A 115,343-nucleotide genomic window follows, 5' to 3' on the forward strand; every position below is an offset into this window, starting at 1 on the left:
GGCAAGTGCGAATTGAAGGAGAGGTTAAACTTCTAAACGATGAAAGAACTGACAAATACTTCTCTTCTCGAGCGCTGGGTAGTCAAATTAGCGCATGGTGCTCAAAACAATCGAGCATTCTGAAAGATTGGCAAGATTTTGAGCAAGCTATAAAATTGAAGGAAAAAGAATTTCACAATACACAAGTTTCTCGTCCTGATTTTTGGGTGGGATTTTGCGTAATCCCAAAAGTAATTGAATTTTGGCAAGAAGGTGAATATAGGAAGCATATTAGATTTAGATACACTCTTGTTGAGGGAAGCGATTGGAAAGTGGAACAACTATATCCTTAAAAATGGTTGCGGGAGTAGGATTTGAACCTACGACCTTCAGGTTATGAGCCTGACGAGCTACCGAGCTGCTCCATCCCGCGTTGTTGCTTATTTAGTTATTATATATACAAATAATGAAAAAAGAAAAATAAAATTTCACCACATGCAAATATCGACACACTTATTAACTTTTCTTGACATAATAGTTGGTTATATACGTAACAATCTGCGCAATGAACAATATATAGCCTTTCTTATAATAGTCCGAATGCGATAAGATATGTGTTTATGGCTATAGCAGGCCAGTAGCATATTACGGTCTGTTCGGATTATTGTAAAAAGAGCTATAGAACCAAAGTGGAAAAAGGCATTAAAATAGGCGATCAAGTAAAATTATCAGCAAAACTCTTCCCTCTAAAGATTGCGTCCTCGGAGTATGCATACGATTTTGCAAGAATAGCATATTACCAGAAAATAAGTGCAACAGGCTTTGCAACAAGCAAAATAGCTTTGCACAAAAAGGCTGAAGCAAGGAAATTTCAAGAATATATAGAATCTTTCCGTCAATACATTTATGAAAACCTGCAGCAAAATATCAAAAAACCACATGCGGATATAATCTCTGCATTACTGATCGGTAAAAAAGATGGCATAGATCAAAAAACTATGGACGCGATACGAGATTCAGGTATAGCACATTTGTTTTCCATATCTGGTTTGCATTTATCATTTGTTGCTGGCCTGTTTTTTGTAGTGTTTCGTAATTTATTTGCAACATCTGAAACTTTGACTCTTAAGTATAATACCAAGAAAATATCTGCATTCCTTACTATCTTGCCAACCACGTTTTATTTGTTGATTACCGGCATGCAAATTTCTGCTCAGCGTGCCTACATCATGGTGATTTTAGTACTCGTTGCAATAATGATAGGGAGAAAATATCGAGGGTTATAGCTCTTTTTACAATAATCCGAACAGACCGTAATATGCTACTGGCCTGCTATAGCCATAAACACATATCTTATCGCATTCGGACTATTATAAGAAAGGCTATAATAGCAATTGCGTTTGCTGCTTCAGTGATACTCTCAGTAGAACCAGAAGCAATTTTAAAGCCTGGCTTTCAGATGTCATTTTCTGCTGTTTTGGCACTGGTTGCCAGTTATCAAATTAATGCTAATAAGTTGTTCAAAATAAAAATAATGAAATATTTTGTATCGATAATGATCAGCTCAGTAATAGCAAGTTTAGCAACTGTTCCGTATACGATATATAATTTTAATTGTTTTTCAATTAGTGGCATTATCACAAATTTAGTTGCTATACCAATAGTTACATTAATTATTATTCCACTTGGAATAATCTATGTTTTGTTGATTCCTTTCGGTATTGAATGGATTATAGCGCCACTTGTAGAACGCCCAATTGACAGCATTTTGTATATAACAAACGCTATCGCTAGTCTTCAGTATTTGGTTATTCCCATTCGTACTTTTCCTGCCTCATCAATTATTATAATAACATTTGGGTTATTGTGGCTGTGCTTGTGGGAAAGAAATTGGCGCTTCTTCGGAATTTTCTTTATTGTGTTGGGTATCTGCTTTAGCACCGCATATAAAACCCCCGACATCCTAATAAATGCTGATAATGTTGCTGTAAAAGAAAGTGATAACTTACTATATTCTCTCACCAGGAAAAATAGGAACTTTGTTGTCAAAACATGGGCGAAGCAAAATGGGCAGAACCAAATTTTGAATCATACAAAATATAGCAACCCAGATAAAAGGCTAAAGTGTAACGATTATGGCTGCATATATAATAAAGGAAATAATAAATTAGTGCTGCTAGCTTATAAAAAAGAAGATATTTCAGAAAATTGTGATAAAGTTGATTTAACAATTCAATTAAGTGAGTTTGACTATTCAGCTTGCAACGCTAAAATTGTTAAACATGCTGATCTAGAAACGTATGGCACATATTCTGTTTGGTTAACAAATCGTTACGTAAAGATTAGTACAGTGCGCTCCAATAGGCCTTGGCACATGTTGAAAAATTAAGAAACTTGATTTTAAGGTTTGGTTAATGTATACCTAAATAATTTTAAACTAGAAAAATGTTATGGTTACAGACACTAAAGATCCTTTCAAAGACTATTTTGATTTTTTAGGATTTAGAAAACTTTCTGACCAGCCCAGTAGAATTTTGAGCTCTATAAGAAAGTATTCTGGTACTATATCGATAGCAAGTACCATTGCTACTCTTATAGCATTTACTGCCTTTTCTATTCAGCCTGTTACAGTAAGTATTGCTGGGTTTGCGTTCACGCCAGCACCTCTTGCCTTTATTCCTCTTATAGTTCTCTTATTTACTGCTGTTATAAACTTTATAAATACACAAAAAATAAAAGAGAATGAAATAGATAAAAAAATAGGAAACTATCAAGTTGATGAACAGTACAGCCAGATTGCTCAAGAAGCTAAAAAAATTGAAATTGTAACAAATTTAGATAAAAAGGGGGAAAAGCTTTCAATAGTTTTACCAATTTCTAAGACGCAGAGAGAAATACTAGAAGATATAGAAGCAGAAAATAGAAATAGGATTCTCTTGTTTACTGGATCATATGTATTTGGTACTATTATAGTAGTTTCAGCAATATCACAATCCATTAATGCTCCAATAATATTAATAGCTTTATTAGTCGCTATTCTTTTATGCATCATATCAACACTTAGCAATCTAATAAGTAATAGCGTGGATCATGAAAATCATACTATTAGAAAACACAGTTTTTTAGGTCTTCTATTTCCATACTGGTCTGGAAAGGGCATGGTTGTATCAGTAGTAGAAAATAAGCTTGGTAAAAGGGAAAATGAACTAATATCTCTAATGAAAAAACTACTTAGTCCGCTTTGCAACTCATTTGACAGTAACCTTAAAAAAGCTTGCGATTTACTTGATAATAGTCTTTTAAAGCCTGCAAATATTAACATTAAAGAAACGCTTGATCACCTAAAAAAAATCAGAGAAGACATCAAAAAAGATTTAGATTGGCTACATGCAGAAATTTCAGAAGTTTTAAACAACACTAAAGAATTGACAAAAAAAGCACATTCACTAGATATTGAAGGTACTTTTTCTAGGTTAGAGAATGCTATTAAAATTGCTGAAGATAAAATTGAACGATTTGAACCAAGCCGCTTTGTAGGCTGGCTTCAATCAACTACGCAGTCTAATAATAACGAGTTCCTTAGCATGCTAAAAAAGTTAAAAGAGGATACAGAAGAGGAAAAAACGGAATTGAAGGAGCAATTAAACGTAGTAAGGAATGAATTAGAAGAAATAAAAAAGAAGCAAGCTCAACCAAGTACGCCTGATTTAGAAGCTAACAATGGAAATAATACTAATAAATTATTAGTATTAGAAAATAAAGTCAAAGAACTACGTGACACAGTTAGAAAGTTAGAGCTGGAAGCAGAACAAAATAAGCTGCAGCAAAAGAAGGAAAAGTTAGAGCAAAAAAAATCTGAACAAGAAAAAACAGATGAATGGAAAGAAAAAATCAACGGCAAACCAAGTGACTTTCTATATTATTTATTAGAATCTATTAAGCTGGAAGAAAAAGATAATAAAGAAAAAAAGGTTGAGGCAACATTACGAGATTTTGATAATAAAGTTACAATCTACTGGAAAGATGGCTCTCAAACAATTTGCCATATTAAAAAACAAGGTGATCTGCAAATTGAGTCTAGTGCAACAATGTTTACAGACCCAAATGTTCAAGCAGCATGGGAAATGGCGCGGGGTAAATCACTATAGATCACTTAATAATAACCTTAAGTGTTAATAATGATAAAGAGAAATTAAGGTTAGACACCTATATAGCTGAAAAATGCAACATATCACGCAGCAAAGCGCAAAGATTGATACAAAATGAGCAGGTGAAATTACTTGGCACACCGATAATTAATAATGACTACATAGTAAAACCAGATGAAGAGTATGTGGTGCATCTCGTTCAACCTGACATATCCACATCAATTGAGCCTAATTATGACATAAAACTTAATATCGTCTATGAAGATGAAGACATTATAGTTCTGAGTAAACAAAGTGGATTAACGGTACATCCAGGTGCTGGGACAAACAATGATACGCTTTTGAACGCAGTTATCGCTCACCTTGGTAAAATCCCATATACCCATGTGAGACCAGGAATTGTTCATAGACTCGATAAAGATACCAGTGGGCTAATGGTAATTGCAAAAAATGAGGAAGCCCATGGTTTTTTGTCTGAATTGTTATCAAATCGTAAAATAAAGCGAGAATATTTAGCAGTAGTTTGGGGAGCATTATCTTCCCAGCAGGGAACTATAGAAACTAACATTGCTCCAAAGCGTGGTAATAAAGAAATGATGTGTGTTACAAAAACAACGGGCAAATTAGCAATCACTCATTACTCAGTAGAGAAAGTTATAGGACAAGCAAGCCTCGTTAAATGCACTTTAGAAACAGGTAGAACGCACCAAATTCGAGTCCACATGAGCCACATAGGACATTCTATAGTTGGTGATCAAGTTTATGGGAAAAATAGTAGTAAAAGCGCAAAATATGCTAAAAACTCTAGTTTTATTCGTAATTTCAATAGACAAGCACTACATGCTTATACACTGGGCTTATATCACCCCAAAAGTAAGGGATACATGGAATTTGTCTCTGATTTACCGCAAGATATAAAAACTTTAATTGGTGAGTTTGACAACATATCTTAATAACATTCGTATTATAGCTCTTTTTACAATAATCCGAACAGACCGTAATATGCTACTGGCCTGCTATAGCCATAAACACATATCTTATCGCATTCGGACTATTATAAGAAAGGCTATAATTAATGAAAGAAAAACTGCTGCACTACCTAGATCTTTCACCTTTTTTGAAAGTATGTGTTGTTCACTGGAAATACGCTCAATTGTCGTTTCAAAAGCAGTGTTAACAATTTCCACAATTAACACCAGGAATAGGCTGCTTATCATTACTGCACGTTCTAGATTACTTACATCCAAAACAAACAAAATTGAGACACATACTATAAAAAGCAGTAACTCCTGTCTGAACGCAATTTCTGATATAAAAGCTGATTTTATTCCTTCACAAGAGTATTGAATTGCTTTTATTAGACGAATAATGACCTTCTTCATTATTATTCACAAAACCCTTTAATCAAAATTTCAACTCATTTGGATTTGCTACACCCTATAGCATTTTTATCATTTGTTCACCCTATTGGTTTTGAAATTAAGATTTACCGCAACTACAATAAGTACTCTTATCATCACATTTTGGTGTTAAGTCAGGATAGAACGTGAGTATAGCATCATTCTTTCTTACAAACACTGATTGATAATTGTCATCTTCCATTTCATATAGACACATTCCATCTTTTCCTAATTCCTTAAACGCCTTAGTTGCAGAAATTATCGGCATGAAGGTTATATGCGTATCCATTTGGGCATATATAGCTCTTTCCATAAAAGTCCGGATGTGATAGGATAAGGGTAGATGATGATAGGGAGGTTGAATGCCAGCAGCATATAGTTATGATTTAAGAAAAAAAGCAATGGAAGCGCTAGACGAAGGAGAAAGCAGAGAAACAGTGGCAGCAAGATTTAAGATTGGACGAACTACTTTATGGGAGTGGCGGCAAAGAAGAAAAGAAACAGGAGACTTTCAATCAAAAAAACTTGGAAATGGGGGTTACAATCACAAAATTACCGACTGGGATACGTTTGCCAAATTTGCCAGAGAACACGGAGGAAAGACTCTATCGGAAATGGCTAAACTTTGGAACAACGTTAGTATCCAAACGATCTATCGAGCCCTTAAAAAAATTGGATTTACGCGCAAAAAAAGACATATGGATACAAGGGAAGAAACGAAGAAAAACGTGCTGAATTTTTGAAAATTATAGCGACAAAAGAACCTAAAAACTTAGTGTATATAGATGAGTCTGGCATTGATAACACCGAAGACTACCCCTACGGATATTGCCAGAAAGGACAGCGGTTTTATGCCTTAAAATCTGGAAAGAAAACTCAACGAATCAGTATGGTTGCAGCCTTAAGTGGAAGAAAGATAGTTGTTCCGTTAACCTTTGAAGGCCACTGTAATATGGATGTTTTTAATGGATGGTTTGAGCAATTTTTGACACCGATCTTGGAACCTGGACAGACTGTCATTCTTGACAATGCTACTTTTCATAAGTCTGATAAGATTATCGAGCTTGCTAAAGGGGTTGGTGCAGAAATTTTGTATCTGCCGCCTTATTCTCCAGATTTCAACAAAATTGAGCATCATTGGTTTGCTATAAAAAACAGAGCCAGGAAAAACATTCCTCTATTCGAATCCTTTCGTCGTGCTGTTGATTCTGCCTTCCTATGACCTGTTCGGACTATTATGAGAAATGCTATACTACATAAGGCCTAATTTCCGGAAGATCAACTTTTTGGTGAACATAAGGTTTTCGCATATTACAAGCTCTCCTCCGCATTCGCAAATATTAGGCAACTCTATTTTTACTACTTTATCCGCTTCCATTGTGGCATGAAAATTTCCTTTATGCCCAACCTGATCGCCAACATTCCTTTCGCTTTTTGGCTTGTCCTTTTTTATTTTGTATAGCTCTTTTGAGCTGGGCAGGGATGAGTTTTTTGAATTTAAACCGAGCCTTTCCTTTAATTCAGCGTTCTCTATCTTTAAAGCTTTACTTTCTGTTTTTAAGTTTTCTATCTCTGCTTTCAGTTTTTCTATTTTTTGCTGTAAATTTTTGCAAAGTTCTAAAAGGTTTACCATATTACCTCACTTTTGCTCTATGATTATCTTTTTAGATCACTTTGTCTACCTTATTCTACCACTCCGCTGAACGGATACCTCGGGTTAGCTATAGCTAACACCACAATTGTACTAACATTGTGATTTGAGAACAACCTTCACCAGAAAGGGTGTCATTCCAGTGTTAAGCACTGGAATGACGAGAGGTAACGCAAGAAGTTTACTCTTAATAAAAACCTGATGATGAATCATTATTACCAAATTTCGGCCTATTTCTGTTGCTGAAACCAGAACGAGGACGAGGAGGCCTCTTATGGTGACTTCCTCCAGGTTTTCTACTAAATGAATTATTGTAATAATTATCCCTGTCATTTGGACCATCTTTCCTTTCCTCGTTGTAAAGCTCACCTTCAAAAAACTCTCCCGTCTCTTGGTCAACCCGACGTCTTGACAACTTTGGACACCCACCTTTTTCGAAGTCAATTACTAGTGCTTTGAAAGTATCATCTTGTTTAAGTACGCTCTCTATAGAATCTATATGTTCATTAGCTACTTCACTTATGTGCATTTTTCCTTTTCTGCCATTAAGAAATTCAAGCTCTACAATAGACTTCTCTATTCTTACAACCTTGACATCAACTATAGAACCTTGTTCTAGTTCTGTTATTGAATCAATCATCATACTCTTTGCAATTTCAGCTTCAGTGCCACTCGTAGCAAAAACAGAAACTTTACCATCATCTCCTATTTCAATTTTTGCATTACTTCTTTCACACACACTGCGTATATTTTTCCCCTTAGAACCTATAGCAGCAGAAATTTTGTCTTTATCTATGTAAAATGATAACATCCTTGGTGCATGGTCTTTGACATCATCACTGTGTTCTGAAATCACTGCATTCATTTTTTCTAAAATATGTAATCTTCCAGCTTTTGCCTGTTCTAAAGATTTTTCAACAATTTCAAAGCTTATACCAGAAATTTTCATGTCCATTTGTAGCGCCGTAACCCCTTCACTAGTTCCTGCTACTTTAAAGTCCATATCACCAAGATAATCTTCATCACCAAGTATATCGGAAAGTATTACATACTCGTCTTTATCTTTGATGAGACCCATAGCAATTCCAGCAACAGGGGCCTTTATTGGCACACCCGTATCCATTAAAGCAAGAGAAGTCCCACAAACTGTTGCCATAGAAGAAGAACCATCAGACTCCAAAATTTCGGACACTACTCTTATTGTATAAGGAAATTCAGACTTATCGGGTAAAACAGGATGAATTGCTTTCCAAGCAAGTTTGCCATGACCGATTTCTCTTCTTCCTGGTGCACGCGCAGCAGAAGTTTCTCCAACAGCAAATGAGGGAAAGTTATAATGCAACATGAAATGCTCACGTCTATCCCCTTCAATATCATCCACAATTTGCTCATCTTGAGTGGTGCCAAGAGCAGTAACAACCAGTGCCTGAGTATTGCCTCTTGTAAATAGTGCAGAACCGTGAGTTTTGGACAGAATATCAACTTCAACTTCTATCTGACGTATCTCATCATGCTTACGACCGTCTATCCTTACACTTTTCTTCCTAATTATTTCACGTACTAAAGATCTTTCAAAGTTTTTTACTGCATACGTAATTAACTTTTCGTCTTTTCCAGTTTCTTTAAGAGTATTCAATATATTCTCTCTGATCGCTTCTAGAGCTTGAACTCGCTCTTGTTTTACTGTTTGCGAATATGCTTTTTCAAAATCTTTACCGTATTTTTCGAGCTCTTGTGTTATATCTGATGCATCAATAGGGGCAAAGCTCTCAGGTTTATTGCCAATTGTATCAGCAAACTCTTTTATGAGCTTAATGACAGGCTTAAGGTGTTCATGGCCAAATTTTATTGCATTAAAAACATTTTCTTCAGAGAGCTCTTTCACTTCTGATTCAACCATTAAAATTGAATTTTCATCACCAGACAAAAACAGATCCAAGCTGCTTGCTTTCATCTCTTGAACAGAAGGGTTGAGTATATAGTTATTATTTTCATCACAACCAACCATCACTCCAGCTATAGTAAAGTGAAAGGGAACACCAGAAATTGCAAGAGCTGCAACAGCACCAATCAATGCTGGCACTTCAGGAGGATTGACTGTATCATAAGTTAATAGATTGCACACCACACTAATTTCATCATGAAATCCTTCTGGGAATAGTGGTCTTATACTTCTATCTATTACTCTTGAGATTAAAGTTTCTCTATCAGATGGCTTGCCTTCTCTTTTAAAAAACCCGCCAGGGATCTTACCCATGGCATAGCTTTTTGCGATAAACTGCACATTTAAAGGTAGGAAATCAACGCTTTCTTCCTTCTTTTTACGTACAACAGTTACTAAAACAGAAGTATCACCGTAATTTACAACTACTGAACCATGAGCTTGGCGTGCTATTTTTCCTGTTTCTAAAGATAAGGCACGACCACCCCAGTCTATAGATTTTTTTATAATTTTAAACATATTAAATTCCTCGATTATTTTCTAATGCCTAACTTCTCTATTAATTCCTGATAGGCTTCATTACCAAATTTACGCTTTATATAATTTAAGTGCTTGCGTCTTCTACCTATCAATATAAGTAAACCACGCTTAGAGTGATGGTCATGCTTGTGCACTTTAAAATGCTCAGTTAAGTTACTGATCCTCTCGGTCAAAATTGCACATTGTACAAAAGATGAGCCTGTATCATCTTCTTTAATTGCATATATATTTATCAAACTCTTTTTCTTTTCGGATGTTATCGACATCTAAACCTCATTTTAAATATTAAAAACACGAATAGGTTTCACACAACCATAGATAAAACTGCAGATTGCAATAGGTACACTACCCACCACCGCACAACAAATATCATGATTCTTTAAATTACGCAAGTTATTTCATACAACTTCCTGACCTTTTCTGATTTTCCCCGCATCTTCTAGGGAAATTTCAACTTTGAACATCGATTTTAAAGCCGATTCAATGGGGATGACGAAACTTTTTGTATTACTCCCTGTCACTCCATCATCTTCTGTCATCCTACCCCCCTCTGTCATCCAAGTAGCTGACACTGGGATGGCTTTGTTGCATCGCTCTTCGGATAGTAGGTAACGCACAATAAATTTATGAAGCTATCTCAAATTTAGCCATACCAATATCAGTGAACTTATTGAGCAAATAGCATTTATAGTCTTTCTTATAATAGTCCGAATGCGATAAGATATGTGTTTATGGCTATAGCAGGCCAGTAGCATATTACGGTCTGTTCGGATTATTGTAAAAAGAGCTATAACAAGTAGTTCCTTCTCTCTATTTGTCTCAGATTTATTCCTAAAACTAAACCCGAATGTTTGTTTCAGTCGCGAGAAAAAACTTTCTATATAAGATCTTTTTCCATAACTCATCTCTTTTTTCCACTTCTTTATACCATCTTCATCATATGACTTTATGAGCTTGACTGCAGAATTTCTCTCAGCCATATAGTCTAACTTTGGATGCTCTGCTGCGTTGTTTTTCGGAGGAATTTTCGTTTTTATACCATATTGATTACACAGCTTATAGAGCTTTTCTCTGTCATATGCCCTATCTGCATATAGTACTTTTATGACATACTGAAAATCGACTTCTTTTAGCAAATCACAAGCTCCATAGTGATCAGCCGTTACTGTATTTTACAGCTATGGCTTTTTTCCTGTTTGTATTCAACATTACATGCAATTTTCTTGTCTGTTCATAGCTGCGATACTTTCTATCTTCGCTATTTCCTTTGCTATGACCAGGAGTGTTGTTGTATATACTAATTCCTGTACTGTCTATAGCAATTTCGATATCTTCCATATTATTTTCTGCAATCATTGATCTTAATATTGAGTTTCTTAAACCTTCTTGATGATTGTGAATAGCTGATAACTTGCAAATTTTTCCCAATTTGCTCAAGGTATCCTGCTATAAACCCAACTGTTTGCCTCAGGCCTATTCTAAATAAACAAGTTATTATGTGCACCAAAATTACAACTTTATCGCTATAAATATTGTTGCCACCTGGTATTTTTGGACCATTCTCGTACCACTTTTCTATGGCTTCGTTGATATAATGAAAAATATTTCCTCTTTTTTCTAGAAATTTGTTATATTCGCTATGGTTACTGACCCTCATTTTTTGTGGCATATTTTTTCTTTCAAGGTTAAATGGCTATTTTATAATGAATTTTGTCAGTAGCCACCAGATTTTTTCAGTTGCTATGCAACAAAGCCATCCCAGTGTCAAGCACTGGGATGACATCGGAGAGTAAGTTGTTGTGTTTTTTTTAGTAAGTTGCTCAATTGTCACTGATTCATTTTCTCTAAAGTCACCTACCATAGTTCTTCTTAATTTTGTAATGTGTCCAAAACAATTTAATGCAATTCCAAGATCACGAGCAATTGATCTTACATATACACCACTACCGCATATCATAGAAAAATTTGCACTATTATTTATCTTACTATTACCCACAAATATAAATGTACTTATAAATAAAGTATTACAATATTAAAGTTTGCAAATATTGAGGGTGTAAAATGGCAAGTAAAAGTAGTGAATGGGCTAAAAATGAATTTGGAGATAAAAGGTTAACTGAGCGATTAGTAAAGATTGCTGATATGTTTGACAAAATTACCTGAAAGTTAGATTAATCAAGCATGTGAAAGTTGGTCAGAAGCAAAAGCAGCATACCGTTTTTTTCAAAATGAGAATGTAAAAGAAAGTGATATTTTAGCTACACATATTAATAAGACGGTTGAGAGAACAAAAGCTCACAAGAGGGTTCTTGTCATTCAAGATACCAGTTACATTGTATATAATAACCATAAAAAAACAAGCGGATTAGCAAATTTGTCCAGTTATGATACTGCAAAAGGTATTATCATGCATACAGCTCTTGCCGTTAGTATAGAAGGTTTGGTACTAGGGATACTAGATCAAAAAGTTTATTCAAGACCTGAAGAAACTGAGAACCTTAAAAAAAGAGCGATCGCATTGAAGATAAAGAAAGCGTAAAGTGGTTGGAAACTTTAAGAAAAACAAATAATATTATTGATCCAACTCAAACTGAGACTATAACTGTATGCGATAGAGAAGCAGATATATATGACTTTTTTGAGCTTGCACATAATCTTAATTCGGCAGTGCTAGTTAGAGCATGCAGAGATAGAGCAGTAAATAGAAAATCTCGATATCCTGAAAAAGGTGAGCAGAAGTTATGGGCATTTATTAAATCCTCTCATTGTGCAGGTACGGTAGAAGTTGAAGTTCCTGTAAAAGATAATAAGCCAAAAAGAACAGCACGTTTGGAGGTTAGATTTGGAAAGTTTATGATGAATCCATCTAAGAATAATATTAGGCATAAGACGGAAGAACTACCTAAATTACCACTTTATGCAGTTTATGTTGTTGAGAAAACTCCCCTTCCCTTAAAAAAAACCTCTAGAATGGATGCTATTAACGAATCTTTCAGTTATAGCTCTTTTTACAATAATCCGAACAGACCGTAATATGCTACTGGCCTGCTATAGCCATAAACACATATCTTATCGCATTCGGACTATTATAAGAAGGGCTATACTATAATTTTATGCATTAGGGCTGTTATAGCCACCATCTTCTTCTTACCACTTTCAACAAGCTTAGAATAAAAGGCGCCAAGTATAGATTTTGACCTTGTAGCAGCCATAGCGGCTGTAAAGAGCTTTGAACGAACGTTACTTCTACCACCTGTAATCCTTCGGTAACCAACAGCTTTACCACTTTCTTTTGGATGCGGTGCAACTCCGGCAAGACTTGCTACTTCTTTTCTGTTTAAGTAACCAAGCTCTGGCATTAAACACAAAAAATCTTGTGATAACTTTTTACCTATTCCAGGAACTGTTTTAAGAATTTTTTGGCGTTGTTGTAATTCGCGGCTTTCATCAATAATCTTTTGTATAGTATAGCCTTTCTTATAATAGTCCGAATGCGATAAGATATGTGTTTATGGCTATAGCAGGCCAGTAGCATATTACGGTCTGTTCGGATTATTGTAAAAAGAGCTATATCATTGAGTTCGTTTATTTGACTATCGAAAAACTCAATGGTCTTTTGACAGCTTTCTTTTATATGATCATTTTCCGGTGCTTCAAGTCTGCATTTTTCTTGAGTTCTCATTTGCGTAATATCATCACGACGTTGACAAAGTGCAGCCAAAGTTGATTGTTCTGTAGAGGTAGGTACAAATAGAGAGATAGTTCTATGGCGTTCAAATCCATATTGAGCAAGAGCTCTTGCATCTAGACTTTGCTAAAGTTCCGTGAGATAAAATAAAGCTTTTTACTTTACGAGTATTAGCTCGATGCACGGCAATATTTTTGTCGGTAAGAAAATGTGATAAGCCAAGCTCATATTTCCCTGCATTTTCTAAAGTCACTAAAGCATTAGGTAGAATATCTGAAAACTCTTGAAATAATTGTTGCCAACCAGAAGCATTATTATCAAATTCGACAGCATTCTTCTGTTTGTGAATTGCAACGACATTTTTAAATTTTCCGATGTCAATGCCAATAAAATTTTGATAAGATGTAACCATAATAAACCTCGATAGTTTTAGTTAATTTAAGATTGTAAACGGGTGCATATATATGTCCCAAGCAACTATTCAAACGTATCGAGAGATAGGGCTAGCGTACCTTGATACCAACGGTTGTAATACCAATTTCCTTTCGGTCGCGCACGCCCGCTATTCCTAGTGAGCAGGGTTATCTTTCTCTCTTATCTCTTTTATATCACGTTTTTAACTTACAATTGCCTTAGATGGAAAATAGAGATATTACATAAAATTTTAAATTCGGTCTCAAAGTTGAAGAATGTAGGCTTGGAATAGCAGAAAGACTAATGAGATATCTAACAGTTGTGAGTATTATTGCTTGGAGGATCTTCTTTATTACATCAATTGCAAGAGCTAACCCAACATTACCATGTATAGCCTTTCTTATAATAGTCCGAATGCGATAAGATATGTGTTTATGGCTATAGCAGGCCAGTAGCATATTACGGTCTGTTCGGATTATTGTAAAAAGAGCTATACTACCTTATTAGCTGAAGAGGAATGGAAAGTTTTATACGTTAAAATACACAGAAAACCATGTCCAAGTGTAGTTCCCAACATAAAAGAAGCTGTTTCATGAACTTGGAGGCCATTTAGCAGGAAAAAATGACCCAGAACCAGGACCTTATGTTCTTTTGAAAGGATATAAACATCTCTTTGATTTAGCAGAAGGATGGCGAATTGCTCACGAACCTCATATTTGTGGGTAATAGTAAGTTGTTAGCGGGATCTGGAGATACCGCGGCGGTATGACGTAGGGAATCTTACTTATTATAGCTATAGTTCTACATGAATTACAAAAGTAATATTTACTAGATCTTAATATTTTAGATCTATATTTTAATAAATAATGAGCTGTAATTAGTATGAATAATCCATTTAAAAGTGAGAACTATAAAAAAAATCTCGATTCTCTGATCAAAGCTGTAAAGCTAGGAAATGCAGAGAAACAATATAACAAAACGTTAAGGGATTTATCTCATGCATTAGAAGGTTTTACAGGTGAGGCAAAAGGTATAGCTGAGTTTGTTATATATACTGACTTGAACAATTATGTAGAACAGCCATTAGGTCTTTTTAAAACATTAATGAATAGAATTTTGGGAAAAAATTTTCCAACCAAGAACAGTAGTATAAGTAATTTTGTAAATGATGAGTTGTCAAGTTTCACTTTAGAAACAGCAGCTAAGTATACAAGAATTTTAAAAAAAATTGATCTCTTGGAACAATTAGAAAAAGATTTCAGAAAAAATAATATTTTAAAAGATTCTTTAAATTTAGAACAAAGTGAAAAGAGTCAAGGAAAAGATAGATCACACGAAGTGAGTTTGGAAGGTAGAAAGCAAAAGGAAGGTACTTTTGAGCTGCGAAAAGAAGAACAGCCGAAAGAAAAATTAGGTGGTAATCGCATGAGGCAAATAAAGCGACCAACAACAGCACCTCCGGCTGCTCCAGATTCGAGGAAGGTACGCTTTAAATCAGAAATATCCTCAGATGGAGAAAGCAAGGCAAAGTCTACATCTTCTTTACTAAAAGGAGCTAATAGTTTTAGTATGCCTGATGCTAAGGAAAATCCTTCTGAGGATTCAGGCTATGAAAGTTCATTAGATCAGGGGTCTGAATATGAAGACATATCAAATTATCAAGAGAAGAAGAGTAAAATTTTAATAGAAAATTCGCAGAGTTCAAAATCGCCCAAAGAAGAGCCAATTTATGCAACAGTTCCTAAAGAACATATAGAAGCAAAAAGAGAACGTAAGCAGAAACAACAACCTCAATCCCTCGTACCACCAAAACCACCGCAAGTGCCAAAAAAAATGTTTACTACTGGTCAAGAAGTTAGACAAAAATCGAAAGTGGTAATCAAAGATAAACCTGCAGTACCGCCAAAGCCTAAAAATCTAAGCCGTGCTAATCAAAAAGTAAGCACAGAGCCAAAAGTAGTAGGAGTAATTCTTAAAAAATCAGCTGAAAGAGTACCACTAAAATCTGAAAATCAAGACAATAGGAAATCAGCACAAAAAGCTGCTGGTAAGGCGATACCAAAAGTAGCAGCAGCTACTATAGCTCTTTTTACAATAATCCGAACAGACCGTAATATGCTACTGGCCTGCTATAGCTATAAACACATATCTTATCGCATTCGGACTATTATAAGAAAGGCTATATGAAAGGAGGAGCTAATCGCGAGATGGGCAGTAAAGTAAAGGCATTAAAAGAAAAATTTGAGCAAAATCAAGCAAAAGGAAATGCTAATGTACAGCTTGCTGAAAGCAAAACCACTCCAGCAGCACAAGCGGATATCGGTGTGAAGAAAAAACAATCTCATTCATTTCTAACAGAGAATAAAAGATCTGCAACGAAACACGTAACAGCAAAATCTGATCCAAAACTCATGTCAGCAAAAATTCCCTTCTCACGCATGCAAATGTAAAGGAAATGGTTGCACAAATTGAGAAAGGAAAAGGAGGAAGATAGTATAGCCTTTCTTATAATAGTCCGAATGCGATAAGATATGTGTTTATGGCTATAGCAGGCCAGTAGCATATTACGGTCTGTTCGGATTATTGTAAAAAGAGCTATAACATTTGGGAAAAAACATATGTGTCAAGTCAAGAGATTGTGAGCAAATTTAGGAAATTATAGCTAAACTGACTTAGATTTACCGACAATTTGAAAAACCGTCATTCCGCTAACTATAGTATTTTCAAAAGCGAATGATAAAGGTATAATATGTTTTTTAAAGTAGGGAAAGCGATGGTATATAGTGTAGATTTAAGGGAAAAAGCAGTGTCTTTGGTAGAAAAAGGAAAGTCAAAGGTTGAAGTTGCAGAGGTTTTTGAGATAGGGATAGCAACACTATATAGATGGCTAAAAAAGAAAGCTACTGGCCAAGGTCTCAAAGCGGTAAAAAGTACTGGTTTTATTCGAAAAATAGATCCAGAAATACTCGAAGAATATGTCAAAAAACACCCAGATCACACACTAGCAGAAATGAAACAAAACCTTGGCTTTGGGATAAGTGCAATTTGGTATAGATTAAGACAGCTAAAAATAACCTTTAAAAAAAGTCACATTCTATCAAGAGCGCAATCAAGAAGATAGGCAGCAATTTATCGATAAAGTCTCAAAAATAGACCACTGTAGCATTTTATGTATAGATGAAGCAGGAGTTGATAATAGACTATACCGAGAATATGCACGAGCTCCAAGAGGAGAAAAAATATATGCTGATGTTCCAGGAAAAAAGCGGGAAAGAGTGAGTATAATAGGTGGATGAGAAGTTTATTGCACCAATGACCTTCACAGGAGGGTGTAATAAAGATATATTTAATGTATGGTTAGAGCGAAGATTACTTCCACAATTACAGCGTGATACAACCATAGTTATGGATAATGCTACATTCCATAAAACTCCCAAAACAAAGTCATTAATAGAGTCTTTTGGCTGTCATTTGCTTTATCTTCCAACATATTCACCTGATCTAAATCCGATAGAGCATTGTTGGCACACCATCAAAAGTTGCCTCAGACCTCTAATGCATCAATGTACAGACTTACACCTTTTATAGCTCTTTTTACAATAATCCGAACAGACCGTAATATGCTACTGGCCTGCTATAGCCATAAACACATATCTTATCGCATTCGGACTATTATAAGAAAGGCTATATAGTTGAAATAGCGCAGTTACTCACCCCATAAATTTGGTGCTCTCTTTCAATCAAAGGTGTCTTGCTGCTTGAAATGTTTTCTTTGTAAAAATTTGGCTTATCTTTATATCATCTCATTCAAACAGCATTAACATAACTTATGCCTTTTTTGGATGTAGAAATTTTCTAGGAATTGTCTTTTTGAATTCTATGGTATTTTGTTTAACATTGAAACAAGAGGCCAGTGTCACGCACTGGCATGACACCCATTTGTTCCTATAGTTGTCTTTTCTCGTCTACCTTATTTTGCCACTCTGCTGAACAGATACATAAAGAAAGTGGAAAATTGGACATTCTCAACTCGGCTCCTGCAGATTAAAAATTAAGTTGAATAAAAATTGGATTTGACGCAGTTTTTTCCCATAGTTTAAGAAATTAAAAGTTTAACGATTAGAATTATAATTACAAACCACAATAAAAAATAGACTTTTCCATTTGATTTATTTTTAATTTGGATGTTTTCTAATTTTTTATCAGCTATTAGGTTCAATTTTTCTATAAGGCTAAATATTCCTTGGATTGTTTTTATGGGATAAGAACTTCTAATTTTTCCCCTATACCCTATTTTATTTTCATGTTGACTGCTTATCCACGCTTCAACTACTTTCCACATATTGATTTCTGAGTAGATCTTTCTACATGTCCCTTCCAGTAAAATCATAGTTTTCTGCAGCAATAACAATTGTGTTTGAACTTTCATATCAAAATCACCAGTTATTTTTAATAGCTGAGCAAGTAAACTAGCAAATGAAATCTTCTGTATAGGCTGCCCAATAATGGGTTCACCTATTGCCCTGCAAGCTGTGACAAAATTTCTATGCTGTGATGAAACATAACCAGCTCTAAAGTGCATTTTTGCAACGTGATCATAATCCCGATTTAAAAAGCCTTTGAGTATCTCTATAACGTAATAGCATGTCTCACGATCTATTCTACCCATGATTCCACAATCCAGGGCAATAATATTGTTATTACTATCAACCATTAGATTTCCAGGATGCATATCAGCATGAAAAAAACAATCCCTGTATACTTGATTGCAAAACGATTCTATAAGATTGATAGCTATTTGCTTACGATTATTCAGTTTTTCAACTTCGTATATTGGCGTTGCTTCTATCCATTCTAATGTTAAAACCTTTTTCGAAGTTCTATTCCAATCTATTTCAGGTACGTAAAAACCTCTGTCATTTTTTGTGTTTTCCTTTAGTTCCGAAGAGTGAGCAGCTTCAAAACGTAGATCTAACTCTAATCGGCAAATTTCAGCAAAAGTTTTGACTAATTCAATTGGCCTCAGCCTTTTTGATTGTTCGCTAAATTTTTCTGCAATTTCTGCAAGCCAAGAAAGCATTTTTATATCCCTTGAGAATGTTTTCTCAATATTTGGCCTTAAAACCTTCACAGCAACTTCTTTACCCTCAGTTGTAACCGCTCTATGCACCTGAGAAATCGATGCTGCTGCAATTGGCTTTTCAGAAAAGCTTGAAAAAATGTCGCTCAATTTACAATTAAACTCACTTTCTATAGTTTTAACTGCTATTTTATGTGAAAACGATGGCAATCTATCACATATCAATAACAAGTTATTTGTTATATCCTCATTTAAAACATCAGTACGTGATGAAATAGACTGCCCAAACTTAATGAACACCGGACCTAATTTTTCAAGAGCACGCTTTAGTTTATGGCCTTGTATCTTATTTATTGATTTCTTTGATGGTGGAAGTAAATAAGGTAATATATTGTAACGCGTCAGCACTGTAGTTATGTGCAGAAGACGCAAAATATTTTGAATCATTTCGCTGCGTAACTGCTAAATATTTCATTTAGGGTTTTACCCTTCATAATCTCACCAGGCTTACCTTGGCAGTAGATAGTATTATTTATACAAATTATGTAATCTGAGCATGGTAGAGCAGAGTTAAGATCATGAGAAGTCATAAGAATCGACACTAATCGGTTTTTTGCTATTTTGCTTATAATATCATAGAACTTAGCCCGTGCGTTAATATCCATTGCACTAACTGGCTCATCTAGAATGATCAAGTCAGGCTCTGCAATTAAACAACGTGCAAGCAGTAATAATTGTGTTTGCCCTGCAGAAATTTCTAATACTTGATTTTTCAAAATGTTACCGATACCAGCCAACTCTATCGTTTCTGTAATAATGGATTGATTTTTCTTTAGTCTTTTCAAGGAGCTATTTAAAAGAAAATATTCAACTGTTATTGGCATCAAATTACTAATACTAAAATTTTGCGGCATGTAGCTAATTTTTGTGTTCTCAGCTAACACAATATTTCCAGTATAATTTTTATTTATACCAGCAATTGCTTTCACTAAAGAGGTTTTACCTCCACCATTTGGACCAAGTATTGTAATTATGTCTCCTCTTTCCATGAACATATTGATATTGTCAAGGATTCTTTTACCATCATATGCGAGAGCAAGATTTTCTATTTTTAGAACACGATTATTGACATTATTCAATTTATTGACAAAATTTAACTTCTTCTCAACGTTTATATGAGACATTTACTGGCTTTTTTTCTATTACTTTCACTTACACTATACTATAATATTGCCTTTTCATCCAATTTAAAAGTTGTAGCTACAATCAAACCTATCCACTCACTTGTAGCTTCTGTTACAGAAGGGATTTTAGAACCGGAATTGCTTGGCTATGCAACATCTGCACATAATTATATATTAAAGCCATCTGATGCGAGTAATTTAGAATCAAGTGACGTTATATTTTATGTTGACGATAACTTAGAGACGTTTGTTCAAACTTTCGCCAAAAATAATAAAGAACTAGTGCAATTGTCAAAGGCAATCAACCTACTTCCTACTCGGCCACATTCATTTTCTAGAAAAATCACTCACATTCAAGATGAAAAAGATTTACACATGTGGCTGAGTCCCGAAAATGCAAAGAGCATGATACTTTCTATAAGTGCAACATTGTCTGACATAGATAAAGGAAATTCCCATCGATACAGTTCTAATGCAACAAAAGCTATAAAAAAAATAGACCAAGAAGTAAAAGAAATCATGAAAGAACTGAATGATTTTAAAAATCAAAAATACATCGTTACTCATGATGCTTATCAATATTTTGAAAAATATTTCGGTCTAAATCATCCAAGCGCTATTCTTTCCATAGAAGAGGATTCTTACATAGGTATGAAGAGTTTAATGAAGCTAAAAAAGATAATGAAGGAAGAAAACGTTAAATGTATATTTGCTCATTCACAGGAAGATAGCATAAAGCCTAACGCCCTTTCTAATGACGCAAAAATGGTAGTTCTTGATCCTATTGGATCAGACATAGAGCCTGGGAAAGATGCATATCTAGCTATAATCAATAGCATTGCACAAAATTTTAAGTCTTGTTTTGTTGAGTAATAAGTTCCCTTTTAGCTTACTGTTTTATTGTTCTACAAATCAAGAAGAAGTGAGTTTACAACAAATGGTGTCATTCCAGTCTGGAATCCAGCTTTTTCATAATCATCAAAACGTTGTATTTTAACATAAAACGGCTACTTTTATGCTTACTAACTTAATAAAATTCCTGGATCCCAGACTGGAATGACATCGTAGGGGTGCTGGCCTGATAACCGTCATCCCGCTACTTGTTAGCGGGATCTAGAGATACCGCGAATGAATCGCGGTATGACGGTTCGCGGCAGCATGACGATAAGGTTTATACCTTGTCATCCCAGTGCTTGACACCGGGATTGATTTATCTTGCCTACCTTATTTTGCCACTCCGCTGAACGGATACCATATTATGCAGGTTTAGAATTATGCTTTATTCTTACGTTTATGTCTTGATTCAATGCAACCAATAAATTAAGCAAGTATTCTAAGGAGAACCCTTCGACTTTTGATCTATTGATTTGAGATACTTTAGGTTGATCAATCTTTAGAGCATTTGCTGCTTTTTTCTGTGTTTTGTACTTCTTACCTATTAATTGTGCAATGACCTTTATTAATTTCAGTTTTGTATCTTTCACATCCCCCAACTCTACTATTATAGGATAACTTAATTGTAAATTTTGCATAATAATAAAATTCCTTATAAAAAAATTACTTTAGTTTTTCTTCTTTAAATAACACATGCCTTCTGACTACTGGGTCATACTTCCTAAACTCCAGTTTTCTGGTGAGCTTTTTTGGATTACGCTTTTTTACATAAAAATAGCCAGTTGATTTTTCTTCACCAGTTTTTGTTATCTTGATTGCAGTGCTGACTAACTTAACGAGCAAAGAAGCATTTTTTTTCGCCATACTTATAATGATATAATAAATTCTATGCGAGTTTATTACGCAAAATACTAAAAGTCAATCGAATAATGCAGATTGCAAAATCCTTGACAATCAACAGTGCATTAAGTAGCATAAAGTTAACTTCAGAATAAAAAGCAAACGGTAAATAAGTGACAAATAGTGGTAAAAGGGTATTATTGATAGAAAATTCTATCTGTTCTAATGAGGTAAGAGTTGCCTTGTCAATTAATAACAAGGTTGTAGAATTTGAACAAGAATTCAAGGAAAAAAAACAATTAAGAGGTAATATATACGTTGCTTATATAAAGCGTATAGAGCCTTCTTTGCAAGCCGTATTTATTGAATATGGGAAAAATAAGCAAGGTTTTTTGTCTTTTTCCGAGATATCTCTAGATTACTTCAACATTCCAGAAAAAGAAAAGGAAACTATCTTTGAGGGCTACTCAAATGACGATTGTATAGAAGAAGCCTCAGCAAATGTTTCTTCAGATTCTGCAGCTAGTAAGAATGTCAACGAATCAGGTAGTGGTTTTGTAAGAGAGGTACCTTTATATAAAAAATACAAATTACAAGATGTTATTTCAGTAAATCAAAAAGTATTGGTCCAGCTAACTAAAGAGGAACGAGGCAATAAAGGAGCTTCATTTACAACATACATAACTTTAGTGGGTAGATACTGTGTTTTCATGCCAAATTCCATGAGCAAAGGTGGAGTGTCCCGCAGAATTGAAGATGCTAATGTCAGAAAGCAGTTAAAGGAGATACTGAGTTCGATAAACTTGCCAAAAAGATCAGGTTTAATAGTAAGAACTGTTGGTTCAGGAAAAAATAAGAAAGAAATTGAGCAGGATTACAATTACTTATCCTCATTATGGCAGAGCATTCAAAAAAATGCCTTCTCTGTAAACGTTCCATCATTAATTTACAATGAAGCAGATGTAATTATGAGATCTGTTCGTGATTTTTGTAGCGATGGTATAGAAGTTATAGTGTCTGGAAAGGAAGCTTTTGAGGCAGTTAGGCAATATGCCAACAATGCACTAAAAGGTAGTAAGTTGCGCTATAGATTGTATAGAGGTTATGCTCCGATCTTTACTTACTACGGAATCGAAGATCAAATTTCTGAGTTATATAGCAATAGAGTAGAATTGCCATCTGGTGGGTCTTTGATAATAACTTTAACTGAGGCGTTTGTTTCAATAGACGTAAATTCAGGAAAGATGACAGGAGAAGATAGCATAGAAGAAACAGCTTATAGAACCAACATGGAAGCAGTACCTGAAATATCAAGACAGGTGAATCTTAGGGGCCTATCAGGATTAATAGTAGTCGATTTTATTGATATGTTGAAATATCAGTATTGCAGAGCTGTTGAGTCTGCTATAAAGCAAGCGTTTAAAGATGATAAAGCTAAAGTTCAATTTAGCTACATAAATGACTTTGGTTTAATGGTATTTTCAAGACAAAGAATTAAACCAAACATACAAGAAATTAATACTACAGAGTGTTTACACTGCAAAGGTACTGGAAGAGTAAAATCAAACGAAGTAATTGTTTCATCAATACTAAGGGATTTACAACATATTGCTAACAAGAATCGAAATAAGTCTTTTGATTTAGTAGCACACAGTGCAGTTATAGCGCACATTTTTAATAACAAACGCAATACAGTTTCTACAATCGAAAAAGAGTTTAATATTACATTGAACGTTAGTATTGATAACAGTTTAGATGTAAATACATTTGTTTTAAAACAAGGAGATGATGTTAATTTAAACGGTTATAAGCCATTACAGAACTCTGGATACCAAATTGGGGATAGCAGCAATGAAGAAGCTGATAATTCAAATAAACTACGAGGCAATTTTTGGCTGACTAAGTGGCTTTCGCGCCTTTTAAGTTCTAATAACTAATTAGAAACCTAAATTGGGCTTGTAATTAATGAGCCCTATACTTATATATTCTTATATCAGATAATATTTACAATGGGGTACTCATTATGGGAAGAGCAATAGGCATAGATCTCGGAACAACAAATTCTTGTGTTGCAATAATGCAGGGCAAGGATACAAAGGTAATAGAAAATAAAGAAGGGGCAAGAACTACTCCATCTATAGTTGCATTGACTTCTTCAGGAGAAAGGTTGATTGGTGCTCCAGCAAAAAGGCAAGCAACCACCAATGCAAGTAATACCTTTTTTGCTACTAAGAGATTAATAGGCCGTCAATATAGTGATCCTGAGATGAAAAATCTAAGTGTACCATACAAAGTATTTGCAGCAAAAAGCGGTGATGCATGGGTTAAAACAACTGATAATAAAGAATATTCTCCTAGTCAAATTGGTGCATTTATACTACAAAACATGAAAGAGGCAGCAGAAGCTTATCTTGGAGAGGAAGTAAAAGATGCTGTGATAACAGTGCCAGCATACTTCAACGACTCTCAACGTCAAGCAACAAAAGATGCAGGAAAAATTGCCGGATTAAATGTACTCAGAATAGTAAATGAACCGACTGCTGCAGCACTTGCTTATGGTCTTGATAAGAAACATGGGCACACAATAGTAGTATATGACCTTGGTGGTGGTACATTTGACGTTTCAATACTTGAAATAGGTGATGGAGTTTTCGAAGTGAAAGCAACAAACGGTGATACCCATCTTGGAGGTGAAGACTTTGATAATGGAGTAGTGAGTTATTTACTAGATGAATTCAAGAAAAGTAATGGCATTGATTTGAAAAATGATCCAATGGCTATGCAAAGAATCAAAGAAGCTGCTGAAAAAGCGAAAATTGAATTATCAAGTGCAATGGAAACGGAAATAAATCTACCGTTTATTACAGCTGATGCAAGTGGTCCAAAACACTTAAATATGAAATTAACGAGAGCAAAACTTGAAAGCTTAGTGAATGATTTAATCGAAAGAACTATGGCTCCTTGTAAAAAAGCTCTTGAGGATGCTGGTTTATCTGCTAGTCAAATTGGCGAAGTGGTTCTTGTTGGTGGCATGACTCGTATGCCAAAAGTCATAGAGAAAGTTAAAGAATTCTTTGGCAAAGATCCACATAGAGGAGTTAACCCTGATGAAGTTGTAGCAATTGGAGCTGCAATACAGGCGGGGATCATTCAAGGCGATGTAAGAGATGTGTTACTACTTGATGTGACCCCACTTTCTCTTGGTATTGAAACTCTAGGAGGAGTATTCACTCCACTTATTGAGCGTAATACTACAATTCCTACTAAAAAATCTCAGGTGTTTTCAACTGCAGAAGATAACCAAACAGCTGTTACAATTAAGGTGCATCAGGGTGAAAGAAAACTGGCAGTTGATAATAAGCTACTTGGTCAGTTTAGTTTGGAAGGGATACCTCCTGCTCCGCGCGGAAGGCCACAAATTGAAGTGACATTTGATATAGATGCAAATGGAATAGCACACGTTTCTGCAAAAGATAAAGCTACTGGAAAAGAGCAAAAAATACGCATTCAATCTTCAGGTGGTTTATCTGATGATGAAATAAATCGCATGGTAAAAGAAGCTGAAGAAAAAGCGCAAGAAGATGAAAAGCGCAAAAAGTTTATTGAAGTGAAGAATCAAGCGGATAGCTTAGTCCATTCTACAGAAAAGTCTCTGACAGAGTATGGTGATAAAGTTTCACCAGAAGATAGATCTGCTATTGAAAATGCAGTTAACGAATTAAAAGAAGTTAGTAAATCTGATAACATTGATGACGCTGATTCAATACAGCAGAAAGTCACTAATCTTTCTCAATTATCTATGAAACTTGGAGAAGCTATGTATCAAGCATCTCAACAAAATAGTGCTGAAAATGGCTTTTCATCAGAAGGAAATCCAAATGATAAAGAGGAAAAAGTAGTAGATTCTGATTATCAAGACATAGATAATAAAGAAGAGAATAAGTAATTGCGATTGTCATCCAAGTAGCTGATACTGGGATGACAAGAGGAGCATATTGTTGCTTAAAGAAACCATTATGGATATTATTAAAACAATAGAAGAAAAGATACGCGATTCGATAGATGTAATTGATATCAACATTATCGATGAATCAGCAAAGCATGCTGATCATTACTTTGCTTCATCTTCAACATTACCTTCGCACATTAAATTAATATTAATATCTGACGGCTTTATTGGAATGAGCGTTCTAAAAAGACACAAGTTGATTTATGAGTTATTGAAGGGTGAGATAGAGCTAATACATGCAATTTCTCTTCACTTGTATACGCAAGATGAGTACAATTTAAAAAATAAATAATAAAAATGTGAAGGAAGAGTCTATATTAGTTAAAGCAGGAAGAAAATTTAATGACTATAAAGGTTCCATGAACCCGCCAGTTTATCATTCTTCTACCATATTATTCCCTACTTACAAGGACTACTTAAATGCAGCAAATGGAGAAAGTATATACGATGTAATCAATGATGGTGTTGCAAGGGATTATAGCTACAGTAATGTTGGTACTCCTACTGTTCATTATCTTTCAAATGCACTGGCTGAAATTGAAGGGAGTGGACAAGCGCTTATTTATCCTTCCGGACTATTTGCACTTACTTTTGCTATTCTAACTTTCGCTAAAGCAGGCTCGCACGTTTTAATTCAAGATAATAGTTATTATAGGCTTAGGAGGTTTGCAGAAAATGAGCTACCAAAAAGAGGAACAGAAGTAACTTTTTATGATCCAACACAGGATATAACTGATTTAATTCAGAGTAATACTTCATTGATAATGATCGAGACTCCTGGTTCTGTAACGTTTGAGATTTCGAATATAGAGCATATAGTAAAAGTTGCTAAGGAACATAAAATTGTGACCGTTTGTGACAATTCATGGGCCACTCCTTTGTTATTTAAGCCGCTTGATTATGGAGTTGATGTTGCACTATATGCGGTGACAAAGTATCTAGCCGGTCACTCAGATTTATTGATGGGGACTATGATTGCTGAAGGTGAAATTTTTAAATTGCTTTATGAGAGCTATAAAAATTATGGAGTAACCATTCAATCGCACGACTGTTATCTTGCACATAGGGGACTAAGAACACTGCACACACGTATGAAAAAGTACCAAAATACAGCAATGGAAGTGGCAAAGTGGCTAGAAGCACAGCAAAAAGTTAGAAAGGTTTTATATCCAGCACTTCCCTCCCATCCTCAACACGAATTATGGAAAAGTTACTTTAAAGGAGCAAGCGGCGTATTCAGTATAGTATTGGGTAGAGAATATTCATGTGAAGAACTAAGCTGCATGGTTGATCACATGAAAATTTTTAGTATTGGTGCTTCTTGGGGAGGGTGCGACAGTTTGATATTACCAATAGATCGTAGATCTATGTCAAGATCTGTAATGAATTCAGATTATGGTGGAAGTTTCATGCGGATATTTTGTGGACTAGAAGATTCTGAGGATTTGATCTCTGATTTAAATGCTGCACTAGCAAGACTGCCATGTTTGAATATCAAAGCTGGCAGATGAAACTGAGAGAATTACTGCATAACATTATTGATGTTAACTTTGATATTGAAATCAAGGGCGTTACATGTAATCCCAAGAGAGTCAAGGAAGGTTATCTTTTTGTTTGTGTGTCAGAAAGGAGTAAAGAATACGCAACATGCGATACTGGAATCCATATCCTTCCTACTGAATCACAGTGTTACGTACACAACTGTGTAGACGTTATGATACAAGGGGCCAAGAAAGATGTCATCCCAGTGCTTGACTACTTGGATCCAGAAAATTTAATTGCAAATGAGCACACTAGGCAATTGTATAATAAAAACTGGATTCCAGTGTCACGCACTGGAATGACAGATACTTCGAGCTTTGCAGTGCTTGAACACCAAAACCCTCAAGAAATATACAGCGAAATAGTCAGCAGGTTTTATCAATTCAAACAGCCCAAATATGTTGCTGCTGTAACTGGTACAAATGGTAAAACTTCAGTAGTAGAATTTTGCCGCCAGATCTGGCAAAACTCTGGCTATAATGCTGCGTCTATTGGAACACTTGGAACATGCATCAATAATGGCAGAAAAGGTAATAGCAACAGCCTTACCACTCCAGGTGCAGAAGACCTTTACGCAACATTGCGTGGTATAAGTGTAGAACACTTAGTGTTGGAATCATCAAGTCATGGGATTGATCAATACAGAATCCATGGATTAAAGTTGAGTGCTGCAGCTTTTACTAATTTCTCGCAAGATCATTTAGATTACCATAAAAGTCTTGGTGGATATTTAGAAACTAAAAAAAGGTTATTTTACGAAGTATTACCAGAAGGAAAAACAGCGATTTTAAATGCGGATATAGATGAATACGGCGCATTGCTTAAAATAGCTGAAAAACGCAGTAATAAAGTTGTGACTTATGGAAAAAAAGGCTCTGATATTACTTTATTAGAGCAAACATCAACCCCTAATGGTCAACATCTTACAGTAAAAATTGATAACCAAATTTACAATGCATTTTTCCCAGTTTTAGGAAAATTTCAAGCATATAATCTGCTATGTGCAATTGGTATATCTGGATTAAATTACAGAGAAATATGCGTAGAAAAACTCGTTTCTCCACCAGGAAGAATGGAAAAAGTGAAACCTTTTGCATTCGTGGATTACGCTCATACTCCAAGTGCGCTTAAACAAGCCCTATTGTCTTTAAAATGGCATATCAACAAAAAAATAATTCTAGTTTTTGGATGCGGTGGAAATCGCGATCAGACGAAACGTTCAGAAATGGGCAAAATAGCACAAATGTATGCAGATAAAGTAATAATTACAGATGATAATTCGCGTGATGAAGATCCGGCAAAAATTCGCCACGATATTTTGCTACATTGCCCTGATGCACTGGAGATAGGAGGTAGGAGAGAAGCTATAGAGAAAGGCGTAGATATTGCCTATAACGAGGGTATGATTCTGCTAGTTGCAGGAAAGGGAAATGAGAAATTTCAAATTATAGGCAACCAAACTTTTGAATTTAGCGATGTTGAGGTTATTAAAAATCATGCCTTAACATACTGATTTTCGCAATGGGCTTACCTCCGCTAATGTGCGAATATTGAAGCAAAAGTGATGTCATCCCAGTGCTTGACACTGGGATGGCTTTGTTGCATAGCAACTGAAAAAATCTGGTGGCTACTGACAAAATTCATTATAAAATAGCCATTTAACCTTGAAAGAAAAAATATGCCACAAAAAATGAGGGTCAGTAACCATAGCGAATATAACAAATTTCTAGAAAAAAGAGGAAATATTTTTCATTATATCAACGAAGCCATAGAAAAGTGGTACGAGAATGGTCCAAAAATACCAGGTGGCAACAATATTTATAGCGATAAAGTTGTAATTTTGGTGCACATAATAACTTGTTTATTTAGAATAGGCCTGAGGCAAACAGTTGGGTTTATAGCAGGATACCTTGAGCAAATTGGGAAAAATTTGCAAGTTATCAGCTATTCACAATCATCAAGAAGGTTTAAGAAACTCAATATTAAGATCAATGATTGCAGAAAATAATATGGAAGATATCGAAATTGCTATAGACAGTACAGGAATTAGTATATACAACAACACTCCTGGTCATAGCAAAGGAAATAGCGAAGATAGAAAGTATCGCAGCTATGAACAGACAAGAAAATTGCATGTAATGTTGAATACAAACAGGAAAAAAGCCATAGCTGTAAAATACAGTAACGGCTGATCACTATGGAGCTTGTGATTTGCTAAAAGAAGTCGATTTTCAGTATGTCATAAAAGTACTATATGCAGATAGGGCATATGACAGAGAAAAGCTCTATAAGCTGTGTAATCAATATGGTATAAAAACGAAAATTCCTCCGAAAAACAACGCAGCAGAGCATCCAAAGTTAGACTATATGGCTGAGAGAAATTCTGCAGTCAAGCTCATAAAGTCATATGATGAAGATGGTATAAAGAAGTGGAAAAAAGAGATGAGTTATGGAAAAAGATCTTATATAGAAAGTTTTTTCTCGCGACTGAAACAAACATTCGGGTTTAGTTTTAGGAATAAATCTGAGACAAATAGAGAGAAGGAACTACTTGTTATAGCTCTTTTTACAATAATCCGAACAGACCGTAATATGCTACTGGCCTGCTATAGCCATAAACACATATCTTATCGCATTCGGACTATTATAAGAAAGGCTATACTTGGATGATACTGACTGCTAATTTTTTATGCAAGAAGTCCAATCATTCACCGTTCTTGCAAGTGATAGCACTCTCACTTCTTTTGCACCGGAGTTTAAAATTTCCTGAGAGCAAGATCTTACAGTTGCTCCGGTTGTTACCACATCATCAACTATAGCTCTTTTTACAATAATCCGAACAGACCGTAATATGCTACTGGCCTGCTATAGCCATAAACACATATCTTATCGCATTCGGACTATTATAAGAAAGGCTATAATATCACGATTTTATTTTCGATAATTTTCTTGTTGCTTGTTTTAAAAGCCTTCTTTAAATTTTTTTCACGCTGTTTAAGTGAAAGACCAGCTTGAGGCGCAGTATGGCGAAGGCGTTTTATTGCAAATGGCGTATAGGATAAATTGGACAACTTACTCAATTCTTTTGCAAGCAGTGCTGCTTGATTATATTTACGTTTAAACAAGCGCATTTTATGTAACGGTATAGGAATTATGATCTCTGCGTTCTGAAATGTATCCTGATTAGCTTGGTGTATCCACTTTGCATAGATTTTTACGTAATTCAAATTATCAAAAAATTTGAAATTTATAATCATGTTTCTACTATGTTGATCATAAGCAAAAACTGATCTTAATACTTTAAACGGTGGAAGATTGATGATGCACTTACCACACGTATAAATATTGTCTGAGATTACTACGCCACAAACATTGCAGTAATGCTTAGTTAGAAAATTGATTTTTTTGTTGCATTCACTACACAGATTAAGATTTTTATCAATGATACATTCGCAACTTACGCATACGCTTGGAAATATGAGATTTGTAGCTTTTTTTAGTAAGAGAAGGTTCACAACTCATTAAATATATTATAAAATAATTTATATAGTATAGCTAAAGTAACTTAAGCTTACACTCTTTCACTTTTTATTCCATTTCAATATAGTTCATGCTGCTGAAAAGCAGAACTTATAACTCAGTTTGTGGTATACCATTGACTGAAGTAGTCTTTGAATTATCCTTAGATAAAAATTGATGTTTTTCTGGCTTCTGTACTTCACTCAACTTATAGCCTTTCTTATAATAGTCCGAATGCGATAAGATATGTGTTTATGGCTATAGCAGGCCAGTAGCATATTACGGTCTGTTCGGATTATTGTAAAAAGAGCTATAAAGTATCGATGTACTGACATTCTTATCTCCAAATCATAAATATGCAACCTAGCCTAATATAATTAAGAAATAGTTTATAATAAATACGTTTTAAGATACCTGCCTGTAACACTTTCTGGAATTTTTACCACTTCTTCTGGAGTTCCAGTAGCAATCACTTCTCCGCCTTTTATTCCGCCCTCTGGTCCGATGTCTATTATATAATCTGCAGTTTTTATAACGTGCAAATTGTGCTCGATAACTATAACAGTATTTCCCAGATCGACTAATCTATGGAGTATTTTTAGTAAGTTATTTATATCTTCAAAGTGTAATCCAGTTGTTGGCTCATCAAGAATATACAATGTTCTTCCGGTAAATCGTTTTGATAGCTCCTTGGACAGCTTTATTCGTTGTGCTTCACCCCCAGACAACGTTGTTGACGACTGTCCGAGTTTTATATAGCCAAGCCCCACTTCCTGCAAAGAAATCAACTTTTCTTTTACCATTGGAAGGTTTTCAAAAAAATCACAAGCTTGATCTATCGTCATATCAAGGACATCAGAGATTGATTTTTCTTTATAAGTAACTTCCAATGTTTCCCGATTATACCTTCGCCCTTTACATTGCTCACACTTCACATAAACGTCCGGTAGAAAATGCATCTCTATCTTTAAGTGCCCATCACCTTTACAAGCCTCACACCTTCCCCCTCTGGTATTAAATGAAAACCGGCCTATATTATATCCCCTTGCTTTTGACTCCGAAAGACCTGCAAACCAATTTCTTATATGAGTGAACATACCAACATATGTTGCTGGATTTGACGCAGGAGTTCTACCAATTGGCGACTGATCAACTTCTATAACTTTATCTATATATTCAAGGCCTTCTATTCTATCACACTGACCATACCTTGCAGACGAATGATGTATCTTATGTGCTGAATATTTATATAACGTTTCTATGACTAAACTTGATTTTCCCCCTCCTGATATTCCAGTAACACAAATAAGATTCCCTATAGGAAATTTAACGTTCACATTTTTTAAGTTATTTTCACATGCATTTATTACTTTTATGAACTGAGTTGCTTGCTTTCTTCTCCTTGGAATTAAAATTTTTTTCTCTCCACTCAAATATCGCCCTGTTATGCTCCCCGAATTTCTTTGCACCTGGTCTGGTGTTCCTTCTGCAACAACTTTTCCACCATTTACGCCAGCTCCAGGACCAATATCAATCGCATAATCAGCAGCCATTATTGTATCTTCATCATGCTCAACAACAATTACAGTGTTACCCATGTCTCTTAAGTTTTTTAGTGTGGCAATTAACCGATCATTATCACATTGATGAAGGCCAATCGAGGGTTCGTCAAGAACATATAAAACCCCCGTTAATCCTGAGCCAATTTGCGAAGCAAGTCTGATCCTCTGACTCTCGCCGCCAGAGAGAGTGCTAGATTCTCGATCAAGCGTTAGGTAATTCAACCCTACATTCTTTAAAAATGTTAGCCTCTTGATTGTTTCACTTAGTATTTTATTTGAGATTTGCTTCTGTTGTTCTGTGAGCTTGTTTGGCAAATTTTCAAACCACTTAAGGGATTCATCGATACTAAGCCCTGATATTTCACCTATATGTTTGCTATCAATTTTTACTGTAAGCGCTTCTTTTCTCAATCTATAGCCAGTGCATTCTCTGCAGTGAGTAACAGAGCAATATCGCTCAACAAGCGTTTCATCATAATCCATCTGGTTTTCTAAGATACTGACCAAACCTTGAAATTTACCGAAGCCAAAGAGTATCATATCTTTTACTTCTTGATCTATGTTCTTCCACGGAACATCAAGGCTAAATTTACAATTTTCAGCCAGTGATAGAATTGCACTTTTTAAAAATCCATAACCTGTGTGCACTTGACGGAACATTGATCCCACTGGCTTTAAAGCGCCTTCAGATATTGAAAGAGTTTCATCTGGCACTATCAGCTTCACATCAATAGCCAGCTTTTTACCAAGCCCATTACACGAACCACATGCACCGTAAGGGCTGTTAAAAGAAAATAATCTTGGTTCTATTTCCTCAAGAGTGAAACCAGACTCGGGGCATGCAAAATTCTCTGAAAAAGTCAGAATTTGACCATTTTTATACTCGGAATTATGGTTGTCAGGTAGGTTTACTATTTCTACATACATTAGACCATTACCAAGTTTTAGTGCGGATTCTATACTACTTGGCAGTCGATTTCCTATATCGCCCAATATTGATATTCTATCTGCAACCACAAAAATGTCGTGTTTCTTGTTCTTATCGAGTTTAGGCAAGTCATCTACATTGTACACTTCACCATCTATTTTGAACCTTACGTAACCTTGTCTTTTAATTTCCAATATCTCTTTAAGATGTTCTCCCTTTCTACCACGCACAACAGGGGCAAGTATATATATCTTAGTTTCTAAAGGTAACGCAATTATAGTATCTACAATTTGAGACACCGTTTGTTTTGTTATTGGTAATCCAGTTGCAGGTGAATAAGGAACTCCTATTCGTGCATATACTAAGCGCAAGTAATCGTAAATTTCGGTAACAGTTCCAACTGTTGACCTTGGATTTTTTGAGATCGATTTCTGGTTGATAGATATTGCAGGAGAGAGACCTGTAATCGACTCAACATCTGGTTTATCCTGAATGTTGAGAAATTGACGCGCGTAAGCTGACAGGCTTTCAACGTACCGGCGTTGGCCTTCTGCATAAATCGTATCAAATGCAAGGCTAGACTTGCCAGAACCACTTAGCCCAGTTATAACAACTAGCTTATTTTTCGGTATATTGACGTCTACACCTTGCAGATTATGTTCCCTTGCGCCCTTAACTCTGATAAAATCGTCCATATTATACCATATAGCGTATTAACCATTATAGCCTCAAAATACGTGAATTTATAGTGATATATTGATTTTCTATTGATTTTTTCAACTGTTACGGAAAATTAAGCAGCGTTTGATAAATCGTCATTCCGCTACTTGTTAGCGGCTGAGATACCGCGACGGTATGACGGTTAAGTAGGCCAGTGCCCCTATGATGTCATCCCAGTGTCAAGCACATAGCTGTACGAACGTTGTAGTTTAGGAGCAATTCCCACCAGTGGGCCAGTGCCCAGACACTGGTTCTATGCAACTTAATTAAAAACGTTTGTTTTAGCGTAAGACAACTACCTTTAGCTCATCAGCTCAGTTATAAGCAAAATTTCTGGATTCCAGACTGGAATGACACCATTTGCTGTGCAATTTACCTTCAAAAATGAATGTTCGTACAGCTATGTGTCAAGCACTGGGATGACACCATTCTTTTTTCTGGATTCCAGTGTCTGGGCACTGGAATGACACCCCCCTGATAGGCTCAAATCATAGTGTTTGTACAGTTGTGGGTTTAGGCTACCTATAAATTCTAAACTGTTGTTACGTACTAGGACCACCAAATACACCCCCAGGACCCAAAGTCAGTTTAGCTATATCAGAAAACAGGTTATGTGGAAATCTTAAAATACTTCTTGTTCGCCAAGCAAAATAAATACATTCCTACAAACAAGCAGATGCTCAATACTGACACATAAGAAAACTTAAAAATTAAATCTCTAATGTATATTGATAAGCATTTACCTGCAGAAAATTTGTATAGTAATCCAACACATACAACGGCACTATCAACCACTGATGCTATAATTAAAGTAATGAAATTTGCCATATGAAAATTCAACTTGGACTTCAATTTTTCAAAAATAATTATGCTTGAGAGAAGAGATACTAAAATTGCAGTATATGAAATCAATATCATCAAATTAAAACTTTGCCATTTAAAAACACAACATAGCGCTGTACACACTATTAAGTTGTACGTAGCTTTGCTTCTGCCATAAAATTCAACCATTGAATTTACAACTAAAGCAGCTCCCACAAATAAGGCAGCACATATCATCAATTTATTTGAAGTGTTGAGTAAAGAAAGACTGATAAACAGGAGTATCGATAAAATAGACATAATTACCTACCCAAAATTAATAACATACATTCATTCTAAATAAACGTTACATATAGTAAAAGAGTTATTTAGCATAATAAGAAAAATATTTTATATTAGCATGCCACATCTTTCAGATCTACTTTTAAAACATCCTTTATGTTTAGCACCTTTTTCTCTGTTACTTTGCCAATACATGAATAAACTGCACCTTCAAACAATTCTTCAAACCTCTTCTGATTTTGTGGTGCAATAGTAACCAAAATTCTACTTTGCGATTCAGAAAACATTATTATCTTGTTTATTATGTCTGTATTTTGTATTTTCCCTATTGGCACTAGTGAAAGATCGATTTCAGCACCAAGGTCTCCTGCAATTAGCGATTTTGCCAGAGCAATAACTAATCCGCCTAAGTTTGGTGCAATTGCAGAGGCAATTATGCCATCTTTTATTGCCTGGTTGTAACGCTCATACAACTTCCTAGCGCTCTTTGCATCAACTTTTGGTACGTTGTTATTACCTATTCCACTATATAACTGATATTCAGATCTACCAAGTTCATCAAGTGTTTCTCCAAGCACATATATCAAGTCCCCTGGCATTTTTACATCAAGCGATACCGCATTTTCAATATTTTCTATAATTCCAATTGCTGAGATGAGTAATGAAGGTGGTGCAGAGATTATCACTTTCTCGCCATTTTCATCATATCCCTTGAAGTCATTGAACATACTGTCTTTTCCGGATATGAATGGTGTTTTAAATGCAGTTGCGAAGTCGTAACAAGCCTCTGCAGCTTTCTTTAGTTGCCACAACCTTTCTGGATTATAAGCATCACACCAGCAAAAATTGTCGAGCAACGCTAGATGATTTATATTTCCTCCTGCGGCTACATAGTTGCGTATCGCGGTGTCAATTGCACATGCTGCCATGTGGTAGGTGTCAATTTCTCCATAACTTGAGCCAAATCCTTGCGATTTTACAACACCTTTATTTGAAGAAAGAACAGGCCTTGAGACAATAGCTTCGCTGCACATTCTTCCCTTGCCTTGCAGTGGTTTTAACACTGACGATCCTTGAACCTCATGATCATATTGCACCACTATGAACTCTTTACTGCAAATGTTTGGTCTGCTTAACATTTCTTTTAATTCAATTTCTAAAGAAGGCGAACTTGTTGTCATTCCAGCGCGTGGCGCTGGAATCCCCTTAGACCACGGCTTTGTCTGTAAATGCATTTTAGGATTACCATCATGCAGAAATTCAGTTCCGATATCCATTATTACTGTCCCTTTAGGACATTTAACAACGGCTTTACCACTCTCATTAAACTCTCCAATCACACAAACCTCCACATCATGTTTTTTCATGATTTGCTTAAACATAGGGAGATTTTCTTCTGGCACTGCTAAGGTCATTCTCTCTTGTGATTCTGATATCCATATTTCCCACGGAGCCATACCATCGTTTTTAAGGAGAACCTTGCTCAAATCAACTTCAAATCCGTCTTTTCCCATTTCACCAATAGACGACGACAGCCCACCTGCTCCATTGTCCGTTATTGCATTATAAAGACCAAGATCTCTTGCTTTTATGACGGCATTGGATAGTTTTTTTTGTGTTATAGGGTCACCAATTTGCACAATCGTTGAAGGGCTGTTTCCCGACAAAGCCTCTGAAGAAAACGTTGCACCGTGAATTCCGTCTCTTCCAACTCTTCCGCCAATAATTACGATTTTATCGCTGTTTTTAGGCCCTTTGATGTGTGAAGGTGCGTTATTTATGTTGCGCGGAATAATTCCGACACTGCCAACAAAAACTAACGGCTTGCCACAAAATCTATCGTCAAAATATACCGATCCAAGTTGCGTTGGAATACCAGAGCAATTACCAGCAACATTAACACCGTGGATCACTTCTTTCATTATATATTTTGGCGGTAAGATCTCATCAGTGCGCTCTTTGTCCCTATAAAACTTGCCTTTTGCTTCTTTGGCAAAGCAAAAGTAATAGGTATTCATTATAGGCTCCGCGCCTTTCCCGAAACCAACTATATCACGATTTACTCCAAGTACTCCGGTCATTGCTCCACCAAATGGATCAAGAGCTGAAGGGCTATTGTGGGTTTCAACTTTATCTACGATTAAGTAATCGTCATTAAAAATTATTCCTCCGGCATTGTCGGAGAAAACTGACACGCATATGTCAGAATTTATCTCACGCGTTGCACGCTTAATATAATGTGCGTATAGGCCATCTTTTATTTCATCAATGGGAGAGCAAAAGATATTGTGCTTACAATGTTCAGACCAAGTTTGTGCTAGGGACTCAAGTTCAATATCATATGGATTTCTATTAAGTTTTTTAAAGTAATCCTTTATAGCTTTCATTGCTGCCAGAGAGATCCCTAAAGTGCCATTACCATCGATTCCATCTCTGCTGATTTTCTCAAGTTCTTGGTTACTTACGTTTAAGTTAACAGATTTGGCTTTGCCATTAATGGTGTCATTTGAGTAGCTGATACTGGAATCTACATCTTTTTTCTGGATCCCAGTGTCTGGACACTGGGATGACAAGTAAGAGAGCGCTGAAGAGTTTGCTTTGTATTTACCATAATATTTCCAGCTATAGTTCTTACAGATAAGTGTGCAATACTCAGTGATAGGATTAAATTCTTGTTTTATATCATCTTCAGTTGCTTGACTTAGAATCAATTTTGAACTTCTTGCTTTGATATAAACATTTTCATCAATGTAGTTCTTGTTTATTAAATATTCTCTAACAATTTGTTTCACTGTGTTGCCTACATTGTCGGTCATGCCAGGTAAAAAGCTTATCTCCAAGCCCCACTTTGCTTGTGGTTCTATGAAGTTATATTGAACTTCTTCAAGGTTTTCATTGTAGGAATAATAACGGCAGTCTTGTATGACTTTATTATAAAATAGCCCACAAATTTCTTCATATAATTTTGGTGGTAATTCTTTGTGTATATAAATCGAGTAAACGTTGACTAACCATCTGCAGCCAACTTGCTCACATTTATTTAAAACTTCTATTCTGATGTTTGTCATGTAATGTTATAAAAGATTTTAATATATAATAGCATACAAGCACGTTTATATTTTGAATAATTTCTATACAATAAAAGTATTGTATTAATTGTTACTGTTAGTGGGAAGAGTTTTTACCGTTAATGTGGATGAATCCCTTTTCGATGTGCTGGTCCAGCATATATTTTCTGAATATGAAAGAGAAAAAATCCCTGAAGTAAAGATCATACTTCCTTGCAAGAGGGATGTGATAGCGCTGCTGAGTGCATTCAAGAATTATAACGCTAAAAAATGCATAATTTTGCCAAAGATAGTTTCGCTAGAGAACATCGATGAGGAGGATTTAATATTAAATCTTGATAGAGTCAAAGTTATCAAGCCAACAAAAAGGACGCTGCTACTCATTCAATTCATATTGGAGTGGAATAGAAAAAATAATGATAATTTTCCAATTGATTTAGCTTATAGCCTGCCATCATTGCTTGATAAAATTCAGTATACCCAAATGGCAGAGTTCGATGAACATTCAAAAAAAATAGAAAGTTTCATAAATTTACTTATTGAAACATGGAATAAAATTTTAAAAGATTTAGGAGTAGTAGATATATTAGAACATAAGAGTGATTACATAAACAGTATGATAACCTCTTTACAAAAAGACCAATATATAGTCTTTGTTGGAATTGGAAAGGATAAGTCGTTAATTAAGGCTATATATGATCTGCCATTTGGAAAAATAATTCTGCCTAACCTGAATTTGAAAATTAAAGAGAAAGACTGGAAATTGCTTGATAAAAAACACTATCAATATTGTCTGAAAGATCTGCTAGGTTATTTAAGTATAGGCAGAGAGGATGTAAGTTTTCTGCCAGAAGCGTGTTCTCCAGTGCCCAGACACTGGGATCCAGAAAACTTAACTTTAAATGAGCGCACCAGGTGGCTGTATAATGAAAACTGGATCCCAGTGTCAAGCACTGGGATGACAGAAGAAAGGGCCGGGATAACAGGAAGTCCTGAGGAATATCTAGATTACGTCTTTGATACAACTGCCGATCTAAGCAAAGTTAGTAGTGGACATGTTGGCAATATTGAAGTCATCACTTGTGATTCCAGAGAGGAAGAAGCACAAGTGACATCATTAATTATAGAAAATGAAGGTTATGAAAACATTTCTTTGGTCGTCTTTGATAAATTACTTGCAGCTCGTATAGCATGTTTATCAAGGCAACACAGTGCCATACCGGAAAATTACCCTTATATAACGCTTCTGCTTTATAGTATCGAAGTTTTGACCTCAAATTGGAGCAGTGTGTCATTACTTTCGCTCCTTAAACATAGGCTAGTGACTTTTGGTTACACTCAAGAAGAGTACACTCGGATTTTATCTGAATTTGAAATAGAGATATTACGCAACTTTAGTACAAATGGCCTGAGCGATATTATAAATGCTATCAATGCCCATAAAAAGCTAAAATACAAAGAAGATATATTACTTATTATCAGTAAGTTAGAGGTTATATTTAATCCTTTGCTTCGTTCTATAAATTGCTCTATTTTTGATGTGGTAGCAACTCATTTGCAGTGTATTAATATATTATCTGGTATAAATTTTTCAGAGCTAAATAGTGAAATAGGTAATTTTACCTGTAATTTCTCAAATGCATGTGAGGGTGTAGGAATTAAATGCTCCTTAGAGTTATATAGCCAAATTCTGACCTTATTTTTAGAGAAAGAGTTTTTCTCTGTAGCAAGTGACTTGAATAAATTCAGCTTATATCACAACAAAGTTGTAATACTTGCTGGATTTAATGAAGCGCCAAGCTTTCAAAATCCGCTTTTGAATGCATTTACGAGAGAAAAATTTAATCTTCCTTCCGTGCAAGAAGAGCAGGGGTATTTTTTTTATACTTTACACAATTTGTTTTGTGCAAGTAAGGTTTATATTACAAGATCGCTAAGCCATAGAAAACCAATTCTATTGCAGCGTTTGGAAATTCTACTCAAGGAGGGAAAGCAGCCGTATCGTGATTGGCTAAGGATATTAAATACGCCTGAATGTACTGTTCCATGTACTCAGCCTATGCCAAAACCTCAAACCGAAGTTAGAAAAGAAAAAATGCAGGTGATGTCTTGCAGTGCAATAGAAAAGCTAATTCGTAATCCTTATTCATTTTACGTTGAATATATAATGGGCCTTAAACAATTAAGAGACTTGAATTTTAAGCCATCGATATTGGAATTTGGCACTATGGTACACAACATTCTTGCAAGATATTTACGCAACAAAAAATCTCCAATGAGCATTGCACGAGAAGCATTCTCGACTATTCAGTTTAATTTTTCAAATATGTGGTGGGTAAGACTACAAAAGATAATTCAATCTTTTGTCGAATTTGATGAAACTCGAAGCAATTATGTTGAGTTGGAAAAGAACTTTTCCTGTCCGATATTTCATATTCCAGCGCGTGACACTGGTTCTTGTGATCAGTATGAAACTGCTTGGATGACAAATAAGCCACAAGAAATTTCACTGATAGCAAGATGTGATAGAGTTGAGTATCTACCAAGTGGGCAAGTGGCAATTATAGACTATAAGCTTGGTACACCACCTTCCAATGAAGAAGTAATGTCGGGATTTTTTCCGCAATTAATTTTACAAGCCTTAGCGGTAGAACATATAACAAAAAGAGAAGTCTCAGAACTTGCTTATTGGAAACTTGATTATGATAAAATAAAAGTTATTCCTATACAAAATTATAGATACAAAATGCAAGAATTAAAAAATGATCTGCCTGGTTTTTTATCTAACTATTTAAGTAATTCCACACCCTTTATTGCCTCTCCATATTTTGATAAATTCCTGAGATTTAACAGCTATAAACAGCTAGAAAGGGTAGGAGAGTGGTTGTAAATGGTGTCATCCGAGTACCTGACACTGGTTTCCATCCAAAAGGGTGTCATCCCAGTGCCCAGACACTGGGATGGCTTTGTTGCATCATACTTTATGAGATGGTGATTTATGGTAAATTCATGTAACTGTCTCAAATTTAGCCATACCAATATCAGTGAATTTATTAAGCAAATAGCATTTGATTAGCAGTTCTTTTTCTCGATTTATAGCCTTTCTTATAATAGTCCGAATGCGATAAGATATGTGTTTATGGCTATAGCAGGCCAGTAGCATATTACGGTCTGTTCGGATTATTGTAAAAAGAGCTATATCTCAGATTTATTCCTAAAACTAAATCCGAATATTTGCTTTAATCTTGAGAAAAACCCTTCAATATAAGATCTTTTCCCATAATTTACTTCTTTTTTTCATTCTTTCATGCCATCTTCACCGTATAATTTTATTAACCTAATAGCAGCATTCCTGTCAGACATATAATCTATTTCTGGATGTTCTGCCGCATTGTTTATTGGTGGAATTTTTGTCTTTATATCATATTCGTTACACAACTTATAAAACTTGTGCCTATCACATGCTCTATCTGCATATAGTGCTTTTATGGCATGCTGAAAATCAACTTCTTTTAGCAAATCACAAGCTCCATAGTGATCAGCCGTTACTGTATTTTACAGCTATGGCTTTTTTGTTGTTTATATTCAACATTACGTGCAATTTTCTCGTTTGCTCATAGCCACGATATTTTCTGTCAGTGCTATTTTCCTTGCTGTGTGTTGTTGTATATATAGCCTTTCTTATAATAGTCCGAATGCGATAAGATATGTGTTTATGGCTATAGCAGGCCAGTAGCATATTACGGTCTGTTCGGATTATTGTAAAAAGAGCTATACTAATTCCTGTACTGTCTATAGCAATTTCGATATCTTCCATATTATAGCTCTTTCCATAAAAGTCCGGATGTGATAGGATAAGGGTAGATGATGATAAGGAGGTTGAATGCCAGCAGCATATAGTTATGATTTAAGAAAAAAAGCAATGGAAGCGCTAGACGAAGGAGAAAGCAGAGAAACAGTGGCAGCAAGATTTAAGATTGGACGAACTACTTTATGGGAGTGGCGGCAAAGAAGAAAAGAAACAGGAGACTTTCAATCAAAAAAACTTGGAAATGGGGGTTACAATCACAAAATTACCGACTGGGATACGTTTGCCAAATTTGCCAGAGAACACGGAGGAAAGACTCTATCGGAAATGGCTAAACTTTGGAACAACGTTAGTATCCAAACGATCTATCGAGCCCTTAAAAAAATTGGATTTACGCGCAAAAAAAGACATATGGATACAAGGGAAGAAACGAAGAAAAACGTGCTGAATTTTTGAAAATTATAGCGACAAAAGAACCTAAAAACTTAGTGTATATAGATGAGTCTGGCATTGATAACACCGAAGACTACCCCTACGGATATTGCCAGAAAGGACAGCGGTTTTATGCCTTAAAATCTGGAAAGAAAACTCAACGAATCAGTATGGTTGCAGCCTTAAGTGGAAGAAAGATAGTTGTTCCGTTAACCTTTGAAGGCCACTGTAATATGGATGTTTTTAATGGATGGTTTGAGCAATTTTTGACACCGATCTTGGAACCTGGACAGACTGTCATTCTTGACAATGCTACTTTTCATAAGTCTGATAAGATTATCGAGCTTGCTAAAGGGGTTGGTGCAGAAATTTTGTATCTGCCGCCTTATTCTCCAGATTTCAACAAAATTGAGCATCATTGGTTTGCTATAAAAAACAGAGCCAGGAAAAACATTCCTCTATTCGAATCCTTTCGTCGTGCTGTTGATTCTGCCTTCCTATGACCTGTTCGGACTATTATGAGAAATGCTATAACTTTCACTTCCCCATCCTTACCTAAATATTTCATTCCAAATGTATAAACTGGCGGCTTAATATCTGATTTATTGCATAGGGACTTATCATTCCAAATTGCACCTGCCCATTTATCTTCTTGAGCTTCAACATATCTACCTACAAAATGCATACCACCTAGTTTATCGTTTGGCTCACCACAAAAAATATGTACAAACCCTATAGTTTCTTTTTCACTTCCACTATTTGTAAACCAAATGTTAGCCAGTTCATCTTTAAGTAACTCCAAATCCGCATCTGGCGTAATCACTTATATATTCCTTTCACTACTTCTTGATGCTGCGGACAACTAAGTAAAATTTTGAAATCTTCTTTATCTGGATGTGCTCCCCAATCTCCACAAACTTTCAACACTCCTCTATCGAAGTCAGTTAATTCTGAAACGGTGGCTGGTTGTGAACTGAAAAATGGTTCAAAATTGACTTCAACATTTTCTTCTACATAGCCGGTGTGAAAATAATGATCCTTAATATAAAAAATAAATCCTATTATTGGTATTATTAAACACAAAATTAGTTTAACTGTCTTCGACATAATCACGTTCACAAAAAAGCTAGCCTATAAGAAATAATTTAAAAAAGTTTTAATCTAATCGTTTTTGCAGAGCAGCAACTCCCGGCATTTCATCGCCACTTAACCAATCTAAAAATGCTCCTCCACCAGTGGAAACATATGTAAAATCCTTATCGGTAAGGCCTGCAGCGCTTATTGCAGATAGACTATCGCCTCCCCCTATTATGCTGGTTAACTTTCCTTTGTGCGTTAAGTCACTTACGATTTTCATTACCCCTATTGTACCGCTTGCAAAAGCTGAATGTTCAAAAACACCAATAGGTCCATTCCACAGCAGAGTCTTACTGCTTGCTATTATACTGCTTATTGTACTCAAAGTTTGTGCTCCGATATCCAAAATTATATCACCGTCCAAAATGGACTCAGTTCTTCTTGAAATACTAGTGCTGTAATCAGAGTTTACTGCAACCAGAACGTCTTCTGGCACAACTATTTTGCAATTGTTTTTATTTGCTGTTTCAACAATATTATGTAGAAGGTCGTCAACACCATTTTGAAAGAAAGATTTCCCTATATTTACTTTGCTAAATGACAAAAAATTATTGGCTATTGCACCACCTAGAACTAGGTAATTAACCTTTTCTGTTAGCTTCATAAGCACTTTTATTTTAGTTGATATTTTAGCTCCCCCAACTATCGCAGTAATAGGTTTAGCTTTAAACGATACAGCTTTTTCAAGATACTTTAGCTCATCTTGCAAGCAAAATCCTGCATAGGAAGGTAAAAATTCTGTAATGCGTGAAATAGAAGCGTGAGCTCTGTGAGAGCAAGAAAATGCATCATTTACATATATATCCACTAGAGATGCTAATTGTCTGGCAAAGTTTGCATCATTTTCCTTTTCCCCTTCATAAAATCTTAGATTCTCTAGTAATATTATATCTCCTGCATCCATAACACTTACTGCTCTTTGTACTTTTTCACCAACGCAATCGTCAATAAATTTCACTTTTTTATTTAGTAACTGCGATAAAGTGTCAATTACATTTTTTAGCGACAGATTATTGTCTCTGGCCTTTGGGCGTCCGAAATGTGATATAATAATAATCTTTGCACTCGCATTCACTAAATACTGAATAGTAGGCAATGCTCTCAAAATACGAGTGACATCACGAATTTCTCCATCTTTTATAGGAACATTGAAGTCAACTCTGAGTAAGACGGTTTTATTGTGAAGATCACAATTTTCTATACTGGGTATATTCATTGTAAAACTAAAGCTATAAAGCCACTATACAGCAGTTTGACCTAAAGTAAAGTTTGAGTTTACGAACGTTTAAGAAAATTTGCATGCCAAACGCTTGACACTGGAACCTTATCGTCATGCCATCACGAACCCTCATACCGCCGGGTATCTCTTAGCCGCTAACACGTAGCGGGATACTTGACCTTTACAGGGATGACGATTGTCGTTTAGCCATAAATATTTAAGAAATTTACTAAACAGAAAAAAAAGGCAAAAGAAGCTCCGTGGTTGGCTAATTACTTACATTATACTTTCAAGTATGGCGTTTTTTTATTCTAAACGCTTAATAACCGCGATTTAGCTGCTTTTTAATGCAACTAACCTTTAGTCATAAATGTTTAAGAAATTTACTAAACAGAAAAAAAGGCAAAAGAAACCCTAGGGTAGCTAGTTATTCACTATCCATTTTTTAAGTTGGCGTTTTTTAATGTTTTAAATAGCGCATTTCAGCTTATATTAGGTAAAAAACTAGAACTTTATAAAGACATAAGGTGCACATAGTGCAAAAAATTAAACATGAGACGCCAGATACGTGAGTTTTTTTGTCATTTAATCCGTACAGAGAAGATAAATAAATAGCTTCAGTTTCATGATAAGGGAGCTGGCGAAGGGTGTCAAGTAAGTTTTGCATTTGATCCGTTTCTATGACTTAGATGCCAGTGCCTGCTACTTGACTCTCGGCTGGATCGAATTTGTATAGCTACATTGTCGGTAAATCTAAATTGCTTTAATAATTTTGATTGAAAAATAGTTTTTCTATTATATAAATGCTACTTTAGGGTAATCAAAATGGAAGACGATAAATATAGCCTAGGTTTAAGGGTTATCCATTGGTTGATGGCTGTTTTTATTATCGGTATGCTTTGCTCTGGACCTTATATGAAAAGCTTACCACTTAGCAATGAAATTAAGTTCAACATATACGCTATTCATAAGGCTTGCGGTATCACTATTCTTGGATTAATCATAGTACGCATATTTTTTCGCGTCTTTACTTATGTTCCACCACTTCTAGCAAATTTTTCTCGGTTTGTAATCAATATAAGTAAAGCAGTACACTTTGGTTTATATTCTTTGATGGTGCTAATGCCACTATCTGGCTATGTCATGTCTTCTGCTTCTGGCAAACAGATCAAATATTTTTTTCATATCCCTTTGTTGATTAATCAAAACAAAGATCTAGCTAACACGGCTAACGAGTTACATTCGATGCTTGCATATTTTATGGTACTCTTTGTGATCTTACATATACTTGGCGCCTTAAAACACACATTTATAGATAAACAAAACATTTTTAAACGTATGATATAGGTTATATGTTAAGTAGCCTCTGGAAAAAAGGAACAGATTTTCTTGGCAGTGAGTTTGCTATAATGGGTGGTGCTATGAGCTGGGTTTCAGAGAGAAACTTGGTCTCAGCAATCTCAAACGCTGGTGGTTTTGGTGTGATTGCATGTGGTGCAATGTTTCCAGACTTGCTAAAAAAAGAAATCATAGAGACGCAGCAATTAACTAACAAGCCATTTGGTGTAAACCTAATTACTATGCACCCAAAGTTGAGTGAGTTGATAGATGTGTGTATTGAAACGAAAGTGAGCCACATAGTTCTTGCCGGTGGACTGCCAACGAAGCCTAATATAGAAAAAATCAAGAGTGTGGGCATTAAAGTTATGTGCTTTGCACCAGCATTAAGCCTTGCGAAAAGGTTAGTAAAAATGGGAGTAGATGCATTAATAATAGAAGGAATGGAAGCAGGTGGGCATATAGGTCCAGTTAGCACTTCTGTTCTTGCACAAGAGATATTGCCTCATTTTAAAAATGAACAAATACCAGTGTTTGTTGCAGGTGGAATAGGAAGAGGTGAAATGATAATTAATTACCTGGAAATGGGAGCAAGTGGCTGTCAAATAGGTACATTATTTGTCTGCACTAATGAGTCAATTGCCCACAAAAATTTCAAGGAAGTGTTTATTAAATCGGCCGCACGTAATGCAATACCTTCTGTACAGATAAGTGCTGATTTTCCTGTAATTCCTGTAAGAGCTATAGCCAACAAAGCAAGCGATGACTTCATGAAGCGTCAAAAAGAAGTTATTGATGAATACCAAAAGGGACAGATCTCAAAAGAAGATGGGCAGCTTGAAATAGAAAAGTTCTGGGCTGGAGCTTTAAGAAGGGCAGTGATTGAAGGAGATGTTGAAACAGGATCTTTAATGGCCGGCCAAAGTGTTGGCATGGTTGATAGGGAAAAGCCTGTAAAAGAAGTAGTGGATATGTTAGTTCAACAAGCAAAGAATCATATTAATAGCAAATCTGTAGAAGTAGAAAGCCCAGAAAGCAAATAGTTAAGCGACCTTCCAATAAGCAAGTTGCCGCGATTATTTATGATATGGCATAATTGCCCAGTTTTAATGTAAAATTAACGCTAAAGAGGTATCTATACATTTTATTATGTATGGAGGAATATTATGCACAGTCTCTTTAAAAAACCTAAGAGTAAGGAAGGAGATATTAACCAACAATTGAGCAACACTATATACAAAAAGGTAACAGCAGAAAATTATCAAGAAAATCAAGATGAGACTTCCAAAGAATGCAAAAGGTTGTTCAAGCAGGGAGCTAGTCCTAAAACATTGGCTGAATTGGAAAAAATACTGAGAGAACGACAAAATGAGCAGGCTATTGCAAAACACTTAGAGTCATCCAAGCAAGGAACTAGTCCTGAAGCATTAGCTGAGTTAGAAAAATCAGTGGGGAAAAAAAGAGAACATTATAATAATTATATCCAACACTTTCTTCCAGCGTTGACAGCAGAAATAACAGAGTCAAAAAAACTAGACTCAAAAAAAAATTCAGCAATAGTACAAACAATTTTGGATATTACTAACAGGAGCAGCAGTGTAAGCTCAATACCAAATGCTGTTGAAGAAAATATTGAAGATCAAATGCAGCTAAAACATATTGAAGAGCAAAACAACACACAAGAAACACCCTTGAATGTAGCTGAGAAAAAAAGTGGTGATAATAAAATACTTAGTAATTCCTCTGTTACAGAGGAAGTGTTTGAAAAATATAGCAAGGTTGTGAAAGAAATAGAGGAGAAGCAAACTTCTAAACTCAGTAGTGGCAATGACTCAGATAGTGGAATAGACTCACCTGGACTGAGTGAAAAAAACTCGATATTACCAATAAATAGTAGAAAAAACAGTTTAACATCAATAGCAAACACTTCATCTGAGGAAAGTTTAACCTCAACATTGAGCTCTGTTGAAGAAGATAATGGCTTACAACCAGAGGGTGGAGAAAAAACTGAGTTATTAGAATCAAATTTGGAATCCCCAAAAGAAAACGAGACTCAAGTGCAGCCAGAGCAGACTGTAAAAAAAGAGCCAAAAATGCAAGAAAATGAAAACTCAGATGGTCAAGCAAATCCAGATCAAGTTAAGAAAGATACCCTACTTAAAAACCAACCCAATAACAGAAATCTTCACGTTGCACTTATAGCAGGTTGTGCTCTCTCCACAATAGGGTGCATTGTTGCAGGAGCAATGACATCAGGATTGATAGGAGCAGGACTCCTTGCTATGGTTGCAGTGCTTGCTATAGCAGCAGTAGCTGAATTGCATTCAAACTTCCTATCAAGTAAATTAACATCCATTAATGTGAGTCCTCTTGTTGATGATAAGAGCTTACAGCATGTTCACAGCGGTAAAAATTAAATATGTGTTACTTGTAGTGGATAAGTGAATTCAGTTCTTGCCTGTTGATATAAAAGTTGTTATATTTGAGGAATGTTTAAAAGGTGTTTAGTTGATGCGCATTCAATTGAATAAAGTTTTGGTTTTTGTAGCCTTATTAAGTTTCATTTTTGCATCATATTCTAGCGAAGCAAGTTCGGCGAGTGATGAATTAAAGGGTATACAAGAAACGGTAAAAAATTTTATTTCTTCATTTTCAGTTAAAGATACTGTAGAAAATATGAGTCCTTCAACAATCATAGGGTTGTGTATAGCTGCAGTGATACTTGCAGTAGTGTTCAGAGGTCTAATCTTTTTTATGATAATGTTTGGTGTACTGGTCCTGATGTTCGGTAGTACAGAAAAGGCAACAGACTACTTAAAAGAAAAATTTAACTTTGCAAAAGATATAAAATTACAATCCGATAGCGAAAAAAAAAGATAAAAATTAAGATAGTATTTTTATCTTTTTTAATTATCTTTATTGAATACGCATATGCAGTTAAAAGTACCAACAGTTAACTCTAAGCTTAAAAAAAAGAACAACTTAGCATTACTAGAAAGCATTGATTTAGATTTTGTTCCTTATGCTTGTCATTACGATGAAGAAACCATACTAACAAAACAGGGAGAATTGTTAAAAATAATCAAGTTAGAAGATTATTCTTCTGTTGATAACTACAGCGACCTCAGAACTGAAATTAGAAAAAGCATATCAAAAAATATTAATAGCCTGTGTTTTACCGTTTGGATTCATACCGTTAGAAAGCGCAATAAACTGAGCTTGAAATGGAATAAAACTGAAGACTTCTCTGACAACCTACATTCAACGTGGTTTAATAAACTAACTGATAGTAAATTACAGTATATAAATGAACTATACATTGTAATATTGTTTAGCGATTTTGGCAAGCATACTAATAATTCGTTTTTTTTCAATAGAATAAAGAATAAGCATAAGTTGTCTTTACAAGAAAGCCATCAGGAGTTGCAAAAGATAACTGACGTAATTCAAAATGATTTAGGACCTTTTGGAGCTAAAAAACTGAGTCTAAGGTTTAGTGAAGGTAAAATATATTCTGAAATGATAGAATTTCTCCACTATATTGTTACATTAACGCACAAAGATTATCCAATACATGAAAGGGACCTGTCGCAATATATTAGAAATTTTAAAATAGCTTTTGGTTTCAATACGTTTCAAACAATATTTGAAAATCAACAGAAATTTGGCTCTATTTTCAGCATAAAAGAATACCGGGAAATCTCTTTAGGTAATATAGATAGATGCTTGCAGCTTGAATCTGAATTTATCATTACAGAAATAATGATATTTACTAGTAATAACAAAGCAATAAAAGAATTTAAAAAACAAATCAACATGCTGCAAATTAGTGAGGATAATACCTTACTTAAAAGCTCAGGAATTGAAGAAATAATAGAGCTTGAAAAGACCTCTAGTATAGACTTCTGCCAACAGAAAATTATTTTTACAATATTTGCAGATGATAGGAATAAGTTAGCTGAAAGTATTAGTGATTTATCTTCTATAATGTCATTAGTTGGCTTCATGATGTTTAGAACTGATTTACATATGGAAAGTCATTTTTGGGCACAACTTCCAGGCAATTTTGCTTTTATTACGCAACCGAAAAATATCTTAACAAAATACGCTTGCAGCTTTGCTATGCTGCACGATTTTACGTCAGGTACATTAAAAGGAAGAAGGTGGAAAGAAGCGGTAATGATTTTTTTCTCAAAAAAAGGAAATCCTTACTTCTTTAATTTTCATGGAAAAAGAAATAATGGCCATACTACGATACTCGGAGCTCCAAATTCAGGCAGAACTTCACTCATTAATTTTCTATTATCAGAATCAAGAAAGTTTAACCCAAGAATTGTCATATTGGATAACACTGGAAAATCAATAATTTTTACTAAAGCAGTGAGTGGTAAATATTACATAATCGATCCAAAATATAAGGACAAAAGCCTAAAATTTAATCCACTAAACATTGAAGATAGTGCTTCCAATCGCAATATGTTGGTTGAACTGATCAGAAGAATGGTAGCCGATACGAGCTTGGTGGACGTAGAAGAAAAGATAAGAAAAATTGTGGATTCTATATTTGCTATACCCAAGGAATCACGTTCTATTTCACAAATTTCTGAGGTGCTCTTGCTCCTTGGGGGTAAGATAAGTAGATGGTGTGACGATGGTGACTTTGCTTACTTATTTCAAGATGGTAATGAATCAGATATTGACTGGGAAACAAAAATTATATCTTTCAACACCGCAAACCTTACAAAACAAAAGGAATGTATGTCCGTGATACTTTACTATTTTTTATATTCTTTTGAGGCAAAATGTGATGGCTCGCCTGCAATACTTGTTTTGGATGAAGCATGGGAGATAAGTAATATTTTTCCTACAGAGAAAGAGTTTGATAACTGGATGCAAAGAATGACGGAACTAAATGTTGTAGTAATCCTAAGTACTGAAAATTTAAATCTCGCATTTGCTAGCAAATTTACTCAATATTTAGATAAACATGTTGATACAAGAATCTTGATGCCGAACGTCAATGCAAATAGATTATACATGAAAGCATTTTCTTTATCAAAAGAGGAGCTGAATATAATTCTGCAGACGCCAACGCAGGAAGGTTTATTTTTGATAAAACAGTATAAAGGATTAGTAACTTTAAATTTAGATTTAAAGAATATGCAAGAAATACATGTACTTTCAGCTAACAAAGAGACGATAAAGTATATGTACGAGGCAATAAAGGAAAAAGGAGAAGAAGTTAATGAGTGGTTACCGGTATTTTATGAGAAGTGTAAGGCTTAATTTCTTATTGATATTTTTTTTGATACTTGGTCTTTCGTATCAAGGATATGCTGATTGTCCAACATTTGTAGAAAGTAATACTTGGTGGGAAGCAATAGTTGGTGGAGATTGGGTAAAGGAAATTAAGGTGCAAGCAATAAAAGATCAAGGAGTTGATGGTTACTTTAATCCCAAAATTAGAGTATGTGCTTATGATGGACAAAGTTATTGTTATGACTTACAAAGTGGGGAATCCTGCCTCCAGATATATGGAACGCAAGGTACAGGAGCTGGAGTTTCTGCTGCAGCTTTTATCGACTGGGAAGGAGATAAAACAAAAGCTGGAGGAGAAATTGCTCGGGTTCTTAAATGGGAATGGGCAGACGGTGTTACTGATGAGGAAAAAAGAAGATTCGCTAACTCTCCTAAAATATGTGCTTGCAGTCAAAAAGGGGCTTGTATGTCAGAAATTTCTTCATGGGGTTCTAGAGTATTTTCGGGTGAGAATATTTTCCGTCCTGGGGAGATGGAAAAAGTCTGTGATACCTGCTACCAAACGGCAGTAAAATGTGCTCCTGTTCCACTTGCACCTGGCCCCCCTCCATTTTGTGAACAACTTGCAATGTCGCTTCCACAAGTTAGAATTGTTCCTATAACAGATAAAGACAATGATTACTTTAATCCTAAGGTTAAGGTAATCATTGGTGATCTGAAAGGAAGAGACGGAGAGATTGGAGAAAAATTAGATTTCCCTAAAGGGTATGGAGAAAATAAAGCTGAGTGGCGCTCTATTTTAGACAAAGATGGCATCACGTACTACTTCAAAACTTATAGAGAAAAAGATAAGCTCTGCGCTGAATACCTTGGAACTCAAAGTATAGATGAAAACAATCCACAGTTCATCCGCTGTTTTCCTGCACCACCTGCTCCAGAACCTGAGATAGTGGAGATAGTAAATGCAAATACATTGAAAGTAGAAATGAAGATGAGTGAGAGCACTTGTGCTAAAGCACATGGAACCTATAGTAATGGTTCCTGTACTTTTAATGTTAATACTGACCTCAACCATCCTATAAACATTGGCCCCCTATCTTTAAAAGTAGTAAAACCAGCAATAGTAGCAAAAACAACTGATAGTAATATCTCTAATATTATAGAAGGTATATTAGAAAGTAATCCGCAACAATTTAAAGTTCTGAAAGAATATGGCTATGTTCCTGATGTGCGAATTAAATGTTCTAAAGGCGGAAGTTTTTATAGTTTTAATGATTTTGAGAAAAAGTTAAAAGACAAATCTATTCAATGTGAATTTAATAACTCTGGGCAGCCGGAAATAGAAGTAAAGTATAAAGGAAATTCTAACAGTAAAATGCTTTGTCTTTCTGGATGGCAGCCAGAACCAGAGGAGTTTGTTCTTAAAAGAGAAAATAAAATAATACCACTAAAATTAATGGGAACAAGATATACTAAATACAATGCTGTTTACTCCAAGGAATCAAATCAGTTCTATTATCTTCCGAGCAAGGAAAATAAAAGAGCCGATCTCTTAAACAGAGATCAGAGTGAGTTAGATAAAATAATATTCAATAAACAAGGGTATGTTTTCTTCCCTGATGAAAATGAGCAGAAGAAGGGAGAATGCAGTTACTGTGTAAAAAGAAATGATGAGATAGACGATACATTTAAATCTAGTAAAGGACTGAAAGTAGTATACAAATTGACGGATGTAGAGCATAGAGAAAAATGTAATCAAGGTGATGATGGTTGTATCTGCTTTAATGGAACATGCAGCCGTTCAACACGATATGTAGACAAAGAAAACACTCAACCTTTTTATACAAAGATTTCACAAAATACAAATGGCGTTGTCACACAACAAGAAGCACCAATTAAAGCAAACAGAACGGAGGTCTTTTACGCTGATAAATTGTGTAGGTTCGATTTAGAAGGTCTCAAAAAGAAATTAAAAGAAAAATTAAAAGAGATAATCAAGGAACATCTGAAAAATAAGAAACCAGATCTTGAAAAAAATAATGAAAAATCCTATGATCATAAAAATAAAGATGTTTATACAGATGACTTATCAATAAAATTTGATCGTATTAAAATGGAAGCGTGGGGAAGTGGTGAAGCAGGTCATATACAAGGTAGTGGCTGTGACAATCAAAAATGCCATTCTACTGAAAGCAGAGTAGGGATGCCAGGAGATTATATTAAAGCTAAACTGAAAATCGATCCTAATTATCCTATAATTAAGGTGCAAGTCACAGAGGGAGGGGGTAACCAGGAAAGTAACCTCTCAGATAAGGACGGGGGACCTGTTTTCATAGAAATGTGCAATTCGCAGAAGCAACATTGCCAGCAACTGATTACTGTTGCAGGTGGAGGTGAGTATAGAACATACGGTGGTAAGGGTTATGAGGAAACAGTAATTCATAAGCAAGATTTAAAGCTAGAGGAGAAAATTGTAAAGGCAGATAAACTGAAGTCTACACAAGACAATCAAATAGCATATATAGAAAATGGTGAAATCAAGTATGAAACAGTAGAGTGTGGAAGTGGTTTGAGAAGCAGTAGATCTGGTGCAGGTGGCTGCATTAATAAAAGCAAAGGAATTTATGGTAAAGGCTCTCCAGGGTATGTGAAGATTAGACCTATTATAAAGGAATTTGACGAAGAAGAAATAAATGCTGCTATTAAAAAAGTAATAGAGGATCTATACGATCTTGAAACTATGACTGATTTTTGGGTAGGGGATCTTAACGTGAATATAAGTGGGATAATTAAAGAGGAAGTCAAAAAAGAATTGTTAAGGTAAAAAGATATAACTCTGAAAATTATGCTCTCGTTTTAATAATTAATTAAAGTAAAGCATGTAGTAAATGGTGTATCTTAACAAAAAGGTATAACGAATGTAAGGAGGGTACTTTATGTCTCTAAAGAATAAAATTTCTGAGCTAATAGAACAACAATTTAGCATTAAATACCATGACAATTATTTGGCTTACGCTATACATAAGTGGGCTGCAAGCGAAATATCTAATTCTATTGCTTTTTGCATAATTGGTTGTGGAAATTGCAAGATTGTAGCTCTTTTTACAATAATCCGAACAGACCGTAATATGCTACTGGCCTGCTATAGCCATAAACACATATCTTATCGCATTCGGACTATTATAAGAAAGGCTATGGATATCAAGATGCTGCAAATTCGTTCAACATAACAAAAGAAGAAATTGAATAAGGCAATATTGCAAGCATAGAAAGTAAAATAAAAAATGAAGCTGAAAAATCAGGTAGCGAGTTTTCTGAGTTGATTTCTAGAATGGATCAATCGCTAAAAGAGCAGAGTGAAAAGTCTATTGTACAAATTTTAGATTCATCCGCTGAGGAGATGTTAAGGAGTTTCTGTGATAGCCCTCTACAGTCTCCAGAGCCTCAAGAACCCTCTGCTTCATCTGAAGAGCATGCTACAGAAGGCCCAGAAACTAGTGTTATAGCTCTTTTTACAATAATCCGAACAGACCGTAATATGCTACTGGCCTGCTATAGCCATAAACACATATCTTATCGCATTCGGACTATTATAAGAAAGGCTATAATTCAGATCTTTTGTCAACCTAATCAACCCCATATATATGTTTTTTTTGTACCCATGCTTTGCGTTTTGGGGTGGAAAGAAAGCACCATTCTTCGTTGCATTTTTCTATCTTCATCACAACAAACTTGTCTATTTTCATAGTAATCTTGCTGTCTACACTCTGTTTTTGATATCCATAAGTATCTTCTTTTACAATCGTGTAGCGCTTATCACTAAGAAGATTGCCTTTTATCCATCCGCAGTCTTCATCTATATCGCAGACCTTTTTCCAACTCTCAAACTCTTCTATCACTTTCAGGGGCAGATTTTTGCAAGTGTATATCCATTTTACAGGATAGTGAAACCCTGGCCCCGTTCTCATGTTGATCTTATTTGATTTGGTTGAAACAAAGTTATTAGCAAACAAGCTATGGCTAAATAATAAAAATAATAGGATAATAGTACTGAACCAAGATCCCAGTGTCACGCACTGGGATAACGTGAGGGATAGTGTAACAGACTGATTCATCATAATTCACGATTAGGTTGACATAAGATAAAGAGTAAATTAAAAATTGAATAGATCTTTAAATGCAAAATCAATGCCTATAGAAATATTAATGCCTGCTCTTTCACCGACAATGAGCAAAACTGGAGGAAAAATTGTAAAGTGGCATAAAAAAGAACAAGACAAAGTTGAAGTAGGCGACGTAATTGCTGAGATAGAGACTGATAAAGCCATAATGGAGTTTGAATCTATAGATGAAGGAGTTTTAGCAAAAATTTTAGTAACAGAAGGAACAAGTGGCGTGCCTGTAAATCAACCAATAGCTTTAATGCTGGAAGAAGGAGAAGATGAAAGTGCACTTAACAACTATACTTCAACTTCCATCAATAGTGCAGTTAAAAAGGAAGTGACAAAAAGTGCTGTTGATAATCAAAAATCAGAACACCAAGATTTAAACGGAAAGCCAATAAGTCATTCTTCGGTGTCATTCCAGCGCGTGACGCTGGAATCCAACCCCTCAATGTCATACCAGTGCTTGACACTGGGATCTAGAAAAGAAGAATGGATACCAGTGTCAGCTACTCAGATGACAGAGGGTTATGCAGAAGGTAGAACAAAAATAAGCCCATTAGCTAAGAAGATAGCTCAAAATGAAGGGGTTAATGTGCAGCAATTAAAAGGTACAGGACCATATGGTCGCATAATTAAGGCTGATGTGTTGGAGTCTTTAAGCAGTAGTATACGCACTGAAAGTCCTGAGATAGTTGAAGTAAGCAACATGCGCCAAGTGATAGCACAGCGCCTGACTGAATCAAAACAGAATGTTCCACATTTTTATTTAACTGTAGACTGCCAGGTTGATAAGTTAATATCGTTAAAAAACGAGATTAACTCAGCAGATGAAAACAATAAAGTAACAATTAATGATCTAATCATAAAAGCTGCAGCTTTCAGCATGAAAAAATTTCCTGATATAAATTCTTCGTGGATAGATAATAAAATACTGAGATATTCAAATATAGATATTTCAATCGCTGTGGCACTTGAAGATGGGCTAATTACTCCTATAGTAAAAAATGCTGATAAAAAGGGTATTTTATCTATATCAAAAGAAGTGAAAGATTTAGTAAGCAGAGCAAGATCTGGAAAATTGAAACCTGAAGAGTTTCAAGGAGGAGGGTTTACTATCTCCAACTTAGGGATGTTTGGTATAAAAGCCTTCAGTGCTATAATCAATCCGCCGCAATCTTGCATTATGGCAGTTGGTGCATCTAAAAAACAACCAATTGTTATGAATGAGAAAATAGAAATAGCAGAAATAATGACAGTAACGCTCTCTGTTGACCATAGAGCAGTTGATGGGGCACTCGGAGCAAAGTTTTTAAATGCCTTTAAGCATTATATAGAGAATCCTCTGGTGATGCTTATTGAAACTGCGGTAATCTATTAGCATTGTTATTACAAAATTAATACCTCTAAGTTTATACTTTTATTAGTTAATAGGTTTAGAGGTAAAAAAATGAATACTACAGTAGAAAAAAATAATCCAAAAATTTTTCCTCAAAATGAAGGAAAGATTAACTCAAAAGGCATGGTTGCCCCACCTGTTCCTCCGAAATCTTCCCAAGCTAAATTTGCTGGAATAAAAGCAATTTTTGAGCGAAATGTACCTCATTCTCAAGCAAATGATAGTAATAAAACAGTGAGTAGCAATCTTGGAAGAACATTTGGCCCAACAATGCAAAAACTCATGGAAGACAACATTCATAGCACTCCTAACAAACAACGCCGCAATTCAGGGGATAGTGGTATCAGTGATATTAGTAGCAGCACTTCTGATGATGAGGATAGAACAATAAAAGATAAAATGATGGAAAATGTTAAGCAGGATAACCATCAAAAAAGCTTTGATTTACATAAAGTACAAGCAACTGATGAATTAGAAACCGTAAAATTTCTCAAAACGCTAAGCAAGAAAGAAAGAGAAAAACTTGGTTTTTCTCCTAAACAGCAAAATAACCAAAAGGTTGAGACTAGCAAAAAAACTTATAATCCACTTGATTGGAATCCAATCTATCAAGGTAAAAAGCTCTTTAGCTTAGGCAATATGTCGAGTAATTCGTCTTCATGTAGTGAAAAAAGCAATATTTCAGGTGTAAGCGATAAGTCTAATAATTCAAACATTGTTAGATGTAATATTACTAGGAGTAACAGTAAGGAAGACCTTCGTAAACCTGATGCTTCACATAATGACAAATCTGCAGGTAAAAAATTATCTAATGTCAATGTAAGCGAATTAATCAGAAAGTTTGAACAAGGTAATGAAATAATAAAAGGGCGTTAATCACATGTTACCCTATCTTTGTATATGTAAAGGTAGGGTATCTTTTTAAAATAGTATATCCTTTACAGCTTTGTTAATTTTTGACTCCCTCTCTGCAAAAGCAGTTTCTAGAGAGGTTCTAAGTTTTTTCCATTCTTCTTGACCATTTATGTGGGTTAAAATTAAAGATTTATATTCATTTTCAATTTTTTCCAAGGATCTTTGACATGAGGAATCTAGTTCCTCATATATATCAATATTTATTGATTGCAGTATTACCAAAAATGCAAACAAATTCGGATCAGGTAGTTCTTCCTTTATATAATTCAGAAGACATAGTTTTATTTTTTTTGTGCAATATTCTATTGTTTCTAACGATAGCGATAGACTTTCTGCATAAAATATAAAACTATCTATAATTAAACTTTTTGATTTTTTCGGTAATTTAATATTTTCAAATAGTTCTTTTGTAAATTTTTCTATCGGTTGTTTTGGCAAATGTAAAGAGAGATCAGTAAAAGATTTTAGGTCAAAATTTGGTCCAAGTATTGTGCTGATTGCTCTTTGTACATTACTCTTATCTTTACTTACAGAAATAATGAAAACCAGCCCCTCCACATCAAGCATATACTTTATAGATTCCAAAAAATCGACAACGAATTTAGGACGGCACACATCAAGATTATCCACCATTATATAAATGTTTTTGTCTTTTCTGATTTTATTAACCACATCCGCTAACTGTGTTTTAAAATCTCTAGTACTCTCTTTTCTTCTTTGGAGAAGACTTAATTCACTCAAAACAAAACCTATGTCTTTTTTATCAGCCTCTTTTGCAGCATCAAGAAATACTGAAAGCATAGCAAGTGGAGATTTACTGATCAGCTTTCCTAGTGTGTTTAGAGAAAATAGCTCTTGGTTTATGTTCTTGAACTGTTGTATAACGCTTCTTTTTACTTCATACGATGCAAATAAATCTTCAAATAGAAAATTTAAAAAAGAAGGAAGCGGTTGATCCAGTGCATTGATATCCCATGCGCTATAATAAGCTGCAATTTCATTTTGCTGTTTTAACTCTTTCACCCATTCTTTCAAAAAAAACGTCTTGCCCCATCCATCATATCCTTCTAAAGATATTATTGTAAAAGACTGATCAATTGTTTTAATTATAGTGTTGAATTTACCTGAAAATTGCTTATAGTTTAGACGGTCATTTTCCCAAGCCACTACTTTAAGTGGTGGCACTATTTTTTTCTTTTTGAATGTTATTAGCGATATAAGTTTTTTTAAGCACATGTCTTATTTTATATTTAACTCATATTCTTGTCTTGAAGTAAGTGCTATCCTCAGCGTTCCTTCATCAAGATAGTCAATTTCTCCGCCCATTGGTATGCCGCAAGCAAGGCGTGATATTTTCACATCCAAATTTTTTAGCAATTCAATTATATATTGTGCAGTAACTTGGCCCTCTAATGTCGGATTAATTGCGATAATTATCTCTTCAATTTTAGACTCTGTCACTCTTTTCAGAATAGTGTCAAGGTTGAGTTCTTTTGGACCTATGCCATTTATTGCAGACAATCTGCCACCCAAAACATGGTATAAACCTGAATATATATTTCCTTTTTCAAACGCCCATAGATCACCTAATTCTTCTACTACACACAGTAACTTAGTGTCACGTTTTGGGTTAGTACAAATAGAACAAGGTGACTTAGTATCTAGATTTCCGCAAACTTCACACTCTATTATAAGATCTGCTAGCTCTTTAATCAAAGATGCAAGTGGTAGCATAACTTTTTCTTTGTTTTGGAGTAAATGTATAACTAACCTGCGTGATGATGATGGCCCTAAACTTGGCAATTTAGAGAAAGCATGAACTAGATTTTTTATGTTAACGTTCATTCAATAAATTCAGAATAGGCAGTCAAATGGTAACATCAAACCCTTTGTAAAGAAAGTGTTAAGTTTCTCTTGATCCCACTTTGATCAGCTATAGAAAAAATTTTTTACTTTAACGAAAAAAATTACTTCCGCACATTTAAAGCCTGATTATAATAGACTTCTTGCATAACCCAAACTAAGTAGAAAAAAGGTATCATCCAAGTAGCTGACACTGGTTCCTTTATGACGGCAGTACCTTCTCCTGTCATCCGAGTAGCCGACTACTTGGATCCAGGAAATTTAACTCTACCAAGTAAATGTACAATAAGAACTAGATTCCAGACTGGAATGACAGCAGTCCTACGTCATACCGCGATTCATTCTCGGTATCTCTAGATCCCGCTAACAAGTAGCGGGATGACGGTTGTCAGGCTAGCTGTCATCCCAGTGCCCAGACACTGGGATCCAGAAATTTTAATTGTAAGTAAGCATACTGGGTTGATAAGTATAAAAGTAGCTAGAAAATAAACATTTTTGATGAGATTATATGGAAAACTGGATGCCAGTGTCAAGCACTGGCATGACACCCTTCACGGACTTTTAAATTACTTTAGCTATAAATATTAAGAAATTTACCAAACGAAAAAAAAGGCAAAAGAAGCCCTGGGGTTATTATCCGCTTTAAAATATTGGCGTTTTTTATGTTTTAAACGCTTGACAAGCGAAATTCAGCTGCTTTTAATTGCAACTAACTTACGCTGCAAACGTTTAAGAAATTTACTAAGCAGAAAAAAAGACAAAGAATCCCCGAGTTAGCTAGTCTTTTACTATCTCTGTCGAGTATTGGCATTTTTTGATGTCTTGTAACGCTTTATAAGCGCGTTCAGCTTATTTAGATAAAAATCTAGATGTAGATGAAGTTTTGTAAAGACATACAGTATCTATGTACTGCAAAAAATTAAACATAAGACGCCGATACATTAAGTAATCCTTACCTTTTAATCTGCAGATTGGCGAAAGCAAATACAATAGCTTCAGTTTCATGATAAGGGAGCTGGCGGAGGGTGTCAAGCAAGTTTTTTCGTTTCTATGTTGTCAGCTACTTGGATGACGCCAATCTGAGTTAACTACACCAACTCACATTCAGCAAAAAAGAAAGCTATCTCCTTACGAGCATTTTCTAGACTATCCGAGCCGTGGACTCTATTTTCACTAATATCATCAGCAAAATCACCCCTGATTGTGCCTTTATCTGCCTGCTTTGGATTGGTAGCTCCCATGATTTGTCTGTATTTACTTACTGCATTTTCACCAACTAAAACTTGAACTACCACAGAACCAGAGGTCATAAACTCTACTAATTCCCCAAAAAAAGGCCTATCTTTATGAATTTCATAAAACAGCTCTGCTTGTTTTTTTGTTAGTAACATCATTTTTTGTGCTGTGATTTTCAGCCCAGATTGTTCGATGTAGGAATTTATATTGCCTGTAATATTATTTTTTACTGCATCAGGTTTTAATATTGAAAGTGTCTTCTCAATTGCCATATTATTCCCTCATATTAAGTAAAACAGTATATTTATAGATTTATCTTATTATAAATTTTAATTTCATAAAAGTGATTTTTTATTTATAGTTAAGAATAAACCATCAAGGAGGTATTGTATGGGTGAATGTTGTAAAAATAACACTACTAAACAAGCTGAGCCTACCACTAAAAAACAAGCTAAATCTACTACTAAAAAATTAGTAAGTAACTTTAAGTCATCACTTTTTTGTGGAACAAAAGGATTTTTAACTTTTAATTTGGCCTTTTTAAGCTTTTTGGAATATAGCTTACATCATAATACAGAATTAAAAAAAGGTGCTGCTTTTGCAATGAAAAGAAACACTATTCCATTTCTTGAAATGACAATCATAGCACCGCTTGTTTGTTTTGCACTGCCAGCTATGCTAGGCAGTATGAGCCTCATGCAATGCGCACTTTTATGTGCTTCCTTAATGATTGCCACATGTTTTATTGTCAGAACTTTTCATCTGCGTGAGAAGTTAATGGAAAAAATCACTAACCATAGTAGAAAAGAAATAGACGCGGAATTTAAGAAAGATACTATAAAATTTCCTATCTTTGATCAAAATAGAAAACACACCGAGTATAATTCGCCTAACTCAGGGCGACTACTGGATGAAACAAGTAGCACCTCTCTTTTCGTTAAAGTTTTACTTTTTCCCCTCAAGGTTCTTCTGAATGTCCTGCAAAGTTGTATAATGCTATCTTTAGCTGCTGTTGAACTTCTTGAAACGGTACCAAGTCTTTTTGTCGATACATTTTTCGATTGGAACTTCACATCCACCAAGAGTAACCTGAAGAGATCAGGCCACTTATTGTATGCCAGTGTAAGAAATTTAGTGCCTATAACTAAATTTGATGAGTGTGTAGCTAATTTTATAGGCACCCCAGAAGTAACTTGTTGTGGTAGTGCGTAGGTGAAAAAGGCAGTTATCTCATTTAATCTTGGCGGGCCTGATTCACTAAATGCGGTCCGTCCTTTTTTATTCAACCTTTTTTATGACAGGAGAATAATCAATCTACCGAATCCCTTTCGGTTTCTTTTAGCAAAGTTTATATCTGCGAAACGAGAAAATACTGCACGAAAAATATACGAGGAAATTGGAGGTAAATCGCCAATTCTAGAGAATACAAAAATGCAAGCTAATGCTTTAGAACTAAAATTAAACGAAAATAGAAACCATGTACACAAGGTATTCATCTGCATGCGCTATTGGCGTCCATTTGCTGACGAAGTTATTGAAAGTGTAAAACAGTTTGATCCTGACGAAGTAATTCTGCTGCCACTGTATCCACAATATTCAACTACCACAACTCTGTCATCCATCGAGAATTGGCAAAAAAATGCTAAACGGTATGGCCTAAAATGCAATACAAAAATGATTCACCGTTATTATGATAACCAAGATTTTATTGAAGCTCACACTAATCTGATAGCTAAGTACTATAAATTGGCTAGAAAAATCGGTAAACCAAGAGTCCTATTTTCAGCCCATAGCTTACCTCTTAGTATCATTAAAAAGGGCGACCCTTACTCTTCACAGGTAGAAAGAAGCGTAGAGTTAATAGTAGAAAAGTTAGCTATCAATAACTTAGATTGGTCAATATGTTATCAGAGTAAGATTGGTCCTGTAAAATGGCTAGAGCCAAGCACTGAAAGTGAGCTATTACGCGCAAAAGCTGATGGTGTACCTGTAGTTCTATCACCTATATCTTTTGTTTCTGAGCATTCAGAAACTCTAGTTGAACTTGATATAGAATATAAAGCAATTATCAAGGATGGATATTACTTTCGTGTGCCAACTCTCAGTACCGATCCCTTGTTTATAAAATGCTTGGCCGATTTGTGCATAAATCTCCCTTAAAGTCCTGATTCATAGGGCTTTTCTTTTAGGATTTTATGTGATAGAATAACAGGAAGTTATTAACTATTTCATGCCAAACAAGCTAAAAAAGAAATCTAACATACTCGCACAAAGGGTGCATGATATTTATGATCATGATTTCAGGAAGGTAATCTGCATCACAACAGGTTTAACAGCCCTATTGTGTAAGATTTCACTGCAATTTTGCTGCGAGTTCATTGACAGTAATAGATCCAATATCTTTCTTATACGGAATGTTGCTCGACTAGTAAAGTTTCCGACATCTATTCTGTACATTGCCCATTCTGCATTTACTCTACAGGATCTAATTAAGGATTACAGAAACCCTGAGAGTAAAAAAGAGCTGGCAAAAATTGTGGGTAAATCGGCTAATCTTGCAAGCAGCAACATAGAAGCGCTAATGATGTTGAAAATCATCCATTTTTGCACTGGAAGCAATACAGACATAATAAGTTATATTAACTTAACCTCAACGATCCTATTTTTGTTCATTTCAGAACCTATAAGCTATTATTATACATGCAAGGAATATCTGGATAATAAGGATCCTGAAAAGTCTGCTGAGTGTAAGAAGGACCTTATTATTAGCACATTAACTTTGTCGTTAGGTTTATTAAACTTCATATTAAGAAGGATAGAGACTCCAACTATACCAATAAACTTAGGTAATGGTATAATCTATAATTTCAACTTAAGCGTAACAGTCAGCATAATATATAGTGCAGTATTTCTTGCAGTTCAGCTTGACAAATTGTTTCAACAACCTGTCAATGATGATCCTTCCACTGAACTTGATGATGTTCATAATATAAACGGTCATTCTAATGACAGCACTGTAGAGGTATAAGAATTAGGGATGAAAAGATTTTATTTCTACTGCCAACGCTAGTACTGCTAATTTGCTAACAATACTCCAAAGTGATAGAATTTTACCTTCTACAACCTGGCTAACATCATGAAACTCACAGTCAGTGGCATTCAAGCTAGAATATACATCTTTTCTGCTATTACATCGGTATAAGTAACATGTTGGAGTATCTCCTATATAGTATATTAGCGGTTCTGCAGAACTGCTTTTAAACATGTCAATGGTTGGTACACCTTCTTGTATAATAACGCTATTGATTGCTATTCCTTCTTTTATCTTTTTCATTTTATGACGCTTTTTTTTATTGAGGTTTAATATTTCCTCTCCACTTGTTGCTGTTATAATGCCCATCCCATATGTGCCATTGCTTGCTTTGATAAAAACGTAAGGTTGTGTTTTTATTTCATATTCCTCATATTTTTTTTGCACTAGAGATAATATTTGGTCAACTTTAGTTGCTACTGCTACTAGTGACAAATCATCATCAAAATCAACTCCATCACAGCTCTCTGTAAGCGCAGAAATTAGCCATGGGTCTATTTTAAATTTGCCACAAAACTCAGATGCTAATTCTTGATAGATTTCAAAATACTTAAATTTCTGCCTGCTATGCCAACCGTATAGTGGGCTTGGTACTATATCTTGCTTTACGTCTTTCAGCGTGTCTGGAATGTGGCTCGTCATATCACGGTTCAGTATAATAACATCAGGCACAAATCCTGAAGTTGTCTTTAGCAGAGAGTTTTCTTTCACAACAGTTTCATACTGTTCTATTAAATTGTATACTTCATTATATAAAAGGCCAATTCTAGTCTCAAAACCTGCGAGTTGTAGTATTTTCTCTATAACAAATACGTTTTCTATATACATTTTATTGCGTGTATAATTTTCCGGTATTATAAGAACCTTTTTGTATTGATGTCTTTTAAAATAGCTTTTTATCAATCTTGCTGCCATCGTTCTTGATTCTTCACTTAAGTTATTGAACCCCGCAGGAAATAAATTAGCGTCTACTGGAACGATTTTATAGCCAGAGTTTCTAAGATCTATAGAGCTATAAAATGGCGATGTAAGGCCATTAAATTTTGCTTCGAACCAATTATTTATACTTTTTTCCAAATCTGGGTGAATTATGTTTTGCATCTGCACTTTAAATGTTATAAGGAAGGTATTATATTATAAGCTATAGTTGAACATATTTAGTAAATTTGACTAAAGATTAAAGTATAATGAGATTCTTATTTAAAGTGATAGAAAAATGATTCAACACGATAACAATAAAATGTATGGCACTACTATATTATCAATTAGAAAAGATAAAAGTGTAGTAGTAATAGGTGACGGACAAGTTTCACTGGGCCACACTGTTATAAAATCTGGAGCAAAAAAAGTTAGGCGTCTTTCTGGTGATTCCGTAATTGCTGGATTTGCCGGGGCAACAGCCGACGCATTTACTCTTTTTGAAAGATTAGAATCTAAACTTGACAAGCACCCAGGGCAATTAATGAGAGCATGTGTTGAACTTGCAAAAGACTGGAGAATGGATAAATATCTGAGGAAATTAGAAGCTATGATGATCGTTGCAGATAAATCTATTTCATTAGTAATTACGGGAACAGGTGATGTTCTTGAACCTGAAGATGGAGTCGCAGCTATTGGCTCTGGGGGAAATTTTGCTCTATCTGCAGCAAGAGCTTTAATTGACATTAAAGGAATATCAATAGAGGAAATTGCGAAAAAGGCTATGAAGATAGCTGGCGATATATGTGTTTATACAAATCATAATGTAGTTATTGAAAAGATAGAGGAGTGATATGTCTTCCAAGCAAAAAACTTTATGCACCAATTTTTCCAATCAGCCCATAACCCTTTCAGAAGGGCGGTCTTGTAGTAGTGACACCTACGATGAAAAAGATAACCTCTATAAAGATACTAAGAGTGGTTTTGATTCAAATGACAGCGATGTTCAAGTTAATGACAGCACTCAAGTTTTGTTAGATGACCTGCCACCACAGAAGATAGTTAAAGAATTGGACAGATTCATAATCGGACAGGATGATGCAAAGCGTGCTGTTGCTATTGCGCTCAGAAATCGTTGGCGTCGCAATCAGGTTCCATTTCCATTGCGTGATGAAATCATACCTAAGAATATATTGATGATCGGTCATACAGGGGTTGGTAAAACTGAAATAGCTCGTCGCTTAGCAAAACTTGCCGGTGCACCGTTCATAAAAATTGAGGCAACGAAGTTTACTGAAATAGGGTACGTTGGACGTGACGTTGATTCGATAATACGCGATTTAGTTGATGCAGCAATAGTTTTAGTTAAAGAGAAAGCCCTTAAAGCCTTAGCTAAAAAGGCTTTAATTTTAGCTGAGAAAACAATAGTAAACTCTATGGTAGGCGAAAATGCAACCGAAGAGAGTAAAAAAAATTTTAGAGAAAGGTTGAGGAATAAAGAGTTTGAGGACGGAGAAGTTTCTATTAACGTCAGAGAGAGCAAGAGTATGTTACCTACTTTCGATATACCAGGCATGCCAGGTGGGCAAGTTGGTGTGATGAATGTAACAGAAATAATGGGCAAGATGTTTAACGGGAGCAAAAAAACAAAAACTATTACGGTGAAGGTAAAAGAAGCGCGTGAAATATTAATTAATGAAGAAAGTGAAAGGCTAATGGATGAAGATAAGATAATCAAAGAAGCCATTGATCTTGTTAGTAATGACGGTATAGTATTTTTGGATGAAATAGACAAAATTGCAGCGCGTACAGAAGTAAAAGGTGAAGTAAACAGAGAAGGAGTGCAACGCGATCTGTTACCATTACTTGAAGGAACAACTGTTACAACTAAGTATGGCCATGTAAAAACAGACTATATATTATTTATTGCATCTGGTGCTTTTCATCAGTCTAAACCATCTGACCTCTTACCGGAATTGCAGGGCAGATTACCGATCAGGGTAGAACTTAAGGCACTTACTCAAGAGGATTTAATAAGAATATTAAAGGAACCAGAATCTAGTTTGTTAAAGCAGTACATAGCTTTAATGAAAACAGAAAATGTGACACTTGAGTTCACTGATGATGGTATAAAAACCATAGCTGAAATAGCGTTTACAGTTAATAGTCAAGTGGAAAATATAGGCGCAAGAAGGCTTCACACTGTCATGGAGAAGCTTTTAGATGAAATAAGTTTCATTGCTTCTGAGAAAAATAGCGAAAAATTCATTATAGACAGCAAGTATGTAAAAGATAAACTTGAGTCAATTTCGAAGCAGCTTGATTTATCTAAGTTTATACTTTAGGAAAAACGAAAAGCCTACTTTAAGTAGTATAGAGAGTGTTCAGAAGATTAGCCAGTAGACCTAAAATTTCAGCTATATTCTTTAGGCTGTTTTTCAACAGTAGAATGGTGTGCTGCGACCTCTTGCTTAACATCTAAGCTTAAGTCAATTATTGAGATATTTTCTTCATCATAATCTATGTCTTTTATTAACATATCGTCAGTAATAGTCAAAAGGTCAGGCGGAGAAAGAATAGTTCTTTTATTACCAGCTCTCATTCCCACAACTCCAAGCTCTATAGCAAGTGGTATTTTTTTATCGCCAACCCTAAATTGCACTGTTTGATCTTTGACTATATATTCCCCATTATGCTCCTTTACGCTATATTTAACCGATATCTCATCACCGCACCTTACTTGTTTTCCAGTCTTGTTAATTAAGTCATTAAAAACCATCAGATTATTTACTGAGTCGGGATATTTATCCTTTACTTCGATCAGTTTGACGTAATAAGAATTAAAATTCATTTTGTTCTCATTGGCAATAGTAACTACACGCTCTCCGCCTTCTTTCATACCTATTACCCCTAAACTCACTTCTTTTAGGTCATCTTGACCTATTTTCAAAGTAACATCAGAAACTTTGCTAGGGAGTGTTGCTGAGTTATTATTAGAAATTTTATATATTTGCAATAGGACTTCCAGGCCACAAAAAGCCTTGCTGCCACTGCCTTCAGTAATTTCATAAAAATTTATTGAATCTTCTTCCTTTTGCTGCGTTATTTCTTCTAAATATTCTGTCAGCCCATGCTTTTCAATATAGCGGTCAAGTGCTGATTCAAGTATTGGCTTCACTAGGTAATGTGCTATCGTCTGTATCAAACCACCATGCGTGGCATTTATCTCATAAAGCTTGTCCTTTTTTTCCGGTTTACCTTTGTTTATATAGACAATAGTAAACACAAAAGCAGAAGTTAAAGTGAGAATCATTACTACGGAAATAAGCATTTGTAATATAATTTTTCTAACCATCTTTCTTTACTTGATTCAATAAATCATATAAATAATTAGTATCCCCTGAAAGCGCACTCAAACTATCCAAGCCTTGTTTAAAGAGGCCGTCTATATAGTCCTCTACCTCACTTTTACCAAGCACAGACATAAGATTATTTGTTTTATCTTGTTCGTAGTCTTCAATATCATCCTTAGCTTGAAAGATAAGCCCTAGATTTATTCCATAGTTATATAACGCTTTACGTTGCTTGTCTGTAGCACCCCCTATTATAGCACCTATTTCACATGAAGCTGCAAATAGTTTTGCGGTTTTCATCAAATGAATTTCTTTTATTTTATCAGCTTGGCCCAACGTCATTCCAGCGTCATACATACAGCCGTACGAATGTTGTAGTTTTAAGGTAGAAAGGGTGTCATGCAAGTAGCTGACACTGGAATCCATTTCATGTTCAGCTCCACTATCGCATGGCTTTTTGCACGAAATGCTTGTAGGCAAAGCCTTCTGGATCCCAGTGTCCGCTACTTGCATGACAGAGGGTTGGGGGCTAAAATCTATATGCTCACTGTTAATATCTAAAGCCTGTCCTCCCACCATTCCCCTAATTCCTATTGCCTGAGAAAGAACTTTTATGATTTCACAGCGTTTCTCATTTAACGAAGATAATACCTCAAAAGCCAGAGTAAGTAGTGCATCTCCGGCAAGCACTGCTGTTGCTTCATCAAATTTTTTATGGCAGCTTAGCTGGCTTCTGCGAGTATCACTGTTGTCCATGCACGGTAAATCATCGTGAATTAGAGAGTAAGCATGAACAAATTCAATTGCTGCAGCAACTGATATTACTTTTTTAGCTTCCGCGTTAAACACTCGCGATGAAGCTACGACTAAAAAGGAGCGTATATGTTTTGCAGGAGCAAGGAGTATATAACGCATAGCTGATATAAGCTTATTCTCGCTATTTTCGGGTAAGAGTTTATTTACTTCTACAATAAGCAAATTTTTTGTTGTTTCGTCTAGCATTTTTGAATTGTTAATTGTTTAGGACGTAACGCTAGCCAGCTAGGGCAGTAGAAAACCTTACTGTAGTTTACCAGTTATAAAAGATATTGCAAACATAAAAATTTTTTATAACATCAAAGAATAGGTTATTTTTTTGGTAAGAAATGTGAATAGCGAACTAGCAAAGAGCACTAGAGAAGACATAGAAGAAAAAGTGAAAAAGATTATACTAGAGCATATTAGTAAGGATGTAGAGAAATTCAACAGCTCTTCAAAGCTTTCGGAGCATGGTACAGACAGCTTAGATGCAGTTGAAATTGTCATGGCAGCAGAAGAAGAGTTTGGAATAGAAATTCCAGATGAAGACGCACAAAAAATGGAAACTATGGAGCAAATAGTTGAGTACATTAATAATAAAAAAGGCTAATAGTTAGTGTTAAATGAGCAGAAGAGTAGTAGTCACTGGTGTTGGTTTAATCACTCCACTAGCGGCAGATGTTGACAACACTTGGTCAAGGCTAATAAAAAGTGAGTTTGGCATAAAAGCAATCAATACGGATAGATTTGACTCTTCTGATCTTGCTTGCAAAATTGCAGGGCAGGTGCCGTTGCAATCAGACAACATTGAGCACCATTTCAATCCACTAGATTATATTTCTGAGAAAGACTCAAAAAGGACAGATCGTTTTATCCATTACGGTATTGCAGCAGCTATTCAGGCAGTAGATGATTCATTAATTTTGGAAAGCCAAAATATCAATCGGGAACGTGTTGGTGTGACTATTGGCTCTGGTATAGGTGGTCTTCCGTCAATTCAGGAAAATGTTATTACCATGCAGGAAAAAGGGCCCAGACGTGTCAGTCCATTTTTTGTCCCTGCAAGTCTAATAAATTTGATATCTGGCCATATTTCTATTAAATACGAATTTACAGGTCCAAACGATTCAGCAGTAACCGCATGTGCAACAGGTGCGCATGCAATCATAAACTCAGCAAGAACTATAAAACTTGGTGAAGCGGATGTTATGATTGCAGGTGGAGCAGAAAGTGCACTGTGTAGAGTTGGAATTGCAGGTTTTGCATCTATGAAGGCGTTATCAACTAAATTTAACGATAAACCGGAAGAAGCTTCAAGGCCATGGGATGAAGAACGCGATGGTTTTGTTATGGGTGAAGGAGCAGGTATATTGGTGCTGGAGGAATACGAACATGCGAAAAAAAGGGGGGCAAAAATACATGCTGAACTGGTTGGGTACGGACTCACAGGAGATGCGCACCACATTACAGCACCACATCCAGAAGGAAGAGGCGCATTTAAGGCAATGCAGCTTGCTTTAAAGAGCGCACAAATTAATCCCAATCAAGTAGGGTATATCAATGCACATGGAACTTCAACGCCACTTGGAGATAAAATTGAAGTAATAGCAATGAAACAGTTATTCGGTGACTACGTTTATAAAATACCTGTTTCTTCAACTAAATCTTCTATAGGACATTTACTTGGTGCTGCAGGGAGCGTTGAAGCAATATTCAGTATTCTTGCGTTAAATAATGGAATTATTCCGCCAACCTTAAATTTACACAAGCCTTCAGAAGGATGTGATTTAAATTTTGTACCGTTTAAAGCTCAGGAGCATAAAATTCAATATGCACTTTCTAATTCGTTTGGTTTTGGTGGCACTAATGCATCGCTCATATTTGGAAAAGTTTAGTTGATGTCACCCCAGTGTCTTCCTCTTGTCATTCCAGTACCCTCCTCTTGTCATGCAAGCAGCTCTACTACTGTCATCCCAGCACGTGACACTGGGATGACAAACGGTTGTGAAAGGGAATACATATAAAAATTAAACTATCAATAGCAATTCAAAAAGAAAAAATATTCTATTCATCCCTGAAGAAGCATTTTATTGACAATTTATGAATAAAGATCAATAATGCAGAAAAGGAATTGATGGGCGTATGCATGAATTTAACCGCTATTATAGCCTTTCTTATAATAGTCCGAATGCGATAAGATATGTGTTTATGGCTATAGCAGGCCAGTAGCATATTACGGTCTGTTCGGATTATTGTAAAAAGAGCTATAATTGTACATTATTTGTTGTAATTACATATTTTTTGACGTGCATTATAGCTTGGTGCTTACCTTTCAAAGACATAACATTATTAACAACATTTGTTCCGGCTTCAGTTGCAATTTTGCTAACCATTTATAATAAACAGAAGGTAAGGGATCTTTTTAAACTTAGTTCGCCAAAAAACTGTCTATTAGGGTTTATACTTATTCTGGTAAGTATGCTAATTTCCAATGGTCTTTTGTCAATTTACTGCGGTTTTTCATTTTTCCGAGAGTCTTTTACGTTAGACCGTGTAAAGGATTTGAGTGCAGTTTTGAGTCCATTAGTGATGTTATTTGTTTTATTATCAACCTTTGTGATGTGGATCATTATGTCTCTTGGTGAAGAGATCGGTTGGCGTGGCTATCTTTTGAAAAATCTTAAAAGCAAAATATCAAATTTTTATATCAGAGCAATTATTGTCGGTATTATTTGGTCAGTATGGCACATACCAACTTATGTGGTTGCTGGCTCAGCTTTGTGGAAGGATGGCTTTACATTCCCGACTATTTGTGCTTATACCCTTTATATTTGTGCAATGTCTATAATGTTTACCTGGTTGTTTGAAAAAGACAACTCGATTTGGCCAGTAACTATTGCTCATGCAACAAATAATCTTGTGTATAGTGTTTTGAGCATTCTAATGCCGTCTCCTCCTCTGTCAACTTTCGATGTAGTAATTCGCCTTACATTAGGAGCAGCTGGTTATTTCATTGTTGCAATTGGTGTTATTTGGTTTGATAAAGCTCGAGAGCGTCATTTGAGTAATTCATAGTATAAAATTTCGGGGGCAATTCGCATCAGGTGTCATGCAGGTAGCATGACACTGGGATGATGAGGAAGAAAAAGCAAATTTTGCCTTTTACGGTCAATCTATTATACTTAGTAAGACTTCAATAAACTAATGAATTATACTTTATATCTAATTAAATGCACAAGATATTAATAAGAAATAACTACAAACCTTTGGTCGGAAAAATCAAGATTAATGGCTCAAAAAATGCTGTTTTACCAATAATGGCAGCAAGTCTATTAAGTAGCTCCCCGGTAATTTTGCATAATGTACCTGATTTAATTGATGTGCATCTAATGTCTAAGTTGCTTGAAAGTCTTGGAGCAGAAGTGAACTTTATGCACAATAAAAATTATAAAGCGAACCATACTTTGAAAATTGACTGCAGCAATATCAACAATCACGTGATGCCATATAAAACCGCAAGTAAGCTAAGAACTTCTTTTCTAATATTGGGTCCAATGCTTAGCAGATTTGGCAAAGCGAGAACAGCATTTCCTGGTGGATGCAACATCGGAAAGCGTCCCGTTGATATGCATATTAAAGCATTAGAAGAAATGGGAGCTAAAATTGAAATTGACGGCTATAATATAATTGCAACAGTGAAAGGAAAGCTACAAGGAAAAGAAATCACATTTGAGAAAATAAGTGTTGGCGCAACAGAAAATGTAATAATGGCAGCAACATTTGCAGAAGGAGTGACAACAATAAACAATGCTGCAACTGAGCCGGAAGTTCTTGATTTAATAGATTTTCTGAAGAAAATGGGTGCTGATATTGAAATTGATAATACAAAGGTCATAATAACAGGAGTTGAAGCACTAAATGGATGTGTTCATAAAATAATACCAGATCGCATAGAAGCAGGCACCTATGCACTAGCTGCTATAATAACCGGTGGTAAGTTGGAGTTGGAAGGAATAAATCTATCTGATATAAGGTGTATTACAAATGAGTTGGAGACTATAGGAGCTATGGTTGAACTGTATGATGGAGGCATTGTTATTTCCAGAAAAAATGGCTCTATTAAGTCTGCTAACGTTGCGACAGATCCATATCCCAATTTTCCCAGTGATATGCAACCACAACTGATGTCTGCAATGTGCATCGCTGATGGGATATCAGTAATTGAAGAGAACATTTTTGAAAACAGATTTACACATGCAGATGAATTGAGAAAGTTAGGTGCTAATATCAGCATCGAGAAAAGCAAAGCTACTATAAGTGGAATAAAAAGCTTATCTGGAGCTAATCTATATGCTACTGACTTAAGATCAACAGCAGCTTTGGTGCTTGCTTCTTTGGTAGCCGGTGGAGAAACTATAATAAACAATTCACATCATTTATGGAGAGGATATGAAGCAATGCATGAAAAACTCAATTCATGTGGAGCTGATATCTCCATTTCGTCTTGAGGATATTTTATGAATGAAGCAACCAAACGAACTATAGTAAAAGAAATAGATGCAATCTTATATGAAGAACATAAGGTATTAGACCATGGATTTATTCGAGTAGTGGATTATATGGGCTCTGATAGCGCTATAGTTCAAGCTGCTCGTGTTTCTTATGGCAAGGGAACAAAACAGATAAGTCAGGATGAAGCACTTATAAAGTATTTAATGAGACATCATCATACAACTCCATTTGAAATGTGTGAAATTAAGTTTCACGTGAAACTTCCAATTTTTGTTGCAAGGCAATGGATAAGGCATAGAACTGCAAATGTGAATGAATATTCAGCAAGGTATTCAATACTTGATAATGAATTTTATACACCTAAACCAGAACAAGTTGCAAAACAATCTGACAATAATAAACAAGGTAGCGGGGAAGCTTTTGATCCAGATACCTCAAAGGAAATAATAGATTCTCTAACAAATGACTCTAATTTAGTATATTCTCATTATGAAAAATTTATTGAGCAGGGGCTTGCAAGAGAAATTGCCAGAACTAACCTAATGCTTAATTACTACACGCAATTTTATTGGAAAATAGATCTGCATAATCTCCTTCATTTTTTGAAGCTTAGAGCTGATAAGCATGCCCAATATGAAATCAGAGTTTATGCAGAAGTTATGCTGGACATAATAAAAAAATGGGTTCCACTGGCCTACAATGCCTTTGTTGAATATTGCCTAGAATCAGCCTGTATTTCAAGAACTGGTCTAGAAATAATTCGCAAATTAATTAAAGGGGAAAACGTTACTAGAGAAAAAAGTAATATTGGTAAAAGAGAATGGGGCGAGCTGATGTCTATACTTGATAAACAATCTTAAAGATAAAGGCATACGTGTCAATCTCCTCTGTCAGTTATAGCCTTTCTTATAATAGTCCGAATGCGATAAGATATGTGTTTATGGCTATAGCAGGCCAGTAGCATATTACGGTCTGTTCGGATTATTGTAAAAAGAGCTATAACTCTCGTTCACCAGATTGAATCTTGCTTTTTACATCACATTAACTCATCACTTTTATAGAACATCTCATTAAAATCATTTAGAGTTCCAAAATCCTGACCCTTGATAAACAGGTGATCATTAGCAACATGTGCTTCATCAAGAGTAAACAGCTCGTAATGATGATTGTGAGCGGGCCTAACAATTTCATTATATAAAACCATTACTTGTTCGTAGTTATATCCATCGCCAGCATGATATTTACCACGTACGGTATCATAAAAATTCTTTACATCATCATATGTCACTTGCAGCTCCACCTTATACTTTCCCACTTCAAGAGGACTTCCTGTCTTTATTTTTAAGGGATGTTGTGAATTTGCAACACTGTTAGAAGTTTCTGCTTTATAGAACATCTCATTAAAATCATTTAGAGTTCCAAAATCCTGACCCTTGATAAACAGGTGATCATTAGCAACATGTGCTTCATCAAGAGTAAACAGCTCGTAATGATGATTGTGAGCGGGCCTAACAATTTCATTATATAAAACCATTACTTGTTCGTAGTTATATCCATCGCCAGCATGATATTTACCACGTACGGTATCATAAAAATTCTTTACATCATCATATGTCACTTGCAGCTCCACCTTATACTTTCCCACTTCAAGAGGACTTCCTGTCTTTATTTTTAAGGGATGTTGTGAATTTGCAACACTGTTAGAAGTTTCTGCTTTATAGAACATCTCATTAAAATCATTTAGAGTTCCAAAATCCTGACCCTTGATAAACAGGTGATCATTAGCAACATGTGCTTCATCAAGAGTAAACAGCTCGTAATGATGATTGTGAGCGGGCCTAACAATTTCATTATATAAAACCATTACTTGTTCGTAGTTATATCCATCGCCAGCATGATATTTACCACGTACGGTATCATAAAAATTCTTTACATCATCATATGTCACTTGCAGCTCCACCTTATACTTTCCCACTTCAAGAGGACTTCCTGTCTTTATTTTTAAGGGATGTTGTGAATTTGCAACACTGTTAGAAGTTTCTGCTTCAATATCAGAATTTTTATCCATATTTTCTATCACACTTGCCATAACAGTTTCTTGTTCATCTTCTGTTGGTTTTGTTTGTTTTTCAGTCTTATTACTGCTACTGTCAGTTTCCACAGTTACTTTTTTTACTTCTATATCTTTTTGAGCTTTCTCATTACTTTGCTTGTGTATTTCATCTCCATGCAATTTTTCCTGCAGAGCTTTTTTCGTATCAGCATAATCATCACGATTGCTTTGCAAAGCTGGTTTATAACTGCTGCTATCATCCGCTTGCATTTGATCTATATAGTTAGATTCTTCTTCCTGTATAGTATTTTTTGCGTTATCCTCACCAACCGTTCCTTTCTCCCCAGACTTGGCTTCACTCTCTACCACAACTTCTTCGTCTACTTGCTCATCATCAATTGTAAATTCAGTACCTATCTGATTGCTATCTTCCTCCAATTCATTAGATAATTTTTCAGATAGCTGGTCACCACTCAAATATGGTTCCTTTGAATATTTAGCATAATTATGGGGATCGGTTCTGTTTTCTGAATAAAACCCACTTTCAAAGTCTGAGTAGGAGCTTTGATTGAGCACAAAAAATAAGTTTTCATAATTAACCAGCATATCACTATCAGGGCTAACAAAATTTAAATATTCATCGCCTTCCCATTCTGGGTGGTGTCTATACTCTGCTATGTAGTATTTACTAGAGTCGAGAGGTATCTTGTCACCTTCTTCCCCATCAAGTTGTAAAACTACTTCTGAATGCCCATTACCTAAATCATTACCTTTTACCACTTTGAATATTTTAATCTCATCCTTTTCTACAAGTTCTTTTAACTCCTCGTTCTTTTCATTTAACTCTTCCTCCCTTTGTCTTTCTGCTTCTCTCTCTCTTGCCAATCTTTCTGCTTCTTCATCAGCTTTCTTCTGCAGTTGTGAGAATACATTTTGTAATATATCTTGTGTGGTTAAGCTATTTGTGTTGCTTAAAAAATTATCTAACACATTTGATGCAATTGGTGACAATTCACCGTGATCATCAAATACTTTTTCCTTTGCTTTATCATAGTGATTTGGGTTATAGATTGCATACAGAGGATAAAAACCATAATCTGCAATTGACGCTCCGTCAGGTGATAGTTCCATTGAGAATCCATAGTAATTAAGTGGAAGATCGGAGGTTAAATATTTACCGTTATCATCCCTAACGTGTAGCTCACTTCTACCATTGTGCTCACTATATTTGTTGTAGTAGATATAAAAATTCTCATGGTTAAGATTGAAGTGATCATCTAGATTATCGAATTGAATTGTACTGCCAAGCTTCTCGCGCAAAAGATTTTTGCTTTCATCTGTAAGCTTTATATGTGCAGAAAAGTAGTATCGATCTATAGGTTCGCCTTTTTCTATTTCAAAGTTCAAAGTAATCTTGTCGTTGACCATTGGTAGCCTCCACAAATTCTATAAATCATTTTATTTATCAATCATACGGTCTGTACTATGAAAAATGTGTTAAACGTTAAGATTTTCTCTGTACCGATTCATCTATATTGCCAAGCTTAATAAAGTTACAAGCTCTTTAAAACAATGTTAAACTCAATCACTATGGCAAAAACAGTTGACGTATTACTACCACTTCCAATTGATCAGTTATTTTCATATGCAATTGAGGAAAATACTGAGATTTTACTTGGAGATTACATAGTGGTGCCATTTGGCAAAAAACGCTTAATCGGAATAGTTTGGAAATACAGTGATAAAAGTAACCGAGAATTAAAATTTATTGAGCAAAAAATCGATTTACCAAATATTAGACCAAAATTGATTGCATTTGCAGAGTGGGTTGCACAATACAATTTAATACCTATTGGTATGCTTGCCAAAGTGATAATGGGAGGAGTGTTAAAAGTAAATCACATAGATAAATTGGTTTGTGTTGAACAAAAGCAGGAAACAAGTGAAATAAGTTGCCAGTTAAGCCCTGAACAGCAGATAGCTAGTGATAAAATAATCAGCAATTTGAACGAGTATTCAGTGACTTTGCTTGACGGTGAGACAGGATCTGGAAAAACGGAAGTTTATCTCTCTGTGATTGCACAATTGATTAAGAATTACACTGCCGTTCCAAATGCTGCTCAGACTTTACCATCCCAGTGCCCAGAGACACAACTGTACGAACATTGTGATTTGGGTCTACCAAGAGGGTGTCATCCGAGTAGCCTGACACTGGGATCCAGTTTTTCATATAACCTCATTACAAATGTTTATTTTAACTTAAAACCAATACCTAATTTACAATCAAAATTCCTGGATTCCAGTGTCAAGCACTGGAATGACACCTTTATACTCAAGGCAAAACCCACTGTAACATTTAGCATACCGTCTTTGCCACGTACTAGTATGACACCAGAATATGTTGAAATGACATCAGGAGAAGGTAATACACAAATTTTAATCCTCCTACCTGAAATTGTTTTAACTTCACAATTGGTAAATCGTGTTCGCGGTCAGATATCAAAAAACTTAGTTGAATGGCACTCAGGGCTCACTCCAAAAACTCGCCGGAATAATTGGCTCAATATAGCAAATGGAAATGCGCAGATAATTATTGGTGCACGGTCAGCGCTTTTTTTGCCTTATAAAAACCTAAAATTGATTATCGTTGATGAAGAGCACGACTCATCTTTTAAACAAGAACAGGGAATTATATATAATGCTCGAGATATGGCGATAATCTTAGCCAAATTTGAAAATATTCCGATTATTTTATCATCAGCTACTCCACTGCTTGAAACGATTCATCATGTTAAAAACGGGAATTACAATCATGTAAAGCTAACTAAACGATTTGGTGGTGCAGAATTGCCACTCATTAAAGTAGTAGATATGAGGAACAACAAGCAATGGATCTCCTCTGAGCTTTTTGAAAGCATCAAACAAACCATAGAGAAAAAACAGCAGGTTATGCTTTTTCTAAACCGCAGAGGGTATGCACAACTGGCAGTTTGTAAAAAGTGTGGATATAAAATTTCCTGCTTAAATTGTGCTGTTTGGCTTACATATCACAAGAAAAAAAATGCTCTTTTGTGCCACCACTGCTCTTATCAATTGAAACTTCCAGAAAAATGCTCTAATTGCCAAAGTGAACAGCCGTTGTCCCTCTACGGGATAGGAATTGAAAAGTTACTTGAAGAAATGGTGAAATTAATACCAAACGCAAAAACTGCGATGATAAGCAGCGATCAAAAGTCGGTTAGTAACGTAATTGACTTAGTGTTGAAAGAAGAGGTGAACATTATAATCGGCACACAAATAATTGCTAAAGGGCACAATTTTCCCAAATTAACTTTGGTTGGAGTAATGAATGCAGATTTGAGCCTCGAAAATTCTGATTTGAGAGCAGCGGAAAAGACGTATCAATTATTGCACCAAGTTGCAGGCAGGTCAGGAAGGTTTAATGAAAAAGGAATGGTAATAGTGCAAACCAATAACCCTGAAAGTTCAATAATAAAAGCATTGCTGCATCAAAAAAGGGACTCATTTTATGAAATTGAACTTAAGTCAAGACGTGAAGCCAAAATGCCACCATTTAGCAGATTAATAGCGCTTATCATTTGTGGTAAGAATCAGATTGCAACACAAAAAGCAGCGAATGAAATAGTAAAATCTCTTCTTTGTCATCCAAGTAGCTTAACTACTTGTATCCAGGAAAAAAATGTAGGTGTAGACAAAAAGGAATTTGAAATTCTTGGCCCATCACCAGCAGCGATAAATTTTTTAAATAATAAGTATCGGTATAGGGTATTATTAAAAATACACAATAAACACAGTTTATCTATACAAAAAAAGCTGAAATATTGGATTAAAAATTGTAACTTGAATTCGAGTATTGCAGTGATAATAGATGTTGATCCTGTGAGTTTTTTTTAACGAGTTCCGTTAAGCCTTCTTGCCAATTACCACAACATTCTCACTGGGAAAAAAATAATCAGGTACAACCATATTTTTTGGTGCAGGACCCCCAATCACTCGGCCTGATGTATCATAATATGAACCGTGGCAAGGACAGAACCAACCATTACCATCTCTTGTAGCGTGGTCAACCGGTACACACCCAAGATGTGTACATATTCCGATCATGATTAACCATTCGTCTTTTCCTTCGTATACTCTCTGCTCATCTAATTGAGGATCCCTCAAGCTCTTCACATTCACAGCTCTTGCAGCCTCAATTTCTTGCTTTGTGCGTCTACGAATGAATACTGGTTTACCTTGCCACTTTACTTTTACTCCATGTCCTTCCTGAATTCCAGACAAATTCACTTCCACTGTGGAAGTTGCTAGAACTTCAGCAGAAGGATTCATAGATTTAACCAGTGGCCAAAGTCCACTTGCAGCTCCTATACCTGCCATAGCGCATGTAGTTAATGTTATAAAATCTCTCCTACTCTTACTTTTAGTAAGATCTTTAACAGGAGGTGTTTTTTTATCCTCTTTGTCTGCCAGTGGTTTTTTATTTTTAGTTAAATTTTTGTCCATTGATCTTTACTTAGCCATAAGTATATATTTTAATTTAAATACTGCGTATTAATCAACAAAAACTTGCGCTTTTTGTTTAACCTGTACTACAGTTGAGAAGAGATAGAGTTTTCAACTTCAGAAATACTATCTTCAGTGGAATCAGGATCTTCAATTTTCGCTACTGACACCACCTTTTCTCTACTTTCTGTTTTAAATAGAGTTACTCCCTGAGTGCTACGTCCTGCAATCCTGATATCATTTACTGAAATACGAATTAACTTTCCTTTATCTGTAATAAGCATTATATTATCACCCTGCTCAACTGGAAAACTAGCAATAACATTACCATTTCTGCTAGTAGTAAGAATATTGGTGATACCAACACCACCCCTGTTAGTTATTCTATACTCATACGCAGAAGTTCTTTTACCAAAGCCATTTTCAGTAATAGTTAATATAAACTCCTCATTCACTGCAAGTTTTAAGAATAATTCGTTATCTATTCCTAAATCATTTAAAGTCTTTTTCAATTTAGAATCAATGGAGTTATTAATTGCAGTTCCCAGTCTTTTTGCAAGTGGAACTTTTAAGTAAAGTTCTTTTGTTTCTGTTGCTACACCTATCCCATTTAATATGGTCATGGATATCACGCTGTCATTCTTTGCAAGTTTGATACCTCTTACGCCATCTGAATTGCGACTTTTAAATTGACGCACATCACTTACAACAAATCTGATACTTTTGCCGAATCTTGTTGAAAGAAAAACATGATCAATTGCATTGCATACTTTAACCGATATTAATTTGTCTCCTTCATCGAGCTTTATTGCTATTTTTCCATTGCTTGGAATATAGTGAAAGTCCGCTAAAGAGTTACGCCTTATGTTTCCATGGGCAGTAGCAAAAACTATGTTTTGATTTTCGTCATTTTCACTTGGCAATGGCATGATATTAGTTATAGTTTCACCATCGCTAAGCGGAAATATGTTAACAAGTGCTCTTCCACGTGCAGTTGGTTCTGCAAGAGGCAACTTATAAACTTTTAATCTATAAACTCGACCAATATTAGAAAAGAATAAGAGGCTAGTGTGGGTATTCCCAACAAATAATTTTGTGATTACATCCTCTTCTTTTAATCCTTGTCCTAGCTTTCCTTTTCCACCACGACGCTGAGTTCTGTAGTGAGAAAGCTTCACACGCTTGATATAACCATTCATAGTTACGGTTATCACCATATCCTCTTGTGGAATTAGATCTTCAGCTTCAATGTCCGTATCTGATTCCTCTATTGAAGTTTTTCGCGGCACAGCAAATCTGTTCTTTATTTCTTGTAGATTGTTTTTTATTTCCTTCATCAACTTCTCTTCTGAGCCAAGAAAAGCGATATATTCTTTTATCAGGTTGATCATTGAACTTAGCTCAGCTTCTAATTTGTCTTTTTCAAGGCCTGTTAAACGCTGCAGTTTCATATCAAGGATAGCTTTAATTTGTAGCTCAGTTAATCTATACACTCCATCTTTCAAAAAGCTTGCGCTATCTGAAATCAACTCGATGATAGTGTTGATTTCATTCGAAGTTTTCCATTCTTTATTTAAAAGTTCTCTACTTGCTTCCGCAGGATCTTTTGCACCGCGGATGATTTTTATCACTTCATCTATGCTGAGGACCGCAATGTAGAGCCCTATATATATATGAGCTTTTTCTCTCGTTTTTCTTAGACGAAATTCTGTTCTCCTGATTAACACTTCTTTTCTAAAGTCAACAAAAGCAGCTATGATTTCTTTTAACGACATCAAAGCAGGTCTATTGTTATTGAGTACTAAAGTGTTAACACTAAAACTACTTCTTAGTGGAGTTAGTCCCAATATTTGATTAAGTATAAAACTTGCTTCAGCATTTCTTCTGAGGTCAATTACTACTCTAATACCAGACTTATCGGACTCATCCCTAATTTCTGTTATGCCATCAATTCTTTTTTCTTTTACAAGCTCACCTATCTTCTCAATTAATTTTACTTTATTTACCTGGTAAGGTATTTCATCAATCACTATTGCTTGCCTATCTTGTGGCAGGTCTTCTATGTGAGTCTTGCCTTGCACAACAATTGATCCACGACCAGTTGCAAATGCTGATTTTATTCCAGACCTTCCAAGAATCGTTCCCCCAGTTGGGAAATCCGGCCCTGGCATCACTTCAAGTAACTCATCCAAAGTAACTTCAGAATTATCTACATATAATATACAAGCATCTATTATTTCTCCAAGATTATGAGAAGGAATATTGGTTGCCATACCAACTGCAACACCACTTGCACCGTTTACCAATAGATTCGGAAACTCTGCAGGCAGCACAACTGGTTCTGTTTCATTTCCATCGTAGTTTGGCCTAAAATTAACTGTATCTTCATCAATATCATTCAGTAAAAAGTGTGACACTTTTTGAAGTCTTGCTTCTGTGTATCGCATTGAAGCTGGTGGATCTCCATCTATCGAACCAAAGTTACCTTGCCCATCAATAAGCGGTAAAAGAAGAGAGAAATCTTGAGCCATCCTAACCAAGGAATCGTAAATAGCTGCATCACCATGTGGGTGATATTTCCCCATTACGTCCCCAACTATACGAGCCGCTTTTTTATATGGCTTACCGGCATCGAATCCAGCTCTCGACATTGCATATAATATACGCCTATGAACAGGTTTAAATCCATCCCGCACGTCAGGTATAGCCCTGCTTATGATAACGCTCATTGCGTAGGAAAGATAAGAATCTTCCAGCTCTTTTACTATTGAGATTGGTACTATATTATCCTGCATTTTCTATACTTTAATTGAAGTAATTAATAATACTAACATTCAGTTAAGCAAATGGGCAATGACAGACTTGAACTGCCGACCTCCTCGGTGTAAACGAGATGCTCTACCAGCTGAGCTAATTGCCCCTTTAGATCTAATTCTATAGCTCAATATTATTATTGTAAACAAAAATAGCGATAAATTAGCTTTAGGTAAGCTATAAGCTTTTATGAAATCTTTGGGTGCGTGCTGTGAAGTTTTATAAATTTTAGTCTTGCTGTCACTTTGTATAAAGGTATTTTTTCACTCACATCTTTCGAAGTTGTAGCCATGTTTAACAACTTTAAGTAGAATATTGTAGCATTTTGAAAATCTGAAAGTTTATCTAGAATAACAGCTAAATTATAAGTATAAAAAATATTGTTTTCATCGAGGGAAATAGCAGTTATCATATACTCTTTACCTTTTACATAATCCTCCTTTTTCATATAGATCAGACCTAAATTTGCTAATAAAGGAGCATAATTTTTATGTATATCATACAATTTTAACATTTCACTCAACGCCAGATCAGGATCATATTGTGAGATTATCGTCAGAAAATTTTTTAATATGTAAGGGTTACTAGGGTGTTCTTTTAACAGTCTTGTGTAAATCTCTACAGCTTTTTTGTATTCTTTATTAGCGTAATAAATATTTCCCAATCCAATTAAAGCATTTTTATGATAAGGAAACTTTGCAATGATCTGATTAAGGATAGAAATAGCTGTTTCATTATCTCCTGATTCAAAGGAATCTTTTGCTTTTTTTAAAGTAGAGTATATGTCAAAACTCTTGCCAGAATTCTGCGCAATTTTGATGTTAAATTTATCACTTTTTCTCTCAATAACATCAAGATCTTTATATTTTTTATCAGCTTTTATATGCTTGACAACACTATCAAAGGCCTTCTGTATCTCCAAATTTTCACTAGCATAGGTAACAGAAGACCTCCATAAAATCACAACGCAAATTAACATGCAGATAAACATAGGTCCTAGTGTTGTGGCATTGGCTGCAGCGTGTAACCAGTAAACCTTATTTCTTTGAGCTATATGCAACACATTACAAATTCATAAATGCTAAATCACCTATCTCATACAATAATAAAGATATTATTAATCAGCGGGACGAACATGCTGTGTAGCCTTTCAGAATGCATTTATCTTTTGTCTTCCATATTTCGCTTTATTTCCACAAAAATGCTTCAATTTATCTTAACATTTTGTCAACTACCTTTGTAGATTTAAAAGGGCATTTTTACATATTCCATATGGCTGCCAGTTGCACCCCTCACATGCGTACTCGAATTTCTCTAAAGACATTTTCTCCCTAATCTTTTCTACCGCTTCACTCCAGGTCAAAGTCTCGCCAATTTTAATTCCTAAAATTTCCATATGCCTTCTATCTAGCTCTAAAACTTTAGCTTGTGTGGTGCATTTACCTTGTTTAGTCTGATTTGGACAAGCACTACAGATACTATCAAGGTTACCAACTACTTCGATTTGAGTACTAATTACTTTGCTTGCTATCTTTTTATAATTTTCTACAAAACCCTGAGAATACCCATATCCCCGAAACGCGAGGGTGCACATGAAATGATGAGGGCGGAATTTTATCATTTTTTCAAATATTGCAAAGCTGCTACAAGTAGAAAAATTTTTATCAAACCAGGAAGGATAAATGGTAAAACACCCACCATTATTGCTTGTTCCAGACCCAAGTAAACAGCAAGCCAACTAACACCACAAATAAAGATTACAACTGTACCAGCCAGACAACTTAAAGAATTACACACAAATGATTTATACTTAGAGTTCAGTAATTCATTTACTTTGCTCATTACCATAACAGCAGCTAAAAAGCCAATTAAATATCCACCTGTTGGTCCAAGGAGAGCGTGATAACCACCAGAAAAATTTGCAAGAACAGGCAATCCTGCTGCACCAAGTGATAGATATGTAAGCACAGAATAGAATGCTGTTCTGCGGTTAAATTTAAGCCCAATAAGCATTACTCCTAAAGTTTGCAATGTGATAGGCACAGGCTGCAATGGTATGCTTATTTGAGCCATCAAGAATAAAAGTAAAACGCAAGACAATATTTCAGCCAGTGTTGATCTGCTGCTAGATTGTGTTATAAACATACCTTCCCAATAAAAATAACTTATTAAATATAATATATGTGTATGAGAGGTTTTGCAATTTAAGTTTTGCTTATATTGTGCTACAATGAATTATTTATGCACTATTAAATTAAAAATGATGAGTAAACAAGATCTATTATCGTTGATGAAAGCAAGGCACAGCGGACGTTCATACGATCCTACAAGAGCAATATCTCAGGAAGACATGGATATTTTAATGGAAGCTGTAAGGCTGACTCCCTCATGTTTTGGTGATGAACCTTGGAGATATGTGATATGCAATAAACAGAGCAATCAAAACGCATGGGAAAAATTGCTAAATTATCTTGATGAATCTAATCAAAAGTGGGCAAAAGATGCACAAGTGTTAATCATATCTTTAAGCGCTAAGAATTTCCGCAAATCTGATAAAGGTGAAAATTTTTGGGCTAATCACGATACTGGTGCAGCGAATTATGGACTTATGTTACAAGCTGCAGTTATGAACTTAATGGCCCATCAAATGGGTGGATTTGATAGAGATAAAATAGTGAAAGAGTTCAATATACCCAATGACTTTAACGTAATGTCAGTGATAGCGGTTGGTTACGAAGAAGAGGGCGCTGAAACAAGTAAGAAAAAAAGGAGACCAATAGAAGAAATGTTTTTTTATGATGAGTGGCCAAGGTCCTGAAAATTTTATCAAAATGCACGGCACTGGTAACAACTTCGTTATCATAGACTCACGTTCAACAAACAATTTAGACTGGAACCATAGACAAATTGCTGATCAAAGCAGTTGTGATCAAGTGATAATTATAACAATGTCTAATGCTGCAGACTGTTTTATGCATATCTATAATGCTGATGGCAGTCGAGCTGAAATGTGCGGAAACGCAGCACGCTGTGTTGGATATTTGATAATGTCAGAAAAAGGTACTGAGTATATCACTATTGAGCTGGTAAACAAACGCATTTTAGAGTGTTTTAAAGTGGGTGATAAATCCATAAAGGTTAACATGGGCAAACCTTTGCTAAAATGGCATGAAATTCCCTTGTCTACTGAGTGTGACACTCTTCACTTACCTATAGAGCTTGAAATGCTAAAAGATCCTGTTGCAGTAAATATTGGTAATCCTCACATAGTTTTTTTTGTTGATAACGTAAATGAAATACCATTGCAAAGTTTAGGATCAAAGTTGGAAAGTCACGTATTATTTCCTCAGAAAATTAATATTAGTATTGCACAAGTTGAAAAGTCTGGAGAAATAGCTTTAAGAGTTTGGGAAAGAGGTACAGGCATTACTGCATCATGCGGTAGTGCAGCCTGTGCAGCACTTGTTGCATCCACACTACGTGGATATCTGGTTGCCCAACAGACTTCAGTAAATTTACCAGGAGGCAAGTTATTAATCGAATGGGCAAATAACGTATTCATGACCGGTGATATAGGGTTTTTGTGACCCTAATTCTAGTGATGCATTACTTCCAATACCTTCTTACCAATTACTGCAGGGGTTTCAGCAATTGCAATTCCGGCACTCCGCATAACTTCTAGTTTTGCACCAGCACTTCCACCGCTGGAGGAGATGATTGCTCCAGCGTGTCCCATACGTCTTCCTGGAGGTGCCGTTTGGCCTGCTACAAAACCAACGATTGGCTTTTTAGTTTTTTCTGTTTTCACAAAATGTGATACATCTTCTTCTTCGTTTCCACCTATTTCACCAATAACTACAATACCATGAGTATCGCCATCTTTTAAAAAGAGCTCCATACAGTCGACAAATGTCATACCATGAATTGGATCCCCCCCAATTCCGATACACGTGGATTGACCAAGACCAACAGCGGTTGTTTGTGCTACTGCCTCGTAAGTTAAAGTTCCGGAGCGAGACATAATTCCTATGTGTCCACGCTTATGGATATGGCCAGGCATAATTCCTATTTTGCATTCTTCAGGTGTAATAATTCCCGGACAGTTGGGACCAATCAATCGACTTTTTGAGCAGATAAGCGCACGCTTAACTTTCACCACATCAAGTATAGGAATGCCCTCTGTAATACAAATTATCAATTCTATTTTTGCATCTATTGCTTCAAGTATTGCAGCAGCAGCAAATTTAGCAGGTACATATATAACTGTAGCATTTGCACCGGTTTTTTCTTTGGCTTCTGCTACAGTATTAAAAACCGGTAAATTAAGGTGAGTGCTACCACCCTTTCCAGGAGTTACACCTCCCACCATTTTCGTTCCGTAATCAATTGCTTGCTCTGAATGAAATGTGCCTTGTGCACCAGTAAAACCCTGGCACATTAATCTTGTATCTTTGTTTACTAAAACGGACATGCTTTATTTTACCTCTTTTACTATCTTTTGTGCAGCATCACCCAGTTCATCTGCAGCAATAATATTTAATCCTGACTCTTCTAAGATTTTTTTTCCTTCTTCAAAATTAGTACCTGATAATCTAACCACTAGAGGAACTTTAATGCTCATTTCTTTTGCAGCCGCAACAATTCCACTTGCGATAATATCGCAACGCATTATACCACCAAATATATTAACCAAAATTCCTCTTACGTTGCTATCAGACAATATGATTTTAAATGCTTCAGTTACAGTTTCTTTACTCGCTCCACCACCAACATCCAAAAAGTTAGCAGGCTCTGCTCCGTAGTATTTTATTATATCCATTGTTGCCATAGCAAGACCTGCACCATTTACCATGCAACCAATACTGCCATCCATTTTGATGTAACTGAGCCCATACTTTGAAGCCTCTATCTCTTCTTTCACTTCCTCATCATAATCACGAAGTTCCATAATTTCTGGGTGACGATATAAAGCATTATCATCGAAATTAATTTTCGCATCGAGCGCAATAAAATCTCCAGAATTTGTTTCAACCAGTGGATTAATTTCAATTTGGCTCGCATCAGTTGCAATAAACGCATCATATATTTTTTTTGCAATGTTCGATATCTTTTCTATTTGTTCTGGACTCAAATGAAAACTGCTGCTTAACTTGCTGCTATCAAAACTTGTAGCAGAATCAATATCAAATTTCACAATTTTTGCAGGAGAATTTTTTGCCACTTCTTCGATGTCCATTCCACCTTCTGAGGAAAATATGAATATTGGCCTACTGAGCTTCGGGTCGATTACCAGGCTTAAATAATACTCTTTCTTAATGCTTGAGCCTTCTTCAACGTACACTTTTCTTACTTGCTGCCCGCTTGGCCCTGTTTGATGAGTAACTAAAGTCATACCAATCATGTCCTTTACAAACTGTCGAGCTTCTTCAACCGACTTTGCTAGCTTTACGCCACCGGCTTTACCCCTACCACCTGCATGAATTTGAGCTTTAACTACAAACACGTCAGATTTCAATTGACTTACTTGAGTCTTTACTTCTTCCGCAGATGTAGCAACAAAACCTTTTGGCACTGGGACATTAAATTTATGCAAAACTTCTTTCGCTTGATATTCGTGAATATTCATAAAATAACCAATGACAAACTATTAACCTGAGTACAAACTACCAACCATAACGCTGCCTTCTGCACTCCTGTTGGTACCTCTTTTTTTTAGCTTCAGCTTTCTTTTTAGCTCTCTTTTCTGATTTTTTTTCATGATATTGTTTTTTCATTTTTAACCCTCTTCCTTCCTTTTGAATTGTTTTTTTCAATACTGGAAGAGCTCTGTCTACATCACCATAATGGACTGATACTTCTATCAAACTCTATACCTCCTTCGGTAATCATTTCAAAATCTATTTATAAATTAGAAAATTAACATTGTCAATTATTTTATAAACTTGAGCGTTAAAATGTAATATGCCATAATTTACATGGTGAATAATGTCATTCCAGTGTCAGCTACTTGCTTACTGATGGAGATTGCTCTTATGTTACAGCGTTCTTACAATTATACTAACATCGGGGCGGAGAGATTTGAACTCACGACCCTTTGGTCCCAAACCAAATGCGCTACCAGGCTGCGCTACGCCCCGACTTCTTTACTCAGAGTATCAATAACTCAGGCAAAATGCAAGATTCATTTGTTTACTTTAGAAAAAATATAATACGAGATTTAATATTATCTTAGAATATGTTTTTTATTAGCTACTCTTTAACAACAGACTGCTTCGTAGAGAGTCTACAGAGTTTTTGTGCGCGCAACACTGAACCAGATTTCTTTATCTTAGCCATATTTAAAAATCTAGCTACACCAATTGGTGAAAGTGAGTGCAGCAACTACAGCAGTATCGACCCTTAAAATTCTTTTTCCTAGACTCAATTTTTGACAAAACTTATCGGCAAGATCAAGTTCATAAGATGAAAAACCACCTTCAGGGCCAACAATAATAGCAACATTTTTTTTGCCTTTCAGCACTTTGTCAGCTTTACCTGTTTCATCACACAAAACAAAATTTTTACTCTGGGAATCAGGTAACTCACAAAAGTTAATAGGAGGCAAAATCTCTGGTATACTTATCCTACCTGATTGTTCCGCTGCTTCGATTGCTTGTAATTTTGCTCTACTTAGGTTAATATTTTTTACCACTGTACGTTCCGTTGAAATAAATTGAATGCAGATTACTCCCATTTCAGTTGCCTGTCTTACTATGTTGTTCAAAGCAGCACTTTTTACCATGGCACAATACAGGTATAAATTTTCCTCATATTGCTGTTGTTTAGTGCATTCTTTGGGTGTAACTTCTGTCAATTTACGCGATATATTAACTACTTCTCCTAACCATTCTCCATCTTTTCCATTAAAAAGAGAGAGATTATCATACTTCTTAAGCCGCATTACATTGCAAATATAGTGACTTTGTTGTGGATTAAGTGCTAAACTCACGCCTTGTGATAAAGCTTCTTCAACATAGAGCCTAATTTTTCCCATTCAAAACTTTAATTATATTCTACTTGAGTGACTCTTACGGGATTTGAACCCGTGTTACCACCGTGAAAGGGTGGTGTCCTAACCACTAGACGAAAGAGTCAACTTGAATCTAACTAGGTTATATCGATTACATATATAAAGTCAATTCAATTATTTTGAATCACATAGTTAGAGGGATATATCAGTAATCTTATATCGACAGCCTCCTATTACTCCATGCTCAATACTCACTGAACCTATCTCAGATTTAGGAGCTAATTCTAATTGTTGTTCAACTTTTGTATCGGAATCATAGCCAGAATCGTAGCCAGAATCTCTACGCTCATATTTCTGCCTTATTTCTTCTACACTAAAGCCAGCCTTGGTCTTAATTTTTTGATCATTAGTCTGTTGCTGACTTATCGACTTATTAGCACTTAGCTCATTTAGCTTCACTTGCCAATCATTCACTTTATCTTGCACTAACCCATGGCAAGTTCCAGAATTAGCTTTTATGTCTTTTGCTTTTCTTTCTGCTCTTTTCTTGGACAAATCTACCCTAGCATAAATAGGTTCTGACGACTGTTCTGGCTCTTTCTGTTTTAGGCTAGTAGGCTTTTTTGTTCTGAAAGATCATCTATAGTGCAATAAATAGGTTCTTCTGATATACTCAAATAACCACTGTCTTCCAATGATAAATTTTCAGTGGATTTTTTATGTGAATCATATATTTCAGCATAAATAGATTCTTCTGATACACTCAAATAACCATTCTCCCCTAATGAGTTACTAACCTTAGCATCATACACCTCAGCGTAAATTGGCTCTTTTGAAGGCAAAGCATCATAATTAGTGCTCTTTGGCTTATACTCAAAAGTTCTAGAAGGTTTTTGAGGTGGTATTACATTGTTGTTCACCTCAGCGTACATAGTCATTGGCTCATATTCAGAGGTTCTAGGAGGTTTTTGTTGTATAGCTTCAACATTCAAATCATCTGTAGAATAATACTCTGCGCCTTTTCCTAGTAAAAAGGAAACTGTGGGGTGAAGAATTATCTCTGCTGGTAAGTTTTTCTCACTATCCAATTTTAGATTTTTTGATTCTGCTAAACTCTCAAGAACACGAATTATAGTCTTTCTTATAATAGTCCGAATGCGATAAGATATGTGTTTATGGCTATAGCAGGCCAGTAGCATATTACGGTCTGTTCGGATTATTGTAAAAAGAGCTATATAACATTCTTTCCATTCTCATCTATTGAGTGGATATCAGCTCCACGATTAATCAGCAATTCCATTATTTTGTGATCTGTAGCATGTCCTAAAGCCTGATTTAAAGCTTGATTATTATTTATATCAAATGATCCTGTATTCTTGAGAGACATAGTCTTTGAAAAGAATTTTCTAAAACTATTTAATGCATCATAGAGAATTAGAGTCAGTTTAACACCTTTTATGTCATTGTTTTTGACAGATTTAATTAAAAAATTATCTATTATGCCCATGATTATACCCCCTATATAAAAGCTCACTACCATGGTACAATTTTAAACTATGATGATTTATTTTCTACTAACAGCAGCTCTCTATAACCACTTAACAAGTGGTGGCATTGACATCATAATTGCATCTGGATTGCCGTCAGTCATTAAACCAAACCTTGTGCCACGATCGTATAACAGATTGAATTCTACATATCTGCCACGTTTTATTAATTGATTTTCTCGTTGTTCTTTTGTCCAAGATTTTTGCATATGTTTACGTATGACGTGCGAATAAATTTCCAAAAAGGCTTCACCTACTGCTTTTGTGAACTCAAAATCATTTTCCCAATTACCAGAACTCAGATTATCATAGAAAATACCACCAATACCACGTGGCTCTTTTCTGTGTTGTAAGAAAAAATAATTGTCACATTGCTCTTTAAATTTTGGATAATATCCGGTGTCAAATCTATCACATGTCATTTTGATTGATTCATGAATATACTTGCAATCTTCTTCATTTCTATGTATTGGCGTAAAATCCATTCCTCCACCAAACCATTGTTTTGAAGTATATATCAGCCTTGTGTTCATATGCGCTGCAGGGATAAGGGGCGATTGCATATGAGACACTAAAGATATACCGCTTGCCCAGAACTCTCCGTTACTTTCACTTGCACCAGGAATTTCATTAATGGCTGAATCTGCAAATTTTCCGTGTACTTTTGAAACGTTTACTCCAACTTTTTCAAAAACATTACCAAAAATAATTGTAGATTCACCACCTCCACCACCTGGGCGATCCCACTTTCTCTTTTCGATCTTTGGCTCTGCGGATGATTGTTTTTCAATTAATAAGAAAGATTCTATGATCTTATCTCTTAGTGCACAGAACCATTTAAATGCTTGTGTTTTTTGTTTTTTCATAATATCCTCTTGCTAGCTTATTAACATTGTTATATCTGATATTTAAGGAACTTAATTAGATTTGGATGATAATTATCTATCAAAGACGTTAATAAATCTATAATAATTAAATCAATATAATAGAACATTTTCGTATGTACAACAATGCCAAGTAACAATAATGAATAAAAGATACATAGATAACAAAAAAGAGAACAGGGTTGACTTTATACTAAGAAATTATGGAATGTCAATTGTTGTGATGGCAGTTATTATGCTCTTACCTCCAGTAGCAATATCGATACTCTACTTTTTTGATATATATAGTCAGCATATTAATATAGAGATTAATTTATTAGTTAGCATTCTAACAACTCTCTTTATGATATATAATGTAAAACGCTACAGATACCTACTTAACACTATAGAATTTCAAAATGCAATATTTGCAAATGCACTAAATCATAATACAGAATTTTGCCTTATTTTACATAAAGATGAAGGTATTATTTATGCTGATGCAAGGTTCTACGAAAGGTTTAAAGATCATATAGATGATGACATTACGTTAGGCAAGATTCTTGAAATAGGAGATGTTTCAGAAGCAGACAAAAAAGTACTCTATCATGCACTAAAAAATAACTCTTCTGTACAGGTATACATTTCCTTAAACAAGAAGAATAGAGTATCTAACTTTCTTTTGCTCTTTGAGCCGATACCAGATAATCCCCAAATTGCTATAAATAGTAATAAGATTTTAAATTTATCATTAGTGCCAATAGCAAGGCCAGATGGGTATTTTGTATTAAAAGCAACACAGATAAACAAGGAGCAGATATATGAAGAGTTAATAGAAAAACACAGCATAGGAACTTACATTGCAAATGCCAAAGGGGTGATTTTATCTGTAAATAAAAGATTTTTAGACATATTTGAACTGAAAAAACTGGAAAAAGGTAGCTCAATCAGTGATTTTATATCTCAATCTAAATATAACAATACAACAACCGATAATGAAATTTTGTTTTTTACTATAAGTGGTATTCCATTCAAGGCTTATATGAGCACTGCTATATTTTGTGATAAATACAACCATAGCTATATATATGGCTTTATAACACCAACCGAATCAAATATTGTTGATTATCAATTACACCCTTGTTTTGCAAATTCATCAATTGCTATTGCACAATGTGACATAAACGGCAACTTTGTAAAGAAAAATACGGCACTAATAAAGCTTGCAGGGTCAGATAATAATTCAATCTTTACGTTGATATTGGATAGTTATCATGTGAAAATACGTGAATATTTTTCGAGTAATAGAATAAATAATGCGTCTTTTGATGTACAGCTCAACGGCGGTAATAACATAAAAATATATTTCAATAAGTTTCTTCATAATAAAATGATCTTCATACTTTGTTATTTTATTGACAATACTGAACACAAAAACCTAGAGATAAAGCTTGAGCATTATCAAAAGATGCAAGCTATAGGGCAGTTAGCAGGTGGTATTGCGCATGATTTCAACAATATATTGACTGGGATAATAGGATTTTGCGATTTGCTTTTACTCCAACACTCAGCTGGTGACCCATCTTTTGGAGATATAATACAGATACAGCAAAATGCAAAGCGTGGATCAAATTTAGTAAGACAATTGCTTGCTTTCTCAAGAAGACAGACCTTGCAGCCAAAAATTATTGATGTAAATAATACTATAGCTAATCTTTATGAAATGATAAAAAGATTAATAGGTGAAAATATAAAATTTAATATTTATTATGGTAGAGACTTGGGTGCTGTTAGGGCTGATCAAGGGCAATTAGAGCAAGTTATACTTAACTTAGCAGTCAATGCTAGTGCTGCTATGGAAAAGGGCGGAGAATTAACTATACGAACCTTTAATCAAAAGATTGACTCATTAAATTCTACACCTCAGGATATGTTTTCTCCAGACAAGGAAGCGATTGAACATGGAAATTATGTTGTGATTGAAGTAATTGATACTGGATGTGGAATGACGAGTGATACAACTGAAAAGATCTTTGATCCATTTTTTTCTACCAAAGATATTACCTCTGGTACAGGTCTTGGCCTCTCTACTGTATATGGCATTATTAAACAAACTGAAGGATACATCTATGTTGCTAGCAAAGTAAATCATGGAACTAAATTTAGCATATTTTTGCCCATGGTTTACATATCAGATGAAAATGATAGAGAGGAAGATAGTGAAGAAACAGAAAAACCGGTAGTAAGTGAAATTAAAGGTAATGGTATAATTTTATTAATCGAAGATGAAGATTCAGTAAGGGAATTCATCTCTAAAGCACTCAAAAGAAAAGGATTTGATGTAATAGAAGCAAGCATAGGCAGCGAGGTGCTAGAAATAATCAGTAAAAAAAGTCAACAGATAGATCTTATAATCACTGATGTAATCATGCCAGAGGTGAGCGGCCCAGAAATAGTTAAAGAAGCATTGATCCATAGGCCAAATATCAACGTTATTTTTATTTCTGGGTATGCAGAAGATGCTTTTTTAAAGAGTGATGACATCAATATAGAAGATTTTCACTTTTTGCCAAAACCATTCACTCTGAATGAATTAGGAAACAAGGTTCAAAGTGTGTTACACAAAGCAAAAAAGACAGTCTAATTTTAGTGTGGTTAACAACAAAAAATTTTCTAATGCAAAAGTTTCTTGCATATATACAATAGAATTATTTTATACATAAGATAAAAGGCGTGAGCAAGATTATTGCAATAGTAAATCAAAAGGGTGGAGTTGGAAAACCACAACTAGTATAAATTTATCGACAGCCTTTGCTGCTGTGGGAAAAAGCACTTTATTGGTAGATCTTGATCCTCAAGGAAATGCTAGCACCGGGCTCGGGATTTCTTATCGTAGTAGGGAAGAAAAAATATATACAAAATACTACTAAGCAGCGAAAATAAATTGATAGAATCGGCAATTTTCAATATAAAGGAAATTCCAAATTTATCACTAATTTCGTCAGTAGTTGATTTATCAGCTGCAGAAATTGAATTATCGCAACTTGAGCGAGGAAAATTTGTGCTAAAAAGCGCATTAGAGAAGATACGCGATAATTATGAGTATATAATCATCGATTGCCCTCCATCACTTGGGCTTCTAACCATAAATGCTTTGACTGCTGCTAATTCTATTATTGTCCCTCTTCAGTGTGAATTTTTTGCTTTGGAGGGATTAAGCCATTTAGTTAAAACTGTAGAGCTGATAAAAAGAAATAACCTAAACCCTTTTTTGGCAATAGAAGGGATAGTGTTAACAATGTATGACAGGCGCAACAAACTCAGTGAACAGATTAAAAACGATATTTGCCAGTATTTAAATGATAAAGTATACAAAACTATCATCCCATTGTATGAGACTGTTATTCCACGTAACGTACGGTTATCAGAAGCGCCTTCTCATGGAAAACCCGCTATTGTGTATGATCTTAAGTGTCCTGGTGCACAAGCATATATAAGTTTGGCAAGGGAAATTTTAAAAAAGCACGCGAGCAGTTGTAAGGAGAAGAAACTAGTAAGCGAGGGCGTAGTATGAAGGATGATAGACGCCTCGGCAGAGGTCTTGCCGGCCTCATAGGCGATAATTATGATAATAAAGAAGATCGACAAGAGCATTTGCCTATTTCATTACTGCACCCAAGCAAATTTCAACCGAGGAAACATTTTGACGAGGAGTCATTAAGAGAACTTGCAAATTCGATAAAGAAAAGTGGCATTATACAGCCTATCGTGGTACGCAAAGATTCAAATGATGATGGTTATGAAATAATAGCTGGAGAACGTCGTTGGCGAGCAAGCAAGATTGCAAATCTTGATAGTGCACCGGTTATCATAAAAGATCTGAGCGACAAGGAATGCTTGGAAGTATCCATTATTGAAAACATACAAAGGCAAGATATTAATCCAATAGAGGAAGGTGAAGCTTACAGAAAACTGATAGATGAGTTTTTCTATACACATGAGGAATTAGCTTCAGCTATAGGCAAAAGCCGCAGCCACATAACCAATATGATTCGGATGTTGTTGCTCCCTGATAGGGTGAAAACAATGATCAATGAGAAAAAATTGTCTATGGGTCATGCAAGAGCGTTGATTAATGTTGAAAATGCGGAAAGTATTACAGAAAAAATAGTTTCTCAGGGCTTAAGCGTTAGACAAACTGAAAAACTGATAAAGGACCTACATCAAAACAACAGTCAAAAAGAGCAGAGATATACTAGAAATCAAGATATGACAGTAATAGAAGGCGCTATATCTTCTCAACTTGGTTTAAAGATCAAAATTAATGACAACAATTCTAAGGGTAAAGTTATGATACGGTATGATAATCCAAATGAATTGGATTTGATATTGAAAATTTTGAATAGGAAACTTGAGACATAGCTAGTAGTTGGCTAGCAAAGCAACAAACCAATATCAACTGTTGGTGTCATGAAAGTAGCTGACACTGGAATCCAGGAATTTTATTAAGTTGGTAAGCATAAAAGTATAACTTCTACGTCATACCGCCGCGGTATCCGCTAACAAGCAGCGGGGTGACGATTGTCAGGGTAGCTGTCATCCCAGTGCCCTGACTACTTGGATCCAGGAAAAAGAATGGTGTCATCCCAGTGCGTGATACCCTAGTAGAAATCGTTTTTGTAATTGCAACATTCGTGCAATCTTTAGCCATAAATATTTAAAAAATTTACCAAATGAAAAAAAAGGCAAAAGAAGCCCTGGGGTTATTATCCGCTTTAAAATATTGGCGTTTTTTATGTTTTAAACGCTTGACAAGCAAGATTAAGCTGCTTTTAATTGCAACTAACTTACGCTGCAAATGTTTAAGAAGTTTACTAAGCAGAAAAAAAGACAAAGAATCCCCGAGTTAGCTAGTCTTTTACTATCTCTGTCGAGTATTGGCATTTTTTGATGTCTTGTAACGCTTTATAAGCGCGTTCAGCTTATTTAGATAAAAATCTAGATGTAGATGAAGTTTTGTAAAGACATACAGTATCTATATACTGCAAAAAATTAAACATAAGACGCCGATACATTAAGTAATCCTTACCTTTTAATCTGCAGATTGGCGAAAGCAAATACAATAGCTTCACTTTCATGATAAGGGCGCTGGCGAAGGGTGTCAAGTAAGTTTTTTCGTTTCATCCGATGCGCTGCCAAAAGCTATGCAAAAAGTCCAATGAGTTAACTCCCATATATCCTGAGTAATTCTTGTGCATTAGCTTTGATTAGGATAGGGCATTTTCTATCATTTAATAGGGAACGCAATATTTCAGTTGCACCCTTAACGTCGTTATTGTGTATCTTTACTACAGCAATAGCTTCTTGGCTTGAATAAGGATACACTGTGCTTGATTCTAAATTATCAATTTTATCTTTATTTATTTTTTCACCGTTGGAGTGAAGTAAGCTCATTACTTCTAAATATTGTGCTAACTCACGCAAAACATTAGGAGCATCTTTATCATCTGCCAAATCACTATAAATAGATGCTGTGTCTGTTGGCATTGAATCTGAGATATGATTGAATGCGCGTTCAAAATTTGCTAAATACTCCCAATTTGAATCTATTTCTTCTAGCAGCGGCTTATTATCTTTTTTTAAGAATAATACTTCGTAAAACTTGTCACCTGCAGTTATAGATTGTTTTGTGTTATCAATGTTGCGCAATAAGTATAATGTGATGCCAACTAACATTGGCGCGAGTGCAAGCAGAAAGATGTATTTTTTCATGGTAATATTCCAAATAGTTATATATTTATACATTAATGCTTTTGATTTGCAAAAACATATTGACATAGTGATTATATCACATAATAATATTCTCAAAGTTGTTTGAATAGTTGGAGATTAAAATATTTCTAAAGTAGAAATAAAGACAGCAGTATTAAGCTAAATTATTTTTTGTCGGATTTATCCGATGTACCCTCAACCTTTTATAGGTTGAAGTCTAAATTTGAGAGTTTGATCCTGGCTCAGAATGAACGCTGGCGGCAGGCCTAACACATGCAAGTCGAACGGAGTTGTATTGTAGCTTGCTATAGTATAACTTAGTGGCAGACGGGTGAGTAATGTATAGGAATCTACCTAGTAGTACGGAATAATTGTTGGAAACGGCAACTAATACCGTATACGCCCTACGGGGGAAAAATTTATTGCTATTAGATGAGCCTATATTAGATTAGCTAGTTGGTGGAGTAATAGCCTACCAAGGCAATGATCTATAGCTGATCTGAGAGGATGATCAGCCACACTGGAACTGAGATACGGTCCAGACTCCTACGGGAGGCAGCAGTGGGGAATATTGGACAATGGGCGAAAGCCTGATCCAGCCATGCCGCATGAGTGAAGAAGGCCTTTGGGTTGTAAAGCTCTTTTAGTGAGGAAGATAATGACGGTACTCACAGAAGAAGTCCTGGCTAACTCCGTGCCAGCAGCCGCGGTAATACGGAGAGGGCTAGCGTTATTCGGAATTATTGGGCGTAAAGGGCGCGTAGGCGGATTAGTAAGTTAAAAGTGAAATCCCAAGGCTCAACCTTGGAATTGCTTTTAAAACTGCTAATCTAGAGATTGAAAGAGGATAGAGGAATTCCTAGTGTAGAGGTGAAATTCGTAAATATTAGGAGGAACACCAGTGGCGAAGGCGTCTATCTGGTTCAAATCTGACGCTGAGGCGCGAAGGCGTGGGGAGCAAACAGGATTAGATACCCTGGTAGTCCACGCTGTAAACGATGAATGTTAAATATGGGAAGTTTTACTTTCTGTATTACAGCTAACGCGTTAAACATTCCGCCTGGGGACTACGGTCGCAAGATTAAAACTCAAAGGAATTGACGGGGAACCGCACAAGCGGTGGAGCATGTGGTTTAATTCGATGCAACGCGAAAAACCTTACCACTCCTTGACATGGAAATTATACCTATTCGAAGGGATAGGGTCGGTTCGGCCGGGTTTCACACAGGTGTTGCATGGCTGTCGTCAGCTCGTGTCGTGAGATGTTGGGTTAAGTCCCGCAACGAGCGCAACCCTCATCCTTAGTTACCATCAGGTAATGCTGGGGACTTTAAGGAAACTGCCAGTGATAAACTGGAGGAAGGTGGGGATGATGTCAAGTCATCATGGCCCTTATGGAGTGGGCTACACACGTGCTACAATGGTGGCTACAATGGGCTGCAAAGTCGCGAGGCTAAGCCAATCCCTTAAAAGCCATCTCAGTTCGGATTGTACTCTGCAACTCGAGTGCATGAAGTTGGAATCGCTAGTAATCGTGGATCAGCACGCCACGGTGAATACGTTCTCGGGTCTTGTACACACTGCCCGTCACGCCATGGGAATTGGTTTCACTCGAAGCTAACGACCTAACCGCAAGGAGGGAGTTATTTAAAGTGGGATCGGTGACTGGGGTGAAGTCGTAACAAGGTAGCAGTAGGGGAATCTGCAGCTGGATTACCTCCTTAGGCTTTGCACATAACTTACCATTTTTGATGATGGTGTTGTTATGTGCTATACTGCTGTCTTTACTTCTACTTTATTTTAATTTCCCGATAACGGAATTTTATGAGTGATAGACCTCTTTCTCCACATTTACAAATGTATAAAGTACAAGTTACTAGTTTTTTCTCTATTATGCATAGATTGACTGGTATCTTGCTATTCCTTTTATTAATGATACTTTCTTGGTATTTCATATTACATGTTTACTTTCCTGAGTTACTTATAGTAAGGTACTTAAATGCATTATTATTCACTCCTGTTGCTAAATTAGCTTATGTCTTATGTTTTATAAGTTTTGTATATCATTTTCTTAATGGTATTCGTCATTTATTGTGGGATGCTGGGCTTAATTTAGAAATTACTGGCGTTTCAAGGAGTGCTATATTGCTGACAGTAACGCTACTTCTTTCTACTATGGCTTTTTTATTTATGTTTATATGAGTCAATCTGGAAATTCAGTACATCATTGGTGGGTTCAGCGTGTTTCTGCGGTAATTTTACTGTTCCTGTTTCCTTGGTTTATCTATTCATTTTCTTGTACATTTTATACTGATAGCTCTTTGTCTTTTAGTGAAAAATTTATTAATCACCCTTTAGAGCTTTTATTTTTTGTTGTATTGTTGTTTTGCATTTTTTGGCACGCAGTTCTTGGAATGCAGGTAGTATGCGAAGATTATATACACAGCGTACCTTTGAGGATTTTTACAATTACATGCATAAAGTACTTATCAAGCATTACTTATATAACCCTCGCTTTTACAATCTTTATCTTCTACAGGCATATTTTCTTGTAAAATCACCGGTGCTGTGTTAATATATTATTAGTGCACTAGTTTTATTATTGAACTATAGCATTGTAGCGATTTTGGTTTGACAATATGTTTGAAGCATTAAAAAAGGGAGCAATAGATCTTACACTTAAAGCAAAAGGTCTGCTTACTTCACCTGAATCTCAAGTTTACGTCGAAGACCTTAGAAAGGTAATGATGTATGATGGAAGGAAATGCCAGTATCCAAAAAATTATGATCAAATTGTACAGTCTGCTAAAATCATAGAAAACAGTGATATGCATGGAAATGCTATACTAGATAAAGATAAAAATCCAACCTATAAACTTTTGTATGGTCAAAAAGATGAGAATGGAGAACAACCAAGTTTCAGATTATCTTTAGTTACCAAAGATAAAGATAATGATAGATCTTATTTTACTATCAATTATATAGACAATCAGGGTAAGCAAATTCCGATAAATGAGTTGCATAAGTCATATTTTGAGCCATTAGGCTTTTCGAGAATGGATTTGAAAAAACACGTGCCAATTTTTGAAGCTGAAAAAACTAAGGATCCTCAATATCCATTTGAATTAACTAATTCTTCTGTGCTAACTAAAGAGGTAAAAAATAAAGAAGGTAAAGTTCAGGAAGTTGTTGATGAAAAAGGAAGAAATGGAGAATTATTATACACTAGTGATTACAAGAAGCTAAGCACCCATTTTTCAGAAATTAGAGATCAGAATGGTAATCTAGAGCTAGATAAAAGTCTTATATCTGTTCCTATCGTTTTTGTTACAAGTTTAGCTAAAGTTTGTACTAAATTGTTGACTTCTCTTCCTATAAAGTTAGGGGAGCATTTAATAAGCGAACAAAACCCAATTGCAAAGTCTTTTGGTTATCTTTTATTTACTCCTGCAATGGCAGTAAAAAATTTAATGGATATGGGAGCTACCATACTTAAGGCTCCAATTTTATTGTTTGTAGCAAATGAGAAAAAATATGGTGATGCTTACTACACCATGTGGAAACACCAACTGAAAGGATGTTTGGAAGAAGCAAAAAGTGACTTTAATGTTATTAAAGGTGAAGAAAGGCTAAAGCCGGATCATGGGAATCGTGATTCACTAGTGGGCACATGGGATGAGCTTAACGCTAGAAGGCCAAAGAAACAAGGGGATGATAAAGAAGTTAGCAAGGGTAATGAAATACTAAAGAGTCCTGAGGAAGAACAAAATAAGGGTAATGAAATATTAAGTGATAAAAGAAAAGGTCATGTTGAGGAATTACAAAATAGAAGAAATTCACAGCAAGGGCAAGGCGCTACACATGATCACTCTCATTAGCAATTACTTTAAATCAACATTTACTTTCTTTATTAACTATTCCACAACAAAAACTTGCATGTATTTTGCCCTCAGTATAAGATATTAATTAAATAATTAATATCTTGACTAAATGCGCCCTGTAATATTGTGTGGTGGTAGTGGTAGCAGACTTTGGCCTTTATCTAAGCCAAAGCAATTTCAGAAAATATTTAGTCAGAACACTATGTTTCACAACACTTTGTTGAGGCTAAAAAGCGATTATATGCCGCCCATAATTGCTACAAATATACAGTACGAGTCATTAGTAATGGAGGAATTGCATGCACTGCAAGAATATAAAGTGATTTTCGAACCAGTGAAAATTGGAACAGCAGCGGCAATATTAATTGCTGCACTTCTCTGCAATGAAAACGAGACAATGTTATAGCTCTTTTTACAATAATCCGAACAGACCGTAATATGCTACTGGCCTGCTATAGCCATAAACACATATCTTATCGCATTCGGACTATTATAAGAAAGGCTATAGAAGTTAATTATAATGATTCAGGCCATGGAAATTCATTAGATGAAAAGCCTGGATACAAAGAGATATCAAATTATCAAGAGAAGAAGAGTAAAATTTTAACAGAAAATTCATAAAGTTCAAAATCGCCTAGAGAAGAGCTAATTTATGTAACAGTTCCTAAAGAACATATGGAAGCAAAAAGAGAACTTAAACAAAAACAACAATCTAAACCTCCAATATTGCCAAAACCATCAATAGCACCCCCATTGCCAAAAAAAATGTTTACTGCTGGTCAAGAAGTTAGACAAAAACCAAAAGTAGTAGGAACTGTTCCTAAATCAACTAAAGATAAACCTGAATTACCACTAAAACTTAAAAAGTTAGGTCATACTGATCAAAAATCAAGCACAAAGCTAGAAATGGTAGTATCTTCTATGGAAAAAGAAATTAATTATAATATCGATATTAAAGTACAAGAGATAAGAAAAAAATTCAAACAAAATCAAGCAAAAGAAAGTCCTAATGCGCAAACTATTGAAAGCAGGACCCCTCCTGTTGCACAAGTGAATATAGATGTGGAGAAAAAAACTAGCCCATCACCAAAAGTTGCTTCCCAATCTCGCTTATTTCCAATGAGGGATGAAATATCTCAGATGAATCCCTTATCAGCAAAATCTGATCCGAGACCTCATGTTAGCAAAAATGCTCTTCTCACAGATGTAAATGTAAAGCAACTAGTTGTACAATTTGAAAATTATGGAAGGAAAGAATTATAACTTATTGAATAAACCCAATAATATTCTTGATTTTTTCTATGTTATAAAAGCACAAGCTCTCCACTTGAAATAGTTGAATTTCAGATAGGAGAGCATTTATCTGATAATGATATAGTGAGGTTGGAGGATGTATATGGAAGATTTTGAAATTCTAATGTTAAAGATACTCTATAAGTCTGCTAAATTTAAGGAAGCAAAAATCTCTAGTTTTTAAATAAAGAAAAGTCTACAATTATACGAAGTTTCAAAAATATAATGTCTAACCTCAAAATATTTTGTAATGTCCATTGCCTTTGAAATTACTATGGCTGCTTGCTATTTGCGAGCAAGAAATGCCAGATTTTGCTCTATAATGACTTTGTTCTCTATTATCGGCATTGCCCTTGGAGTTGCAACACTAATAGTGGTGATGTCTGTGATGAACGGATTCAGAGCAAAGTTGCTTGACTCAATACTTGGCATTGATGGCCATATTAACGTTTATTTTGATAGGAACATAAATTCAGATTACTACGCAGTTTCAAAATCTATTGAGAGAATTCCTGGTATATTAAAAGCTACTCCTATGACCAATGATCAAGTTATTATTTTAGCAAATGGTAAAATTGCAGGTAGCGTAGTGCGAGGTGTGTCAACTAAAGATTTGCTTGATAGTACTGCCGTTACAAATAATGTAATTATAGGTGATGTAAAAAAATTTGATGAAGGGATAATAATAGGAGCACGCTTAGCAGAAGTTTTGAACATTGACTATGGCGACGAAATTACGTTTATATCATCTGAAGAATTTGATGCATTACTTGGTGAAATGCCGCGAATGAAAAAATATAAAGTTATAGCAATATTTGATATGGGTATGTTTGAGTATGATAATACCTTGATATATATGCCTCTAAAATCAGCACAAGCCTTTTTTAATTATAAAAATAGCATAAAAAATATAGAAGTACTTGTAGACGACGTTACTAGAGCTGATAAGCTGGCAGATACTATAGAAAAAGAAATAGGAATGGAAGCTGAAAGTTGGCAATCACAGCAAAGCCATTATTTTAGTGCTTTAAAAACTGAAAGAAATGTGATGTTTTTAATTCTCACTTTGACTATAGTTGTAGCAGCGTTTAATATTATCTCAAATTTAATGATGATAGTGCAAGAAAAGAAATCCGCGATTGCAATTATGCGTACATTTGGTGCAACAAGTGGAAGCATTATGCGTATATTTTGCGCTTGTGGTCTATTAATCGGTTTTACGGGAACTTGTCTTGGCTGTATTATAGGTGTCGTTTTTTCTCTCAATATCGAAAGCATTAGAGTGTTTTTAGAAAACATTACTAACGTCAAGCTGTTTGATCCTATGATATACTTTTTTTCAAGTTTGCCAGTGATATTAGTACCCCAAGACGTAGTAAATATTTCTGCACTTGCGTTACTCTTATCATTTTTAGCGACGATTGCTCCTGCGTTGCAGGCAGCTGCACAAGATCCTGCAGAGATACTACGTTATGAATGATACTCAGCAAAAGTACATAGGTTGGTTCTTAATTGTATTGTTATTTACCAGTTACATCACAATAAATAACATAATCTTTTTAAAAATGAATCAACAAGAAAGCGATGATAGTATAAAAGTTTTGACGGAAAACATAGATGAATTGAAAATGTTGCTTGAAGTTAATCAATCTAGAATGGAAAAAAGGATATTTGACTTAAAGAGAAGTCAGCATGCTCAGTGTGAGCAAGGTGATAATAATTCAAGATGTAAGAACCTTGCAAAATTGCTGTTACTTGTGATTAAAATGAAGAATTCGTTATTGCGAGAAGCAAAATTTGATAACCATATAAATTCAATAAAGCCTTTGATATCAGAGCTTGACGATCCAGAGATAGAAAATGCAGTAGATGAATTAGAAAATTTGAAAGAGATAAATACCTTACACGAATTGAAGTTATCTTTTGAAAAAACTATTGATACTATCTATTACAACAAAAGTACATTGTCTAAAAAAATCATTTCAAACTGGGTAAAGGTAGACGACCGAAATGACCCATTAAGAGTAAAATTTGCGGAAGTTGAGGAGTCAATAAACGATAATGATTGGCAGAGCATAGCTACTACAATAGGCGATTTAACATACCCAGAATTCAAGCCATGGCTTAATAAACTGAATGGTTTTATTGTAGCTTCTAAGAATATTTCAACAATATATCATCACTTATTACAATATATCTCATGATTTATTTTATAATTTTCGCTTTTTCGTTTTTATTTGGTATATGGGTCAAGGTAAGTGGTGAAGTAATAAAATTGGAATTAGGCAATTACACTATAAGTATTGATCTATATTTCATTATTTTTAATTGTGTAGTTTTATTATTTTTATTAATTACACTTGTACGCTTTTTTTCCTCCATTTCATCAACATTTGCCAACATAAGAAATAGAAGAAGGGATAGGGAAGAATTGCTTCTCTTTGAAGCTTTCTTTAGCATAGACTTAGACAATATAGAGAATGCCCAAAAGCTAGTTAAAAGTCTTAGTGAGGAGAGCGATAGGTTATCTTTAATAAAGCTCTTTAACTCAGGTAAGACGGGAAATTACAGCTTTTTCAGTAACGGTTTAACAAATATTGCAAATAAAAATCGTAACTTAGCTCTACTTCTAGCCAATAAGCTGATTGTCCACCTCAAACAAGAAAAAGTAGTCTTTCAAAAATTTATAGAATATTGCTCTAGTTCAATTAACGATAAAATGCTATCTATTCCCTTTCAAATAGAGCATTGCATATTGAAAGAAGATTGGATTAATGCAATTTTGAGGTTGAAGGAAGCAGTTAAGTCCAATATTTTTCTCCCCTTTGATCATAAAGAAATGTTTGCAGTGTTTTATTGCGCTTTAGCAAAGCAATATGAAAGTAAAGGAAATTTTAAGGAGGCTATAAAGTCTTTATTTAGAGCACAACGTTATAGTGCAATTTTTCAGCCCATCAATTATTTAAAGGCAGAATTATATATTAAACTTGGAAAAATCAGAAAAGTTTCTGCAGTGCTAGAGGCAGAGTATACAGTAAATCCTACTCCTCAGTCAGCTAAAATGTACATCAATTTAAATAGTAAAGGTGCTGAAAGACTATACAACTTACGCCCTGATTATTATTTTAGTTACTGTTTACTTGCTTTGTCCTCAATGAGTTTAGGTAAATATGATCTTGCAAGTCAATATTTAGACACTGCTATGAAAAAAGCTAATTACATGTCAATCTACTTTATTGTAATACAACTCAAGGTTACATTGCAAGAACACGACAAGGTAATTTATTGGCTAAACAAGATGGGCTCAGAAGCTTTGCCTGATCCAGGCTGGAAATGTAAAAATTGTAACAGGGAACTAGAACAATGGGATCATAAGTGTTCAAGTTGTAATAGTTTTAATTGTGTTTATTATATATTATAAAATTCCACAAAGTGTAGAAATTACCATTAGGCTACTTTCACATTGATATTGCTGAAGTTAGAGCACTTTCTTAATATAATCCTTGTCTCCAAACAATAAACCTGCAAGTTTCTTAGCTAGACTTGGTTTTAATGTCAAAAAAACTTGCTTTTAGACACTAACAGTTATATATTTTAATAAATCAGGGTTGTATACAAAATGAAGAGCTTAAAGGAATTATCCTTAAGAATTAAGAATATTAGGTCTGTACAGAAAACCACGAAAATAATGCAAATGGTTTCTGCAGCAAAGTTGTTACAAAGCCAAAAGAAGTTATTAAATTCAAAATTATATGTATCTAAGCTGCATAACATTATTTTTTCATTAATGCTATCAGTTGATCAAGAATTACTGGCAAAAATTCTAAATGTCAGTAACGACGGTTCTTACCTAGTATTCATTATTGCGTCTGATCGTGGCTTGTGCGGCAACTTTAACTCTTCTATTGTCAAATTTAGTCAAGAGCGTGTAAATAAGTCAATCGCAAATGGCAAAAAAGTAGATATTGTATTTCTTGGTAAAAAAGCTTTTGATGTGGGTAAAAATAGATTTGACTCTAAAAGTATCTTAAAAATTGAAAATAGTAAGGGAATCACGTTAAAGCACGTAGAAGCTTTGGTTGATGGTATAGATTTAAGTAAATACGATAAAGTTAAAGTTTTTTATAGTAAATTCTATAATACCTTCACGCAAAAACCAATGTTGGAAACAATAAAACCATGGAGTAAAGACTCATCCTTGATTGATAGCTCTCTGGCTGGTCCAACAACAGATTACGGCTATGAGTACGAACCACAAAATATTGAATTTATTTTAAAATCTTTAGTTCAAGATTACGTTGTAATTGCTCTTTACTCTGCTTTACTTGAAAGTGCAACGAGTGAGAATAGTGCTAGAATGGTTGCTATGGAATCAGCAAACAGAAACACTAAAGAGATACTGAACAAATTAGCATTGCTTTATAATCGTTCTCGTCAAGCAGCGATTACGACTGATTTAATTGAAGTTATAGGTGGTGCAGAATCTTTATAGAAATCTAAGGAATAGAAAATGAATATATTAAATATTGCAGCAGATATTACTAAACTAATAAAAAAGCAAAATCAAGATGCGGAAGTTACAATATATGAAACTAATAAGACTTCAGTTTCTCAGCGTCTATCAAAAATTGAGCAAATATCACAATCTAAAAATTGCACTGTAGGAATCAGAGCTATAGCAGGTAAAAACAAAGCTGCGTATATTTCTACAAACGATTTGAATAATCTGAGTGATACAGTAAGCCAAGTGGTAGAAATGGCAAAGAATGCGCCAGAAGATCCTTGCATTAATTTTGCTGTAAATGGTAGTAATTATATCTCTTCTGCAGATTTAAGTATCTCAGATAATAATGTTGTAACCGTTGATAACCTAAAAGAAATTGCTGAAGCTGCAGAAAATTCAGCCCTTGCACATAAGAGTATCACTAATTCTGAAGGAGCCTCTTCTTCATACGCTTTAGTGAATACAGTATTATCGACTGTTTCTGGTTTTATTGGCTCGTTTAGTAAATCAACCTTTGCTAATCAGGTCTCTGTTGTTGCTGGAAGAGAAAGTGAAATGAAGGTCGGTTACGATTATGATATAGCATGTAATTTTAGTGATTTAAAGTTGCCAGAGTTAATGGGAAAAGAAGCAGCAAAAAGAGCAGTTGATCAATTGAATTCACGTACAATGAAAACTGGTAAATTTCCAGTTATTTTTGAAAAAAGAGCAGCAAAAGGGCTAGTAAAAAGTTTTGCTTCTGCTATAAATGGGAGCAGTATTATAAGCAACAGTTCTTTCTTGAGGGGTAGTTTAAACGCTCAGATTTTCAACGATAGAATTAATATTATCGATGATCCATTGTTGCCAAGAGGCATAGCATCGAGACCATTTGATGGAGAAGGGATAACTAGCAAGAAAAATATATTTGTAAAAAACGGAATATTACAAAATTGGATTTTAGACTTATACTCGGCTAGAAAATTAGACTCAGAAACAACCGGAAGTGCAACTCGTGCAAGTAATGCTGCAGTTATTCCTGCAGCTAGTAACCTCTACATTGAGAATGGTGATGTATCGTTTGAAGAATTAATTCAGGAAGTGAAAGAGGGAATATATGTAACTGATTTATTTGGTTTTGGTGTCAATTTAATCAATGGCGATTACAGCCAAGGCGCTTCCGGATTTTTTATAGAAAATGGAAAAATAACGTATCCAATACATGAGATTACCATTGCTAGCAATTTGAAGGATATGTTTAGCAATTTAGTCGTTGCAGATGATCTAACTTTTTGTGGGCAATTTAATTCACCAACGATTAAAGTTAGCGAAATGACGGTTGCAGGTTCGCTTAACGATTAAAAAATTTATTTGCATCAAGTACAACAATTGTATATTATTGTCATGTAATGTTAAGAATAGACTATGGAGTATAAAGGTTTAGTTTCAATAGCTAAGCTTAAAGCATTCTCAATCGTAATTTCAAAGTTTTTCATCACATTAGTAATGTTAGTTAATAATTTAGGAGTTGTTTAAATGGAATTTGGTAATGTAAAATGGTTTAATGCCGAAAAAGGCTATGGTTTCATCAAGCCAGAAGGTAAAGGGGGTGACGTTTTTGTACATATTAGCACATTGGAACGTTCGGGAATAAGACCTGAGGCACTTAAAGGAGAGAATAAAGAGAAGGGAATAAAAGGAGAAAGGGTGAGTTATGAGGTTAAAGAGGAGCGCGGTAGAAACGGAGAAGATAAAAAATCTGCAATAAATTTAAGATTGGAAGATTAATCTATTATGAAGTCTTTTAACAGGATTAACGTATTGTGAATAATTTTCATGAGATGGGTCTCCCAGCTTCGCTTAGACAAGCTCTAGATAAAAATAATCTTTTCGTCCCAACTCCGATTCAAATACAAGCGATTCCCTTAGCGCTACAAGGTAAAGATATTCTCGGATCTGCTCAAACGGGGACTGGAAAAACTTTAGCATTTGCTATTCCGTTGGTTGCTAAGTTGCTGAATGAGCCTAACACTGGTTCAGCTTTAGTCATCGTGCCAACCAGAGAGCTTGCGCATCAGGTAACAAATGAGATAAGAAAACTCTTATCTCAAAATTCTGCACTAAGGGTCGCTTTGTTGATTGGTGGTGAGCCTATTTTTAGGCAGCTAAATCAGCTTCAGAAAAAACCACAAATTGTAATAGGTACTCCTGGTCGTATTATAGACCATATTGAGCGTAAAACTTTGATTACTCGCAATGTTAGCGTTCTTGTGCTTGATGAAACGGATCGTATGTTTGATATGGGCTTTGGAGTTCAGATTGAAGAAATTATGAAGCATTTGCCTAAAATAAGGCAAACTCTTATGTTTTCTGCAACTCTTCCTGGAGATATAGTAAAACTTGCTGAGAAGTACCTTAATCGACCAGAACGTATTTCTGTTGATTGTGAGGCTACAACTTCTGTAAAAATTAAGCAAGAAATTGTTTATGCATCAGAATCAGAAAAATATGAAAAGCTTGTTACACAACTATGTCAGCGCGAAGGATCAATCATTATCTTTGTCAAAACAAAGCGAGGAGCGGATCAGCTAGCTAACAGATTGCACAAAGATGACTATAGCGCTTTAGCAATTCATGGTGATTTAAGGCAGCACAAGCGCGAAAGGGTCATTAATTCTTTTCGTCTTGGCCGTAATCAAATCATGGTTGCAACAGATGTTGCTTCTCGCGGCCTTGATATTCCCCACATTCAACATGTTATCAATTATGATGCACCACAATCGCAAGCTGACTATATTCATCGTATAGGTAGAACTGCACGCGCTGGAGCTGAAGGGTATGCGCTATCTTTTGTTACACCTCAAGATAAGAGAAGACTGCCTGCACTGGCAGACAAAGAAGGAGAGCTAAATTTTGATTGTAGTGTGCAATTTAAAAAACGTAACAGCAAAAAGGTCTTTAAAAGGCCAAGTACGTTAAAGACTAAATACGGTAGAAAAAAGATCAATGCATTTAAGAAGAAAAGCAGAGTACTAGAAAAAGCGTATTAAATAGGATTTACCTACAATTTGATAAGCGTAAAACTCGTCATTCCGCTACTCATTAGCGGAATCTATGCTGAGATATTGCGGTGCTATGACGTAGATCCAGAGTGGGATTCAAATTGGCTACAGCGAACTGCTGGATTTCAATTTTTTTAATAATTGTGTGCTATTCATTATATATGAGTTCCCACTTTTAAAGAGAATAGGAGATGATTTCCAAAAACTTAGAGGCAAGTTTGAATAGAGCACTATTCATTGCTTCTAATTTTAATCTTAAATATGCGAAAGTAGAACATTTATTGCTGGCGTTAACTAAAGACGTGGATGTAAATTACGTTTTATCAATATGTAATATCAGAGCCGATAAAATCATCAGTATGGATAACATTCTATCAAGATGCAATATTAAGGCTAATGATTATAATAATAATATAAAAGGGTTTTTACAAAGCAGTTCTGAATTGATTATCAGTGGAGTTAAACCTAGCTCAATGTTTCAATGCATAATACACAGAGCAATAATACGGGCTCATAGCTTGAGGAAAAAAGAAATAAATGGAGCAAGTGTTCTAGTAGAAATTTTGTCTGGGCAAGATTTATACGTTGAAGATCTATTGCAGAAACAAAGTGCGAAAGATTCCAATTTGATTTACCACATATCTAACATGAAATACTCTAACGATATAGATGAATACACCACTAATCATAAAGTAAAACTTGATAAAAATAATGATGCTCCTACTACAGTAAATAAAGGTGAGCTACTAAAAGATGAGGAAATTCTACAAAGTTATTGTAAAAATTTAAATGACTATGCAAGAAGCAAAAAAATAGATTATGTTATTGGTCGTGATTATGAATTAAATCGCACTATAGAAATATTATTGAGGCGTAGAAAAAACAACCCTTTATATGTTGGAGATCCAGGTGTTGGCAAAACCACAATAGTTGAGGGTTTGGTACTCAAAATCATTGAAAACAGTGTTCCAAGTGCGCTCAGGTCCAGTATAATTTATGCTTTGGATTTAGGGTCACTCCTTGCAGGGACACGCTATAGAGGTGATTTTGAAGAGAGAATAAAATCTATAATAAAAGCGATTGAGGCAAAACCAGGTGCTATCCTTTTTATTGACGAAATACACACTATCATTGGAGCAGGTTCTACAAGTGGTAGCTTTCTTGATGCAGGTAACCTACTCAAACCTGCGCTTGCAAGAGGTACACTGCGTTGTATAGGTGCAACTACATATAGAGAATACAGCAATAGTTTTGAAAAAGATAAAGCATTAGCGAGGAGGTTTCAAAAAATTAATGTTAAGGAATCTTCTGTTAACGAAACGATAAAGATACTAGATGGTATAAAGCACTACTATGAAGGGTATCATGGAGTATATTATACAAAGAATGCCATTAGGTCTGCGGCTGAACTTTCGCATAAGTATATTACTGGGCGAATATTACCTGATAAAGCGGTTGATGTTATTGATGAGGCAGGGGCATATTGTAAATTGCTAAGAAACAGGGGTAAAATTGTAAATAGTAGAGATATTAAGAATACCATTACTAGAATTACAAATGTGCCTTGCGGATCTGAATCTGATGATTTGCAGAAAGTAAAGTCTTTAAAAGCTAATCTAGAGAAGGTGATTTTTGGCCAAGAGCAGGCAATAGAATCTCTTGTTAATTCTATTAAAATTGCTAAATCTGGGTTGAGAAATTACAATAAGCCTTTAGCAAATTATCTTTTTGCAGGGCCAACCGGTGTTGGTAAAACCGAGCTAGCAAAACAATTAGCAGAAAGCATGGGCATGAATCTTATACGCTTTGATATGTCCGAATATATTGAGTCTCATACGATATCAAGGATGATTGGTTCTCCTCCTGGATATGTAGGTTATGATCAGGGTGGATTACTCACAGAGTCTGTATCTAATAATCAATATAGTGTTGTGCTGCTTGATGAAATTGAAAAGGCTCATAGCGATATCTATAATATATTGCTACAAATTATGGATTATGGTTGCGTTACAGACACTTACGGACGTAAAGTTAACTTTTCCAATATAATCTTAATTATGACAACTAATGCAGGAGCAGCTGAACGCAGCAAAAGTTTTGTTGGCTTTGGGCATAAAAAATTTAACACTGGTGATAGTGAAAAAGCGATAGAACAGGTTTTTAGCCCTGAATTTCGTAATCGTCTTGATGCGATTATTTCTTTTTCTGACTTAAATGCGGATATAATTCTGCATATTGTAGATAAATTTATTCAGGAACTGAAAAAGCAGCTGACGCAAAAAGGCATAAACTGCTTGGTAGAAGATGAAGTGAAATCTTATCTTGCACAAACAGGTTATAGTAAGGAAATGGGAGCACGTCCGATAGAGAGACTTATTGAAAAGGAGATAAAAAGTTACTTAGCGGAAGAAATACTGAATCGTAAATTAATAAAAGGAAAGAAATTAAGAATCTATATGAATAAAGTAGAAAATAAAATTGCTTTTGATATAGTTTAAAATCCTTGTATTGAACTTCATCTTTGTTACAATCTATAACTTAACTTCAATTTGAATTATAGTGATAAGTGATAAAGTAAAACAAGTCCTAAGCTACTACGAAAGTGAAAACCCTGGGGTAAAAGCAAATCTTACTCGTATTCTCATGCATGGAAAGCTTGGCGGCACTGGCAAGTTAGTGATTCTGCCAGTAGATCAAGGATTTGAGCATGGTCCAATTAAAAGTTTTGAAGTTAACCCTGATGCTTATGACCCACATTATCATTTTCAGCTTGCGGTTGATTCGGGAGTAAGTGCATATGCTGCTCCACTTGGTATGATTGAAGCTGGTGCTGCAACTTATGCTGGAATGCTCCCACTTATTTTGAAACTTAATAGTTCCAACTCTTTACATTCAAAGGATCTAACCTCTGATCAGGCAATAACCTCTTCTGTGAAAGATGCGCTGCGTTTGGGCTGCTTAGCTGTCGGATTTACTATATATCCTGGTTCTGCTAAGTGTTTCGATATGATGGAGGAAGCCCGTGGAATCATAGCTGAAGCCAAATCTTACGGGCTTGCAGTAGTGCTATGGTCTTATCCACGCGGTGAAGGGATTTCCAAAGAAGGTGAAACAGCAGTTGATGTTATTGCCTATGCTGCACACATAGCAGCTTTGCTTGGCGCTAATATAATAAAAGTAAAACTTCCAACTAAATATTTGGAAAGGGAGAAAATAGAAACAGAAAATATTGAATCATTATCTAAAAGAATTGAATATGTTAAAAGGTCTTGTTTTGCAGGGAAAAGAATAGTAGTTTTTTCTGGTGGTGAATCGAAGGAAGTAGATAACATATACAATGAAGCGAAAGAAATTAAGCAGGGTGGCGGTAATGGTTCAATCATTGGACGTAACACTTTTCAACGCAAAAGGGAGGAGGCTTTATCTATGCTAAAAGATATAATGGATATCTACACATAAAAAACGGCTGGGTGGCAGAATGGCTTATGCGGAGGACTGCAAATCCTTTTATACCGGTTCAATTCCGGTCCCGGCCTCTTTCATTCTCTATATCTTGTAAAAGTTAACAGTAGCTTTAAGTGTGTAACCTATAGAGAAAGCTTGTCCATAGTAAAATCAATTTCTTTTCAAGTTATGGTTATACTCTTATAGCGTTTCATGGTAAAAAATAAACTAAAAATAAGCAAAGTGTTTTACAAACGTAATTTACTATTTTTACTATCGCCCGAAGTTGCTCACTCTTTGGCAATTATGGCATTAAAGAAAATGCCTTATAAGAATCCTATAGAGCTACCAGAATCTTTGAGTGTGAATTTTTTTGGTAATAAGCTCAGAAGCCCCATAGGTCTGGCTGCAGGTTTTGACAAGAATGCAGAAGTTATAAGGCCTATGCTCTCATTTGGTTTTGGGTTTATTGAAACTGGTACTGTAACTCGTAATCCACAATATGGAAACAAAAAGCCAAGAATTTTTCGGTTAATTAAAGATCAAGGGGTAATTAACAGATTGGGATTTAACAATAAAGGAATAGACTATTTTCTTAAACAAATAGGTGAAACCAAGCTTGATGACTGCATTTTTGGCATCAACATAGGAAAAAACAGTACATCAAAGGACCAAATCAGCGATTATGTTGACTTAATAAAGATAGTATATGGAAAGAGCAATTATATAGTGCTGAACATCTCATCCCCAAACACGCCTAATTTACGCAATCTGCACAATAAGCAAGAATTATCGGAATTGTTGAAATCCGTAACTCTAATCCGAAAATCAATTGATAATTCTAAATCCATACCAATAATATTAAAAATCTCACCAGATGTAGATCAGCAAACGAAAGAAAATATCGCTGAGCTTGCGTTGGAATATAAGATTGACGGATTAACA

97 protein-coding genes, 5 tRNA genes, 1 rRNA gene and 19 pseudogenes (2 of these 122 only partly in view) are annotated in these 115,343 nt (G+C 35.2%); 68 read left to right on the top strand and 54 right to left on the bottom strand.

Translation table 11 applies throughout. From position 1 onward, the window contains the following. Positions 1-332: the 3' portion of a pyridoxamine 5'-phosphate oxidase gene (gene pdxH, locus OPR46_RS00665; RefSeq protein ID WP_022626142.1), read on the top strand. The gene continues 262 nt to the left of window position 1, outside the view; the window shows 332 of its 594 coding nt (coding positions 263-594); its start codon lies off the left edge, out of view; its stop codon occupies positions 330-332. 3 nt (positions 333-335) lie between these two features. On the opposite strand, the gene OPR46_RS00670 is transcribed toward pdxH, so the two are convergent. Continuing rightward, positions 336-412, bottom strand: a tRNA-Met gene (locus tag OPR46_RS00670). Positions 413-521: 109 nt separating this feature from the next. Further along, positions 522-698, bottom strand: coding sequence for a hypothetical protein (locus OPR46_RS06590; RefSeq protein WP_265043460.1), 177 nt, complete (start codon positions 696-698; stop codon positions 522-524). On the opposite strand from OPR46_RS06590, the pseudogene OPR46_RS00680 reads away from it, so the two are divergent. The 4 genes and pseudogenes from OPR46_RS00680 to OPR46_RS00695 all read left to right on the top strand — a co-directional run. After that, positions 654-1,262: pseudogene (locus OPR46_RS00680) on the top strand (ComEC/Rec2 family competence protein); the annotation flags it as partial. The gene OPR46_RS06590 and the pseudogene OPR46_RS00680 overlap by 45 nt on opposite strands. Before the next feature lie 95 nt (positions 1,263-1,357). Next, positions 1,358-2,368: pseudogene (locus OPR46_RS00685) on the top strand (ComEC/Rec2 family competence protein); the annotation flags it as partial. A 61-nt stretch (positions 2,369-2,429) separates the two neighbouring features. Then, positions 2,430-4,127 (top strand): hypothetical protein, encoded by a 1,698-nt coding sequence (locus OPR46_RS00690; protein ID WP_265043462.1) that lies wholly within the window; start codon positions 2,430-2,432, stop codon positions 4,125-4,127. Further along, positions 4,118-5,080 carry an RluA family pseudouridine synthase gene (locus tag OPR46_RS00695; protein WP_265044036.1) on the top strand — a complete coding sequence of 321 codons (963 nt, stop codon included), beginning with the start codon at positions 4,118-4,120 and terminating at the stop codon, positions 5,078-5,080. Before OPR46_RS00690 ends, OPR46_RS00695 begins: the two co-directional genes overlap by 10 nt. A gap of 84 nt (positions 5,081-5,164) precedes the next feature. On the opposite strand, the gene OPR46_RS00700 is transcribed toward OPR46_RS00695, so the two are convergent. Together OPR46_RS00700 and OPR46_RS00705 are read right to left on the bottom strand one after the other, a co-directional pair. Next, positions 5,165-5,509, bottom strand: coding sequence for a diacylglycerol kinase (locus tag OPR46_RS00700; protein ID WP_265043464.1), 345 nt, complete (start codon positions 5,507-5,509; stop codon positions 5,165-5,167). A 97-nt stretch (positions 5,510-5,606) separates the two neighbouring features. Further along, positions 5,607-5,823 (bottom strand): annotated as a pseudogene (locus OPR46_RS00705) (EndoU domain-containing protein); the annotation flags it as partial. Between the two features lie 66 nt (positions 5,824-5,889). Between OPR46_RS00705 and OPR46_RS00710 the strand changes: the two are divergent. Next, a protein-coding gene (locus tag OPR46_RS00710) for an IS630 family transposase (protein WP_265043306.1) occupies positions 5,890-6,749 on the top strand; the annotation gives its coding sequence in 2 pieces (ribosomal slippage) (positions 5,890-6,214 and positions 6,214-6,749; 861 coding nt in all). A 28-nt stretch (positions 6,750-6,777) separates the two neighbouring features. On the opposite strand, the pseudogene OPR46_RS00715 reads toward OPR46_RS00710, so the two are convergent. From OPR46_RS00715 to OPR46_RS00750, 6 genes and pseudogenes are all read right to left on the bottom strand, one after another. Further along, positions 6,778-7,160 (bottom strand): annotated as a pseudogene (locus tag OPR46_RS00715) (DUF6444 domain-containing protein); the annotation flags it as partial. Between the two features lie 205 nt (positions 7,161-7,365). Continuing rightward, positions 7,366-9,639 carry a polyribonucleotide nucleotidyltransferase gene (gene pnp / locus OPR46_RS00720; protein WP_265043466.1) on the bottom strand — a complete coding sequence of 758 codons (2,274 nt, stop codon included), beginning with the start codon at positions 9,637-9,639 and terminating at the stop codon, positions 7,366-7,368. A 14-nt stretch (positions 9,640-9,653) separates the two neighbouring features. Further along, on the bottom strand, positions 9,654-9,926 hold the full coding sequence (rpsO, locus tag OPR46_RS00725; RefSeq protein ID WP_006279944.1) for a 30S ribosomal protein S15: 273 nt from the start codon (positions 9,924-9,926) through the stop codon (positions 9,654-9,656). Positions 9,927-10,058: 132 nt separating this feature from the next. Further along, on the bottom strand, positions 10,059-10,277 hold the full coding sequence (locus OPR46_RS00730; RefSeq protein ID WP_265043467.1) for a hypothetical protein: 219 nt from the start codon (positions 10,275-10,277) through the stop codon (positions 10,059-10,061). A 174-nt stretch (positions 10,278-10,451) separates the two neighbouring features. After that, positions 10,452-11,329 (bottom strand): annotated as a pseudogene (locus OPR46_RS06925) (IS5 family transposase); the annotation flags it as partial. 90 nt (positions 11,330-11,419) lie between these two features. Beyond that, positions 11,420-11,641 (bottom strand): annotated as a pseudogene (locus OPR46_RS00750) (tRNA pseudouridine(55) synthase TruB); the annotation flags it as partial. Between the two features lie 80 nt (positions 11,642-11,721). Here OPR46_RS00750 and OPR46_RS00755 point away from each other — a divergent pair. Further along, positions 11,722-12,658: pseudogene (locus OPR46_RS00755) on the top strand (IS4 family transposase); the annotation flags it as partial. Then, positions 12,635-12,769, top strand: coding sequence for a hypothetical protein (locus OPR46_RS00760; protein ID WP_265043471.1), 135 nt, complete (start codon positions 12,635-12,637; stop codon positions 12,767-12,769). The pseudogene OPR46_RS00755 and the gene OPR46_RS00760, both read left to right, overlap by 24 nt. Here the strand turns inward: OPR46_RS00760 and OPR46_RS00765 are convergent. Then, a pseudogene (locus tag OPR46_RS00765) lies at positions 12,759-13,127 on the bottom strand (transposase); the annotation flags it as partial. The gene OPR46_RS00760 and the pseudogene OPR46_RS00765 sit on opposite strands and share 11 nt — an antisense overlap. Positions 13,128-13,231: 104 nt before the next feature. After that, positions 13,232-13,760: pseudogene (locus OPR46_RS00770) on the bottom strand (IS110 family transposase); the annotation flags it as partial. A gap of 216 nt (positions 13,761-13,976) precedes the next feature. On the opposite strand from OPR46_RS00770, the pseudogene OPR46_RS06595 reads away from it, so the two are divergent. The 3 genes and pseudogenes from OPR46_RS06595 to OPR46_RS00780 form a co-directional block, all read left to right on the top strand. Beyond that, a pseudogene (locus OPR46_RS06595) lies at positions 13,977-14,152 on the top strand (IS4-like element ISWosp2 family transposase); the annotation flags it as partial. 104 nt (positions 14,153-14,256) lie between these two features. Next, a pseudogene (locus OPR46_RS06600) lies at positions 14,257-14,488 on the top strand (IS4-like element ISWosp2 family transposase); the annotation flags it as partial. A 156-nt stretch (positions 14,489-14,644) separates the two neighbouring features. After that, positions 14,645-15,949 (top strand): hypothetical protein, encoded by a 1,305-nt coding sequence (locus OPR46_RS00780; RefSeq protein WP_265043472.1) that lies wholly within the window; start codon positions 14,645-14,647, stop codon positions 15,947-15,949. A 154-nt stretch (positions 15,950-16,103) separates the two neighbouring features. Here the strand turns inward: OPR46_RS00780 and OPR46_RS00785 are convergent, their stop codons facing one another. Beyond that, a complete protein-coding gene (locus tag OPR46_RS00785) occupies positions 16,104-16,325 on the bottom strand; it encodes a hypothetical protein (protein WP_265043473.1) in 222 nt (73 codons plus the stop codon). Between the two features lie 186 nt (positions 16,326-16,511). On the opposite strand from OPR46_RS00785, the gene OPR46_RS00790 reads away from it, so the two are divergent. From OPR46_RS00790 to OPR46_RS00800, 3 genes are all read left to right on the top strand, one after another. Further along, positions 16,512-16,883, top strand: coding sequence for a transposase (locus OPR46_RS00790; protein WP_265043474.1), 372 nt, complete (start codon positions 16,512-16,514; stop codon positions 16,881-16,883). A gap of 167 nt (positions 16,884-17,050) precedes the next feature. After that, positions 17,051-17,350: a transposase gene (locus OPR46_RS00795; protein WP_265043476.1), complete on the top strand. Its 300-nt coding sequence runs from the start codon at positions 17,051-17,053 to the stop codon at positions 17,348-17,350. Next, the gene (locus OPR46_RS00800) at positions 17,326-17,454 is read left to right on the top strand and encodes a hypothetical protein (protein WP_265043478.1); all 129 of its coding nucleotides are present in this window, start codon (positions 17,326-17,328) and stop codon (positions 17,452-17,454) included. The genes OPR46_RS00795 and OPR46_RS00800 overlap by 25 nt, the downstream gene beginning before the upstream one ends. Before the next feature lie 404 nt (positions 17,455-17,858). Here the strand turns inward: OPR46_RS00800 and ubiB are convergent, their stop codons facing one another. Together ubiB and OPR46_RS00810 are read right to left on the bottom strand one after the other, a co-directional pair. After that, a complete protein-coding gene (gene ubiB, locus OPR46_RS00805) occupies positions 17,859-19,289 on the bottom strand; it encodes a 2-polyprenylphenol 6-hydroxylase (protein ID WP_265043479.1) in 1,431 nt (476 codons plus the stop codon). After that, a complete protein-coding gene (locus OPR46_RS00810; RefSeq protein ID WP_265043480.1) occupies positions 19,286-20,026 on the bottom strand; it encodes a metal ABC transporter ATP-binding protein in 741 nt (246 codons plus the stop codon). The genes ubiB and OPR46_RS00810 overlap by 4 nt, the downstream gene beginning before the upstream one ends. Here OPR46_RS00810 and OPR46_RS00815 point away from each other — a divergent pair. Next, positions 20,018-20,899: a zinc ABC transporter substrate-binding protein gene (locus OPR46_RS00815; protein ID WP_010962934.1), complete on the top strand. Its 882-nt coding sequence runs from the start codon at positions 20,018-20,020 to the stop codon at positions 20,897-20,899. The two genes, OPR46_RS00810 and OPR46_RS00815, sit on opposite strands and share 9 nt — an antisense overlap. Positions 20,900-21,282: 383 nt before the next feature. On the opposite strand, the gene OPR46_RS00820 is transcribed toward OPR46_RS00815, so the two are convergent. Both OPR46_RS00820 and rpmG read right to left on the bottom strand, forming a co-directional pair. Next, a complete protein-coding gene (locus OPR46_RS00820) occupies positions 21,283-21,558 on the bottom strand; it encodes a helix-turn-helix domain-containing protein (protein WP_096616492.1) in 276 nt (91 codons plus the stop codon). Positions 21,559-21,583: 25 nt separating this feature from the next. Continuing rightward, a complete protein-coding gene (rpmG, locus tag OPR46_RS00825; protein WP_064124823.1) occupies positions 21,584-21,784 on the bottom strand; it encodes a 50S ribosomal protein L33 in 201 nt (66 codons plus the stop codon). A gap of 149 nt (positions 21,785-21,933) precedes the next feature. Between rpmG and OPR46_RS00830 the strand changes: the two genes are divergently transcribed. The 6 genes and pseudogenes from OPR46_RS00830 to OPR46_RS06930 all read left to right on the top strand — a co-directional run bounded on the left by OPR46_RS00830 (position 21,934) and on the right by OPR46_RS06930 (position 29,981). Next, positions 21,934-23,697 (top strand): Rne/Rng family ribonuclease, encoded by a 1,764-nt coding sequence (locus OPR46_RS00830; RefSeq protein ID WP_264329440.1) that lies wholly within the window; start codon positions 21,934-21,936, stop codon positions 23,695-23,697. An 86-nt stretch (positions 23,698-23,783) separates the two neighbouring features. Next, positions 23,784-25,706 carry a molecular chaperone DnaK gene (gene dnaK, locus OPR46_RS00835; RefSeq protein ID WP_012673300.1) on the top strand — a complete coding sequence of 641 codons (1,923 nt, stop codon included), beginning with the start codon at positions 23,784-23,786 and terminating at the stop codon, positions 25,704-25,706. A 70-nt stretch (positions 25,707-25,776) separates the two neighbouring features. Further along, positions 25,777-26,061 (top strand): BolA family protein, encoded by a 285-nt coding sequence (locus tag OPR46_RS00840; RefSeq protein WP_077188332.1) that lies wholly within the window; start codon positions 25,777-25,779, stop codon positions 26,059-26,061. A gap of 7 nt (positions 26,062-26,068) precedes the next feature. Next, a pseudogene (gene metC, locus OPR46_RS00845) lies at positions 26,069-27,302 on the top strand (cystathionine beta-lyase). Continuing rightward, positions 27,277-28,824: a UDP-N-acetylmuramoyl-L-alanyl-D-glutamate--2,6-diaminopimelate ligase gene (gene murE, locus OPR46_RS00850; RefSeq protein WP_265043485.1), complete on the top strand. Its 1,548-nt coding sequence runs from the start codon at positions 27,277-27,279 to the stop codon at positions 28,822-28,824. Before metC ends, murE begins: the two are co-directional and overlap by 26 nt. A gap of 165 nt (positions 28,825-28,989) precedes the next feature. After that, a pseudogene (locus tag OPR46_RS06930) lies at positions 28,990-29,981 on the top strand (IS5 family transposase). 9 nt (positions 29,982-29,990) lie between these two features. Here OPR46_RS06930 and OPR46_RS06525 read toward each other — a convergent pair. The 5 genes and pseudogenes from OPR46_RS06525 to OPR46_RS00895 form a co-directional block, all read right to left on the bottom strand. Next, positions 29,991-30,826 (bottom strand): annotated as a pseudogene (locus tag OPR46_RS06525) (double zinc ribbon domain-containing protein). A 207-nt stretch (positions 30,827-31,033) separates the two neighbouring features. After that, positions 31,034-31,165 carry a hypothetical protein gene (locus OPR46_RS00880; protein WP_265043488.1) on the bottom strand — a complete coding sequence of 44 codons (132 nt, stop codon included), beginning with the start codon at positions 31,163-31,165 and terminating at the stop codon, positions 31,034-31,036. Positions 31,166-31,219: 54 nt separating this feature from the next. Beyond that, positions 31,220-34,015, bottom strand: coding sequence for an excinuclease ABC subunit UvrA (gene uvrA / locus OPR46_RS00885; RefSeq protein ID WP_265043489.1), 2,796 nt, complete (start codon positions 34,013-34,015; stop codon positions 31,220-31,222). Between the two features lie 634 nt (positions 34,016-34,649). Beyond that, entirely contained in the window at positions 34,650-35,162 is a 513-nt protein-coding gene (locus tag OPR46_RS00890; RefSeq protein ID WP_006279733.1) for a hypothetical protein, read from the bottom strand. Positions 35,163-35,257: 95 nt separating this feature from the next. Further along, on the bottom strand, positions 35,258-38,212 hold the full coding sequence (locus OPR46_RS00895; protein ID WP_265043490.1) for a phosphoribosylformylglycinamidine synthase subunit PurL: 2,955 nt from the start codon (positions 38,210-38,212) through the stop codon (positions 35,258-35,260). 100 nt (positions 38,213-38,312) lie between these two features. Between OPR46_RS00895 and OPR46_RS00900 the strand changes: the two genes are divergently transcribed. Then, complete coding sequence (locus tag OPR46_RS00900; protein WP_265044039.1) at positions 38,313-41,102, top strand: WPE palindromic element domain-containing protein; 2,790 nt, start codon at positions 38,313-38,315, stop codon at positions 41,100-41,102. 117 nt (positions 41,103-41,219) lie between these two features. On the opposite strand, the gene OPR46_RS00905 is transcribed toward OPR46_RS00900, so the two are convergent. Both OPR46_RS00905 and OPR46_RS06935 read right to left on the bottom strand, forming a co-directional pair. Continuing rightward, on the bottom strand, positions 41,220-41,375 hold the full coding sequence (locus OPR46_RS00905) for a hypothetical protein (RefSeq protein ID WP_265043491.1): 156 nt from the start codon (positions 41,373-41,375) through the stop codon (positions 41,220-41,222). 38 nt (positions 41,376-41,413) lie between these two features. Then, positions 41,414-42,032: pseudogene (locus OPR46_RS06935) on the bottom strand (transposase); the annotation flags it as partial. A gap of 63 nt (positions 42,033-42,095) precedes the next feature. On the opposite strand from OPR46_RS06935, the gene OPR46_RS00920 reads away from it, so the two are divergent. Then, positions 42,096-42,955 (top strand): IS630 family transposase gene (locus OPR46_RS00920; protein WP_265043306.1). Its coding sequence is split into 2 segments (ribosomal slippage): positions 42,096-42,420 and positions 42,420-42,955, totalling 861 coding nucleotides; the frame shifts between segments, so codons are not numbered across the junction. 29 nt (positions 42,956-42,984) lie between these two features. On the opposite strand, the pseudogene OPR46_RS06940 reads toward OPR46_RS00920, so the two are convergent. Together OPR46_RS06940 and OPR46_RS00935 are read right to left on the bottom strand one after the other, a co-directional pair. After that, positions 42,985-43,559 (bottom strand): annotated as a pseudogene (locus OPR46_RS06940) (EndoU domain-containing protein); the annotation flags it as partial. A gap of 49 nt (positions 43,560-43,608) precedes the next feature. Then, entirely contained in the window at positions 43,609-44,805 is a 1,197-nt protein-coding gene (locus OPR46_RS00935; RefSeq protein WP_265043498.1) for a phosphoglycerate kinase, read from the bottom strand. An 828-nt stretch (positions 44,806-45,633) separates the two neighbouring features. Between OPR46_RS00935 and OPR46_RS00940 the strand changes: the two genes are divergently transcribed. The 8 genes from OPR46_RS00940 to OPR46_RS00975 all read left to right on the top strand — a co-directional run bounded on the left by OPR46_RS00940 (position 45,634) and on the right by OPR46_RS00975 (position 55,153). Beyond that, positions 45,634-46,155 carry a cytochrome b gene (locus OPR46_RS00940; RefSeq protein ID WP_265043499.1) on the top strand — a complete coding sequence of 174 codons (522 nt, stop codon included), beginning with the start codon at positions 45,634-45,636 and terminating at the stop codon, positions 46,153-46,155. Positions 46,156-46,160: 5 nt separating this feature from the next. Continuing rightward, on the top strand, positions 46,161-47,189 hold the full coding sequence (locus tag OPR46_RS00945; protein WP_265043501.1) for an NAD(P)H-dependent flavin oxidoreductase: 1,029 nt from the start codon (positions 46,161-46,163) through the stop codon (positions 47,187-47,189). Positions 47,190-47,312: 123 nt separating this feature from the next. Beyond that, positions 47,313-48,563, top strand: coding sequence for a hypothetical protein (locus OPR46_RS00950; RefSeq protein ID WP_265043502.1), 1,251 nt, complete (start codon positions 47,313-47,315; stop codon positions 48,561-48,563). 94 nt (positions 48,564-48,657) lie between these two features. Then, positions 48,658-49,026 (top strand): hypothetical protein, encoded by a 369-nt coding sequence (locus tag OPR46_RS00955; RefSeq protein WP_265044041.1) that lies wholly within the window; start codon positions 48,658-48,660, stop codon positions 49,024-49,026. 51 nt (positions 49,027-49,077) lie between these two features. Beyond that, complete coding sequence (locus OPR46_RS00960) at positions 49,078-51,432, top strand: VirB4 family type IV secretion/conjugal transfer ATPase (RefSeq protein ID WP_265043503.1); 2,355 nt, start codon at positions 49,078-49,080, stop codon at positions 51,430-51,432. Further along, complete coding sequence (locus OPR46_RS00965) at positions 51,413-54,229, top strand: hypothetical protein (RefSeq protein WP_265043504.1); 2,817 nt, start codon at positions 51,413-51,415, stop codon at positions 54,227-54,229. Before OPR46_RS00960 ends, OPR46_RS00965 begins: the two co-directional genes overlap by 20 nt. 112 nt (positions 54,230-54,341) lie before the next feature. Beyond that, positions 54,342-54,635 carry a hypothetical protein gene (locus OPR46_RS00970; protein WP_265043505.1) on the top strand — a complete coding sequence of 98 codons (294 nt, stop codon included), beginning with the start codon at positions 54,342-54,344 and terminating at the stop codon, positions 54,633-54,635. A gap of 101 nt (positions 54,636-54,736) precedes the next feature. Further along, positions 54,737-55,153 carry a hypothetical protein gene (locus tag OPR46_RS00975; RefSeq protein ID WP_265043507.1) on the top strand — a complete coding sequence of 139 codons (417 nt, stop codon included), beginning with the start codon at positions 54,737-54,739 and terminating at the stop codon, positions 55,151-55,153. Between the two features lie 82 nt (positions 55,154-55,235). On the opposite strand, the pseudogene OPR46_RS00980 reads toward OPR46_RS00975, so the two are convergent. After that, positions 55,236-55,523, bottom strand: a pseudogene (locus OPR46_RS00980) (SH3 domain-containing protein); the annotation flags it as partial. Between the two features lie 70 nt (positions 55,524-55,593). Between OPR46_RS00980 and OPR46_RS00985 the strand changes: the two are divergent. Together OPR46_RS00985 and OPR46_RS00990 are read left to right on the top strand one after the other, a co-directional pair. Then, on the top strand, positions 55,594-56,949 hold the full coding sequence (locus tag OPR46_RS00985; RefSeq protein ID WP_265044042.1) for a pyruvate dehydrogenase complex dihydrolipoamide acetyltransferase: 1,356 nt from the start codon (positions 55,594-55,596) through the stop codon (positions 56,947-56,949). 69 nt (positions 56,950-57,018) lie between these two features. After that, a complete protein-coding gene (locus tag OPR46_RS00990) occupies positions 57,019-57,843 on the top strand; it encodes a hypothetical protein (protein WP_265043508.1) in 825 nt (274 codons plus the stop codon). Positions 57,844-57,888: 45 nt separating this feature from the next. On the opposite strand, the gene OPR46_RS00995 is transcribed toward OPR46_RS00990, so the two are convergent. Further along, entirely contained in the window at positions 57,889-59,118 is a 1,230-nt protein-coding gene (locus OPR46_RS00995) for a KAP family P-loop NTPase fold protein (protein WP_265043510.1), read from the bottom strand. A 3-nt stretch (positions 59,119-59,121) separates the two neighbouring features. Continuing rightward, on the bottom strand, positions 59,122-59,727 hold the full coding sequence (recR, locus tag OPR46_RS01000; RefSeq protein WP_010963080.1) for a recombination mediator RecR: 606 nt from the start codon (positions 59,725-59,727) through the stop codon (positions 59,122-59,124). Between the two features lie 222 nt (positions 59,728-59,949). Between recR and OPR46_RS01005 the strand changes: the two genes are divergently transcribed. Continuing rightward, the gene (locus tag OPR46_RS01005; RefSeq protein WP_156517965.1) at positions 59,950-60,102 is read left to right on the top strand and encodes a hypothetical protein; all 153 of its coding nucleotides are present in this window, start codon (positions 59,950-59,952) and stop codon (positions 60,100-60,102) included. Here the strand turns inward: OPR46_RS01005 and OPR46_RS06845 are convergent. Together OPR46_RS06845 and ndk are read right to left on the bottom strand one after the other, a co-directional pair. Further along, complete coding sequence (locus OPR46_RS06845; protein WP_410541808.1) at positions 60,099-60,278, bottom strand: hypothetical protein; 180 nt, start codon at positions 60,276-60,278, stop codon at positions 60,099-60,101. The genes OPR46_RS01005 and OPR46_RS06845 overlap by 4 nt on opposite strands. Positions 60,279-60,833: 555 nt before the next feature. Further along, positions 60,834-61,253: a nucleoside-diphosphate kinase gene (ndk, locus tag OPR46_RS01015; protein ID WP_182309846.1), complete on the bottom strand. Its 420-nt coding sequence runs from the start codon at positions 61,251-61,253 to the stop codon at positions 60,834-60,836. A gap of 118 nt (positions 61,254-61,371) precedes the next feature. On the opposite strand from ndk, the gene OPR46_RS01020 reads away from it, so the two are divergent. The 3 genes from OPR46_RS01020 (at position 61,372) to OPR46_RS01030 (ending at position 64,009) form a co-directional block, all read left to right on the top strand. Further along, complete coding sequence (locus tag OPR46_RS01020; protein ID WP_265043512.1) at positions 61,372-62,193, top strand: hypothetical protein; 822 nt, start codon at positions 61,372-61,374, stop codon at positions 62,191-62,193. Beyond that, positions 62,194-63,141, top strand: coding sequence for a ferrochelatase (gene hemH / locus OPR46_RS01025; protein WP_265043514.1), 948 nt, complete (start codon positions 62,194-62,196; stop codon positions 63,139-63,141). 70 nt (positions 63,142-63,211) lie between these two features. Further along, entirely contained in the window at positions 63,212-64,009 is a 798-nt protein-coding gene (locus tag OPR46_RS01030) for a hypothetical protein (RefSeq protein ID WP_265043515.1), read from the top strand. 3 nt (positions 64,010-64,012) lie between these two features. Here the strand turns inward: OPR46_RS01030 and gshA are convergent, their stop codons facing one another. Next, on the bottom strand, positions 64,013-65,173 hold the full coding sequence (gshA, locus tag OPR46_RS01035; protein WP_265043517.1) for a glutamate--cysteine ligase: 1,161 nt from the start codon (positions 65,171-65,173) through the stop codon (positions 64,013-64,015). 115 nt (positions 65,174-65,288) lie between these two features. Here gshA and hslV point away from each other — a divergent pair, with 115 nt between their 5' ends. Together hslV and hslU are read left to right on the top strand one after the other, a co-directional pair. Then, complete coding sequence (gene hslV / locus OPR46_RS01040; RefSeq protein ID WP_006280198.1) at positions 65,289-65,843, top strand: ATP-dependent protease subunit HslV; 555 nt, start codon at positions 65,289-65,291, stop codon at positions 65,841-65,843. 1 nt (position 65,844) lies between these two features. Next, positions 65,845-67,335, top strand: a complete 1,491-nt coding sequence (hslU, locus tag OPR46_RS01045) for an ATP-dependent protease ATPase subunit HslU (RefSeq protein ID WP_265043518.1) — start codon at positions 65,845-65,847, stop codon at positions 67,333-67,335. Positions 67,336-67,403: 68 nt separating this feature from the next. Here the strand turns inward: hslU and OPR46_RS01050 are convergent, their stop codons facing one another. Together OPR46_RS01050 and OPR46_RS06850 are read right to left on the bottom strand one after the other, a co-directional pair. Further along, the gene (locus OPR46_RS01050; RefSeq protein WP_010963087.1) at positions 67,404-68,345 is read right to left on the bottom strand and encodes an FKBP-type peptidyl-prolyl cis-trans isomerase; all 942 of its coding nucleotides are present in this window, start codon (positions 68,343-68,345) and stop codon (positions 67,404-67,406) included. Beyond that, on the bottom strand, positions 68,338-69,345 hold the full coding sequence (locus OPR46_RS06850; RefSeq protein WP_265043519.1) for a polyprenyl synthetase family protein: 1,008 nt from the start codon (positions 69,343-69,345) through the stop codon (positions 68,338-68,340). The genes OPR46_RS01050 and OPR46_RS06850 overlap by 8 nt, the downstream gene beginning before the upstream one ends. A 145-nt stretch (positions 69,346-69,490) precedes the next feature. Between OPR46_RS06850 and acpP the strand changes: the two genes are divergently transcribed. Next, positions 69,491-69,751, top strand: coding sequence for an acyl carrier protein (gene acpP / locus OPR46_RS01060; RefSeq protein ID WP_406833328.1), 261 nt, complete (start codon positions 69,491-69,493; stop codon positions 69,749-69,751). A 13-nt stretch (positions 69,752-69,764) separates the two neighbouring features. Further along, positions 69,765-71,036, top strand: coding sequence for a beta-ketoacyl-ACP synthase II (gene fabF, locus OPR46_RS01065; RefSeq protein WP_265043521.1), 1,272 nt, complete (start codon positions 69,765-69,767; stop codon positions 71,034-71,036). Positions 71,037-71,205: 169 nt separating this feature from the next. Here the strand turns inward: fabF and OPR46_RS01070 are convergent, their stop codons facing one another. Next, positions 71,206-71,373 carry a hypothetical protein gene (locus tag OPR46_RS01070; protein WP_265043523.1) on the bottom strand — a complete coding sequence of 56 codons (168 nt, stop codon included), beginning with the start codon at positions 71,371-71,373 and terminating at the stop codon, positions 71,206-71,208. Between OPR46_RS01070 and OPR46_RS06945 the strand changes: the two genes are divergently transcribed. The 3 genes from OPR46_RS06945 (at position 71,374) to thyX (ending at position 74,513) form a co-directional block, all read left to right on the top strand. Then, positions 71,374-72,216 (top strand): lysostaphin resistance A-like protein, encoded by an 843-nt coding sequence (locus tag OPR46_RS06945; RefSeq protein WP_458694307.1) that lies wholly within the window; start codon positions 71,374-71,376, stop codon positions 72,214-72,216. It abuts the gene before it with no gap. A 155-nt stretch (positions 72,217-72,371) separates the two neighbouring features. Next, complete coding sequence (murA, locus tag OPR46_RS01080; RefSeq protein ID WP_006279833.1) at positions 72,372-73,649, top strand: UDP-N-acetylglucosamine 1-carboxyvinyltransferase; 1,278 nt, start codon at positions 72,372-72,374, stop codon at positions 73,647-73,649. Positions 73,650-73,658: 9 nt separating this feature from the next. Then, positions 73,659-74,513 carry an FAD-dependent thymidylate synthase gene (gene thyX / locus OPR46_RS01085; RefSeq protein ID WP_265043527.1) on the top strand — a complete coding sequence of 285 codons (855 nt, stop codon included), beginning with the start codon at positions 73,659-73,661 and terminating at the stop codon, positions 74,511-74,513. Positions 74,514-74,689: 176 nt separating this feature from the next. On the opposite strand, the gene OPR46_RS01090 is transcribed toward thyX, so the two are convergent. After that, positions 74,690-77,134 (bottom strand): hypothetical protein, encoded by a 2,445-nt coding sequence (locus tag OPR46_RS01090; RefSeq protein WP_265043529.1) that lies wholly within the window; start codon positions 77,132-77,134, stop codon positions 74,690-74,692. 144 nt (positions 77,135-77,278) lie between these two features. Between OPR46_RS01090 and priA the strand changes: the two genes are divergently transcribed. Then, positions 77,279-79,621, top strand: a complete 2,343-nt coding sequence (priA, locus tag OPR46_RS01095; RefSeq protein ID WP_265043531.1) for a replication restart helicase PriA — start codon at positions 77,279-77,281, stop codon at positions 79,619-79,621. Positions 79,622-79,630: 9 nt separating this feature from the next. Here priA and petA read toward each other — a convergent pair whose 3' ends face one another. The 6 genes from petA to OPR46_RS01125 form a co-directional block, all read right to left on the bottom strand. Beyond that, a complete protein-coding gene (gene petA / locus OPR46_RS01100) occupies positions 79,631-80,230 on the bottom strand; it encodes a ubiquinol-cytochrome c reductase iron-sulfur subunit (RefSeq protein WP_265043533.1) in 600 nt (199 codons plus the stop codon). Between the two features lie 86 nt (positions 80,231-80,316). Beyond that, complete coding sequence (gene gyrA / locus OPR46_RS01105; protein WP_265043536.1) at positions 80,317-83,025, bottom strand: DNA topoisomerase (ATP-hydrolyzing) subunit A; 2,709 nt, start codon at positions 83,023-83,025, stop codon at positions 80,317-80,319. Positions 83,026-83,077: 52 nt separating this feature from the next. Then, positions 83,078-83,150: transfer RNA gene (locus OPR46_RS01110), tRNA-Val, on the bottom strand. An 81-nt stretch (positions 83,151-83,231) separates the two neighbouring features. Beyond that, a complete protein-coding gene (locus OPR46_RS01115) occupies positions 83,232-84,107 on the bottom strand; it encodes a tetratricopeptide repeat protein (RefSeq protein WP_265043538.1) in 876 nt (291 codons plus the stop codon). Between the two features lie 168 nt (positions 84,108-84,275). Next, the gene (locus tag OPR46_RS01120) at positions 84,276-84,665 is read right to left on the bottom strand and encodes a DUF1284 domain-containing protein (protein WP_320109356.1); all 390 of its coding nucleotides are present in this window, start codon (positions 84,663-84,665) and stop codon (positions 84,276-84,278) included. Then, on the bottom strand, positions 84,662-85,189 hold the full coding sequence (locus OPR46_RS01125) for a biotin transporter BioY (RefSeq protein ID WP_264705842.1): 528 nt from the start codon (positions 85,187-85,189) through the stop codon (positions 84,662-84,664). Before OPR46_RS01125 ends, OPR46_RS01120 begins: the two co-directional genes overlap by 4 nt. An 85-nt stretch (positions 85,190-85,274) precedes the next feature. Between OPR46_RS01125 and OPR46_RS01130 the strand changes: the two genes are divergently transcribed. Continuing rightward, on the top strand, positions 85,275-85,862 hold the full coding sequence (locus tag OPR46_RS01130; RefSeq protein ID WP_265043542.1) for a nitroreductase family protein: 588 nt from the start codon (positions 85,275-85,277) through the stop codon (positions 85,860-85,862). Continuing rightward, a complete protein-coding gene (dapF, locus tag OPR46_RS01135) occupies positions 85,843-86,631 on the top strand; it encodes a diaminopimelate epimerase (protein WP_265044046.1) in 789 nt (262 codons plus the stop codon). Before OPR46_RS01130 ends, dapF begins: the two co-directional genes overlap by 20 nt. A gap of 8 nt (positions 86,632-86,639) precedes the next feature. Here the strand turns inward: dapF and sucD are convergent, their stop codons facing one another. From sucD to hemF, 10 genes are all read right to left on the bottom strand, one after another. Further along, positions 86,640-87,515, bottom strand: a complete 876-nt coding sequence (gene sucD, locus OPR46_RS01140) for a succinate--CoA ligase subunit alpha (protein WP_265043543.1) — start codon at positions 87,513-87,515, stop codon at positions 86,640-86,642. Positions 87,516-87,518: 3 nt separating this feature from the next. Then, positions 87,519-88,670: an ADP-forming succinate--CoA ligase subunit beta gene (sucC, locus tag OPR46_RS01145; RefSeq protein ID WP_265043545.1), complete on the bottom strand. Its 1,152-nt coding sequence runs from the start codon at positions 88,668-88,670 to the stop codon at positions 87,519-87,521. Between the two features lie 37 nt (positions 88,671-88,707). Next, positions 88,708-88,908, bottom strand: a complete 201-nt coding sequence (gene rpsU, locus OPR46_RS01150) for a 30S ribosomal protein S21 (protein WP_006279819.1) — start codon at positions 88,906-88,908, stop codon at positions 88,708-88,710. Positions 88,909-89,107: 199 nt separating this feature from the next. Then, a tRNA-Pro gene (locus tag OPR46_RS01155) sits at positions 89,108-89,181 on the bottom strand. Positions 89,182-89,390: 209 nt separating this feature from the next. Then, a complete protein-coding gene (locus OPR46_RS01160) occupies positions 89,391-90,077 on the bottom strand; it encodes a 16S rRNA (uracil(1498)-N(3))-methyltransferase (RefSeq protein WP_006279818.1) in 687 nt (228 codons plus the stop codon). Between the two features lie 28 nt (positions 90,078-90,105). Then, positions 90,106-90,177: transfer RNA gene (locus OPR46_RS01165), tRNA-Glu, on the bottom strand. Between the two features lie 68 nt (positions 90,178-90,245). After that, a complete protein-coding gene (locus OPR46_RS01170) occupies positions 90,246-90,608 on the bottom strand; it encodes a hypothetical protein (RefSeq protein ID WP_223823129.1) in 363 nt (120 codons plus the stop codon). Positions 90,609-90,658: 50 nt separating this feature from the next. Further along, positions 90,659-91,252 carry a hypothetical protein gene (locus tag OPR46_RS01175; RefSeq protein WP_265043547.1) on the bottom strand — a complete coding sequence of 198 codons (594 nt, stop codon included), beginning with the start codon at positions 91,250-91,252 and terminating at the stop codon, positions 90,659-90,661. 32 nt (positions 91,253-91,284) lie between these two features. After that, a complete protein-coding gene (locus tag OPR46_RS01180) occupies positions 91,285-91,560 on the bottom strand; it encodes a hypothetical protein (RefSeq protein WP_265043548.1) in 276 nt (91 codons plus the stop codon). Between the two features lie 81 nt (positions 91,561-91,641). Beyond that, on the bottom strand, positions 91,642-92,466 hold the full coding sequence (hemF, locus tag OPR46_RS01185) for an oxygen-dependent coproporphyrinogen oxidase (RefSeq protein ID WP_265043549.1): 825 nt from the start codon (positions 92,464-92,466) through the stop codon (positions 91,642-91,644). 160 nt (positions 92,467-92,626) lie between these two features. Between hemF and OPR46_RS01190 the strand changes: the two genes are divergently transcribed. From OPR46_RS01190 to OPR46_RS01200, 3 genes and pseudogenes are all read left to right on the top strand, one after another. Continuing rightward, positions 92,627-95,107, top strand: coding sequence for an ATP-binding protein (locus tag OPR46_RS01190; protein ID WP_265043551.1), 2,481 nt, complete (start codon positions 92,627-92,629; stop codon positions 95,105-95,107). An 89-nt stretch (positions 95,108-95,196) separates the two neighbouring features. Beyond that, positions 95,197-96,037 (top strand): annotated as a pseudogene (locus OPR46_RS01195) (ParA family protein). Further along, positions 96,034-96,885 carry a ParB/RepB/Spo0J family partition protein gene (locus tag OPR46_RS01200; protein ID WP_265043553.1) on the top strand — a complete coding sequence of 284 codons (852 nt, stop codon included), beginning with the start codon at positions 96,034-96,036 and terminating at the stop codon, positions 96,883-96,885. Before OPR46_RS01195 ends, OPR46_RS01200 begins: the two are co-directional and overlap by 4 nt. A gap of 112 nt (positions 96,886-96,997) precedes the next feature. Here OPR46_RS01200 and OPR46_RS01205 read toward each other — a convergent pair whose 3' ends face one another. Beyond that, on the bottom strand, positions 96,998-97,174 hold the full coding sequence (locus OPR46_RS01205) for a hypothetical protein (protein WP_179943664.1): 177 nt from the start codon (positions 97,172-97,174) through the stop codon (positions 96,998-97,000). Between the two features lie 512 nt (positions 97,175-97,686). Continuing rightward, positions 97,687-98,301: a hypothetical protein gene (locus tag OPR46_RS01210; RefSeq protein WP_265043555.1), complete on the bottom strand. Its 615-nt coding sequence runs from the start codon at positions 98,299-98,301 to the stop codon at positions 97,687-97,689. 153 nt (positions 98,302-98,454) lie between these two features. Here OPR46_RS01210 and OPR46_RS01215 point away from each other — a divergent pair. The 18 genes and pseudogenes from OPR46_RS01215 to OPR46_RS01300 all read left to right on the top strand — a co-directional run. Next, positions 98,455-99,959 (top strand): 16S ribosomal RNA (locus OPR46_RS01215). Between the two features lie 100 nt (positions 99,960-100,059). Then, positions 100,060-100,437, top strand: coding sequence for a succinate dehydrogenase, cytochrome b556 subunit (gene sdhC / locus OPR46_RS01220; RefSeq protein WP_265043556.1), 378 nt, complete (start codon positions 100,060-100,062; stop codon positions 100,435-100,437). Beyond that, positions 100,434-100,790: a succinate dehydrogenase, hydrophobic membrane anchor protein gene (gene sdhD, locus OPR46_RS01225; RefSeq protein ID WP_010963113.1), complete on the top strand. Its 357-nt coding sequence runs from the start codon at positions 100,434-100,436 to the stop codon at positions 100,788-100,790. Before sdhC ends, sdhD begins: the two co-directional genes overlap by 4 nt. A gap of 84 nt (positions 100,791-100,874) precedes the next feature. Next, entirely contained in the window at positions 100,875-102,113 is a 1,239-nt protein-coding gene (locus OPR46_RS01230) for a hypothetical protein (protein ID WP_265043557.1), read from the top strand. A 112-nt stretch (positions 102,114-102,225) separates the two neighbouring features. Continuing rightward, positions 102,226-102,519, top strand: a pseudogene (locus tag OPR46_RS01235) (sugar phosphate nucleotidyltransferase); the annotation flags it as partial. 35 nt (positions 102,520-102,554) lie between these two features. Continuing rightward, positions 102,555-102,737 (top strand): hypothetical protein, encoded by a 183-nt coding sequence (locus OPR46_RS01240; protein ID WP_265043560.1) that lies wholly within the window; start codon positions 102,555-102,557, stop codon positions 102,735-102,737. Between the two features lie 54 nt (positions 102,738-102,791). Further along, a complete protein-coding gene (locus OPR46_RS01245; RefSeq protein WP_265043561.1) occupies positions 102,792-103,379 on the top strand; it encodes a hypothetical protein in 588 nt (195 codons plus the stop codon). Between the two features lie 280 nt (positions 103,380-103,659). Continuing rightward, on the top strand, positions 103,660-104,889 hold the full coding sequence (locus OPR46_RS01250) for a lipoprotein-releasing ABC transporter permease subunit (RefSeq protein ID WP_265043562.1): 1,230 nt from the start codon (positions 103,660-103,662) through the stop codon (positions 104,887-104,889). Next, a complete protein-coding gene (locus OPR46_RS01255; RefSeq protein ID WP_265043564.1) occupies positions 104,882-105,613 on the top strand; it encodes a hypothetical protein in 732 nt (243 codons plus the stop codon). Before OPR46_RS01250 ends, OPR46_RS01255 begins: the two co-directional genes overlap by 8 nt. After that, a complete protein-coding gene (locus OPR46_RS01260; protein WP_265043566.1) occupies positions 105,610-106,830 on the top strand; it encodes a heme biosynthesis protein HemY in 1,221 nt (406 codons plus the stop codon). Before OPR46_RS01255 ends, OPR46_RS01260 begins: the two co-directional genes overlap by 4 nt. A 198-nt stretch (positions 106,831-107,028) precedes the next feature. Beyond that, positions 107,029-107,901, top strand: a complete 873-nt coding sequence (atpG, locus tag OPR46_RS01265; protein WP_010081973.1) for an ATP synthase F1 subunit gamma — start codon at positions 107,029-107,031, stop codon at positions 107,899-107,901. A gap of 18 nt (positions 107,902-107,919) precedes the next feature. Next, positions 107,920-109,254, top strand: a complete 1,335-nt coding sequence (locus OPR46_RS01270; RefSeq protein ID WP_010081974.1) for a TldD/PmbA family protein — start codon at positions 107,920-107,922, stop codon at positions 109,252-109,254. 174 nt (positions 109,255-109,428) lie between these two features. Further along, positions 109,429-109,680 carry a cold-shock protein gene (locus tag OPR46_RS01275; protein WP_006279919.1) on the top strand — a complete coding sequence of 84 codons (252 nt, stop codon included), beginning with the start codon at positions 109,429-109,431 and terminating at the stop codon, positions 109,678-109,680. A gap of 35 nt (positions 109,681-109,715) precedes the next feature. Then, positions 109,716-110,942 (top strand): DEAD/DEAH box helicase, encoded by a 1,227-nt coding sequence (locus OPR46_RS01280; protein ID WP_265043567.1) that lies wholly within the window; start codon positions 109,716-109,718, stop codon positions 110,940-110,942. Between the two features lie 203 nt (positions 110,943-111,145). After that, a complete protein-coding gene (locus OPR46_RS01285; protein ID WP_265043569.1) occupies positions 111,146-113,452 on the top strand; it encodes an AAA family ATPase in 2,307 nt (768 codons plus the stop codon). Between the two features lie 64 nt (positions 113,453-113,516). Beyond that, positions 113,517-114,413 carry a class I fructose-bisphosphate aldolase gene (locus OPR46_RS01290; RefSeq protein WP_209473361.1) on the top strand — a complete coding sequence of 299 codons (897 nt, stop codon included), beginning with the start codon at positions 113,517-113,519 and terminating at the stop codon, positions 114,411-114,413. A gap of 5 nt (positions 114,414-114,418) precedes the next feature. Continuing rightward, positions 114,419-114,490 (top strand) — tRNA-Cys (locus OPR46_RS01295). Positions 114,491-114,611: 121 nt separating this feature from the next. Further along, positions 114,612-115,343, top strand: the 5' portion of a protein-coding gene (locus OPR46_RS01300; RefSeq protein ID WP_265043570.1) for a quinone-dependent dihydroorotate dehydrogenase. 336 nt of this gene lie beyond the right edge of the window; 732 of the gene's 1,068 nt are visible here — the first part of the coding sequence; its start codon is at positions 114,612-114,614; the stop codon falls past the right edge of the window.

Origin of the sequence: Wolbachia endosymbiont (group A) of Scambus nigricans (genome assembly GCF_947251485.1) — a bacterium.
GTDB lineage: Bacteria > Pseudomonadota > Alphaproteobacteria > Rickettsiales > Anaplasmataceae > Wolbachia > Wolbachia pipientis.

Coding starts and splice junctions, on each gene's coding strand:
- OPR46_RS00690 (WP_265043462.1), top strand. CDS start 2,430: ATGGTTACAGACACTAAAGATCCTTTCAAAGACTATTTTGATTTTTTA.
- OPR46_RS00700 (WP_265043464.1), bottom strand. CDS start 5,509: ATGAAGAAGGTCATTATTCGTCTAATAAAAGCAATTCAATACTCTTGT.
- pnp (WP_265043466.1), bottom strand. CDS start 9,639: ATGTTTAAAATTATAAAAAAATCTATAGACTGGGGTGGTCGTGCCTTA.
- rpsO (WP_006279944.1), bottom strand. CDS start 9,926: ATGTCGATAACATCCGAAAAGAAAAAGAGTTTGATAAATATATATGCA.
- OPR46_RS00760 (WP_265043471.1), top strand. CDS start 12,635: ATGCTATTAACGAATCTTTCAGTTATAGCTCTTTTTACAATAATCCGA.
- OPR46_RS00780 (WP_265043472.1), top strand. CDS start 14,645: ATGAATAATCCATTTAAAAGTGAGAACTATAAAAAAAATCTCGATTCT.
- OPR46_RS00785 (WP_265043473.1), bottom strand. CDS start 16,325: ATGCTACTGGCCTGCTATAGCCATAAACACATATCTTATCGCATTCGG.
- OPR46_RS00790 (WP_265043474.1), top strand. CDS start 16,512: ATGTTTTTTAAAGTAGGGAAAGCGATGGTATATAGTGTAGATTTAAGG.
- OPR46_RS00800 (WP_265043478.1), top strand. CDS start 17,326: ATGTACAGACTTACACCTTTTATAGCTCTTTTTACAATAATCCGAACA.
- ubiB (WP_265043479.1), bottom strand. CDS start 19,289: ATGATTCAAAATATTTTGCGTCTTCTGCACATAACTACAGTGCTGACG.
- OPR46_RS00815 (WP_010962934.1), top strand. CDS start 20,018: ATGAGACATTTACTGGCTTTTTTTCTATTACTTTCACTTACACTATAC.
- OPR46_RS00810 (WP_265043480.1), bottom strand. CDS start 20,026: ATGTCTCATATAAACGTTGAGAAGAAGTTAAATTTTGTCAATAAATTG.
- OPR46_RS00820 (WP_096616492.1), bottom strand. CDS start 21,558: ATGCAAAATTTACAATTAAGTTATCCTATAATAGTAGAGTTGGGGGAT.
- rpmG (WP_064124823.1), bottom strand. CDS start 21,784: ATGGCGAAAAAAAATGCTTCTTTGCTCGTTAAGTTAGTCAGCACTGCA.
- dnaK (WP_012673300.1), top strand. CDS start 23,784: ATGGGAAGAGCAATAGGCATAGATCTCGGAACAACAAATTCTTGTGTT.
- OPR46_RS00840 (WP_077188332.1), top strand. CDS start 25,777: ATGGATATTATTAAAACAATAGAAGAAAAGATACGCGATTCGATAGAT.
- murE (WP_265043485.1), top strand. CDS start 27,277: ATGAAACTGAGAGAATTACTGCATAACATTATTGATGTTAACTTTGAT.
- OPR46_RS00880 (WP_265043488.1), bottom strand. CDS start 31,165: ATGTCAGTACATCGATACTTTATAGCTCTTTTTACAATAATCCGAACA.
- uvrA (WP_265043489.1), bottom strand. CDS start 34,015: ATGGACGATTTTATCAGAGTTAAGGGCGCAAGGGAACATAATCTGCAA.
- OPR46_RS00890 (WP_006279733.1), bottom strand. CDS start 35,162: ATGTCTATTTTATCGATACTCCTGTTTATCAGTCTTTCTTTACTCAAC.
- OPR46_RS00895 (WP_265043490.1), bottom strand. CDS start 38,212: ATGACAAACATCAGAATAGAAGTTTTAAATAAATGTGAGCAAGTTGGC.
- OPR46_RS00905 (WP_265043491.1), bottom strand. CDS start 41,375: ATGCTACTGGCCTGCTATAGCCATAAACACATATCTTATCGCATTCGG.
- OPR46_RS00935 (WP_265043498.1), bottom strand. CDS start 44,805: ATGAATATACCCAGTATAGAAAATTGTGATCTTCACAATAAAACCGTC.
- OPR46_RS00940 (WP_265043499.1), top strand. CDS start 45,634: ATGGAAGACGATAAATATAGCCTAGGTTTAAGGGTTATCCATTGGTTG.
- OPR46_RS00945 (WP_265043501.1), top strand. CDS start 46,161: ATGTTAAGTAGCCTCTGGAAAAAAGGAACAGATTTTCTTGGCAGTGAG.
- OPR46_RS00950 (WP_265043502.1), top strand. CDS start 47,313: ATGCACAGTCTCTTTAAAAAACCTAAGAGTAAGGAAGGAGATATTAAC.
- OPR46_RS00955 (WP_265044041.1), top strand. CDS start 48,658: ATGCGCATTCAATTGAATAAAGTTTTGGTTTTTGTAGCCTTATTAAGT.
- OPR46_RS00960 (WP_265043503.1), top strand. CDS start 49,078: ATGCAGTTAAAAGTACCAACAGTTAACTCTAAGCTTAAAAAAAAGAAC.
- OPR46_RS00965 (WP_265043504.1), top strand. CDS start 51,413: ATGAGAAGTGTAAGGCTTAATTTCTTATTGATATTTTTTTTGATACTT.
- OPR46_RS00970 (WP_265043505.1), top strand. CDS start 54,342: ATGTCTCTAAAGAATAAAATTTCTGAGCTAATAGAACAACAATTTAGC.
- OPR46_RS00975 (WP_265043507.1), top strand. CDS start 54,737: ATGGATCAATCGCTAAAAGAGCAGAGTGAAAAGTCTATTGTACAAATT.
- OPR46_RS00985 (WP_265044042.1), top strand. CDS start 55,594: ATGCCTATAGAAATATTAATGCCTGCTCTTTCACCGACAATGAGCAAA.
- OPR46_RS00990 (WP_265043508.1), top strand. CDS start 57,019: ATGAATACTACAGTAGAAAAAAATAATCCAAAAATTTTTCCTCAAAAT.
- OPR46_RS00995 (WP_265043510.1), bottom strand. CDS start 59,118: ATGTGCTTAAAAAAACTTATATCGCTAATAACATTCAAAAAGAAAAAA.
- recR (WP_010963080.1), bottom strand. CDS start 59,727: ATGAACGTTAACATAAAAAATCTAGTTCATGCTTTCTCTAAATTGCCA.
- OPR46_RS01005 (WP_156517965.1), top strand. CDS start 59,950: ATGACGGCAGTACCTTCTCCTGTCATCCGAGTAGCCGACTACTTGGAT.
- ndk (WP_182309846.1), bottom strand. CDS start 61,253: ATGGCAATTGAGAAGACACTTTCAATATTAAAACCTGATGCAGTAAAA.
- OPR46_RS01020 (WP_265043512.1), top strand. CDS start 61,372: ATGGGTGAATGTTGTAAAAATAACACTACTAAACAAGCTGAGCCTACC.
- OPR46_RS01030 (WP_265043515.1), top strand. CDS start 63,212: ATGCCAAACAAGCTAAAAAAGAAATCTAACATACTCGCACAAAGGGTG.
- gshA (WP_265043517.1), bottom strand. CDS start 65,173: ATGCAAAACATAATTCACCCAGATTTGGAAAAAAGTATAAATAATTGG.
- hslV (WP_006280198.1), top strand. CDS start 65,289: ATGATTCAACACGATAACAATAAAATGTATGGCACTACTATATTATCA.
- hslU (WP_265043518.1), top strand. CDS start 65,845: ATGTCTTCCAAGCAAAAAACTTTATGCACCAATTTTTCCAATCAGCCC.
- OPR46_RS01050 (WP_010963087.1), bottom strand. CDS start 68,345: ATGGTTAGAAAAATTATATTACAAATGCTTATTTCCGTAGTAATGATT.
- OPR46_RS06850 (WP_265043519.1), bottom strand. CDS start 69,345: ATGCTAGACGAAACAACAAAAAATTTGCTTATTGTAGAAGTAAATAAA.
- fabF (WP_265043521.1), top strand. CDS start 69,765: ATGAGCAGAAGAGTAGTAGTCACTGGTGTTGGTTTAATCACTCCACTA.
- OPR46_RS01070 (WP_265043523.1), bottom strand. CDS start 71,373: ATGCTACTGGCCTGCTATAGCCATAAACACATATCTTATCGCATTCGG.
- murA (WP_006279833.1), top strand. CDS start 72,372: ATGCACAAGATATTAATAAGAAATAACTACAAACCTTTGGTCGGAAAA.
- thyX (WP_265043527.1), top strand. CDS start 73,659: ATGAATGAAGCAACCAAACGAACTATAGTAAAAGAAATAGATGCAATC.
- OPR46_RS01090 (WP_265043529.1), bottom strand. CDS start 77,134: ATGGTCAACGACAAGATTACTTTGAACTTTGAAATAGAAAAAGGCGAA.
- priA (WP_265043531.1), top strand. CDS start 77,279: ATGTTAAACTCAATCACTATGGCAAAAACAGTTGACGTATTACTACCA.
- petA (WP_265043533.1), bottom strand. CDS start 80,230: ATGGACAAAAATTTAACTAAAAATAAAAAACCACTGGCAGACAAAGAG.
- gyrA (WP_265043536.1), bottom strand. CDS start 83,025: ATGCAGGATAATATAGTACCAATCTCAATAGTAAAAGAGCTGGAAGAT.
- OPR46_RS01120 (WP_320109356.1), bottom strand. CDS start 84,665: ATGATAAAATTCCGCCCTCATCATTTCATGTGCACCCTCGCGTTTCGG.
- OPR46_RS01125 (WP_264705842.1), bottom strand. CDS start 85,189: ATGTTTATAACACAATCTAGCAGCAGATCAACACTGGCTGAAATATTG.
- OPR46_RS01130 (WP_265043542.1), top strand. CDS start 85,275: ATGAATTATTTATGCACTATTAAATTAAAAATGATGAGTAAACAAGAT.
- dapF (WP_265044046.1), top strand. CDS start 85,843: ATGAGTGGCCAAGGTCCTGAAAATTTTATCAAAATGCACGGCACTGGT.
- sucD (WP_265043543.1), bottom strand. CDS start 87,515: ATGTCCGTTTTAGTAAACAAAGATACAAGATTAATGTGCCAGGGTTTT.
- sucC (WP_265043545.1), bottom strand. CDS start 88,670: ATGAATATTCACGAATATCAAGCGAAAGAAGTTTTGCATAAATTTAAT.
- OPR46_RS01160 (WP_006279818.1), bottom strand. CDS start 90,077: ATGGGAAAAATTAGGCTCTATGTTGAAGAAGCTTTATCACAAGGCGTG.
- OPR46_RS01175 (WP_265043547.1), bottom strand. CDS start 91,252: ATGCTACTGGCCTGCTATAGCCATAAACACATATCTTATCGCATTCGG.
- OPR46_RS01180 (WP_265043548.1), bottom strand. CDS start 91,560: ATGGGCATAATAGATAATTTTTTAATTAAATCTGTCAAAAACAATGAC.
- hemF (WP_265043549.1), bottom strand. CDS start 92,466: ATGAAAAAACAAAAAACACAAGCATTTAAATGGTTCTGTGCACTAAGA.
- OPR46_RS01190 (WP_265043551.1), top strand. CDS start 92,627: ATGAATAAAAGATACATAGATAACAAAAAAGAGAACAGGGTTGACTTT.
- OPR46_RS01200 (WP_265043553.1), top strand. CDS start 96,034: ATGAAGGATGATAGACGCCTCGGCAGAGGTCTTGCCGGCCTCATAGGC.
- OPR46_RS01205 (WP_179943664.1), bottom strand. CDS start 97,174: ATGGCTAAAGATTGCACGAATGTTGCAATTACAAAAACGATTTCTACT.
- OPR46_RS01210 (WP_265043555.1), bottom strand. CDS start 98,301: ATGTCAATATGTTTTTGCAAATCAAAAGCATTAATGTATAAATATATA.
- sdhC (WP_265043556.1), top strand. CDS start 100,060: ATGAGTGATAGACCTCTTTCTCCACATTTACAAATGTATAAAGTACAA.
- sdhD (WP_010963113.1), top strand. CDS start 100,434: ATGAGTCAATCTGGAAATTCAGTACATCATTGGTGGGTTCAGCGTGTT.
- OPR46_RS01230 (WP_265043557.1), top strand. CDS start 100,875: ATGTTTGAAGCATTAAAAAAGGGAGCAATAGATCTTACACTTAAAGCA.
- OPR46_RS01240 (WP_265043560.1), top strand. CDS start 102,555: ATGCTACTGGCCTGCTATAGCCATAAACACATATCTTATCGCATTCGG.
- OPR46_RS01245 (WP_265043561.1), top strand. CDS start 102,792: ATGGAAGCAAAAAGAGAACTTAAACAAAAACAACAATCTAAACCTCCA.
- OPR46_RS01250 (WP_265043562.1), top strand. CDS start 103,660: ATGTCCATTGCCTTTGAAATTACTATGGCTGCTTGCTATTTGCGAGCA.
- OPR46_RS01255 (WP_265043564.1), top strand. CDS start 104,882: ATGAATGATACTCAGCAAAAGTACATAGGTTGGTTCTTAATTGTATTG.
- OPR46_RS01260 (WP_265043566.1), top strand. CDS start 105,610: ATGATTTATTTTATAATTTTCGCTTTTTCGTTTTTATTTGGTATATGG.
- atpG (WP_010081973.1), top strand. CDS start 107,029: ATGAAGAGCTTAAAGGAATTATCCTTAAGAATTAAGAATATTAGGTCT.
- OPR46_RS01270 (WP_010081974.1), top strand. CDS start 107,920: ATGAATATATTAAATATTGCAGCAGATATTACTAAACTAATAAAAAAG.
- OPR46_RS01275 (WP_006279919.1), top strand. CDS start 109,429: ATGGAATTTGGTAATGTAAAATGGTTTAATGCCGAAAAAGGCTATGGT.
- OPR46_RS01285 (WP_265043569.1), top strand. CDS start 111,146: ATGATTTCCAAAAACTTAGAGGCAAGTTTGAATAGAGCACTATTCATT.